105 protein-coding genes, 2 tRNA genes and 3 pseudogenes (2 of these 110 only partly in view) are annotated in these 113,107 nt (G+C 69.9%); 58 read left to right on the forward strand and 52 right to left on the reverse strand.

What is annotated here, in order from left to right; translation table 11 throughout:
- Positions 1-629, reverse strand: the 5' portion of a protein-coding gene (locus Bequi_RS02060; RefSeq protein WP_249736340.1) for an ABC transporter ATP-binding protein. 19 nt of this gene lie to the left of the window's left edge; the window shows 629 of its 648 coding nt (coding positions 1-629); its start codon is at positions 627-629; its stop codon lies off the left edge, out of view.
- Between the two features lie 61 nt (positions 630-690).
- Positions 691-2,094, reverse strand: a complete 1,404-nt coding sequence (locus Bequi_RS02065; protein WP_249736341.1) for an MFS transporter — start codon at positions 2,092-2,094, stop codon at positions 691-693.
- A gap of 36 nt (positions 2,095-2,130) precedes the next feature.
- Between Bequi_RS02065 and Bequi_RS02070 the strand changes: the two genes are divergently transcribed.
- The gene (locus Bequi_RS02070) at positions 2,131-2,889 is read left to right on the forward strand and encodes an NAD(P)H-binding protein (RefSeq protein ID WP_249736342.1); all 759 of its coding nucleotides are present in this window, start codon (positions 2,131-2,133) and stop codon (positions 2,887-2,889) included.
- A gap of 21 nt (positions 2,890-2,910) precedes the next feature.
- Here Bequi_RS02070 and Bequi_RS02075 read toward each other — a convergent pair whose 3' ends face one another.
- Positions 2,911-3,576, reverse strand: coding sequence for an SRPBCC domain-containing protein (locus Bequi_RS02075; protein WP_249736343.1), 666 nt, complete (start codon positions 3,574-3,576; stop codon positions 2,911-2,913).
- A 193-nt stretch (positions 3,577-3,769) separates the two neighbouring features.
- On the opposite strand from Bequi_RS02075, the gene Bequi_RS02080 reads away from it, so the two are divergent.
- From Bequi_RS02080 to Bequi_RS02120, 9 genes are all read left to right on the forward strand, one after another.
- A complete protein-coding gene (locus tag Bequi_RS02080; RefSeq protein ID WP_249736344.1) occupies positions 3,770-4,549 on the forward strand; it encodes an HAD family hydrolase in 780 nt (259 codons plus the stop codon).
- Entirely contained in the window at positions 4,546-7,113 is a 2,568-nt protein-coding gene (locus tag Bequi_RS02085) for a glycoside hydrolase family 65 protein (protein WP_249736345.1), read from the forward strand. Before Bequi_RS02080 ends, Bequi_RS02085 begins: the two co-directional genes overlap by 4 nt.
- Positions 7,114-7,192: 79 nt before the next feature.
- Positions 7,193-7,804 carry a biotin transporter BioY gene (locus Bequi_RS02090; protein WP_249736346.1) on the forward strand — a complete coding sequence of 204 codons (612 nt, stop codon included), beginning with the start codon at positions 7,193-7,195 and terminating at the stop codon, positions 7,802-7,804.
- A 61-nt stretch (positions 7,805-7,865) separates the two neighbouring features.
- Entirely contained in the window at positions 7,866-8,960 is a 1,095-nt protein-coding gene (locus Bequi_RS02095; protein ID WP_249736347.1) for a YihY/virulence factor BrkB family protein, read from the forward strand.
- The gene (gene def / locus Bequi_RS02100; protein WP_249736348.1) at positions 8,957-9,523 is read left to right on the forward strand and encodes a peptide deformylase; all 567 of its coding nucleotides are present in this window, start codon (positions 8,957-8,959) and stop codon (positions 9,521-9,523) included. Before Bequi_RS02095 ends, def begins: the two co-directional genes overlap by 4 nt.
- A 92-nt stretch (positions 9,524-9,615) precedes the next feature.
- Positions 9,616-10,050 carry a QcrA and Rieske domain-containing protein gene (locus Bequi_RS02105; protein WP_249736349.1) on the forward strand — a complete coding sequence of 145 codons (435 nt, stop codon included), beginning with the start codon at positions 9,616-9,618 and terminating at the stop codon, positions 10,048-10,050.
- A 26-nt stretch (positions 10,051-10,076) separates the two neighbouring features.
- Positions 10,077-10,940, forward strand: coding sequence for a tRNA (guanine(46)-N(7))-methyltransferase TrmB (gene trmB / locus Bequi_RS02110; protein WP_249736350.1), 864 nt, complete (start codon positions 10,077-10,079; stop codon positions 10,938-10,940).
- Entirely contained in the window at positions 10,937-11,974 is a 1,038-nt protein-coding gene (locus tag Bequi_RS02115) for an LCP family protein (protein ID WP_249736351.1), read from the forward strand. The genes trmB and Bequi_RS02115 overlap by 4 nt, the downstream gene beginning before the upstream one ends.
- Positions 11,975-12,028: 54 nt before the next feature.
- Entirely contained in the window at positions 12,029-12,394 is a 366-nt protein-coding gene (locus tag Bequi_RS02120; RefSeq protein ID WP_249736352.1) for a DUF4235 domain-containing protein, read from the forward strand.
- A gap of 92 nt (positions 12,395-12,486) precedes the next feature.
- On the opposite strand, the gene phoU is transcribed toward Bequi_RS02120, so the two are convergent.
- The gene (gene phoU, locus Bequi_RS02125; protein WP_249736353.1) at positions 12,487-13,161 is read right to left on the reverse strand and encodes a phosphate signaling complex protein PhoU; all 675 of its coding nucleotides are present in this window, start codon (positions 13,159-13,161) and stop codon (positions 12,487-12,489) included.
- Positions 13,162-13,316: 155 nt separating this feature from the next.
- Between phoU and Bequi_RS02130 the strand changes: the two genes are divergently transcribed.
- Together Bequi_RS02130 and Bequi_RS02135 are read left to right on the forward strand one after the other, a co-directional pair.
- A complete protein-coding gene (locus tag Bequi_RS02130; protein ID WP_249736354.1) occupies positions 13,317-14,510 on the forward strand; it encodes a sensor histidine kinase in 1,194 nt (397 codons plus the stop codon).
- Between the two features lie 52 nt (positions 14,511-14,562).
- On the forward strand, positions 14,563-15,258 hold the full coding sequence (locus Bequi_RS02135) for a response regulator transcription factor (protein WP_249736355.1): 696 nt from the start codon (positions 14,563-14,565) through the stop codon (positions 15,256-15,258).
- Between the two features lie 100 nt (positions 15,259-15,358).
- On the opposite strand, the gene Bequi_RS02140 is transcribed toward Bequi_RS02135, so the two are convergent.
- Positions 15,359-15,943, reverse strand: coding sequence for a hypothetical protein (locus Bequi_RS02140; protein ID WP_249736356.1), 585 nt, complete (start codon positions 15,941-15,943; stop codon positions 15,359-15,361).
- 222 nt (positions 15,944-16,165) lie between these two features.
- Here Bequi_RS02140 and Bequi_RS02145 point away from each other — a divergent pair, with 222 nt between their 5' ends.
- The 3 genes from Bequi_RS02145 (at position 16,166) to ilvA (ending at position 18,437) form a co-directional block, all read left to right on the forward strand.
- Positions 16,166-16,648, forward strand: coding sequence for a CarD family transcriptional regulator (locus Bequi_RS02145; RefSeq protein ID WP_249736357.1), 483 nt, complete (start codon positions 16,166-16,168; stop codon positions 16,646-16,648).
- A gap of 85 nt (positions 16,649-16,733) precedes the next feature.
- Complete coding sequence (locus Bequi_RS02150; RefSeq protein ID WP_249736358.1) at positions 16,734-17,030, forward strand: PTS sugar transporter subunit IIB; 297 nt, start codon at positions 16,734-16,736, stop codon at positions 17,028-17,030.
- A gap of 54 nt (positions 17,031-17,084) precedes the next feature.
- The gene (gene ilvA, locus Bequi_RS02155; RefSeq protein WP_249736359.1) at positions 17,085-18,437 is read left to right on the forward strand and encodes a threonine ammonia-lyase IlvA; all 1,353 of its coding nucleotides are present in this window, start codon (positions 17,085-17,087) and stop codon (positions 18,435-18,437) included.
- A 55-nt stretch (positions 18,438-18,492) separates the two neighbouring features.
- On the opposite strand, the gene galE is transcribed toward ilvA, so the two are convergent.
- Positions 18,493-19,458: a UDP-glucose 4-epimerase GalE gene (galE, locus tag Bequi_RS02160; RefSeq protein ID WP_249736360.1), complete on the reverse strand. Its 966-nt coding sequence runs from the start codon at positions 19,456-19,458 to the stop codon at positions 18,493-18,495.
- Positions 19,459-19,610: 152 nt separating this feature from the next.
- Here galE and Bequi_RS02165 point away from each other — a divergent pair, with 152 nt between their 5' ends.
- A complete protein-coding gene (locus Bequi_RS02165) occupies positions 19,611-21,965 on the forward strand; it encodes an LCP family protein (protein ID WP_249736361.1) in 2,355 nt (784 codons plus the stop codon).
- Positions 21,966-22,049: 84 nt separating this feature from the next.
- Here the strand turns inward: Bequi_RS02165 and Bequi_RS02170 are convergent, their stop codons facing one another.
- Positions 22,050-23,504 carry a mycothione reductase gene (locus Bequi_RS02170; RefSeq protein ID WP_249736362.1) on the reverse strand — a complete coding sequence of 485 codons (1,455 nt, stop codon included), beginning with the start codon at positions 23,502-23,504 and terminating at the stop codon, positions 22,050-22,052.
- 77 nt (positions 23,505-23,581) lie between these two features.
- On the opposite strand from Bequi_RS02170, the gene Bequi_RS02175 reads away from it, so the two are divergent.
- From Bequi_RS02175 to Bequi_RS02185, 3 genes and pseudogenes are all read left to right on the forward strand, one after another.
- Positions 23,582-25,987, forward strand: a complete 2,406-nt coding sequence (locus Bequi_RS02175; protein ID WP_249736363.1) for an ATP-binding cassette domain-containing protein — start codon at positions 23,582-23,584, stop codon at positions 25,985-25,987.
- Positions 25,984-27,090, forward strand: a complete 1,107-nt coding sequence (locus Bequi_RS02180) for a PLP-dependent cysteine synthase family protein (protein WP_249736364.1) — start codon at positions 25,984-25,986, stop codon at positions 27,088-27,090. Before Bequi_RS02175 ends, Bequi_RS02180 begins: the two co-directional genes overlap by 4 nt.
- 670 nt (positions 27,091-27,760) lie before the next feature.
- Positions 27,761-28,411 (forward strand): annotated as a pseudogene (locus tag Bequi_RS02185) (alpha/beta hydrolase).
- 275 nt (positions 28,412-28,686) lie between these two features.
- On the opposite strand, the gene Bequi_RS02190 reads toward Bequi_RS02185, so the two are convergent.
- The 8 genes from Bequi_RS02190 to Bequi_RS02225 form a co-directional block, all read right to left on the reverse strand.
- A complete protein-coding gene (locus Bequi_RS02190; RefSeq protein ID WP_249736365.1) occupies positions 28,687-30,459 on the reverse strand; it encodes an ABC transporter ATP-binding protein in 1,773 nt (590 codons plus the stop codon).
- Positions 30,456-31,529: an ABC transporter permease gene (locus tag Bequi_RS02195; protein ID WP_249736366.1), complete on the reverse strand. Its 1,074-nt coding sequence runs from the start codon at positions 31,527-31,529 to the stop codon at positions 30,456-30,458. The genes Bequi_RS02190 and Bequi_RS02195 overlap by 4 nt, the downstream gene beginning before the upstream one ends.
- A gap of 1 nt (position 31,530) precedes the next feature.
- Complete coding sequence (locus tag Bequi_RS02200; protein WP_249736755.1) at positions 31,531-32,601, reverse strand: ABC transporter permease; 1,071 nt, start codon at positions 32,599-32,601, stop codon at positions 31,531-31,533.
- Between the two features lie 82 nt (positions 32,602-32,683).
- Positions 32,684-34,327, reverse strand: coding sequence for an ABC transporter substrate-binding protein (locus Bequi_RS02205; protein WP_249736367.1), 1,644 nt, complete (start codon positions 34,325-34,327; stop codon positions 32,684-32,686).
- A gap of 191 nt (positions 34,328-34,518) precedes the next feature.
- The gene (locus tag Bequi_RS02210; protein WP_249736368.1) at positions 34,519-35,085 is read right to left on the reverse strand and encodes a hypothetical protein; all 567 of its coding nucleotides are present in this window, start codon (positions 35,083-35,085) and stop codon (positions 34,519-34,521) included.
- Positions 35,082-36,020 (reverse strand): SDR family NAD(P)-dependent oxidoreductase, encoded by a 939-nt coding sequence (locus Bequi_RS02215; protein WP_249736369.1) that lies wholly within the window; start codon positions 36,018-36,020, stop codon positions 35,082-35,084. Before Bequi_RS02215 ends, Bequi_RS02210 begins: the two co-directional genes overlap by 4 nt.
- Positions 36,021-36,057: 37 nt before the next feature.
- Positions 36,058-37,593, reverse strand: coding sequence for a histidine ammonia-lyase (gene hutH / locus Bequi_RS02220; protein ID WP_249736370.1), 1,536 nt, complete (start codon positions 37,591-37,593; stop codon positions 36,058-36,060).
- Between the two features lie 49 nt (positions 37,594-37,642).
- Complete coding sequence (locus Bequi_RS02225) at positions 37,643-38,272, reverse strand: hypothetical protein (RefSeq protein ID WP_249736371.1); 630 nt, start codon at positions 38,270-38,272, stop codon at positions 37,643-37,645.
- Positions 38,273-38,407: 135 nt separating this feature from the next.
- Here Bequi_RS02225 and Bequi_RS02230 point away from each other — a divergent pair.
- Both Bequi_RS02230 and Bequi_RS14330 read left to right on the forward strand, forming a co-directional pair.
- Positions 38,408-39,355, forward strand: a pseudogene (locus Bequi_RS02230) (dihydrolipoyl dehydrogenase family protein); the annotation flags it as partial.
- Positions 39,338-39,805, forward strand: a complete 468-nt coding sequence (locus tag Bequi_RS14330) for a hypothetical protein (protein ID WP_347271966.1) — start codon at positions 39,338-39,340, stop codon at positions 39,803-39,805. The pseudogene Bequi_RS02230 and the gene Bequi_RS14330, both read left to right, overlap by 18 nt.
- Positions 39,806-39,815: 10 nt before the next feature.
- Here the strand turns inward: Bequi_RS14330 and hutI are convergent, their stop codons facing one another.
- Positions 39,816-41,075, reverse strand: a complete 1,260-nt coding sequence (gene hutI, locus Bequi_RS02235) for an imidazolonepropionase (protein WP_249736372.1) — start codon at positions 41,073-41,075, stop codon at positions 39,816-39,818.
- Between the two features lie 4 nt (positions 41,076-41,079).
- Positions 41,080-42,834: a urocanate hydratase gene (hutU, locus tag Bequi_RS02240; protein ID WP_249736373.1), complete on the reverse strand. Its 1,755-nt coding sequence runs from the start codon at positions 42,832-42,834 to the stop codon at positions 41,080-41,082.
- Between the two features lie 254 nt (positions 42,835-43,088).
- Between hutU and hutG the strand changes: the two genes are divergently transcribed.
- Both hutG and Bequi_RS02250 read left to right on the forward strand, forming a co-directional pair.
- Positions 43,089-44,126 (forward strand): formimidoylglutamase, encoded by a 1,038-nt coding sequence (hutG, locus tag Bequi_RS02245; RefSeq protein ID WP_249736374.1) that lies wholly within the window; start codon positions 43,089-43,091, stop codon positions 44,124-44,126.
- 10 nt (positions 44,127-44,136) lie between these two features.
- A complete protein-coding gene (locus Bequi_RS02250) occupies positions 44,137-44,652 on the forward strand; it encodes a ferritin (protein ID WP_249736375.1) in 516 nt (171 codons plus the stop codon).
- 78 nt (positions 44,653-44,730) lie between these two features.
- Here Bequi_RS02250 and Bequi_RS02255 read toward each other — a convergent pair whose 3' ends face one another.
- The 3 genes from Bequi_RS02255 to Bequi_RS02265 all read right to left on the reverse strand — a co-directional run bounded on the left by Bequi_RS02255 (position 44,731) and on the right by Bequi_RS02265 (position 47,234).
- Positions 44,731-45,534 carry an SPFH domain-containing protein gene (locus Bequi_RS02255; protein ID WP_249736376.1) on the reverse strand — a complete coding sequence of 268 codons (804 nt, stop codon included), beginning with the start codon at positions 45,532-45,534 and terminating at the stop codon, positions 44,731-44,733.
- A 347-nt stretch (positions 45,535-45,881) separates the two neighbouring features.
- Positions 45,882-46,664, reverse strand: a complete 783-nt coding sequence (locus tag Bequi_RS02260) for a patatin-like phospholipase family protein (protein ID WP_249736377.1) — start codon at positions 46,662-46,664, stop codon at positions 45,882-45,884.
- A gap of 42 nt (positions 46,665-46,706) precedes the next feature.
- A complete protein-coding gene (locus tag Bequi_RS02265) occupies positions 46,707-47,234 on the reverse strand; it encodes a hypothetical protein (protein WP_249736378.1) in 528 nt (175 codons plus the stop codon).
- A gap of 239 nt (positions 47,235-47,473) precedes the next feature.
- Between Bequi_RS02265 and Bequi_RS02270 the strand changes: the two genes are divergently transcribed.
- The 4 genes from Bequi_RS02270 (at position 47,474) to Bequi_RS02285 (ending at position 57,276) form a co-directional block, all read left to right on the forward strand.
- Complete coding sequence (locus Bequi_RS02270; RefSeq protein WP_249736379.1) at positions 47,474-49,204, forward strand: HNH endonuclease signature motif containing protein; 1,731 nt, start codon at positions 47,474-47,476, stop codon at positions 49,202-49,204.
- A gap of 31 nt (positions 49,205-49,235) precedes the next feature.
- On the forward strand, positions 49,236-49,652 hold the full coding sequence (locus Bequi_RS02275; protein WP_249736380.1) for a VOC family protein: 417 nt from the start codon (positions 49,236-49,238) through the stop codon (positions 49,650-49,652).
- Positions 49,653-49,841: 189 nt separating this feature from the next.
- Entirely contained in the window at positions 49,842-56,186 is a 6,345-nt protein-coding gene (gene pulA, locus Bequi_RS02280; protein WP_249736381.1) for a pullulanase-type alpha-1,6-glucosidase, read from the forward strand.
- A 166-nt stretch (positions 56,187-56,352) separates the two neighbouring features.
- Positions 56,353-57,276 (forward strand): hypothetical protein, encoded by a 924-nt coding sequence (locus Bequi_RS02285; protein WP_249736382.1) that lies wholly within the window; start codon positions 56,353-56,355, stop codon positions 57,274-57,276.
- Positions 57,277-57,365: 89 nt separating this feature from the next.
- Here Bequi_RS02285 and Bequi_RS02290 read toward each other — a convergent pair whose 3' ends face one another.
- A complete protein-coding gene (locus tag Bequi_RS02290) occupies positions 57,366-58,475 on the reverse strand; it encodes a hypothetical protein (protein WP_249736383.1) in 1,110 nt (369 codons plus the stop codon).
- A gap of 229 nt (positions 58,476-58,704) precedes the next feature.
- On the opposite strand from Bequi_RS02290, the gene Bequi_RS02295 reads away from it, so the two are divergent.
- Complete coding sequence (locus tag Bequi_RS02295; protein ID WP_249736384.1) at positions 58,705-59,091, forward strand: hypothetical protein; 387 nt, start codon at positions 58,705-58,707, stop codon at positions 59,089-59,091.
- Between the two features lie 8 nt (positions 59,092-59,099).
- Here Bequi_RS02295 and Bequi_RS02300 read toward each other — a convergent pair whose 3' ends face one another.
- Both Bequi_RS02300 and Bequi_RS02305 read right to left on the reverse strand, forming a co-directional pair.
- A complete protein-coding gene (locus Bequi_RS02300) occupies positions 59,100-59,705 on the reverse strand; it encodes a LysE/ArgO family amino acid transporter (protein WP_249736385.1) in 606 nt (201 codons plus the stop codon).
- A 26-nt stretch (positions 59,706-59,731) separates the two neighbouring features.
- Positions 59,732-60,997 carry an ROK family protein gene (locus Bequi_RS02305; protein WP_249736386.1) on the reverse strand — a complete coding sequence of 422 codons (1,266 nt, stop codon included), beginning with the start codon at positions 60,995-60,997 and terminating at the stop codon, positions 59,732-59,734.
- Positions 60,998-61,066: 69 nt separating this feature from the next.
- On the opposite strand from Bequi_RS02305, the gene Bequi_RS02310 reads away from it, so the two are divergent.
- From Bequi_RS02310 to Bequi_RS02340, 7 genes are all read left to right on the forward strand, one after another.
- Entirely contained in the window at positions 61,067-62,446 is a 1,380-nt protein-coding gene (locus Bequi_RS02310) for an ABC transporter substrate-binding protein (protein WP_249736387.1), read from the forward strand.
- Between the two features lie 28 nt (positions 62,447-62,474).
- The gene (locus Bequi_RS02315; RefSeq protein ID WP_249736388.1) at positions 62,475-63,398 is read left to right on the forward strand and encodes a carbohydrate ABC transporter permease; all 924 of its coding nucleotides are present in this window, start codon (positions 62,475-62,477) and stop codon (positions 63,396-63,398) included.
- On the forward strand, positions 63,395-64,309 hold the full coding sequence (locus tag Bequi_RS02320) for a carbohydrate ABC transporter permease (RefSeq protein ID WP_249736389.1): 915 nt from the start codon (positions 63,395-63,397) through the stop codon (positions 64,307-64,309). Before Bequi_RS02315 ends, Bequi_RS02320 begins: the two co-directional genes overlap by 4 nt.
- Before the next feature lie 89 nt (positions 64,310-64,398).
- Positions 64,399-66,108: a glycoside hydrolase family 13 protein gene (locus Bequi_RS02325; RefSeq protein ID WP_249736390.1), complete on the forward strand. Its 1,710-nt coding sequence runs from the start codon at positions 64,399-64,401 to the stop codon at positions 66,106-66,108.
- A 140-nt stretch (positions 66,109-66,248) separates the two neighbouring features.
- The gene (locus Bequi_RS02330) at positions 66,249-66,932 is read left to right on the forward strand and encodes a hypothetical protein (protein WP_249736391.1); all 684 of its coding nucleotides are present in this window, start codon (positions 66,249-66,251) and stop codon (positions 66,930-66,932) included.
- On the forward strand, positions 66,929-67,540 hold the full coding sequence (locus tag Bequi_RS02335) for a hypothetical protein (protein WP_249736392.1): 612 nt from the start codon (positions 66,929-66,931) through the stop codon (positions 67,538-67,540). The genes Bequi_RS02330 and Bequi_RS02335 overlap by 4 nt, the downstream gene beginning before the upstream one ends.
- Complete coding sequence (locus tag Bequi_RS02340) at positions 67,537-68,238, forward strand: hypothetical protein (protein WP_249736393.1); 702 nt, start codon at positions 67,537-67,539, stop codon at positions 68,236-68,238. Before Bequi_RS02335 ends, Bequi_RS02340 begins: the two co-directional genes overlap by 4 nt.
- On the opposite strand, the gene Bequi_RS02345 is transcribed toward Bequi_RS02340, so the two are convergent.
- Positions 68,208-69,488, reverse strand: coding sequence for a hypothetical protein (locus Bequi_RS02345; protein WP_249736394.1), 1,281 nt, complete (start codon positions 69,486-69,488; stop codon positions 68,208-68,210). The genes Bequi_RS02340 and Bequi_RS02345 overlap by 31 nt on opposite strands.
- Positions 69,489-69,585: 97 nt before the next feature.
- Here Bequi_RS02345 and Bequi_RS02350 point away from each other — a divergent pair, with 97 nt between their 5' ends.
- From Bequi_RS02350 to Bequi_RS02360, 3 genes are all read left to right on the forward strand, one after another.
- On the forward strand, positions 69,586-69,882 hold the full coding sequence (locus Bequi_RS02350) for a DUF2316 family protein (protein ID WP_249736395.1): 297 nt from the start codon (positions 69,586-69,588) through the stop codon (positions 69,880-69,882).
- Between the two features lie 11 nt (positions 69,883-69,893).
- Complete coding sequence (locus Bequi_RS02355; RefSeq protein WP_249736396.1) at positions 69,894-70,847, forward strand: hypothetical protein; 954 nt, start codon at positions 69,894-69,896, stop codon at positions 70,845-70,847.
- Positions 70,848-70,968: 121 nt separating this feature from the next.
- On the forward strand, positions 70,969-71,715 hold the full coding sequence (locus tag Bequi_RS02360) for a YceI family protein (protein WP_347271958.1): 747 nt from the start codon (positions 70,969-70,971) through the stop codon (positions 71,713-71,715).
- Positions 71,716-71,812: 97 nt separating this feature from the next.
- On the opposite strand, the gene Bequi_RS02365 is transcribed toward Bequi_RS02360, so the two are convergent.
- A tRNA-OTHER gene (locus tag Bequi_RS02365) sits at positions 71,813-71,885 on the reverse strand.
- Between the two features lie 129 nt (positions 71,886-72,014).
- Here Bequi_RS02365 and Bequi_RS02370 point away from each other — a divergent pair.
- Positions 72,015-73,196: a tyrosine-type recombinase/integrase gene (locus Bequi_RS02370; RefSeq protein WP_249736397.1), complete on the forward strand. Its 1,182-nt coding sequence runs from the start codon at positions 72,015-72,017 to the stop codon at positions 73,194-73,196.
- Positions 73,197-73,210: 14 nt separating this feature from the next.
- Here Bequi_RS02370 and Bequi_RS02375 read toward each other — a convergent pair whose 3' ends face one another.
- On the reverse strand, positions 73,211-73,375 hold the full coding sequence (locus Bequi_RS02375) for a hypothetical protein (protein ID WP_249736398.1): 165 nt from the start codon (positions 73,373-73,375) through the stop codon (positions 73,211-73,213).
- Between the two features lie 492 nt (positions 73,376-73,867).
- On the opposite strand from Bequi_RS02375, the gene Bequi_RS02380 reads away from it, so the two are divergent.
- From Bequi_RS02380 to Bequi_RS02395, 4 genes are all read left to right on the forward strand, one after another.
- Positions 73,868-74,452 (forward strand): hypothetical protein, encoded by a 585-nt coding sequence (locus tag Bequi_RS02380; RefSeq protein WP_249736399.1) that lies wholly within the window; start codon positions 73,868-73,870, stop codon positions 74,450-74,452.
- 337 nt (positions 74,453-74,789) lie between these two features.
- Positions 74,790-75,089, forward strand: coding sequence for an integrase core domain-containing protein (locus Bequi_RS02385; protein WP_249736400.1), 300 nt, complete (start codon positions 74,790-74,792; stop codon positions 75,087-75,089).
- A gap of 60 nt (positions 75,090-75,149) precedes the next feature.
- On the forward strand, positions 75,150-75,287 hold the full coding sequence (locus Bequi_RS02390) for a hypothetical protein (RefSeq protein ID WP_249736401.1): 138 nt from the start codon (positions 75,150-75,152) through the stop codon (positions 75,285-75,287).
- A 363-nt stretch (positions 75,288-75,650) separates the two neighbouring features.
- Complete coding sequence (locus Bequi_RS02395) at positions 75,651-75,953, forward strand: helix-turn-helix domain-containing protein (protein WP_075866919.1); 303 nt, start codon at positions 75,651-75,653, stop codon at positions 75,951-75,953.
- 317 nt (positions 75,954-76,270) lie between these two features.
- On the opposite strand, the gene Bequi_RS02400 is transcribed toward Bequi_RS02395, so the two are convergent.
- From Bequi_RS02400 to Bequi_RS02410, 4 genes are read right to left on the reverse strand one after another with little or no spacing between them, the layout of a single operon-like run.
- Positions 76,271-78,142 carry a DEAD/DEAH box helicase gene (locus Bequi_RS02400; RefSeq protein ID WP_075866886.1) on the reverse strand — a complete coding sequence of 624 codons (1,872 nt, stop codon included), beginning with the start codon at positions 78,140-78,142 and terminating at the stop codon, positions 76,271-76,273.
- Positions 78,136-78,384 carry a DUF2188 domain-containing protein gene (locus Bequi_RS14420; RefSeq protein WP_083669149.1) on the reverse strand — a complete coding sequence of 83 codons (249 nt, stop codon included), beginning with the start codon at positions 78,382-78,384 and terminating at the stop codon, positions 78,136-78,138. The genes Bequi_RS02400 and Bequi_RS14420 overlap by 7 nt, the downstream gene beginning before the upstream one ends.
- A 12-nt stretch (positions 78,385-78,396) precedes the next feature.
- Complete coding sequence (locus tag Bequi_RS02405; protein ID WP_165357936.1) at positions 78,397-79,599, reverse strand: XRE family transcriptional regulator; 1,203 nt, start codon at positions 79,597-79,599, stop codon at positions 78,397-78,399.
- 2 nt (positions 79,600-79,601) lie between these two features.
- Entirely contained in the window at positions 79,602-80,399 is a 798-nt protein-coding gene (locus Bequi_RS02410) for a hypothetical protein (protein WP_084451538.1), read from the reverse strand.
- A gap of 266 nt (positions 80,400-80,665) precedes the next feature.
- On the opposite strand from Bequi_RS02410, the gene Bequi_RS02415 reads away from it, so the two are divergent.
- Entirely contained in the window at positions 80,666-81,679 is a 1,014-nt protein-coding gene (locus tag Bequi_RS02415) for a DNA-processing protein DprA (RefSeq protein WP_075866887.1), read from the forward strand.
- Here the strand turns inward: Bequi_RS02415 and Bequi_RS02420 are convergent.
- The 3 genes from Bequi_RS02420 to mobF all read right to left on the reverse strand — a co-directional run bounded on the left by Bequi_RS02420 (position 81,599) and on the right by mobF (position 86,074).
- Complete coding sequence (locus Bequi_RS02420) at positions 81,599-81,994, reverse strand: recombinase family protein (protein WP_075866888.1); 396 nt, start codon at positions 81,992-81,994, stop codon at positions 81,599-81,601. The two genes, Bequi_RS02415 and Bequi_RS02420, sit on opposite strands and share 81 nt — an antisense overlap.
- Positions 81,994-82,368, reverse strand: a complete 375-nt coding sequence (locus Bequi_RS02425; protein ID WP_075866889.1) for a hypothetical protein — start codon at positions 82,366-82,368, stop codon at positions 81,994-81,996. The genes Bequi_RS02420 and Bequi_RS02425 overlap by 1 nt, the downstream gene beginning before the upstream one ends.
- A gap of 169 nt (positions 82,369-82,537) precedes the next feature.
- Entirely contained in the window at positions 82,538-86,074 is a 3,537-nt protein-coding gene (gene mobF, locus Bequi_RS02430) for a MobF family relaxase (RefSeq protein WP_084451581.1), read from the reverse strand.
- Positions 86,075-86,341: 267 nt separating this feature from the next.
- On the opposite strand from mobF, the gene Bequi_RS02435 reads away from it, so the two are divergent.
- The 3 genes and pseudogenes from Bequi_RS02435 (at position 86,342) to Bequi_RS14340 (ending at position 88,064) form a co-directional block, all read left to right on the forward strand.
- Positions 86,342-86,548, forward strand: a complete 207-nt coding sequence (locus tag Bequi_RS02435; RefSeq protein WP_129666707.1) for a hypothetical protein — start codon at positions 86,342-86,344, stop codon at positions 86,546-86,548.
- Between the two features lie 594 nt (positions 86,549-87,142).
- Positions 87,143-87,523: pseudogene (locus Bequi_RS14335) on the forward strand (DNA cytosine methyltransferase); the annotation flags it as partial.
- A 43-nt stretch (positions 87,524-87,566) separates the two neighbouring features.
- Positions 87,567-88,064: a hypothetical protein gene (locus tag Bequi_RS14340; RefSeq protein ID WP_240730252.1), complete on the forward strand. Its 498-nt coding sequence runs from the start codon at positions 87,567-87,569 to the stop codon at positions 88,062-88,064.
- A 256-nt stretch (positions 88,065-88,320) separates the two neighbouring features.
- On the opposite strand, the gene trxA is transcribed toward Bequi_RS14340, so the two are convergent.
- The 19 genes from trxA to Bequi_RS02540 all read right to left on the reverse strand — a co-directional run bounded on the left by trxA (position 88,321) and on the right by Bequi_RS02540 (position 103,042).
- Positions 88,321-88,644 carry a thioredoxin gene (gene trxA / locus Bequi_RS02450; protein ID WP_084451534.1) on the reverse strand — a complete coding sequence of 108 codons (324 nt, stop codon included), beginning with the start codon at positions 88,642-88,644 and terminating at the stop codon, positions 88,321-88,323.
- A 94-nt stretch (positions 88,645-88,738) separates the two neighbouring features.
- A complete protein-coding gene (locus tag Bequi_RS02455; RefSeq protein WP_075866891.1) occupies positions 88,739-89,353 on the reverse strand; it encodes a CueP family metal-binding protein in 615 nt (204 codons plus the stop codon).
- A 121-nt stretch (positions 89,354-89,474) separates the two neighbouring features.
- Positions 89,475-90,416: a cation diffusion facilitator family transporter gene (locus Bequi_RS02460; RefSeq protein WP_084451532.1), complete on the reverse strand. Its 942-nt coding sequence runs from the start codon at positions 90,414-90,416 to the stop codon at positions 89,475-89,477.
- Positions 90,417-90,418: 2 nt separating this feature from the next.
- Positions 90,419-90,802, reverse strand: a complete 384-nt coding sequence (locus tag Bequi_RS02465; protein WP_249736402.1) for an ArsR/SmtB family transcription factor — start codon at positions 90,800-90,802, stop codon at positions 90,419-90,421.
- 146 nt (positions 90,803-90,948) lie between these two features.
- Positions 90,949-91,022: transfer RNA gene (locus tag Bequi_RS02470), tRNA-Cys, on the reverse strand.
- 15 nt (positions 91,023-91,037) lie between these two features.
- Positions 91,038-91,556, reverse strand: coding sequence for a carboxymuconolactone decarboxylase family protein (locus Bequi_RS02475; RefSeq protein ID WP_075866893.1), 519 nt, complete (start codon positions 91,554-91,556; stop codon positions 91,038-91,040).
- A 13-nt stretch (positions 91,557-91,569) separates the two neighbouring features.
- The gene (locus Bequi_RS02480; RefSeq protein ID WP_075866894.1) at positions 91,570-91,935 is read right to left on the reverse strand and encodes an ArsR/SmtB family transcription factor; all 366 of its coding nucleotides are present in this window, start codon (positions 91,933-91,935) and stop codon (positions 91,570-91,572) included.
- Positions 91,936-91,976: 41 nt separating this feature from the next.
- A complete protein-coding gene (locus Bequi_RS02485) occupies positions 91,977-92,666 on the reverse strand; it encodes a DUF8185 domain-containing protein (RefSeq protein ID WP_075866895.1) in 690 nt (229 codons plus the stop codon).
- A gap of 52 nt (positions 92,667-92,718) precedes the next feature.
- Positions 92,719-93,024, reverse strand: coding sequence for a metal-sensitive transcriptional regulator (locus Bequi_RS02490; RefSeq protein WP_047117867.1), 306 nt, complete (start codon positions 93,022-93,024; stop codon positions 92,719-92,721).
- Between the two features lie 10 nt (positions 93,025-93,034).
- Complete coding sequence (locus Bequi_RS02495; protein WP_226283133.1) at positions 93,035-94,936, reverse strand: heavy metal translocating P-type ATPase; 1,902 nt, start codon at positions 94,934-94,936, stop codon at positions 93,035-93,037.
- 406 nt (positions 94,937-95,342) lie between these two features.
- Positions 95,343-95,954 (reverse strand): YdhK family protein, encoded by a 612-nt coding sequence (locus Bequi_RS02500; protein ID WP_075866896.1) that lies wholly within the window; start codon positions 95,952-95,954, stop codon positions 95,343-95,345.
- Between the two features lie 97 nt (positions 95,955-96,051).
- Entirely contained in the window at positions 96,052-96,381 is a 330-nt protein-coding gene (gene fdxA / locus Bequi_RS02505; RefSeq protein WP_075866897.1) for a ferredoxin, read from the reverse strand.
- Positions 96,378-97,655, reverse strand: a complete 1,278-nt coding sequence (locus Bequi_RS02510; RefSeq protein WP_226283131.1) for an MFS transporter — start codon at positions 97,653-97,655, stop codon at positions 96,378-96,380. Before Bequi_RS02510 ends, fdxA begins: the two co-directional genes overlap by 4 nt.
- Before the next feature lie 3 nt (positions 97,656-97,658).
- Positions 97,659-98,801, reverse strand: coding sequence for an FAD-dependent oxidoreductase (locus Bequi_RS02515; protein ID WP_084451526.1), 1,143 nt, complete (start codon positions 98,799-98,801; stop codon positions 97,659-97,661).
- A gap of 47 nt (positions 98,802-98,848) precedes the next feature.
- Positions 98,849-99,202, reverse strand: a complete 354-nt coding sequence (locus Bequi_RS02520; protein WP_084451524.1) for a metal-sensitive transcriptional regulator — start codon at positions 99,200-99,202, stop codon at positions 98,849-98,851.
- Positions 99,203-99,268: 66 nt separating this feature from the next.
- Positions 99,269-99,520 carry a YHS domain-containing protein gene (locus Bequi_RS02525; RefSeq protein ID WP_075866898.1) on the reverse strand — a complete coding sequence of 84 codons (252 nt, stop codon included), beginning with the start codon at positions 99,518-99,520 and terminating at the stop codon, positions 99,269-99,271.
- 53 nt (positions 99,521-99,573) lie between these two features.
- Positions 99,574-101,844 (reverse strand): heavy metal translocating P-type ATPase, encoded by a 2,271-nt coding sequence (locus Bequi_RS02530; RefSeq protein WP_084451522.1) that lies wholly within the window; start codon positions 101,842-101,844, stop codon positions 99,574-99,576.
- Between the two features lie 47 nt (positions 101,845-101,891).
- Positions 101,892-102,707 (reverse strand): hypothetical protein, encoded by an 816-nt coding sequence (locus Bequi_RS02535; RefSeq protein WP_083669154.1) that lies wholly within the window; start codon positions 102,705-102,707, stop codon positions 101,892-101,894.
- A 125-nt stretch (positions 102,708-102,832) separates the two neighbouring features.
- Positions 102,833-103,042: a heavy-metal-associated domain-containing protein gene (locus Bequi_RS02540; protein WP_075866900.1), complete on the reverse strand. Its 210-nt coding sequence runs from the start codon at positions 103,040-103,042 to the stop codon at positions 102,833-102,835.
- A 501-nt stretch (positions 103,043-103,543) separates the two neighbouring features.
- On the opposite strand from Bequi_RS02540, the gene Bequi_RS02545 reads away from it, so the two are divergent.
- The 11 genes from Bequi_RS02545 to Bequi_RS02595 all read left to right on the forward strand — a co-directional run.
- Positions 103,544-104,392 carry a helix-turn-helix domain-containing protein gene (locus tag Bequi_RS02545; protein WP_075866901.1) on the forward strand — a complete coding sequence of 283 codons (849 nt, stop codon included), beginning with the start codon at positions 103,544-103,546 and terminating at the stop codon, positions 104,390-104,392.
- A 246-nt stretch (positions 104,393-104,638) separates the two neighbouring features.
- The gene (locus tag Bequi_RS02550; RefSeq protein ID WP_075866902.1) at positions 104,639-105,727 is read left to right on the forward strand and encodes an ImmA/IrrE family metallo-endopeptidase; all 1,089 of its coding nucleotides are present in this window, start codon (positions 104,639-104,641) and stop codon (positions 105,725-105,727) included.
- 29 nt (positions 105,728-105,756) lie between these two features.
- Positions 105,757-106,665: a bifunctional DNA primase/polymerase gene (locus Bequi_RS02555; protein WP_240730250.1), complete on the forward strand. Its 909-nt coding sequence runs from the start codon at positions 105,757-105,759 to the stop codon at positions 106,663-106,665.
- The gene (locus Bequi_RS02560) at positions 106,665-107,426 is read left to right on the forward strand and encodes a DUF2637 domain-containing protein (protein ID WP_084451518.1); all 762 of its coding nucleotides are present in this window, start codon (positions 106,665-106,667) and stop codon (positions 107,424-107,426) included. The genes Bequi_RS02555 and Bequi_RS02560 overlap by 1 nt, the downstream gene beginning before the upstream one ends.
- Positions 107,423-107,848 (forward strand): hypothetical protein, encoded by a 426-nt coding sequence (locus tag Bequi_RS02565; RefSeq protein ID WP_075866904.1) that lies wholly within the window; start codon positions 107,423-107,425, stop codon positions 107,846-107,848. Before Bequi_RS02560 ends, Bequi_RS02565 begins: the two co-directional genes overlap by 4 nt.
- A gap of 88 nt (positions 107,849-107,936) precedes the next feature.
- Positions 107,937-108,812 (forward strand): hypothetical protein, encoded by an 876-nt coding sequence (locus Bequi_RS02570; protein ID WP_084451516.1) that lies wholly within the window; start codon positions 107,937-107,939, stop codon positions 108,810-108,812.
- On the forward strand, positions 108,799-109,836 hold the full coding sequence (locus Bequi_RS02575) for a ParB N-terminal domain-containing protein (protein ID WP_084451514.1): 1,038 nt from the start codon (positions 108,799-108,801) through the stop codon (positions 109,834-109,836). The genes Bequi_RS02570 and Bequi_RS02575 overlap by 14 nt, the downstream gene beginning before the upstream one ends.
- Before the next feature lie 40 nt (positions 109,837-109,876).
- Positions 109,877-110,554: a hypothetical protein gene (locus Bequi_RS02580; protein WP_084451512.1), complete on the forward strand. Its 678-nt coding sequence runs from the start codon at positions 109,877-109,879 to the stop codon at positions 110,552-110,554.
- A gap of 19 nt (positions 110,555-110,573) precedes the next feature.
- Positions 110,574-112,229, forward strand: a complete 1,656-nt coding sequence (locus Bequi_RS02585; RefSeq protein WP_084451511.1) for a M23 family metallopeptidase — start codon at positions 110,574-110,576, stop codon at positions 112,227-112,229.
- Positions 112,230-112,469: 240 nt separating this feature from the next.
- Positions 112,470-112,736, forward strand: a complete 267-nt coding sequence (locus Bequi_RS02590) for a DUF6112 family protein (RefSeq protein ID WP_075866908.1) — start codon at positions 112,470-112,472, stop codon at positions 112,734-112,736.
- A gap of 130 nt (positions 112,737-112,866) precedes the next feature.
- Positions 112,867-113,107, forward strand: the 5' portion of a protein-coding gene (locus Bequi_RS02595) for a DUF6112 family protein (protein ID WP_075866909.1). It continues 29 nt past the right edge of the window; 241 of the gene's 270 nt are visible here — the first part of the coding sequence; the start codon lies at positions 112,867-112,869; the stop codon falls past the right edge of the window.

The following is a 113,107-nucleotide window of genomic DNA, read 5'->3' on the forward strand; positions in this document are numbered from 1 at the left end:
AGGAGGGTCGCGCTCGCGAGCTCCTCCTCGAGTCGGGCGCTGTGCGTGGCGAGCATGACCGCGCACCCCTCCTCGGCCCGGCGCCGCACCGCTCCGATCACGAGGTCGAGCCGGTCCTCATCCAAGCGCTGCTCGGGCTCGTCCAGCAGCAGCGCCTCGAAGGGGCGCGCGAGAGTGAGGGCGAGGCCGACGAGCTGGGACTGGCCGCTGGAGAGCTCGTGCGGATAGCGGCGCGCGAACGCGCTGATCGCGAGCTCCTCGAGCAGCTCCTCGGCCGACTGCCGCGACTGCGCGGCGCTCGCTCCCCAGGTCGCCGCGATGAATTGGAGATGCTCGGCGACGGTGAGGTCGCGCGCGGTCATGGGCGGGCCGATGAGCGCGGCGAGCGCGCGGCGGAAGCGCGGGTCCCTGTCATCCGGGGCCACTCCGGCTACCCGCACCGTCCCTGCCGTGGGCTGCAGGATCCCCGCGATCACGCGCAGCAGCGTGGTCTTCCCCGAGCCGTTCGCTCCGCGCAGGGCGAGCACCTCCCCGGGCGCGACGGCGCCGCTCGCCCCGTCGAGCATGAGGACGTCGTCCCGGAGAACAGCAACGTCCTGGAAGGCGATGAGCAGGCCGGATCGGTTCATGGGTTCCATTGCATCCCGGCGCGCGGGGCGCTGCCAAGCGCCGAAAGTCGAGGGATCCCGCTCACGCGCCTGCGTGCGGTCGCGGGCGGCGCGTGCCCGTCGGCGTATGGCGCGGGAGCACCCGTGCAAGCCACGCCCCGCCCACCAGGCACAGCGCGCCGCTGGCGACCGCGGCCGCCGGCACCGGCGCCACCAGTGCGATGCCCGCGAGCAGGAGCGGCGCGACCATCCGGCCCACCCCGAGCATCGTGTTCCACCACGCGAGGTAGGTGGTGCGGCCGTGCACCGGGGAGAGGTCGATCCCGAGGGTCATGAGGATCCCGGCGCCGAGGCCGTTGCCGAGCGCGATCACGAGGGAGGGCAGGAGCACGGCGAGGAACGCTGCCGTCCCCGTCGCGTCGCGGGCGGTCCAGCCGACGATGCCGAGCAGCACGAAGCCGGCCCCGAGGATGAGCGAGCAGGGCACGGCGACGGCCGCACGGCCGTAGCGGTCCATGAGGATCCCCGCAGGGATCACCATGGCGATGTCGGCGAGCGCGGAGATGCCGATGATCAGGGAGATCGTAGTCGCGTCGAGCCCGAGCCCCGCCCCCAGCAGCGGCACGATCACCGGCCGGTTCACGCGCGCCATCATCACGGGCACGATGCCGGTCCCCACCACCAGCATGCGGCGCAGCACGCCCTTGGCGAGCGCGGTGCGGGCGGTGCTGCGGGGCAGCGCAGCGGACGCAGGCGCGGCGTGCTCGACGGGAGCGGGCGCCGTCGGCGGCTCCTCGGGCAGGGCGGGCACGGTCGGCGCGGGCGCATTCGGAGCGGGCGCCTGCTCCCCCGGCACCATGAACAGCCCGACGAGCGCCGTCGCGAGGCCCGTGAGCACCGCGAACAGCCCGAACACCCAGGCCTCGTGGCCGGCCGCCATCACGGCCGCGCCGAGCAGGGGGCCGAGGACGTCCCCCATGCGCAGCGTCCCGCCGAACAGCGTCATGCCCCGGGCGCGCATCGTCGGCGGCAGCGCGGTGCCGAGGTAGGACTGCCGCCCGAGCCCCCACACCTGGCTGCACGCCGAGACCACGACCAGCAGCGCCACGAGCGCCCAGCGGTGCAGGGCCGACGGCGCGCCCTCCAGCCCCGGCCCGATCACGAGCATCGCAGCGACGTTCGCGGCGGCCATGATGATGCCGGTGATCACGAGGGCGCGGCGCGCCCCGATCGCGCGCATGAGCCAGCCCGAGGGGATCGGGCCGATCACGGCGCCGACGCCGAAGATCAGGGTGAGGGCGGCGGCCGCCGGGACGGAGAAGCCCAGGTCCAGGGCCATCAGCGTGATCACCGGCAGCAGGGCGCACATCCCGGCCCATTCGAGGAAGGTCGGCGCATAGACCGACGGGACCAGCGACCTCAGCACTGCACGCAGCTCCGGGCCCTCGGCGCCGACGGAGGGGACGGGCGGGGGCGCGGGACTCACCCCGTCACTCTCGCACAGCCCGGCTACCGTGGGCGCATGGACCCCGCCGACTCCCCCGCCCCCTCCGTCGTCTCCGCCTCCCTCCCAGGCCGCGCCCCGATCGCCGTGATCGGCGCCGACAGCGTGCTCGGCGAGGCGGTGACGCGCGATGCGATCCTGCGGGGCGTCCCCGTGCGCAGCATCGCCGAGCATCCGGAGCGCGTCGCGCGCATCAGCCCCGCTCAGGAGATCTTCGCGCTGAGCGGGACGGAGACCTCTGCGCTGGAAGCCGCGATCCACGGAGCACGGGGCGTCATCCTCGCGCTCGAACCGGATCCCCGCGCCGACCGCACCGCACTCGTCCTCGCGACCCTGCGCGCGATGCGGGCCCTGGGGATCGAGCGCGTGATCGCGTCCTCCTCCCTCGCCCTGCTCGGTCCGCCCGAGGATCCGCAGGCCGATACGCGTCTCGCGGCGGCAGCCGCGTCCGTCGCCCGCTCCGCGCTGCGCGCCCTGCCCCTGCGCCGGCCCGAGCAGCGCGCCCCGCAGGCGGTCTCCGCGCCCGCGCAGCTGCTGGACCTGCGACGCATGGAGATGCTGCTGGCCGGAAGCGGACTGGACTGGTCCCTCGTGCGCGCCGGCAGCCTCAGCGATCTGCTGGGCACGCGCACAGCGCGACTGGTGCCCGTGGCCGGGGCGGGCCGGGACGCGGCGACCCGCACGGTCGCGCGCGAGGACCTCGCGCGCATGCTCCTCGAACTCGCCCTCGCCCCGGGGACCGAGCCCCGGCTGCACGCCGTCGCAGCGGACAGCTGACCGGGTCGGCCGGGCGACGGCTCAGGGGGTGACGGCTCCCGCCGCACCGCCGTATGCCGCGGTCGTGGCGAGCTCGCCGGCGCGCGAGAGCGCCGGGTCGGTGCCGGCGGCGGCGGAGGCCCCTCCCCAGCGGATCGACCAGGCCGCCACGAACGCGGCGCCCTGGGCCGTGGCGAGCCACTGCGGGGTCGGGGTCGGCACGGGATGCTCGCTGAGGCTGTCCCACCCGCCGGAGAAGGCGGCGAGGCCCAGCAGCGCGATGTCCCAGCCGACGGCGGAGGCACCCGGGCCGTAGGCGTCGAAGACCTCGCGGGGCATCGCGGTCGTGTGGACGAGGTCCAGGGAGCTTGCGCCGTCGTCCATGGGATCGATCCGGATCAGCAGGGAGTCGGCCTTGCCCTGGTACTCCCAGGTCAGATCGAGCTTGTGGGGCTCCACGGCCTCGAGGATGCGGCCGCCGGCCCCGCCGGGGGCGCGGAACTCTCCGCCCTCGCGCAGATCGCCCTCGATGGGGCCGTACCACCGCGCGAGCTCCTCAGGACGCGTGAGCAGGGGCCACAGCCGCGCGGGGGCGGGTGCGAGATAGGTGGACAGCGTCGTGGTGACGAGGATCGTCCCCTCGCCCGGCTCGAGCTCGCAGGTGCGCCGGACGGCGTCGACGATGGAGGCTGCCGCATCTGCGGTCATCGGGGCTCCTCGGGGGGAAAGGGCGACCCGTCGCAGGCGCGGAGCGGCCGGGGGTCCCACGCATCGTACGACGCGCGAGCGCGGACCCGCCAGGACGATCGGGCCCCGGCCCGCACACCGCAGGCGTGATCCCCTTCACCGCGGTCCTGACCAGGGCGGCGACCGCTTCGGAAGGTCATTGCCAGGCCCTAGCATGGCGGATGTGAACGCGAGCCAGACGTCCCCTGTCCCTGCAGATCCCCGCTCCCTCCGGGCGCACCTGTTCGATCTCGACGGCGTCATCACGCCGACCGCGGAGATCCACATGCGCGCGTGGGCCGAGATGTTCGAGGGCTTCCTCGCCTCGCGCGGCATCGCCGAGCCCTACACGGATGCGGACTACTTCGCCCACGTGGACGGCAAGCCCCGCTACGACGGCGTGCGCACGTTCCTCGCCTCGCGAGGGATCGAGCTGCCGGAGGGCGATGCCGAGGATCCGAGCGACCAGGCCCCCGGCGAGGAGACCGTCGCGGGCCTCGGCAATCGCAAGAACGACCAGGTCCTCGAGATGATCCGCACGGCCGGCGTGGAGCCCTACCCCGGCACCGTCGCCTATCTCGACTCCCTGCCCGCCACCGCCCGGCTGGCCGTCGTCTCGAGCTCGAAGAACGCCGAGGAGGTGCTGCGCGGCGCAGGGCTGCGCGAGCGCTTCGAGTTCGTGGTCGACGGGAACGTCGCGCACGCCGAGGGCCTCCCGGGCAAGCCCGCCCCCGACACCTTCGTGCACGCGGCGCAGCTGCTCGGCTGCACGATCGAGGAGTCCGTCGTGTACGAGGATGCGGTTGCCGGGGTGCGCGCGGGCGCCGCGGGTGGCTTCGCGCTCGTGGTGGGCGTGGACCGCGGCGTCGGCCACGAGACCCTGCGCGAGGCGGGCGCGAGCCTGGTCGTCTCCGACCTGAGCGAGCTCGTCGACGGCGCGGGAGCGCAGGCATGAGCCCCCGCACGAGCGTGGTCGCCGATCCGGTCGACCGCCAGCACCTGCCGGTCGACGAGTGGCGCCTGGTGGAGTCCCGCACCGGCGGCGACCTGGGCCTGCTCGAGACGCTGTTCGCCACCGCCAACGGCTACCTGGGCATGCGCGGCACCCCCGAGGAGGGGCGCGAAGCGGTCGACCACGGCACGTTCATCGACGGCTTCCACGAGACCTGGCAGATCAACCACGCGGAGTCCGCCTTCGGATTCGCGAAGACCGGTCAGACCATCGTCAACGTCCCCGATGCGACGGTGATGAAGCTCTATGTGGACGATGAGCCGCTCATCGTCGGCGAGGCGGATCTCGAGAGCTACGAGCGCGCGCTGGACTTCCGCGAGGGAGTGCTGCGGCGCGATCTGATCTGGCGCACCCCGGCGGGCAAGCGCATCCGCGTGCGCACCTCCCGCATGGTCTCCTTCACCAGCCGCCACCTCGCGCAGATGACGATGGAGCTGGAGATGCTCTCGGGCAGCGCCCCGATCGCGATCTCCTCCCAGATCATCAACCGCCAGGACGGCGGCGACGACTTCGGCGGCCACGGCGCCCACACGGACAAGGCCGATCCGCGGCGCACCACCGCCTTCCGCCACCGGGTCCTCGAGCCCAGCGGGAACGTCCACAGCGAGCGGCGCATGCTGCTGGGCTGGCGCACCGCGACCTCCGACATGTCCCTCGCCGTCGGCGCCGAGCACCAGGTGGACTCCGAGCTCGAGGTCGAGCAGCTCATCGACACGACCGACGACCAGGGCAAGCACGTCTTCCGCGCGCAGATGATCGAGGGCTCCTCGCTGCGCATCACCAAGGCCGTCGCCTACCACTCCTCCTCCCACCTGCCGATCCGCGAGCTGTTCGACCGCTGCCGCCGCACGCTGGACCGCGTGCGCAGCCACGGCTTCGAGCAGTACGAGCGCGAGCAGCGCGAGTACCTCGAGGACTTCTGGATGCGCACGGACGTCCAGATCCCCGGCAACCCCGCCGAGCAGCAGGCGATCCGCTGGTGCCTGTTCCAGCTCGCCCAGGCCGCGGCGCGGGCCGACGGCGACGGCATCGGCGCGAAGGGCGTCACCGGCTCCGGGTACGAGGGCCACTACTTCTGGGACACCGACGTGTACGTCGTCCCCTTCCTCACGTTCACCTCCCCGCAGTGGGCGCGCAACGCCCTGCGGTTCCGGGTGAGCCTGCTGGAGAAGGCCCGGGAGCGGGCGCGCGAGCTGAACCAGCGCGGCGCCCTGTTCCCCTGGCGCACGATCAACGGCGATGAGGCGAGCGCCTACTACGCCGCCGGCACCGCGCAGTACCACATCGATGCGGACATCGCGTACTCCTTCGCGCAGTACGCGGACGTCACCGGCGACCTCGACTTCCACGACCGCTGCGGCGTCGAGGTGCTCGCCGAGACGGCCCGGCTGTGGGCCGATCTGGGCTTCTGGCGCGAGCACGGCGACGGCACCGCCTCGTTCCAGATCCACGGCGTGACCGGCCCGGACGAGTACACGACCGTGGTCAACAACAACATGTTCACCAACGTCATGGCGCGCCACAACCTGCGCCGCGCGGCGCAGGCGGTGCGCGAGCTCGCCGAGCGCAGTCCCGAGGAGCATGCGCGGCTGGTCGCGCAGATCGATCTGCACGAGGACGAGCCCGCCTTCTGGGAGGCCTGCGCCGAGGGCATGAAGGTCGCGACCGACGAGGGCCTCGGGATCCACCCCCAGGACGACTCCTTCCTCGAGAAGGAGGTCTGGGACCTCTCGAGCACCCCGCCGGAGTCGATGCCGCTACTGCTGCACTTCCACCCGCTGGTGATCTACCGCTTCCAGGTGCTCAAGCAGGCCGACGTCGTGCTCGCCCTGTTCCTGCGCGGCAGCGAGTTCACCCTCGAGCAGAAGCGCGCCGACTTCGAGTACTACGACCCGATCACCACCGGGGACTCGAGCCTCTCGGCGGTCGTGCAGTCGATCATCGCGGCGGAGGTCGGCTACCAGCGGGCCGCGCTGGACTACTTCCGCACCGGCCTGTTCGTCGACCTCGCCGATCTGCACGGCAACACGTCCAACGGCGTCCACATCGCCTCCGCCGGCGGCGTCTGGAACGCGCTGGTGCACGGCTTCGGCGGCATGCGCCAGGAGGGCGGGCGGATCAGCTTCGATCCGCGCCTCCCGGAGGCCTGGCCCGAGCTGACGTTCCCGCTGACGGTGCGCGGCTCCCGATTCCGCACCCGCCTGGTGCGCGATCGGATCGAGTTCACGCTGGAGGAGGGCGAGGAGATCGAGGTCAGCGTGCGCGGCGCGCTGGTCGCGGTGACCGCCGAGGGCGCCTCGGTGGAGCTGTCCGACCAGGGGCCCTGCCTCACCGACCTCGACCTGTCCGAGCCGGTCGGGCTCGGCGAGGTGCGCTCGGACGGATCGATCATCGCCTCCTTCGTGCCGAACGCTCCGCACGGCCCCGACTCCCCGTGGGAGTTCCCGGTCCCCGACGCCTCCGCCGAGGCATCGGAGGGCTCTGGGGCCGACGGCTCCGAGGCCTGAGAGCCCGAAGCCGGGGGTGCTCGCGGGTAGACTCCGCGAGCACCCCGCATCTGCCATCCCCCACCCCGTTGGAGCTCCCATGACCGCCATCGCCGGCCACCCCGTCCTCGTCGAAGCCGCCCCCGCGTTCTCCGCGGCGAGGCGCAGCCGCGCCGCTCTGATCGGCCGCGAGGCCCTCCTCGTGCTCGGCGGGACGGCTGCGCTGACCCTGCTCAGCCAGGTCGCGATCCCCCTGCCGTTCACGCCGGTCCCCCTCACGCTCGGCACCCTCGGCGCCCTGCTCGTGGGCGCGGCGCTCGGCCCGGCGCGCGGCACCGCAGCGGTCGGTCTGTACGGGATCCTCGCCGCCCTCGGCGTGCCCGTGCTCGCGGGCTTCTCGAGCGCCGGCGTGCTCACCGCGAGCTTCGGCTACGTGATCGGCTACGTGCTGGCGGGCCTCGCCCTCGGCCTCGCGGCGCGCCGCGGCGCCGACCGCTCGATCTGGCGCACCGCCCTCGCCGCGAGCGCGGCGACCGTGCTCGTCTACCTCCCGGGCGTCGCCTGGCTGATGGCGGTCACGGGCAGCGACCTGCCCACCGGCCTCCAGCTGGGCGTCTACCCCTTCCTCGTGGGCGACGTCCTGAAGGCGCTGGCCGCAGCCGCGCTGCTGCCCGGTGCGTGGAAGCTGGTCGGCGCCGTCCGCGGCCGCTGACCTCTCCCCTCCGCTCACTCCGCCCCCGCCGATGCCCCGAGGCCGCCGAGATCGTCCGCTCGTGACTCTCGAGCGGCCCCGGCTCAGCGACCTCGCGGTCCTGGACCGGGTGCGCATGCGGATGATCGACATCCAGGTGTGGGACGTCGCGGGGACGATGACGTTCTACACCGTGCTCTCGGTGCTGCCGGCGGCGATCGCGCTCGTGTCGATGCTGTCGCTGCTGGGAATCGAGCAGCGCACGGTCGATGCGATCGGCTCCCTCGCGCGGGAGGTGTTCCCCACGATCGATCCCGAGCCGTACGAGCGCACCCTGCTCGCGCTGGCCTCGCTGGACGGGGGCTGGGTGCTCGTGCTCGCCGGCACGATCGGCTCTCTGCTGTCGGCCTCGAACGGGGTCGCGGCATTCCATCGGGCCCTTCACCGCGTGTACGACACGCGCGAGGGCCGGCCGTTCCTCCGCTTCCGCACGATCGTGCTGGGCGAGACGATCGTGCTGATGGGCGTGGTGATGCTGATGATCGGCATCCTCGTGGCGGGCGGCGAGGCGAGCCGTCGCATCGGCGAATACGTGGGCATCCCCTCGGCCGCGTTCGAGCTGTGGAATCTCGCCAAGTGGCCGATCCTGCTGGCCGTGCTGATCCTCGCGGTGTCGCTCGCGTACTACCTCTTCCCGAACGTGCGCCTGCCCCGCTACCGCCTGATGAGCCTCGGATCGACCGTCGCGGTGCTGGTGCTCTTCGCCGCGGCGATCCTGGTGGGCCAGCTCGCGGGCCGGCTCACCCGCGTCGCGGAGATCATGCCCGCCCTCAACGGCGCCGTCGGCATCCTGCTGCTGATCTGGCTGGCGAACATCGTGATCGTCGCCGGCGCAGCGATCGACGCGGAGACCCTGCGCGCCCGCCAGATCGCCGCCGGGATCCCCGCCTGGCACACCCTGGCCCTCGAGCCCCAGGCCACGCATTCCCTCGAGTTCCTGGCCGGGGTCGCGCAGGCCGACGAGGCCACGGGCCGTATCGTGTACGAGGCCGCGCGCACGGGCCGCAGCGTGCGCCGCCCCCGCAGCCTGCGCATCGTGGACGCGACGAGCCCTCTGGCCGTCAACCCGCCCCGCGACCGCGCGATCCGAACCGGCGACCCAGGAGACCAGCAGTGAGCGTCCGCCCCATCACGATGATCGGCCACCGCGCCCTCAGCCAGCCCGCGAAGAAGGTGCGCGAGGTGACGGACGAGATCCGCACCCTCGTCGCCGACATGATCGACACGAGCGCCGCGGCCGACGGCGCCGGGCTCGCCGCCCCTCAGGTCGGCTCCCGCTGGCGGATCTTCGTGTACTCCTGCACCGATGGCAGCGGGCAGATGCGCGAGGGCGTCGTCATCAATCCGAAGCTGACGCGCTTCGGCGAGCTGGTGCTGGACGACGACTCGATCGAGGGCTGCCTCTCCGTGCCCGGCGAGGGGTTCCCGACCGCCCGCTTCACCGGTGCGCGCGTAATCGGCACCGATCTCGAGGGCGCCGAGGTCGTCGTCGAGGACGAGGGCGGGGTGCTCGCCCGCTGCCTGCAGCACGAGGTCGACCACCTCGACGGCATGCTCTACCTCGACCGCCTCTCCCCCGCCCGCAAGCGCGAGGCCCTGGACGCCGTCACCGACCGCGGCTGGCGCGCGGAGGGCCGACTCAGCTGGGATCCGAGCGCGATGAGCGCCGACGAGGTCTGAGCAGCCGGAGCAGCCGCGTGCACGGGAGTCCTCGGCCACGCCCAGGCCCTCTGCGCGACCCGCTCGCATCGCGGGTCGCTATCCTGGCAGGCATGGATCGCCCTTGCCTCTCCCGCCGCAGCGCCCTCGGCGCACTGACCCTCGGCACCACCGGAGCCGCTGCCCTCGCGGGCTGCGGCACCCGCAGCGACAGCTTCAGCTCGGTGCCCCCGGTGACCGCCGAGGATGATGCGATCCCGCTGGCGGATCTGCCCGAGAACGCGACCACCCTCGTGAACTTCGGCGGGCAGCGGCCCTTCGTCGCCCTGGTGCGCGGCACGGGCGATGACGTCAGCGCGATGTCCGGCTACTGCACCCACCAGGGCTGCGCGCTCGCGAAGTCCGAGGACGACTCCGAGCTGGACTGCCCCTGCCACGGCTCCCGCTTCGACGCGAGCAGCGGCGCTGTTCTCGTCGGCCCCGCGGATGTCCCTCTCCCCCCGGTCGAGATCACCGTGGACGGGGATCTCGTGCGGCTGGTCCGCTGAGCCCGCACCCGAGAGCGGAGCCTCCCATGCCCCCTGCCGAGCCCGCCGAGGCGAGCGGCACCCGCCGCGACGTCGTCTCCTTCGTGCGCCGCGGCACGCGGCTCACCCGCAGCCGGCAAGCCGCGTGGGACCGCCTCGCGCCGACCTGGGTGCTCGACATCCCCCTCGGCGACCGCGACACCATCCCCCGCCCCGATGCCCGGCTCGACCTCGAGGCCGAGTACGGGCGGCGCGCGCCCCTCGTGGTGGAGATCGGCAGCGGACTGGGCGAGAACATCGCCGCAGCGGCCGCCCGCGACGGCGACCGCGATCACCTGGCCTTCGAGGTGTACGCCCCCGGCATCGCGCAGACCCTCGACCGGATCGAGAAGGCAGGCTCCCCGCGCAACGTGCGCCTCGCCGCGCTCGACGCCCCCCATGCGCTGCCCGTGCTCCTCCCGCCCCGATCGATCGACGAGGTCTGGATCTTCTTCCCGGATCCCTGGCACAAGTCGCGCCATCACAAGCGGCGCATCGTGAACCCGCCCCTGCTCGACGCCCTCGCTCCTCTGCTGCGCGAGGAGGCGGTGCTGCGTCTGGCCACCGACTGGGCCCAGTACGCCTTCCACATGCGCGAGGTGCTGGACGCCGATCCCCGCTTCGCCCCGCTGCACCCGGATGGAGAGCGCCCGGACGTCGCGCTCGGCGCTGCGCCCTCCGACCCGATCCCCGAGACCATGCCCGCGCGCGGGTGGGCCCCGCGCTTCGAGGGCCGGGTCCTCACGAGCTTCGAGCGCAAGGCGGGCGATGCCGGCCGGATCTCGTGGGATCTCGCCTACCGCTTCGACCCCGCCCACTCCGCCGCGCCCTCCCCTGCCGCCGGCGACCGCACCCCCGGGGAGTCCGCATGAGCCACGCCGAGATCGACCTCCCGGGCGAGTGGGAGGATCCGAGCCAGCCCGCCCCGCGCCGCCGTCGCCGCGGCTGGCTGATCGCCCTGCTCCTGATCGGCGCTCTCATCGCAGGCCTGGGGGTCGTGATCGGCGGGTACCTGCTGTCGCTGCGGGGCGAGTACGAGAAGCGCTCCACCGTGAGCATCGCGCGCACCGCCTCGGACGGCGAGCGTCCGGCCGACCTGGGCAGCGGGACGAACTACCTGCTGCTGGGCTCCGACAAGCGCGATCCCGAGACCGCGGCGCGCGAGCAGACCTTCGGCCAGCGCTCGGACGTGATGATGCTCGTGCACGTCCCCGCGGACGGCTCGGACATCTACGTCCTGTCCTTCCCCCGCGATCTCTACGTCGACATCCCCGGCCACGGCAAGGACCGCATCAACGCGGCGCTCGCCTTCGGCGGCGTGCCGTTGACCGTCGCCACGGTCGAGAACTACCTCGGCGCACCCATCGCGCACGCCGCGCTCATCGACTTCGACGGCATCAAGGGCCTGGTCGACGCGCTCGGCGGCGTGGACGTCGAGGTGCCGCTGACCTTCGAGGGCGACGGCATCGAGTTCACCGAGGGCATCCAGCACATGGACGGCGAGACCGCCCTCACGTTCGTGCGCCAGCGGTACATGTTCGCCGACGGCGACTTCCAGCGCAATCGCAACCAGCAGGCGCTGCTGAAGGCGATCCTGAACTCGTTCATCTCCCGCGACACCCTCAGCGATCCGATGAAGATCCGCGAGGCGATCGGGCAGGTCTCCCCGTTCCTCACCACCGACGACGGTCTCACCGCCCTGACGATGGCCCAGCTCGGGGTGTCCCTGCGCGATGTGCGCAGCGAGAACATCCGCTTCATGGCCGTCCCGCACGGCGAGCCCTTCACCACCACCGGCGGTGCGAGCGTGGTGGGCACCGACGAGGAGGGCATGGACGTGCTGCGCCGCGCCCTCGCCGAGGATGCGATGGGCGCCTACTACTCCCAGTACGCGGGCGCGTACTGACAGCTCCGCCGCGTACCATCGCTGTGCAATCGACCCACCGCCCAGGAGGCTGACGTGCCCAATCCCCTTGTGAAGCTCGCTATGACCGGCGCCAGTCTCGCTGCCGGCTACGTCGGGCAGAAGCTCCTCATCGCCGGCTGGGAGGCCGTGTTCGGCGAGGACGCGCCCACCGATCAGAACGTGAAGCAGTCCGCGAAGGACACGAAGGCCGTGCGCAAGATGGCCAAGAAGGAGGGGCTCACCAAGGAGGAGCTGCAGGAGATCCGCGATCCCGAGGAGGATCGCCCCTTCTGGCAGGCCGTCCTGTGGACCATCCTGACGGGCGTCATCCTGCAGGCGCTGCGGGAGGCCGCGAGCAGCGGCACCCGCATCATCGCGCAGAAGCTCAGCGGTCGTCGGCCCTCCCCGAACCGCGGCTGAGCGCGGACGAGCACAGCAGCGCCCCCGGATGATCGCTCATCCGGGGGCGCTGCTGCGAGAGGGGCTGCTCGGCCGGGACGGCCGATCCCCGATCAGAAGTCGTCGACGTCCGTGAGCGCGACGCGCGAGTCGATGGAGTCGCCGGTCACCAGGAATCCGACACGGCGCACGAGCGAGACGGCATGGTCGCCCAGGCGCTCGTAGAACCGCGCGAGCAGGGTGAGGTCGACGATCTGCGCCGTGGTGAAGGAGTCCTCGCGCGCGATCGCCCGGTAAACGTCGCTCTGGAGATCGTCGATCTCGTCATCGCGCTTCTCGACCTGCGCGGCGAGCGCGAGATCGTTGTTGCGGATGACGCTCGTGGCGTCCTTGATCGAGGCGAGCGCCAGCTCGGCGAACCGGCGGAAGTCCTCGGTGTGCTGGGACGGCACCGCGATCTCGGGGTGGCGGCGGCGCGCCACGATCGCGATGTGGGCGGCGAGATCGCCCATGCGCTCCAGCGTGGAGCTCATGCGCAGCCCTGCGACCATGAGGCGCAGGTCGCTCGCGACCGGGGACTGGCGGGCCAGGAGCTCGACGATCTTCTCGTCGAGCTGCACCTGGCGCTCATCGATGTGGGAGTCGGCGGCGATGACCCGCTCGGCCAGGCCGAGGTCGCCGTCGAGCAGAGCGGTGGAGGCGTCCGTGAGAGCGGCGTGCACCATCTCGGAGATCTCGGCGAGATCCTCCACCAGATGCCGCAGATCGCTCTGGTAGGCGTCGCGCATGTGCTCCTCATTTCGTGGTCAGGGGGCGGGATGCCCTCGGATTCTCGCAACCCAAGATGAACGGCAGTGGTGGGGCGGGTGAACACCTGCGGACCGCTGGCGTGACGGTCCCCTCTCCCGGAGGCGGGGCCCCGAGCCTCTCGTACGATGGTCGGGTGCCCGCGCCCATCCTTCTGCTCCTCGCCGGAGCCATCGGCCTGATCATCGGCTGCGCGGCCGTGCTCGCCCTGCGACGGCCCGACCGTGCGCCTGAGCGGCCGGCCTCGGCCGACGGTCCCTTCGCCGTGCCGGACGGCGCGGCTGAGGTGCTCGCCGTGCTCTCCGCGGCGTACGTCGTGCTCGATGCGAGCGGCGACGTCCTGCGCGCCTCCCCTCTCGCCTACTCCTACGGGATCGTCCGCGCGAACGGCACGGACTACCCGCGCCTGGCGAACCAGCGCCTGGTCGAGCTCGCGGCCGACGTCGGCCGGATCGGCGGCTACCGGGACGAGCGGCTCACGCTCGGCAGCGCGAGCGGCGAGGACGGCGAGTCCGTGATCGATGTGCGGCTGGGGACCCTCGGATCCCGGGGCGTGCTGCTGCTCGCGGAGGACCGCACGCGCGCCGTGCGCGTGGAGGAGACGCGCCGCGACTTCGTCGCGAACGTCTCCCATGAGCTGAAGACCCCCGTCGGCGCGATCACCCTGCTCGCGGAGACGATGCAGGACGCCGCCGACGATCCCGAGGCCGTGCGGCGCTTCGCCGGCAGGATGCAGAGCGAGAGCCGGCGCCTGGCCCACCTGGTCCAGGAGATCATCGAGCTCTCGCGCGTGCAGGGCGGCTCCGCGCTGCCCGACGCCGAGCCCGTCGAGATCGACGACGTCGTGGAGACGGCCGTCGCGATGAACCGCAACCTCGCCCTCGGCGCCCGCATCACCCTGAAGACCGGCGGCCCCACCGGGCTGCAGGTGTTCGGGTCCAGCTCGATGCTGGTCACGGCGGTCTCGAACCTGATCTCCAACGCGATCGCGTACTCCCCGCCCGAGACCCAGGTGGGCATCGCCGTGCGCCGCGACGGCGGGATGGTGGAGCTGCTGGTCAAGGACCAGGGCATCGGCATCTCCAAGGAGAACCTCGAGCGCGTGTTCGAGCGGTTCTACCGCGTGGATCGCGCGCGCTCGCGCACCACCGGCGGCTCCGGCCTCGGCCTCGCGATCGTCAAGCACATCGCCACCGACCACGGGGGCGAGGTCTCCGCGTGGTCGATGGAGGGCCAGGGCTCGACCTTCACCATCCGCCTGCCCGAGATGGGCCGCACCGACGCGATCACCGTCGGCGGCTCGGCGCTGCGTGCGCCCCGGACGATCTGACCCCCGCCCCGTGCGCTCCGCCCCGCGCACGGCACCTGAGAGGAGCTCCATCATGGCCCGCATCCTGATCGTCGAGGACGAGGAGTCCTTCTCGGACCCCCTCGCCTACACCCTGCGCAAGGAGGGATTCGAGGTCGCGGTCGCCGGGACCGGCTCCGAGGGCCTGAGGATCTTCACCGCGCACGGCGCCGACCTCGTGCTCCTGGACCTGATGCTCCCCGGGATGAGCGGGACCGACGTGTGCCGCGAGATCCGCCGCACCTCTGCGGTCCCGATCATCATGCTCACCGCCAAGGACGACGAGTTCGACAAGGTCCTCGGCCTCGAGCTCGGGGCCGACGACTACGTCACCAAGCCCTACTCCTCGCGCGAGCTGCTCGCCCGCATCAAGGCGGTCCTGCGCCGCCTCCAGGACGCGGGCGAGGACTACGAGGACGGGACCCTCAGCGCCGCCGGGATCGTGATGGATGTGGACCGCCACGTGGTGACCGTCCACGGCGAGCCGGTCGCCCTGCCCCTGAAGGAGTTCGAGCTCCTGGAGCTCCTGCTGCGCAACGTCGACCGGGTGCTCACCCGCGGCCAGCTCATCGACAGGGTGTGGGGAGCGAACTACGTGGGCGACACCAAGACGCTCGACGTCCACGTCAAGCGCCTGCGCGCGAAGATCGAGCCGGATCCGAAGAACCCCGTGCACCTGGTGACGGTGCGCGGGCTCGGCTACAAGTTCGAGGGCGCGCAGCGCCCCTGATCTCGGCTCTCCGGACGGCTGACGGCCCGCATCGCCGAGGGGATGCGGGCCGTCGGCCGTGCTGGGGCCCGAGGGGCCGCAGGAGCAGCGGGGGCGGGCCTCAGCCCTGCCCGCCGTCGGATGCCTCGTCGCCCTGGTAGTAGGGCAGGGAGGTGCTGGTGATCGGCAGGGTGATCGTCGTCGACTCCCCGGCGGCGTCCATCGTCAGCAGCATCATCGTGCCGGGATCGGCCGGGAAGTCCTCGGTGGAGACGGCCGTCGGCGCCTCGGCGCCGCTCTCCCCGCTCCCCACGAGGCTCGCGGGGCCGATCTTCACGACGCCCTTGGGCGCCACGGTGACGGTGGTCGTGAAGACCTCCTCGCCGGTGACGACGCCGCGGCCCTCCGCGCCGGCCTGGGCGAGGTTCCCGGTGAGCGTGACCGACTGGGTCTCATCGGAGTAGTTCACGACCGAGGCGACCAGCTCGCCGGTGCCGGACTCGTCGACCACCACGATCGCGTTGCGCACGCCGACCTCGAAGGTGCTCGCCGCGTCAGCGCCGGTGACGCTGCCGTTGGTGCCGTCCGCCGCCTGGTAGAAGTCGTGGGTCTGCACCGGGTTGAAGTAGGTGCAGCCGGTGGCGGTCAGCGCCAGTCCCAGCGCGGCGGCGGTGAGGGCGAGGCGGGGCAGTCGCGCGGTCTTCACGGTGAACTCCTGTTCGTGACCGTCCGACGGGGCGGGCGGACGGGGGAATGCGGGAGAGAGCTGAGAGCGGGCGCGCCGCAGGCGCGCGCACGGTCTCCCCCAGGATAACGCACCCCCGCGCTCGCACCGGTGCTCGCCGCTGACCTGCACAGATGCACAAGGAGGGCGAACTATAGCAGAACCTGGCGTGATAGGATGGGGTCAAGGAAAGGGGTCCATCACATGAACTTTGCCGTCGGCGAGACCGTCGTCTATCCGCATCACGGGGCCGCACTGATCGAAGAGGTCACCACGCGCACCATCAAGGGCGAGGAGCGCACGTACCTCAAGCTCAAGGTCGCCCAGGGCGATCTCACGATCGAGGTGCCCGCCGCGAACGTCGACATGGTCGGCGTGCGCGACGTCGTGGACAAGGAGGGGCTCGACGAGGTGTTCGAAGTGCTGCGCCAGCCCTACACCGAGGAGCCCACCAACTGGTCCCGCCGCTACAAGGCGAACGTCGAGAAGCTCGCCTCGGGCGACGTGAAGAAGGTGGCCGAGGTCGTGCGCGACCTGTGGCGCCGCGATCAGGACCGCGGGCTCTCCGCCGGGGAGAAGCGCATGCTCTCCAAGGCCCGCCAGATCCTCGTCTCCGAGCTCGCGCTCGCCGAGAAGACGGACGAGGCCAATGCGGAGACGATCCTCGATGAGGTCCTCGCCTCCTGAGGCGGCCCGCCCCGCCACCGGCCTCGAGCGCAGATCGCTCGGGGCCGTCCCGCCCGGACCCATTCGCAAGCCCCTGGAGGAACCCGTGCGGACCATCGCCGTCGTGAGCGGAGCCGGGCTCACCACCTCGAGCCTGCTGGCCGAGCTCGTGCGCACCCAGCTCGCCGCGCACCTCTCGGAGCTGCGGGTCGTCCAGGCGACGGTGATGGACCTCCTCTCCCGCGATTTCGAGGCCGACCTCATCGTCGCCACGGTCGAGCTCCCCGAGGCCCTGGGCATCCCGGTCGTCTCGGGGATGCCGCTCCTGCTGGAGACGAACCCCGATCTGGTCCGCGCCGACATCGTGCGGCTCCTGCAGCTGCCGCCGCCCGCCGCCGGCTGAGCGGGCCCCGCGCCCCGCCCCTCGGCCCCGCCGTCCCACCCCCTCGGAGAGCACATGCGCCCCCTCGACACCCATCCCGCCCCCGCGCCCACCCTGCCCACGGCGGAGGACATCGAGCGCGCGGCCGCGCGCCTCGCCCCGATCGTGCGGCGCACTCCCGTCCACCTCAGCGAGCGCCTCTCCCGCATCGCCGGCGTGCCCGTGTGGCTCAAGCGCGAGGACCTCCAGGTGGTGCGCTCCTACAAGCTGCGCGGCGCCTACCTGCTGATGGACTCCCTGGACGACGCGGCCCGCGCCGCGGGCGTCGTGACCGCGAGCGCAGGGAACCACGCCCAGGGCGTGGCGTTCTCCTGCTCGGCTCTCGGCGTGGACGGCCGCATCTACGTGCCCAGCACCACGCCGCGCCAGAAGCGCGAGCGCATCCGCGCGCTCGGCGGGGACCGGGTGGAGCTGATCCTCACCGGGGAGACCTTCGACGACGCGGCGGCGGCCGCGGCGGCCGATGCCGAGCGCACCGGCGCCACCCAGATCCCGCCCTTCGACCACCCCGTCGTGATGACCGGCCAGGGCACCGTCGTGCTCGAGGCGATCGAGGACATCCGCGCGCAGCACGGCCAGGACATCGCCACGGTCGTCATGCCCATCGGCGGCGGCGGCCTGATCGGCGGCAGCGGGACCTGGCTGCGCGAGCGCGAGCCCTCGATCCGCATCGTCGGCGTCGAGCCGGCGGGCGCGGTCTCCATGGCAGCGGGAGTGCGGGCCGGCTCCCCTGTGACCCTGCGGGAGATGGACCGCTTCGTCGACGGCGCCGCCGTGCGGCGCGTCGGCACCCAGACCCTGCGCGCCGTCCAGGCGATCTCCCCGGAACTCCTGAGCGTCGAGGAAGGGGCGGTCTGCACCGAGATGCTCGCGCTCTACCAGACCGACGGGATCATCGCCGAGCCCGCCGGGGCCCTGGCCGCCGCCGCGGTCGCCACCGGGCTCGTCGGCGGGGCTTCCGCCGCGCAGCACGGGCGCGGCGAGCGCGGCACCCCGGTGCGCAACGACGCCGACACCTCCGAGGGGATCCTCGTGATCGTCTCGGGCGGCAACAACGACGTCTCGCGCTACAACGAGGTCGTCGAGCGCTCCCTGGTGCACGAGGGCCTGAAGCACTACTTCCTGGTGACGTTCCCGCAGGAGCCGGGCGCCCTGCGCCGCTTCCTGGACTCCGTGCTCGGGCCCGACGACGACATCGTCCTGTTCGACTACATCAAGCGCAACAACCGCGAGGAGGGGCCCGCGCTCGTGGGGCTCGAGCTCGGGGCGCGGGAGAACCTCAGCCCGCTCCTGAGCCGGATGGCGGCCTCCACCATGCAGATCGAGCGGATCGACCCGGAGGATCCGATCTACCGCTACCTCACCTGAGACGCACGAGCGCCCGGCCCCGCGCAGGCGAGACCGGGCGCTCGCAGGATCGGGATCAGGCGCTGCGGCGCGCCTCGACGGCGGAGCGCACGATGTCGTCCAGGGTCTGCTCGCTCGACCAGCCGAGCGACTCGGCGATGCGGTCCTTCGAGCACACGAGCCGCGCAGGATCCCCGGCGCGGCGCTCGCCGATCTGGGGGGTGATGGTCTCGCCGGTGGCGCGGGAGACCGCGTCGATCACCTCGAGCACGCTGGAGCCGGACCCGCTGCCCACGTTGAACACGCGGTGCGGGCGCTCCTCTCCCCGCAGGTACTCGAGCGCCGCGACGTGCGCGTGCGCGAGATCGAGGACGTGCACGTAGTCGCGGATGCAGGTGCCGTCGGGGGTGTCGTAGTCGTCGCCGAAGACGATCGGCGCCTTCCCCTTCTCGAGCGCGTCCAGGATGATCGGCACGAGGTTCAGGGTGAGGGTGTCGGCCAGATCGGGCCAGCCGGCGCCGGCCACGTTGAAGTAGCGCAGCGCCACGGTGCGCATCCCGTGCGCACGCTCGGCGTCGGCCAGCATCCATTCGCCCACGAGCTTCGTGGCGCCGTAGGGGTTGATGGGCCGGGTCTCGATGTCCTCCGTCACCAGGTCGACGTCGGGCACGCCGTAGACCGCCGCCGAGGAGGAGAAGACGACGTCGCGCACGCGCGCGGTCGCGCACGCCTCGAGCACGTTGGCGAGCCCGCCGACGTTGTCGTGCCAGTACATCTCGGGCTTCTCGACCGACTCCCCCACGCGCTTGTGCGCGGCGAAGTGGATGACGCTGTCGGCGCCGGAGGCCTTGAGGTGGAAGGCGATGCGGTCGGCGGCATCGGGGGCGGTGATGTCGAGCCGCACGAGGTCGGCACCCTTCGTGCGCTCCTCGAATCCGGTGGAGAGGTCGTCGATCACGACGACCTCCTCCCCCTTCTCCAGCAGGAGGCGCACGACGTGCGACCCGATGTATCCGGCTCCACCGATCACGAGAGTTGTCATGGCTCGAGCCTACTGGGCGCCGCGTGCGGCGGGCGATGGCCGAGCCGCCCGGGATACGGACGGTGTCCGGATGCAGGATCCGCGCGGGATCTCCACATCCGCGCTCCGGCGGATCGCGGCCCCGGGATGCACGGATCCGTAGGATGTTCGCCATGACGGACCAGAACCTTGGCCGCCGCATGCGCCGGCCCGCCCGGGGCCTGCGTGCGAGCGAGCAGAGCGCGCGCGCCGATCGCGGCCCCGAGCAGAGCCTCCCCGAGGACGATCAGCACGCCCCTGCACGCCCTGGCGAGCCCGTCCCCGCCCGCGAGTCCGGAGAGCCGTACCCCTCCGCGAGCGCATCCGGCTCTCGCCCCGCCTCCGCGAGCGGCGGCGCCCCCGTGCGCTCCAACTGGTCAGCGATCATCGCAGGCACCGGGACTGCGGCGACCTCCGTCTCCGGCCGCTTCGGGCACGGTCGCCCCGCTGAGCCGCAGCAGTCGACCGGCCCCGGGGCTGATGAATCCGCTGCCGCGCGTGACGAGCCCCCCGCCGAGCGCGCCGCTCCCGTGCGCCGCCCGCGCGGCCGGCGCGCCGGCCCCCCGCGGCCGGAGGACTCCGACGTCTGGGGGCCGCTGTGGGCCGCTCCCCGCGACCCCGACGTCACGCAGGCGCTGCCTCCCGTGCAGGACCCCCCGGCCGCGAGCGCCGAGCCCGCCGCCTCGCTCGCGGCCCGCGGCTCCTCCCCCGTCTTCCCTCGGAGCGCAGATGTCCCGCAGGCCGCAGCGTCGTCCTCGGCGGCGAGCGAGCCCGATGCTTCACCCGCAGCCGCTCCGGGCCGGCCGCGAGTGCGGCCCGGCGGCTCCGCGACCCCTGCCGAGCGTCGCACCGCCGCACCCCCGGCCGAGGCCGCGACCACGCGCGCCGCAGCCCTCGTCGGCCCGGCAGCGCACTCCTCCGCCGCGGAGCCCGCTGACGGCTCCGAGGAGAGCCCGCGGCCCGGGGGCCTGCGGCGCACGGCGCTGTGGACCGTCCTGACCTCGCTCATCCCGGGAACCGGACTGCTCACCACGCGCCGGCGCGGGTGGGGCATCGCCCTGCTGGCGATCGGGCTGCTCGTGATCGGCGGCGCGGCCCTGTGGTACTTCACGGGCTCGCCGCTGATGAGCCTGTTGAAGTACCTCACGAACCGCCGCGTGCTGATCGGCCTGCTGGTCGCCGTCGCAGTGGTCGGGGTCGTCTGGATCCTCCAGATCCTCGCGACCCAGCGCGCGCATCGTCGGCGCGAAGGGCTCCGCGGGGGCAAGCGCGCAGCGGCGTTCACCCTCGCCCTGGCGATGGCGGCGCTCGTCGCCGTGCCGTTCTCCTTCGCCGGCCAGTACATCTGGGCCGCGCAGGGCATGCTGGGCAACTCCGCCGTCTTCCAGCAGAGCCCGAGCAGCGGTCGCCTCGCCACTGGAAAGGATCCGTGGGCCGGCGTCGGCCGGATCAACGTGCTGCTCCTGGGGCAGGACGCCGGTGCCGATCGCACGGGCACGCGCCCGGACACGATCATGGTCGCCTCGATCGACACGAAGACCGGCCGCACTGCCCTGTTCTCCGTGCCCCGCAACCTGGAGAACCCGCGCTTCCCCGAGGGCACCGCCGCGGCGGAGCGCTTCCCCGACGGCTTCGACTACTACGGCCCCGAGCAGAACCTCATCAATGCGGTGTGGTCCTGGGCGGGCGATGAGCCCGAGCTCTTCCCGGAGGGATCCGATCCGGGCCTCACCGCGACGACCTGGGCGGTCGAGGAGGCGCTCGGCCTCCCGATCGACTACTACGCGATGGTGAACCTCGACGGGTTCAGCCAGCTCGTCGACGCGATCGGCGGCGTGGACATGACCGTCGAGCGGCGCATCCCAATCGGCGGCGGCACCAATCAGGCCACGGGCGGGAAGTACCCGATCACCGGCTGGATCGAGCCGGGCCCGCAGCACCTGAACGGCTACCAGGCGCTCTGGTATGCGCGCTCCCGCGAGGGCTCGAGCGACTTCAACCGCCTGTGCCGCCAGCAGCGCATGGTGCAGATCGTGACCGAGGAGGCAGATCCGGCCACCCTCGCGCTGAACTTCACGCGCCTGGTGGGCGTGGCGGGGTCGAACATCGAGACCGATGTGCCGGCCGACGACGTCGACGCCTTCGTGGATCTCGGCACGCGCGTGAAGAGCGCGGGCTTCGCCTCCTACCCGATCCAGCCCGGCGTGGACCTGCCCGAGCGCGTGCGCGAGGGCCGCTTCGAGGACGGCCACCCCGACTGGGACTTCCTCAAGCAGTGGGTGCAGGACTCGATCGCCGACTCGATGACGGCCGTCGAGCCGCCGGCCGCGGCTCCTTCTGCGACGCCGGAGCCGACCACCGAGGCGCCGACGACCGAGGCTCCCCCCAGCGAGGAGGCCCCCGCCGCGGAGACCCCGGCCGCCCCCGCTGCACCGACGCACCCCCTGGCGGAGTGCCTGCCGGAGGGCGCGACCGACGTGCGCGGCTGAACCGCGGGCGGGCGGGCCTGTCAGCCCGCCCGCTGCCGCACGGCTTCCCTGAACAGCTTCCCTGAACGGCTTCCCTGAGCCGGCTCAGTCCGTCAGCTGCAGCAGCGCGTTCTCGATCAGCTCGGGAAGCGCCGGGTGGATCCAGTACTGGGTCGAGGCGATGTCGGAGACGCTCTGGCCGGTGCTCATCGCCTGGATGAGCTGCTGGATGAGGATCGTCGCCTCGGGGCCGATGATGTGGGCCCCGAGGATCCTCCCGCTCCCCTTCTCGGCGATGATCTTCGCGAAGGAGGTCGTGTCCTCGAGCGCCCACCCGTAGGCGACGCCGGCGTAGTCCTGGACGGCGACGGCGATCTCCAGTCCCTGCGCGCGCGCCTCCTCCTCGGTGAGGCCGACCATCGCGACCTGAGGATCGGAGAAGATCCCGGCGGGCACCGGCATCGTGTCCGAGCGCCGCAGGGCACCGGGGTGCAGGATGTTGTGGCGCGCGATGCGCTGCTGGTGGTTCGCGACGTGCTTGAGCTGGTGGCGGTCGGAGATGTCCCCGAAGGCCCAGACGCCCTCCACCGGCTCTCCCCCGGCCAGGACCCGCTGATAGGCGTCGACCTCGAGCGCCCCGCCGGGGTGCAGATCGAATCCTGCCACGCCGGCGTCCAGCAGGTCGGTGTTGGGGCGCCGGCCCGTGGCGACCAGGAGCTCCTCCGCCTCGATCACGAGCTCTCCGCCCGGGTTCTCGTTCGGGGAGCCGTCCCCGCGCGAGCCCTCGCAGGTGCCGCTGAGGCGGATACCGCCCTCGGTGCGCTCGGCGCGCGCGGCAGAGAATCCGGTGACCACGCGCCAGCGCTCGGCGGCGATCCGGGTGAACCGCTCGGAGACGGCGAGGTCGGCGGCGCGCAGCAGGCGATCGGAGCGCGCGATGATCGTGACGTCCACGCCGAGGGCCTCGAAGATGTGCGCGAACTCCGCGGCGATCACGCCGGAGCCGAGGATCGCGAGGGAGCGCGGCAGGCGGTCGATGCGCATGGCCGTATCGGAGGTCAGCGGGTCGAGGTCCGCGAGGCCGGGGACGTCCGGGATCACGGGACGGGAGCCCGCGCCGATGACGATGGTCTGGGCGGTGATCTCCTCGGTGCCGCCGTCCTCGAGGTCCACGGTCAGGAACTTGTTCCCGGTGAAGCGCGCGGTCCCCTGCAGCAGAGTGAGGTTCGCGTTGTCCTCGTGGTCCTCGCGGTAGGCGCGCCCGCCCGCGGAGATCGGGTCGATGCGCCCGAAGATGCGGTCGCGGATCGCCGGCCAGTCGACGCCGTCGAGCGTCTCGCTGACGCCGAAGCGGGCGGCGTCAGCCGGAGTGCGCGAGATATCGGCGGTGTGCACGAACATCTTGGTGGGGATGCACCCGAGGTTCAGGCAGGTGCCGCCGAACACGCGGTCCGGCCCCACGCCCCGATCGATGTAGACGATGGACTTCCCGGCGAATTCCGGGCCGGGGAAGGAGTTCCCGGATCCCGAGCCGATCAGGGCGATGTCGTAGTGCGTCATGCCCGCAGGGTAGACCCCGCCCCTTCGGGCTCCCTGCCCGCGCCCCGCACGTCCGAGGGTCGTCGTACAGTGACGCGGTGAGCGAGAAGACAGCACCCCCCTCCCCTGCCGCGGGCCACCCTGCCGACCGGCATGACCTCATCCGCGTCGACGGCGCGCGGGAGAACAATCTGCAGGGCGTCAGCACCGAGATCCCCAAGCGCCGCCTCACGGTGTTCACCGGGGTGTCCGGATCGGGGAAGAGCTCGCTCGTGTTCGACACGATCGCCGCGGAGTCGCGCCGCATGATCAACGAGACCTACAGCGCGTTCGTGCAGGGGTTCATGCCGGGGACGGCGCGCCCCGATGTCGACGTGCTCGAGGGGCTGACCCCGGCGATCGTCGTGGATCAGGAGCGCCTCGGCGGCGGTCCGCGCTCGACCGTCGGCACCATCACCGATGCCGCCGCGTACCTGCGCACCCTGTTCTCGAAGGTCGCGCAGCCGCACGTCGGCGGCCCCGGCGCCTACTCCTTCAACGTCCCCTCGGTCAGCGCCTCGGGCGCGATGACCGTCCAGAAGGGCGCGAAGACCATCGCCGAGAAGACCACCTATTCGCGGGTCGGCGGGATGTGCCCGCGCTGCGAAGGGAAGGGGCGGGTCTCGGACCTCGACCTCACGGAGCTGTTCGACGACGCCAAGACGCTCTCGGAGGACCCGTTCACCATCCCCGGCTACACGGGCGACGGGTGGTACGTGCGCATCTTCCGCGAGAGCGGCTTCCTGCCCCCGGACAAGCCCATCCGCGACTTCACGAAGCGCCAGATGCACGACCTCCTCTACAAGGAGCCGACGAAGGTGAAGGTCGAGGGCATCAACCTCACCTACGAGGGCCTGATCCCGAAGATCCGCAAGTCGATCCTGTCCAAGGACCCCGAGACCCTGCAGCCGCATCTGCGCGCGTTCGTGGAGCGCGCGGTCACCTTCATCGTCTGCCCCGAGTGCGAGGGAACCCGTCTCGCGGAGCACGCCCGCACCTCCCTCATCGAGGGGAAGTCCATCGCCGACGTCACCGCGCTGCCGGTCGTCGAGCTGCGCGACTGGGTCGCCTCGCTGAGCCCTGAGGGGATCGCGCCGCTGCGCACGAGCCTGCTCGCTCTGCTGGACGCGTTCGTCGGCATCGGGCTCGGGTATCTCGCGCTGGACCGCCCCTCGGGGACGCTCTCGGGCGGCGAGGCCCAGCGCACCAAGCTCGTCCAGCACATCGGCTCGGCGCTGACCGACGTCACGTACGTGTTCGACGAGCCGACCGTCGGCCTGCATCCCCACGACATCTCGCGCATGAACGAGCTGCTGCTCGAGCTGCGGGACAAGGGCAACACGGTGCTCGTGGTCGAGCACAAGCCGGAGACGATCCTCATCGCCGATCATGTGATCGACATGGGCCCGCGCGCCGGCCGGGACGGCGGGCGGATCGTCTACGAAGGAGATGTCGAGGGCCTGCGCGCCTCCGGCACCCTGACCGGTGAGCACCTCTCGGCGCGCGCGGCGGTGAAGGATCAGGTGCGCGAGCCGAGCGGGGCGCTCGAGATCCGCGGGGCGAGCACCCACAACCTCCAGGACGTCGACGTGGACGTGCCTCTCGGCGTGCTCACGGTGCTGACGGGCGTCGCCGGTTCGGGCAAGAGCTCCCTGATCCACGGCTCGATGCCGCGCGATGCAGGAGCGATCGTGGTGGACCAGCAGGCCATCAAGGGCTCGCGCCGCTCGAACCCCGCCACGTACACCGGGCTCCTCGAGCCGATCCGCAAGGCGTTCGCGAAGGCCACGGGCCAGAAGCCCGCCCTGTTCTCGGCGAACTCCGAAGGCGCGTGCCCCTCCTGCAAGGGCGCCGGCGTCACCTTCACCGAGCTCGGCTTCCTCGAGACCGTCGAGTCGGTGTGCGAGGAGTGCGAGGGCCGCCGCTTCCAGCCCTCGGTGCTCGAGCTGACCCTCGGAGGGAAGAGCATCGCCGACGTGCTGGAGATGAGCGTGACGGAGGCGCACGCCTTCTTCACGGGGAAGGACGTGCCGGAGGCGAAGGTCCCCGCTGCGGCGAAGATCCTCGGCCACCTGGAGGACGTCGGCCTCGGCTACCTCACGATCGGCCAGTCCCTCACGACCCTCTCCGGCGGCGAGCGCCAGCGCCTGAAGCTCGCCACGCATATGGGCGAGAAGGGCGGGATCTACGTGCTCGACGAGCCCACCTCGGGGCTGCACATGGCCGATGTCGAGCAGCTCCTCCAGCTCCTGGATCGCCTGGTGGACGGCGGGAAGAGCGTGATCGTGATCGAGCACCACCAGGCGGTGATGGCGCACGCGGATTGGATCATCGACATGGGGCCGGGCGCCGGCCAGGAGGGCGGGCGCGTGGTCTTCGAGGGCACTCCCGCCCAGCTCGTCGCGGATGCCTCGACCCTCACCGGGAAGGCCCTGGCCGCCTACGTCGGGAAGGACGCCTCATGACCGGCCTGCTGGGATCGCTCGAGGACGTCGACCGCTCCGACCCGGACCTGCGCGACTGGGTCGCTGAGCGCGTGCGGCGCCTGGAGGCCGACGCGCGGCGCAGCGCCGACACCCATCTGCTGCACCTCGAGCTGCCGCGCGAGTGGGGCATCGACCTGTATCTCAAGGACGAGTCCACGCACGTCACGGGCTCGCTGAAGCATCGCCTGGCGCGATCCCTATTCATGTACGCGCTGGTCAACGGCTGGCTGCGCCCGGGGATGACGGTCATCGAGGCTTCCTCCGGCTCCACGGCCGTCTCCGAAGCCCATGTGGCGCGGATGCTGGACCTGCCGTTCATCGCGGTCGTGCCCGCGTCGACGAGCGCCCAGAAGATCGCGCTGATCGAGGCGCAGGGCGGCCGCTGCCATCTCGTCGAGCGCGCCGACCAGATGGACGCCGAGTCCCGGCGCCTGGCCGCAGAGTGCGACGGCCTGTTCATGGACCAGTTCACCTTCGCCGAGCGCGCGACCGACTGGCGCGGGCACAACTCGATCGCCGTCTCGATCTTCGACCAGCTCGCCGAGGAGCCCCACCCGGTGCCGCGCTGGCTCGTGGTCGGCGCGGGGACCGGCGGCACGAGCGCGACGCTCGGCCGCTACGTGCGCTACCACCGCCTGCCCACAGGACTGTGCGTCGCCGACGTCGAGGGCTCCGCGTTCTTCCCCGGCTGGCGTGATGAGGACGCCGCCGCGAGCTCGGACTGCGGCTCCCGCATCGAGGGCATCGGCCGGCCGCGCGTCGAGGCGAGCTTCGTGCCGGAGGTCGTGGACCGCATGATCCCAGTGCCCGATGCGGCCTCCATCGCCGCGGCCCGGTTCCTCTCGGGCAGGCTCGGCAAGCGCGTCGGCGCCTCCACCGGTACGAATCTCGTCGCCTGCGCGCGCCTCATCGCAGGGATGCGCGAGCGCGGCGAGACCGGCTCCGTGGTGACGCTGCTGTGCGACTCGGGCGACCGCTACGCGGCGACCTACTTCGACGACGACTGGGTCGCGGCGCAGGGCTGGGACCTCGCTCCGTGGCTGGAGGAGCTCGAGCGGGAGCTGCCGATCGGGATCGGGTGAAAGCGGGACCACGACGTCGCCGCTGCGCCGGTACGCCGGTCCAAGGCACCTCGGTTCTGCCTCGCCCACGGTCGACGTCGGCGAATCGCGTCCCAGGTGACGAGAAGGGGCCGGCTCGTCTCCTGGCACGCAGCTCGCGGGCCGGACGGGCCTGATCGATTCACCGCCAGATCCGAGCGCACCGGGGCTACTGTCATCCCATGCCGACGACGTCATCGCCCTTCCCTGCCGCTCCTGATGCAGCTGCCGCCGCGGGCAGCACCGCTGCTCCTGCCATGACCGGCAGCGTCGGCCCCGTGCAGCCCGGCGCACTCGATCGCCTGGTCCGCGCGGGCGTGACCGTGCTCGGCCGCCTGCCGGATCGCGTGATGGCGGCCGTCACGAGGAACCGCACCACGGCGGACGGGCAGGTCCTCGAGCGCGAGGTGCAGCTGGCACTCGCGTGCTCGGAAAGGTCGGGGGGATCCCCTTCGAGAAGCTCTCTCTGGACAGGGGCCGCCGCCAGATCGATGTGGAGGCCTGGCAGTTCGGGGGCGATCCCCTGCCCGTCGGCAGTGTGCGGTCGCTCGAGATCCCCGGCCCGAACGGTCCGATCCCGGCCCGCCTCTACCTGCCGACGACCTCCGGCCCGGACGGTGAGCCCATCGCTACCGGAAGCCGCGGTCTGCTCGTGAACTACCACGGCGGGGGTTTCGTGCTGGGCTCGATCGCTTCGCACGATCCGATCTGCCGCTTCCTGTGCGCGCGGGCGGGCGTCGGGGTGCTGAGCGTCGGCTACCGCCTCGCCCCCGAGCACCCCTTCCCCGAGGGGTACGAGGATACGATCGCCGCGTACAAGTGGGCGCGCGAGAACGCCGCAGCGCTGGGTCTCGCAGACCGGGTCGCCGTGTGCGGGGACTCCGCGGGCGGCAACCTCGCCGCCGCTGTCGCCCAGGCGGCGCGCGACCGCAGGCTCCCCCAGCCCGACCTGCAGGGGCTCCTCTCCCCCTAGCTCGACCTCGCGGGCCGCCGCGCCTCCCGCGGCCTGTTCGCAGACGGCTACTTCCTCACCGCCGCGCAGCTCGACTGGTACACCGAGCGCTACCTCGGCCGCGTGGACGCGGAAGGGCGGCCGACGGGCGCCGCCGACGGCCCCGACGAGACCGACCCCCGCGTCTCCCCGCTCCTCGCCGAGGACCTCACGGGTCTCGCCCCCGCCTACATCGCCTATGCCGGCTTCGACCCGCTGCGCGACGAGGCCCGCGCCTACGCCGAGCGCCTGCGCGAGGCCGGGGTGCGCGTCACCGAGCGCTGCCACACAGGGCACATCCATCCGTTCTAGAACGTGCTCGGAGTGGGCCGCACGGGCCGAGCCGCCGCCGAGGAGATCGCCGCCGCCGTGCGCGAGGGACTGCGCCCGGCCTGAACCGGCTTGCCTGATCCGCCTGGCCCGGCCCGCAATGCTTGATCCACCCGGCCCTGGCCGGCGCCGCCCCCTCCCCACCACGAGACGCGTCAGGAGAGACGAGAAGGGTTCTTCTCGTCTCTCCTGACGCGAATCAGCGCAGACGGGCCGGAACCGGGTGGGGTGGGCCCAGGTCGGAGCCGGCTGGGTTCTCAGGCCCCCGCACCCACCCGCTGGGCGCGCAGGACGCGGCGCCGCTCGGCCTGCTCCACGGGGTCGGGCACCGGGAGCGAGGCGATGAGCCGGCGCGTGTACGCATGCTGCGGGCGGTGCAGCACGTCGGGCCCGGTGCCGCTCTCCACCAGCTCGCCGTGCAGCAGCACGCCGATGCGGTGGGAGAGCGAGTCCACGACCGCGAGGTCGTGGCTGATGAACAGGGCTGCGAAGCCCAGGTCGGCCTGGAGCTGGCGGAACAGAGCCAGCACCGTCGCCTGCACGGAGACGTCCAGGGCGCTGGTGGGCTCGTCGGCGATCAGCAGGCGCGGCCGCAGCACGAGCGCGCGGGCCAGGGACACGCGCTGGCGCTGCCCACCCGAGAGCTCGTGCGGGTAGCGGCGCGCGTACGCCGCGGGCAGCTCCACCGACTCGAGCAGCTGGCCCACGCGGTCCCGCCGCTGCGTCGCGCTCATGCCCCGCTCATGGACCACGAGCGGCTCGCTGATGCACTCGCCGATCGTGAGGTGCGGGTTGAAGGACGTCGAGGGGTCTTGGAAGACGAACCCGATGTCCTTGCGCACGGGCCGGAAGGCGCTCTCGCGGATCCCGTTCATCTCGTGGCCGAGCACCCGCAGGCTGCCGCCGGTGGCCTTCTCGAGCCCGGCGATGGCGCGGCCGATCGTGGTCTTCCCGGATCCGGACCCCCCCACCAGTCCGTAGACCTCGCCCTGGCGGATCGTGAAGTCCACGCCCTTGACGGCGCGGAACGGCGCTCGGCCGATGCGACCCGGGTACTCGATGACCAGGCCCTTCGACTCGACGACGGGCTCGGCGGCCATGACCGCCTCCTGCTCGCTCGCGCTCAGCGCGCTCCAGGCCGAGTCGCGTCCAAGGTGGGGGACGGAGCCCAGCAGGCGCCGGGTGTACTCCTCGCGCGGCTTCTCGAACAGCTCGCGCGCGCTCCGGCGCTCGATGATCTGCCCGTGGTACATCACGGCGACCTCATCCGCGAGGTCGGCGACCACGCCCATGTTGTGCGTGATGATGATGATCGAGGTGCCGAAGCGGTCCCGCACATCGCGCAGCAGATCGAGGATCTCGGCCTGCACGGTGACGTCGAGTGCGGTCGTCGGCTCGTCGGCCACGATCAGCTCCGCGCCCATCGCGAGCGCCATCGCGATCATGATGCGCTGCTTCTGCCCGCCGGAGAACTCGTGAGGGTAGCGGTCGATCCGCTCCTCCGGGTCCGGCATGCCGACGGCGCGCAGCGATTCGATCGCCCGCTCCCGGATCTCCTTCTTCGAGATCTTCGGCTGGTGGGCGCGCAGCCCCTCCCCCATCTGCCACCAGATGGGGTAGACGGGATTCAGCGCCGCGGACGGCTCCTGGAACACCATCGAGACGTCCTCCCCGCGCAGGGCGCGCAGGCGCGAGCCGCTGAGGCCCACGACGTTCGTCCCCGAGACCTCGATCGCCCCGGAGGCCGTGGCGGTCTCCGGGAGCAGGCCGAGGATCGCGCGGGCCGTCACGGACTTGCCGGAGCCCGATTCCCCGACCAGGGCGAGGATCTGCCCGGGAGCGACGTCGAGGCTGACGCCGCGCACGGCGCGCACCTCCCCGCCGTCGGTCGCGAAGGAGACGTCGAGGTCGCGGATCGACAGCCGCGGAGCGGAGTCGGCCTGGGCGGCGCTGCGCGGTGCGGCGCCCTGCCCGTCGGCGGCGTCCTGCCCGTCAGCGGCGAGAGGCTCCCCTGCTGCGGCGTGGCTCATGACTGGGTCTCCTTGGTCGCGGCTTCCGCAGTGCCCGGACCGCTCGCGGCGGTGGTCCGGCGGCGGCGCCGACGAGTGCGCAGGCGGGGATCGTTGAGGTCGTTGATGGACTCGCCGACGAGCGTCACGCCGAGCACGGCGAGCACGATCGCCAGGCCCGGGAAGAGGCCCGTCCACCAGATGCCGCTGGTGGCGTCGGCCATCGCGCGGTTCAGGTCGTAGCCCCATTCGGCGGCCATCGTCGGCTCGATGCCGAACCCGAGGAAGCCGAGCGCGGCGAGCGTCAGGATCGCCTCAGAGGCGTTGAGGGTGAAGATCAGCGGCAGGGTGCGGGTGGCGTTGCGCAGCAGGTGGGTGCCCATGATGCGCATGTGACCGGTGCCGACGACCTTCGCGGCCTCGACGAACGGCTCGGCCTTCAGTCGCACCACCTCGGCGCGGATCACGCGGAAGTACTGCGGCACGAACACCACGGTGATCGAGATGGCGGCGGCCAGGATGCCGCCCCACATGCTCGACTGGCCCTGGGAGATCACGATCGACATCACGATCGCGAGCAGCAGGGACGGGAACGCGTAGACCGCGTCCGCGATCATCACGAGGATGCGGTCGAGCCAGCCGCCCGCGTATCCGGAGACCAGGCCCAGAAGCACGCCGATCACGATCGAGGCGAGCACCGCGCAGACCATCACCGCGACTGCGGTGCGCGTGCCCCAGATGACGCGCGAGAGCACGTCGAATCCGGAGACGGTGGTGCCGAGCAGGTGCCCGGGCGTGCCCGGGGGCTGCTGGGTGCCGAAGGAGCTGCCGTCGGCCGACGTCGCCGCCCAGGAGTACGGGGCGAGGAGCGGGGCGAGCAGGGCCGTCAGCAGGAGCCCGGCGACCAGCACCAGTCCGGTGATGAGCATGCCGCGCTGCAGGCCGACGGAGCGGCGCAGGTGGCTGATGACGGGCAGACGCAGGTACCAGGGCTCCCCGCGGCGGTCGGCGATAGCGGTGCCCTCGGCGGCGAGCGCCTGGGCCTCGAGGTCCACGCCGTCGACGGGGGGCTGGGGGGTGGAGATCGTCATGTCAGTACCTCACCCTCGGGTCGATGAGCGCGGCGATGACGTCGACCACGAAGTTCGAGACGGCCACGATGACGGCGAGCATCATCACGATGCCCTGCACGGCCACGTAGTCGCGGGCCTGCATGTACTGGGCGAGCATGTAGCCCAGCCCCTTCCATTCGAAGGTGGTCTCGGTGAGCACCGCACCGCCGAGCATCATCGCGATCTGCATGCCCATCACGGTGATGATCGGGATCAGGGCCGGGCGCAGAGCGTGCCGGGTCGCGAGGCGGCCCTCCCGCACTCCGCGCGAGCGCGCCGAGTCGACGTACGGCATCTCGAGGGTGCCGATGAGGTTCGTGCGCACCAGGCGCAGGAAGATCCCGCCGGTGAGCAGGCCGAGGGCGAGCGCCGGGAGGATCGCGTGGCTGAGAGCGTCGGCGATCAGCTCGGGACTGCCCAGGCGGATCGCGTCCAGGAGGTAGAAGGGCGAGGGGTTCAGGATCTGCCCCATGGCGAGCTCGCCGCGGTTCGAGATGCGCCCGGCGACCGGGAGCCAGCCGAGAGCCACGGAGAAGATCAGCTTCAGCAGCAGGCCGACGAAGAACACGGGCGTCGCGTAGGCGAGGATCGCGCTGATGCGCAGGACCGCATCGGGCCAGCGGTCACGGCGGCGCGCGGCGATCATGCCGAGCGGGATTCCGAGGGCGAGCGCCACGATCACGGCGTAGACGACGAGCTCCGCGGTCGCGGCGCCGTAGGTCAGGAGGATCCGGACGACCGGGGTGTGGTCGGTGTAGGTGGTGCCGAAGTCGCCGCGCAGCACGTTCCCGAGGTACTCGAGGTACTGCACGATCAGGGGGCGGTCGTAGCCGGCGGCGGCGCGGCGGGCCGCGAGCTCCTCGGGGGTGAGGCGCCCGCCCTGGGCGGCGGTGATGGGGTCGCCGGTCACGCGCATGAGGAAGAAGACCACGGTCATGAGGATCAGGACGGTGGGGATGATGAGCGCGAAGCGCACCAGGATGTAGCGGCCGAGGCCGCCGAGGCCGCGGCGGGCCTTCGGGGCCGCTGCAGCAGGAGCGGGGGTGGGCACGCCTGCGCCGGAGCGCCCGTGATCGGGCGCTCCGGCGGTCTCGGGCGTGCTCGTGCTGGGGGCAGGAGTCACGGCGCAGGGCTCACTTGTGCAGCGGAGTCAGGCGCAGCTTGAAGGAGGAGTCCAGCGTGACGCCCTCGAGGTCCGCCACGCCGACCAAGGTCTGGGTGCCCTGCAGGAGCGGGATGGTGGAGACCTCGGCGGAGACGATGTCCTGGATCTGCCCGAAGATCGCCTCGCGCTGCTCCTGGGTGTCGGCGGCGCGCTCCTGGCCGATGAGCGTGTCGATCTCCGGGTTGTCGTAGTGGTTCTTGAGGAAGTTCCCGGTGGTGAAGAACGGCGCGAGGTAGTTGTCGGCGTCGGGGAAGTCCGGGAACCAGCCCAGCTGGTAGGCGGGGTAGACGTCGCTCGTGCGGTCCTTCGAGTACTGGACCCACTCGGTGGACTGGAGGTCGACGGCGAACAGGCCGTCCTTCTCCAGCTGCGCCTTGACGGCCGCGTACTCGTCGCCCGAGGACTTCCCGTAGTGATCGGGGTTGTACTGCAGGCTGAGCTTCACCGGGGTGGTGACGCCGGCGTCCGACAGGCGCTTCGCGGCGCGGGCCGCATCGGGCTTGCCCTGGCCGTCGCCGTACTCGGTCTTGAACTGGGTGCCGGAGCCGGGGACGGCGTCGGGGATGTAGCCCCACAGCGGCGTGTAGGTCTCCTTGTAGACGTCCTTGGAGATGGCCTCGCGGTCGATGAGATCGGCGGCGGCCTGGCGCACGGCGCGCGCCTTGGCGGCGTCGGCCTCAGCGGTCTTCGCACCGAAGGGCATGGTGTCGAAGTTGAAGACGATGTAGCGGATCTCGCCGCCCACGCCCTCGTGCACGGTGACCTTCGAGTCCTCGCGCAGCGAGACGATGTCCGTCGCGCTGAGCGAGCGGTACGCGGCATCGATGTTGCCCTGCTGGATGTCGAGCTTCATGTTGTTGGAGTCGGCGTAGTACTTCACCGAGACGCTCTTCGTCTTCGGAGCGCCGAAGATTCCGTCGTAGTCCGGGTTCGCGGCGTAGGAGATCAGCTCGTTGAGCTTGTAGGAGGCCAGCGTGTACGGGCCGAGGAACGGGTTCGCCTTCACGATCTCGTCATCGCCCAGGAGCGCGTCGGCGGGGAACACGGTCGCATCCACGATCGGGCCTGCGGGGCCGCCGAGCATGTAGGGGAAGGTCTGGTCCTTGCCCTTGAGGTGGAAGACGACCGTGAGGTCATCGGTCGCGTCGACGGAGTCGAGGTTCTCGAGCAGGCTCGAGGGGCCGTTCGGATCGGCGATCGCGAGCTGGCGGTCGAAGGAGTGCTTGACGTCCTTCGAGGTCAGGGGGTTGCCGTTCGCGAACTTCAGCCCGGACTTCAGCGTCACGGTGTACTCAGTGTCCGAGGTGAACTCCGCGCTCTCGGCGAGGTCGGGCTTGGGGATGCCGTCCTTCGAGCCGAGCTCCGTGCTGAGCAGGAAGCTGTAGACCTGCGAGGCGACCGCGAAGGAGCCGTTGTCGTAGGCGCCTGCGGGATCCAGCGCGGTCACCTTGTCGGTGGTGCCGATGGACAGGGTCGAGCCGTCGCCGCCGCCGTCGCTCCCGGAGCCGCCGGCGTCGCCGGAGGACTTCGCGCAGGCGGTGAGGAGGAACGGCACACCGGCCACGGCCAGCAGGACCGAGCGGCGGCGGGGATTGAGAGCGGCGTCGAACATGGTGGCACTCCAGGGTGATGGCCCGCGGGTGTGCGGGGCGCTGGCGGCGTCGCGAGCTGCGACGACGACGGGATCCCTGGCAGTGAGCCCTGGATCACAGGGGATGAACCTAGCACCCCGGGAGCTCCCAGCCCGCTCCCCCGTCACACTCGGACCCGCCCGCGCCGTCCGCGCGACGAGCGAGCCCTCCCTCAGGCGCTCTCGGACCGGGCTGCCTCGAGCGCCGCGAAAACCTCGTCCGTGAGGTCCTCGAGGCTGCGCAGCCGGATGCGCTGATCGAACGGGTCATCGGCCTGCGCGCGCACTACCTCGACGACGCCGCCGAGCCGGCGCGCGACCCGCAGGTGCACGTCGACGGCGGACTTCGTGCTCGCGCCGACCTGCGCGAACTTCCGTCGGCCCATCAGGGAGGCGAACGTCTTGCGCAGCTGCACCTGCGCGCCGCGCTCCTCCGCCCAGGCGAGCAGGGCGTCGGCGATCGGACGCAGGTGCGGGCGATCCGCGTACTGCGCCTCGAGGAGCTCGTCGGCGTCCTGGAGGAACGATGCGGGGTAGCCGACGACCCGCCAGTGGACGGCGCTCGCGGCATATCCCTCGATGCCGCGCTCCCGCATCCACTCCTTCAGCGCCGCCTCGTCGAGGACTCCCGCGTCACGGGCGCGCTCCGCCCACGTCTCGGCGCTCTCGCCCGTGCGCTGCAGCACGAGGTGGTCGCACCACTGCACCATCTCTCGCCAGGAGCCTCGGGGAGCGCTCATCCCATGCCCCCGCCCATGCGGTCGAGCCCGACCTCGCGCCGCATCCACGCGGTCGCCTCGCGGGCCGCGCGGGCGTCGAGCGCGGCGTCGGAGCGCCGCAGGAGCGTCGGTCGCCCCCGCAGCGCCTTCACCCCGTCGGGCCCGATGTACGAGCCGTGCGGGAGGGGCTGCGCGGCCGCGAACAGCACGGACTGCGCCCCCTCCTCGGCGGTCATCGCGAGGGGGCGGCTGAGCGCGGTGATCGCGCGGTCGGCGCGCTCGCTGCCACTCGCGTTCTGCAGGTTCGTGAGCACCCAGCCGGGGTGGACGAGCTGCAGGTCCGGGCCCTCGCCGCCCTCGACCGCGGGGCGCAGCTGCTCTGCCAGGTCCAGGCCCCAGAGCATCGTGAGCAGCTTCGAGCGGCCGTAGGCGGCGGGCATCGTCCATCGTCTCTGCCGGTAGTGCGGATCCGGGAGATCGATGCGGCCCCAGCGATGGGCGTCGGAAGCGACGACGACGATCCGATCGCGCACCATGTCCCGAATCAGCTCGGTGAGCAGGAACGGGGCGAGGGCGTTGACCGCGGTCATCAGCTCGAAGCCGTCGGCCGACTCGGTGCGCGAGCGGCTGACGGCCCCGGCGACGTGGATCAGCAGGTCGATGCCGCCTCGCCCGAGGATCCCGCGGATCGTCTCGGCGCCTGCGCGCACAGCGGAGAGGTCGGAGAGGTCCATGTCCACCAGGCGCACTGCGCCCGCGCGCCCGGTCTCGCGCTCGATCCGCGCGCGGACCCGCTCGCCCTTCGCCCGCGAGCGCACCGGGAGCACGAGGTCCGCTCCCCAGCGCGCGAGCTGCAGGGCCGCCTCGCGGCCGAGGCCGTCGCTCGCGCCCGTCATGACGACGGTGCGACCGGTCAGCTCCGGTGCGTGCAGGTGCTCCCAGCCCATGGCGCTCATGGGGCGAGGGTAGAGCGCGGCTCTGAGAGCGCGCCTCTCAGCGCAGCTCCCCCGCCACCTCCTGCACCGCATCGAGCACCGACACGTCGAGCAGCCGCTGCACGGCATCCTCGATGTCGGGAGCGAGGAAGCGGTCCGGGCCGGGGCCTTCGACGGTCCGGCGCAGCACCGCGATTGCGGCCTGCGCGGCCGGAGAGGGCAGCAGCGGCGCGCGCAGATCGATCGCGCGGGCGGCGGTGAGGAACTCGATCGCGAGCACGCGGCGCAGCGCGTCGACGCTGGTGCGGAGCTTGCGGGCCGCATGCCAGCCGAGCGAGACGTGGTCCTCCTGCATGGCGGAGGACGGGATCGAGTCGGCCGAGGCCGGCACCGCGAGGCGCTTCATCTCGGCGACCAGCGCCGCCTGCGTGTACTGGGCGATCATGAAGCCGGAGTCGACACCGGGGTCGTCCGCGAGGAACGGCGGCAGGCCGTGGGAGCGGGACTTGTCGAGCATGCGGTCGCTGCGGCGCTCGGAGATCGAGGCGAGGTCGGCGGCGACGATCGCGAGGAAGTCCAGCACGTAGGCGACGGGCGCGCCGTGGAAGTTGCCGTTCGAGGTGACGGTGCCGTCGGGGAGGACGACGGGGTTGTCGATCGAGGCGGCGAGCTCGCGGGCGGCGACGGTGCGGGCGTGCTCGATCGTGTCGCGCACGCCGCCGGCGACCTGGGGTGCGCAGCGCAGCGAGTACGCGTCCTGCACGCGGGAGCCCTCCGCGGCGACGTCGGCGACGATCCCGGAGTCCTGCAGGAGCGCGAAGATGTTCGCGGCGCTCGCGGCCTGGCCGGGATGGGGGCGCAGGGGCTCGTGGAGCTCCGGGGCGAAGACGCTGTCGCGGCCGCGCAGTCCCTGCACGGTGAGGGAGCAGGTGAGGTCGGCGATGCGCACGAGCTCGTCGAGGTCCGCGATGGCCATGAGGAGCTGGCCGAGCATGCCGTCAGTGCCGTTGATGAGGGCGAGGCCCTCCTTCTCGGCGAGCGCGATCGGCGCGATCCCGGCCTCTTCGAGCAGCTCGGGAACCGGGCGCTCCTGCCCGTCGGCCCCGCGTGCACGCCCTTCGCCCAGCAGCACGATCGCGCAGTGCGCGAGCGGGGCGAGATCGCCCGAGCAGCCGAGGGAGCCGTACTCGTGGACGATCGGGGTGATGCCGGCGTTCAGCAGGGCGACCATCGTCTCGAGCACCACGGGGCGCACTCCGGTGCGGCCGGAGGCGAGCGTGCGGGCGCGCAGCAGCATGAGCGCGCGCACCACCTCGCGCTCGACCTCGGGGCCTGACCCGGCGGCGTGGGAGCGGATGAGGGAGGACTGCAGAGGGGTGCGCATGGCCGGCGGGATCGCGGTGTCGGCGAGCGCCCCGAATCCGGTGGAGACCCCGTAGACGGGCTTGTGATCGGGTGCCGAGAGCGCGTCGATGTGCGCGCGTACGCGCGCCACCTCCTCCAGCGCCTCGGGGGCGATCTCGACGCGCGCATCATGGCGGGCGACGGCGAGGACGTCAGCGGGGGTGAGGCCGGAGGTGCCGAGGGTGATCATGCGGACCAGGCTCGCATGCGGCGCACCGCAGGGGCGCACGGGGCCAGGGTCATGCGTCGCGGATACCGGAAGCGGGAGGTCCTGTCGGCCCACGACGTCCGCGCAGCCCCCTGCGCAGCACCCACGCCGCCCCGGCGATTCCGGCGGCCGTCAGCAGTGCACCGCAGGCGATGCTCGCGAACCGGTTCGGCCACGGGAAGATCGCGAGCGGGTGGAACATCCCCAGCAGCCACGGCTCGACCAGCGCGCCTGCCGGGACCACCAGGCGCCCGAGCAGACCAAGCCACCCGCTGCGCGCCGCGCACCAGCCGAAGATCCCGAGCGGGCCGCCGAGGATCAGCGCGGCGGTGAACCACGAGGCATTGCCCGCCAGCGCATCCGGTCCGAAGAAGCCGATGAGCAGTCCGAGCCCGTAGTGCAGCAGCAGTGAGGCCAGGCACGCGATCACACCGGACGCGGCGGCGACCAGCGGCCGCCTGCACTCCCACCCGGCGTACACGCCGATCGCTGCCCATGCCGTCCCGCTGTTGAAGAACAGGCTGAAGGTCTTGCGGATCGCCGAATACACCTCCCAGTTCCCCTCCATCTCCTGGCGGGTGGAGAGGTTCGTGAGCAGCGAGAGCACGGCGAGCGCGGCGCATGCGATCGCGATGCGACGCGCCGCGGGGGGAATGGTCATGCCGTCAGGCTAGGCGCGACGGAGCGCGTGCCGCATCCGTGGGGGCCCCGGACGAGGGCCGGATTCCCCACGGGAAGCTCTGCAGCGGCGGTCGTAGACTTCGAGCGCCCCCATCTCCTGCACGAAGGATCCGCCATGCCCGCACCCCGCACTCTCGACGTCGACCTCCTGGTGATCGGCTGGGGCAAGGGCGGGAAGACCCTCGCCGCGACCATGGCCGGCGCCGGCAAGAGCGTCGCGATCGTGGAGCAGTCGGCGCTGATGTACGGCGGGACCTGCATCAACATCGGCTGCGTGCCGACGAAGGCGCTCGTGCACTCCGCCTCCGAGCGCCGGGAGGACGACGACCCGCAGGCCTTCTTCGATCGCGCTGTCGCCTCGCGCGATGCCCTCATCGGGAAGCTCAACGACGTGAACCTCCACATGCTCGGGGACCGCGAGACCGTGACCGTGGTGGACGGGCGGGCCCGCTTCATCGGCCCCCGCGAGGTCGAGGTCACTCCCTAGGCCGGAGGCTCCGGCATCGCCGAGCACCTGCGCATCACCGCCCGGACGATCATCGTCGGCACCGGGGCGACGCCCGTCATGCCCCGGATCCCCGGGATCGACGGCCCGCGCGTGCACACCTCCACCTCCCTGCAGCACGTCTCGCCCTTCCCGGCCCGCCTCGCGGTCATCGGCGCGGGGCCGATCGGCCTCGAGTTCGCTGCGATGTTCCGGGACTTCGGCAGCGAGGTCTCGGTGATCGCTCGCGGCGAGCAGATCCTCCCGGCCGAGGACGATGACGTCGCCGCCGACGTCCGCGAGGTGATGGAGGGCGAGGGCATCCGCATCCTCACCCGTGCGGAGGCCACTGCGCTCGAGGACGGCGAGGACGGCGTCACCCTGCGCGGCGTCCCCGGCCCGGACGGAGAGGACCTCAAGGTCGACGCGGTGCTCATCGCCACGGGCCGCCGCCCCGCGACCGATGATCTCGGGCTCGAGGCCGCCGGCATCGAGGTCGACGAGCGCGGAGCGATCGTGGTCGACGGCCAGCGGCGCACCAGCGCCGAGGGCGTCTTCGCGATGGGCGATGTCCACGGGCACGGCCAGCAGACCTACCTCTCGCTGGACGACCACAGGATCGTCGCCTCGGCTCTGCTCGGGGACGGCTCCCGGCGCCTCGATGACCGGGTCGCGGTGCCGAGCACCATCTTCCTCACCCCTCCGCTCTCGAGCGTCGGGCTCACCGTGCGCGAAGCCCGGGAGGCCGGGCACGCCGTGCGCACGGTGAGCGCGAAGGTCGCGGGCGTCAAGGCCATGCCGCGCCCGAAGACCCTCGGCGATCCCCGCGGGATCATCTCCATCGTGGTCGACGCCGAGACCGACCTGATCCTCGGCGCTCGGCTGTTCCACGTCGACAGCCAGGAGGTCATCAACCTCATCGCGCTGGCGATGCGGATGGGCGCGACCGCGAGCATGCTGCGGGATGGGATCTGGACCCATCCCTCCTCGACCGAGGCGCTGAACGAGGTGCTCGGCCAGCTGAGCTGAGGGCGGCCTGTCAGGCCACCCGCCGTCCCTTCCGCCAGACCGCATGCGTCAGCGGCATACCCGGCCGATAGGCCAGGTGGATCGCGGCGGGCGCCTCGAGGATCTGCAGGTCCGCCCGCGCCCCGACGGCGAGGTGGCCGACGTCGCTGCGGCGCAGCGCGAGCGCTCCGCCGCGAGTCGCCGCCCGCACTGCCTCCGCGATGCTGAGGCGCATCTGGAGGACGGCCGTCGCCACGCAGAACGGCATCGCGCTCGTGAAGCTCGTGCCGGGGTTGCAGTTCGAGGCGATCGCCACGTGCGCTCCGGCGTCCAGCAGCGCGCGGGCCGGGGCCAGCGGCGCCCGGGTCGAGAGGTCGCAGGCAGGCAGAACCGTCGCGACCGTCGGCCCGCGATCCACCGCGAGCAGACCGTCCTGCTCCCCGGGAGCAGTGGCGATGCCAGCGGTCCCGGCGAGAGCCTCGATGTCATCCGGGCTCATGAAGTTCACGTGATCCACGCTCGCCGCCCCCAGCTGCACGGCGAGCGCGACGCCTCCGCTGCGCCCGATCTGGTGGCCGTGCACCCGCAGTCCGAGCCCGGACTCTCGCGCCGCGCGCAGGACCCGCTCGGACTGCGCAGGGGTGAAAGCGCCCTCCTCGCAGAACACGTCGGCCCAGCGCACGTGCGGGGCGACGGCTGCGAGCATCGGGCCGACGACGAGGTCGACATACCCCTCGGCATCGTCGGCGAACTCGGCCGGCACCAGGTGCGCCCCCAGGAAGGTCGCCTCATCGAGTACTCCCTCCTCGATCAGCCGCTCGGCGAGCACTGCAGCGCGCTTCTCGTCCTCGACGGTGAGCCCGTAGCCGGTCTTCGTCTCCATGCACGTGGTGCCGAGAGCCTGCGCAGCCTGCACCCGCTGGGCGACCAGCGCGGCCAGTCGCTCATCCGACGCCGAGCGGGTCGCATCGGTCGTGACCTGGATGCCGCCGGCGGCATATGCCTGGCCCGCCATCCGCGCCTCGAACTCGGCGGAGCGGTCCCCGTCGAAGATCAGGTGCGAGTGGGAGTCCACCCAGCCGGGCAGCACCGCGCGACCTTCCGCATCCACGCGCTCATCGGCCTCCGGCGCCTCGGCGGCGGGCCCGGTCCACGCGATCCGTTCCCCGTCGATCACGAACGCGGCATCGCGCAGCACCTGGGCTCCGGTCGCCCCGCGCTCGTCGGGATCCTCGAGCGCAGGGTCGAGCGTCCAGAGCTCGGAGATGTTCGTGATCAGGGTCGATGCCATCGGCTCACCTCTCCACGGGCGCGACGCGCGCACCCGCGGCGGCCGATGCCGCCGCCTGCGCCGCTTCCGGATCCTCCGCGTCGCGCACGTGCGGCGCCATCGGCACCCGCACGCCGCGCTCGCGGGCGACCTCGTCGGCCCGCGCGTAGCCGGCATCGACATGCCGGATCACGCCCATTGCCGGGTCGTTCGTCAGCAGTCGTGCGAGCTTCTGCGCGGCGAGATCGGTGCCGTCGGCCACACCCACCTGCCCCGCATGGATCGAGCGGCCGATGCCTACGCCGCCGCCGTGGTGGATCGAGACCCAGGTGGCGCCGGAGCTGGCGGCGGTGAGCGCGTTCAGCAGCGGCCAGTCGGCGATCGCGTCGGAGCCGTCGAGCATGCCCTCGGTCTCCCGGTACGGGGAGGCGACGGACCCGGAATCCAGGTGGTCGCGGCCGATGACGATCGGCGCCTTCACCTTCCCCTCGCGCACCAGGTCGTTGAACAGCGCCCCGGCCTTCGCGCGGTCCCCGTACCCGAGCCAGCAGATGCGCGCGGGCAGGCCCTCGAACTCCACGAACTCGCCTGCCGCGTCCAGCCAGCGGTGCAGGTGCTCGTTGCCCGGGAACAGCTCCTTGAGCGCCGCGTCGGTGACGGCGATGTCCTCCGGATCGCCCGAGAGCGCGACCCAGCGGAACGGCCCGAGGCCCTCGCAGAACAGGGGGCGGATGTAGGCGGGCACGAAGCCGGGGAAGGCGAAAGCGCGCTCGTACCCGGCCTTGCGGGCCTCGTCGCGGATCGAGTTGCCGTAGTCGAACACCTCGGCGCCCGCGTCCTGGAACTCGACCATCGCCTGCACCTGACGGGCCATGGACTCGCGGGACTTCTTCGTGAAGCCCTCGGGATCGGCCTCCGCCTCGCGGTCCCACTGCGGCACCTCGACCTCGAGGGGGAGGTAGGAGAGCGGGTCATGGGCGCTCGTCTGATCGGTGACGACGTCGATGGCGATCTCCCCGGCCTGCTGGCGCGCGAGCAGCGCCGGGAAGACCTCGGCCGCATTGCCGACGATGCCGATGGAGACTGCCTCCCCCGCCTCCTTCGCGGCGTTCGCGCGAGCAAGCGCGGCATCGAGGTCCTCCGCGATCTCGGTGAGGTAGCGCTTGGCGACGCGACGCTCGAGGCGAGTGCGGTCGATGTCGGCGATCAGGCACACCCCTCCGTTCAGGGTGACGGCGAGCGGCTGGGCCCCGCCCATGCCGCCGCAGCCGCCGGTGAGGGTGATCGTGCCGCGCAGCGTGCCGTCGAAGCGCTTGCGGGCGATCGCGGCGAAGGTCTCGAAGGTGCCCTGGAGGATGCCCTGAGTGGCGATGTAGATCCAGGAGCCGGCCGTCATCTGGCCGTACATCATCAGCCCCTCGGCCTCGAGACGGCGGAACTCGGGCCACGTGGCCCAGTCGCCGACGAGGTTGGAGTTCGCCAGCAGCACGCGCGGCGCCCAGGGGTTCGTGCGCAGGATCCCGACGGGCTTTCCGGACTGCACGAGCAGCGTCTCGTCCTCCTCGAGGTCCGTCAGCGAGGCGACGATGGCGTCGAAGGCCTCCCAGGATCGGGCTGCGCGGCCGGTCCCGCCGTAGACCACGAGGTCGTCGGGGCGCTCGGCGACCTCGGGGTCGAGGTTGTTCATGAGCATCCGCAGCGGGGCCTCGGTCTGCCAGGACTTCGCGCTGATCTGGGTGCCGCGCGCGGCGCGGACGGGTCGTGCTCCTTCGAGGGGCATCGGTGCTCCTTGGTCTGTGAGGCGCCCGGGGCGCGCTGAGGTCCGTCCAGGAGACCACGGCGGAGCGGCGGGCGGAAGGGAGAGCGTCGCCGGGTCCGGGATCCGGCCGCGATCGTGTCCAGCGGCCCGGACCCAGGGGTCGTGACCTGCGGGGACATGCGCTATCCCGCGCCGCCGAGACGCCCGTCGGCCCTGCGCGTGGCAAGCTGTCGGGCGGCGCCGTGCGACGCGCGCCAGTGAGAGAGAGGATCCCGATGAGCGCACCCCAGGAGCTGCCCGACTGGTCCGGCCGCATCGACGGCGAGGGCCCCGCGCACGCGCGCTGGCACCAGCTGGTCCGCCCGGCGCACCGCGATGACCCGGATGCCCCGCACATCGCGCTGCTGGGCTTCGCGAGCGATGAGGGCGTGCGCCGCAACGCCGGTCGCGTGGGCGCAGCAGAGGGCCCCGCCGCGCTGCGCCGCGCCCTCTCCCCTCTCGCTCCGCACGCCGCCATCGGTCGCGGTGACATCGCTCTGCGGGACCACGGCGACGCGCGCACGGCCGGCGAGGACCTGGACGGCGGGCAGGCCGACGCCGGCGCCCTCATCGCGACGGCGCTGGACGCCCCCGGGAACCTGCTGACCGTCGTGCTCGGCGGAGGGCATGAGACGGCGTGGGCCTCCTACCTGGGGCTGACCGCCGCGGAATCGCTGCAGGGGAAGCGGTGGGGTGTTCTGAACCTCGATGCCCACTTCGATCTGCGAGACGCCGACCGGCCCACCTCCGGCACGCCGTTCCTGCAGATGGCCCGCGCGGAGGACGCCGCAGGCCGGGCGCTCGAGTACGCGGTGATCGGAATCGCCGAGCCCTCGAACACCGCGGCCCTGTTCGACCGCGCGCGGGAACTCGGCGTGCGCTGGATGACGGACGAGGACTGCGTCGAGGGAGGGGCGATGTCCGTTCGCGCGTTCGTCGTCGATTTCGCCCGCGACCTCGACGTCCTCTACCTGACGATCGACCTGGATCTGCTGCCCGCCGCCGTCGCGCCCGGCGTCTCGGCCCCGGCGGCGCTCGGCGTCGAACTGCCGCTGGTCCTGGCCGCGGTCCAGGCGGCCGCCGCGAGCGGGAAGCTGTCCCTGGTCGACGTCGTGGAGCTGAACCCCGGCCTCGACATCGACTCCCGCACCGCGCGCACCGCCGCCCGGCTGATGGACGCCGCGGTGCGAGGGGCCGTGGACGCCGGTGGCCGTGCCTGCGCTGTCGGTGAGGCGAGGCTGTCCGCGGCTGACAGCCGCAGTCCCCGCGAGTAGGGTCGGAGCCATGATGATGAGCACTGATCTCGAGAAGAAGTTCCAGGCGCAGATCACCCTGGAGCTGTCCGCTTTCGCCACCTACCGCCAGCTCGCCATCGAGGCCGACGAGCAGGATCTCCCCGGCATCGCCAGCTGGCTCCAGGCTCAGGCCGAGGAGGAGCTGGTGCACGCCAACAAGTTCATCCAGCACGTCTCGGATCGCGACAACCACGCCGCGATCGGCACCATCGAGGCGCCCGAGGTGAAGAAGGGTCTGAGCGTCCTGGAGATCTTCAAGGCCGCCCTCGCCCACGAGCAGAAGGTCTCCGAGTCGATCCGCGACCTCTACCGCGCGGCCGACGCCGAGGGCGACCTCGACTCCCGCCCCCTGCTCAACTGGTTCATCGACGAGCAGATCGAGGAGGAGGCCACGGTCTCCGAGATCATCGGCCGCCTCGAGCGCGTCGGCGACGACGGCTCCGGCGTGCTGCGCCTGGACTCGCAGCTCGGCGCCCGCACCCCCGCGGTCGACGACGAGGAGTGATCCTCCCCCGCGGCTGACGCCGCGCGAGCGAGCGGCCCGGTTCCCTGCGAGGGAGCCGGGCCGCTCGTCCCTCCGGGCTCAGCCGTCGGCCGCGTCGGACCCTTCGGCGCTCTCCTCGCGTGCGGGACTCTGCGCTCCTGCCGGCAGGGCCATGCCGTCCAGGTGGAGCGTCGTGCCCGGCGGGAGCGCCTCGAGCAGGCGGAGCTGCGCGAGCACCGGCGAGCGCTCGAGGAGCTGGGCGGAGGCGAGGCGGGCGCGCGTCGCCTTGACCTCGGCGCGCGCCCGCTCCATCTGGATGCGCGAGGTGATCTCGACCAGCATCTCCTCCTCGCGCGCGCTCGCGATCTGGCGCGAGGCCGATGCGTCCTTCAGCACGACGTCCTCGATCGCGAGGCCGACCTGCCGGGCAGCCGAGTCCGCTGCGGTGCGCACCGGGGCGAGGTCGAGCTCGCGCAGCAGCACGCGCTCCATGGCCGTGCGTGCGACCGCCTCGCGCAGCGCCACCTGGACCGCGAGATACACCTCGGCATCGGGGTCGGCGGCGGCGCTCACGAATGCGAGCGGGGCCTCCACGCGCACCACGATCACGGCGGTGACCTGGACGTCGATCCCCTCGGCCGCGGCGATCGACTGCGGGGACATGACGAGCTGGCGCCGACGCAGGTCGACCTGGCGGTAGCGGTCCGAGGGCCGCGAGAGCTCGCGGCCGCCGAGCTCGGCGAGCTGGCCGTCGCGCGAGCGGATCACGGCGTACCCGGGCAGCACGACGGGCGAGCGCAGCGGCGAGGGCAGCCAGTCCCCCGGATCCGCGGTCGGGGCGGGTGCGGCGGCGAACCAGTCGGCACCTTGTTGGCGGTGCGCTGCGAGGCGGCGGAAGATCATCGGTCTGCTCCGTTCAGGAGAGGGGCTCGGGGGCGGTCGTCGCCGGGCGGGCGCGGCGGGGCGGGATCGCGGGGTGTCACGCGCTGGCCCGGCGAGCCGGGGCGGCGCGATCGGTCCGCGTCCAGGGCCCGCACCGCGGCTGATCCGCCGGGCGACGACCTGAGGAGAGTTGAACTCCGGCCCGAAGGGCTGTACCTGAGCGCGGGCCGTGGAAGACGCGGAACACCTCCGGAAGACCTCGGCGCCGCTGCGCGCCCGTGCTCGGGGCCCAGTATGCGGGGCCGCGCTGACCTGCGCCAGCAGTTTTCTCCGCCGCGGGCCTTCGCGTCGTCCGGCCTCTCGCGCCGTCAGAGTCCGACGGCCGGCAGGAACTCGCGGGCGACCAGTCGGCCGCTCGCGGCGATCTCTCGCGAGCGGTGGTAGGACAGCGACGTGCTCTGCACCGGGATCTCCAGCACGATCGCGTCAGGGTGCTGGCGGATGATCTGCACCTCGATGCTGTGCTGGGCGAGGGTGAGCGCGCTCATCACGTACTTCGGCGCGTGACGGCGGGTGATCGGCTGGGTCTCGTCCCACAGCGGGTCCGCCGGCGGGCCGAGGACGCTCACCGCCAGGACCTCGTCGACCTCCGGGCGGCGGACGTCGGGGATCGGCAGCGGCAGGACGAGCGTGCCATCGGCCACCACGCGCTCCCCCGCGACGATCGGGGAGAACAGGCCCGGCACTCCGATGGAGGCGCGCACGGCCTCGATGCTCGGTCCGGACGTGAACTCGACCGGTTCCCAGGTGTTCATGTCGGTGGCGACGATGCGGGTGGGAACGGCGAGCTCCTCGAGCAGGGTCTGCGCGAAGAGGTCCTCGAGCAGGCGCCCGATCCTCTGGCCGGCGAGGACGCCCGCGCTGGTCAGCGAGAGGTCCACGAGGCGGGCGAGGTCGCGCAGGCGCGCGGCGTCGGCCATCTGCTCGAGCACGTCGAGCTTCCCCGCCGCCCACGCGGTGCCGATGAGCGCGCCCATCGAGCAGCCGTGCACGGCGACGATCTCGTGGCCGCGCTCCTCGAGCGCGCGGATGACGCCGATGTGGGCGAGGCCGTGGGCGGAACCCGCCCCGAGGACCAGCTCGATCTTCATGGGGCGAGGGTCGCACGGGCGGCTGGCGCGGGGCTGGGGAGCTCAGCGGCCAGCGCGCTCGAGGAGCAGGTCCGTGCGCTCTCGGAGATAGGCGCCGAGGTCCTGCGGCGAGGCCGCTGGCGCCCAGCGGATGCGCAGGGATCCGTCCTGCGCGAGCAGGATCGGCCCCGCCTCGGCGGCCGCGCCCTGGGCGAGGGCCTCGAGATCGAGCGGGAGGGGGTCGACGTGGACGCTCTGCCCTGTCGCGAAGCCGGCGCGCGAGGCCGTCCAGCGCAGAGCATCCCTCTCGCGGGCCGACTCCGCGACGTACCCCACGCGCTCTGGCGGGCGCGCACGAGTCAGCGTCCCCTCGGCATGGAGCAGCGGGCCGGCAGCGTCGGGCACCTCGGGGAGCAGGAGGAGTCCCAGCGGCCACGCGCGCCCGATCTCCTGCAGCGTCTCGGGGCGCTGGATGAGGAGCACACGCCGGGCCGGGATGAGGCGCGCGAGCGGCTCGGCAGGGACGCCCGCCGCATGCAGTCGCGCACGGAGGTCGGCGAGGAGACCCGGGAGCGCGGCGGGGGTGGTCATGGGGCGAGGGTACGCGGTGGAGACGGGGCGCGGTGCGTTCGTGATCGCGGTGGAGAAAGGGGCTGAGCCGGCCCCCGGCCCCCGGTCCCCCGCCTCTGGTCGCGGTCCCCGGTCCCGACCCCGGCGAGGGCTCGGCCGCTCTCGAATGTCGGTGCCCCTCCGTAGTGTTCTTCTCATCGGGCAGCACCACCGGAATCGGACCGCTGCCAGCGCATTCATCCACGAGAGGGGGCACGGCAATGGGAGACCTGCACGAGCACATCACCTTCGAGAGCCAGCAGGCTGCGCTCTTCTCAGCCGGGCCCGGCGGCCGCTGCGATTCCGCGCCTACTGCCCGCCCCGCAGCGGCCGCATCTTCGGACGCTCCGTCCGCTGCGCCGCTCCCCGGGCCCCCGGCCGCCCATGCCCCTCACCCCTTTCGTCGGCTGACGGCCCCGCGGCCGATCACCCCCGATTCCCTCGCCCGCAGGGTCGAGCCCTGCCCCTCCCCTGCCCTCGATGCGCACGCCCAGGCGATCTGGGAGGAGATCGCCGAGGAGTCGCGCGCCCTCGCCCGGCGCTTCGAGCTGTATGCGATGTCCTGGCTCGAGCGGGATCACCCCGAATGCGAGGCGACCGAGGAGGAGATCGAGGCGGAGGACATGCTGATCGCCGTCGCCTCGCGCTGCACGATCCACCAGGCTCGCGCGCGGGTCCGCTCGGCGCATCGCGCGCGCCACCTGCTTCCCTCGTGCTTCACGCGCCTCGCCGGCGGGGAGTTCCCTGCCGCGTGGTTCCAGGACATGCTGCGCCGCACCACCGATCTCAGCGCGAAAGAGCTCGCCTGGATCGACGTGACCGTGTCGACCTGGGATCTGCGTGTCGAGCAGAAGCGGTTCACCAAGGCGCTGGCGCACCTCATCGCCCAGGTGCTCGTGGAGCGCGAGACCCCGCCGCACCTCGATCCCGAGAATCGGCGCCGCATCCGCATGCTGCCCGGCGAGGGCGACGGCGTGGGGCGTCTGCTCATCACCGGCCCGCAGCCGGAGATCGCCTCCTTCGCCTCCCGTCTCGACGCCACAGCGCGCGCCGTGCAGGATGCCCAGCGCCGGGTGATCGCCGAAGGGCGCGAGGCCCCGGCCGATCTCGACGGCATCGTCACCGCGACCGGCTCCGTCTCGAGCCTGCGCGAGCTGCAGTACGGGGCGCTGCTGTCCGCCCACCTCGAGACCGACGGGGTCGAGGTGCCGAAGGATGCGTACCGCCTCAGCGTCACCGTGCCGGTGCTGTCGCTGCTGGGCGTCTCGAACGCTCCTGCGACGCTCGACGGCATCGAGCCGATCCCCGCCGACATGGCCCGCAGGATCGCCGCGCAGAGCTCGACCTGGTTCCGAGTGCTCACCGATCCGAGCACTGGCGCGTTCCTGCCGTGCCCGGCCGCCCAGTACCGGCCCACCGCCGCGATGCGCGAGCATCTGCGCCTGCGGAACCCGCAGTGCGCGGCCCCCGGCTGCACGCGCTCCATCATCCGGGCGTCCGAATGCGACCACATCGAGGAGTTCGACCATCGCGATCCTCTCCACGGAGGGCCGACGAGCATCGAGAACCTCCACCACCTGTGCCGCCAGCATCACGATCTGAAGACCGACGGGTGGATCGATCCGGCGCGGGAGGACTTCCCAGGGACCGCGCCGCCCTCGGCCCTCGGAGCAGCCGCCCCGCCGACCACCTCACCCCCACCAGGTCGGGAGCCGGAGCTCATCGACTGGATCGCCCCGCGCGCTGGGACCTTCCCGCCTGGCAGCGACGGGACGCGCTGGAGCCTGCGCGGCCGCCTGGGCGTCTTCCTCGAGGACGACCGCGACATCATGACACCCGAGACCGTCGCCGATCTCGAGCAGTCGTGGAAGGATTTCGAGGCGGCGCAGGAGGCTCATCGAGCACAGCACCGCGGCCGCGTGCCGCTCGACATCGGCGACCCGCCGTTCTGATCCGAACTGACGCCCACTACAGGGAGAAACCATGCAGATCGCCGGCTCATACCTCGTGCTGGACGCCTCCGACATCCGCTGCGAGGCCGACTTCTGGGCCTCCGTCCTGGACGGCACGGCGACCACCGATGTGCCAGCGGGCGATGACGAGCGCTGGATCGAGATCGTCGTCCATGGCCGCACCGTTCTCGCCGTCCAGCACGCGCCCGACCACATCGCTCCGACGTGGCCCCTCACCGACCCGACCGCCCAGCACAGCATGCAGATGCACCCGGATCTCTACGTCCCCCGCCGCGCTGTCGCCTCCGCGTGCGAGGAGGCGATCCGGACAGGCGCGACTCTCGTGCAGGAGGCGGAGAGTCTCGATGCCCGCAGAGGCTTCGTCGTGCTGGCCGACCCGGCTGGGCACTCGTTCTGCATCTGCTGGGACGAGGACCGCGAGTCCTAGGGAGCTTCGGACTCGAGCATCCCGGACGAACCACCATGCCCTCTGCAAGTTCTTGCGGGTTTTGCCCAGGGAGCTTGCAGTGCGGGCTAGGCCCGCCTAGAGTTGGATCTCATATCTACACCGCGCCCCGTCGACGACGACCCGCGCGCCCCCTCCCCTACCGGGACCACGCCAGACATCGGAGTCGACATGGCACACCTCGCCCCCCTTCCGCGCCGCAGCACCGTGGCGCGCCGCGCCATCGCTGCCGCGAGCGCCGCTCTCGTCGGTGCTGCGGGCCTCCTCAGCGCTGCCCCGCTCGCGAGCGCCCTCGGCCCCGGCTCCGTCGTGCTCGCCGGCTCCCTGCAGAGCGAGCTGGGCTGCGACATCGACTGGAGCACCGACTGCGCCGCGACCGAGCTCAAGGCCACGGGCACCGAGGGGATCTATGCCGCGACCTTCACCGTCCCCGCCGGCCAGCACGAGGTGAAGGCAGTCGTCGGCGGCAGCTGGGACACCGCCTACGGCATCGATGGGGGCGCCGACAACATCCCTCTCTCCCTCGCCGGGCCCGCGCAGGTGGCGTTCCAGTTCGACGCCTCCTCGCACCGGCTCTCGATCGCCCTCCCAGAGCAGGCCGATACGGGCGGCTACACCGCCGCCGACGACGCCCTCGCCACGGCGCCCTTCCGCCATCCCGGGGGCGGGGAGAACTTCTACTTCGTGCTCACCGACCGCTTCGCCGACGGCGATCCGGCCAACAACACGGGCGGTCTGAGCGGGGACCGCATGAGCACGGGCTTCGATCCGGCCGACAAGGGCTTCTACCAGGGCGGTGACATCGCCGGGATCCGGCAGAACCTCGACTACATCGAGGGCCTCGGCACCACGGCCATCTGGCTCACCCCCAGCTTCACCAACAACCCCGTCCAGGGCGAGGGCGCGAACGCCTCCGCGGGATACCACGGCTACTGGGTCACGGACTTCACCACGATCGATCCCCATCTCGGCACCAACGAGGAGCTGAAGGCGCTGATCGACGACGCCCATGCCCGCGGGATCGACGTCTATTTCGACATCATCGTCAACCACACCGCCGACCTCATCGACTACGAGGAGGGCCAGTACTCCTACATCGACCAGAAGACGTCCCCGTACCGCGATGCCGCGGGGAATCCGGTGGATGTCAGCGCTCTCGCCGGCTCCCCCGCCTTCCCGGCGATGGATCCGGAGATCTCCTTCCCCTACACGCCGGTGCGCTCCCCGGAGAACGCGGTCATGGTGCCCCAGGCCCTGAACGACGTCACGATGTACCACAATCGCGGCAACTCGACCTGGCAGGGCGAGTCCGTGACCTTCGGCGATTTCGATGGCCTGGACGACCTCATGACGGAGGACCCGCGGGTCCTCGCGACCATGGAGGACATCTACACCACGTGGATGGACTTCGGGATCGACGGCTACCGGATCGACACCGTCAAGCACGTCGACTTCGACTTCTGGAAGGACTTCACCGCGACGGTGAAGCAGCATCAGGCCTCGACCCCCGCCGGGGAGGAGTTCTTCACCTTCGGCGAGGTCTACGACGCCGACGCCGCGAAGCTCTCCCCGTATGTGCGGGACACCGACATGAGCTCCGTGCTCGACTTCGCCTTCCAGTCCTCCGCGCTGAACTTCGCGAAGGGCTATACGACCGCGGGCATGCACGGCCTCTACGACGCGGACGACTACTACACGACGCCGGATTCCTCGGCTGCGGATCTGCCCACGTTCCTCGGCAACCACGACATGGGGCGCATCGGCAATCTGCTGGGCTCCTCCGACCGCCGCCCCGAGCGCGACGCCCTGGCCCACGCGACCATGTTCCTCACGCGCGGCCAGCCGGTCGTCTACTACGGCGACGAGCAGGGCTTCGTCGGCGACGGCGCCGACAAGGACGCCCGCCAGTCCCTCTTCCCGAGCCAGGTCCCCTCCTATCTCGATGACGTCCTGGTCGACGGCACTCCGTACGGCTCCGGCAGCCACTACGGGACCGACGGGGCGCTCTACCAGGAGATCGCCGAGCTCTCGGCCCTGCGTTCGTCCTCTCCCGCGCTCGCCACGGGCGCGCAGATCGAGTTGCACGCGGACTCCGGCGCCGGGGTCTACGCGTTCTCGCGAGTGGACCGCACGGAGAAGATCGAGCACGTGGTCGCGCTCAACAACGCAACCTCCCCGCGCACCGTCACGCTCACCACGCTGACGCCGGGCGCTACCTACACCGGTCTCTACGGCACCGAGGAGTCCCTCACCGCCGACGGCTCCGGGCAGCTCACCCTCACGGTCCCCGCGCTGTCGGCCGTCGTGCTGAAGGCGGGCACGACCGTGGCCGCGGCCGGTCCCGAGCAGTCGATCTCCCTGGACCTCGCCCCGGGCTCGGCGCTCGAGGGCCTCGCGCCCATCAGCGCGAGCGTGAGTGCCGATCGCTGGGCGGAGACGTCGTTCTCCTACCGCCTCGCCGGGCAGAGCGCCTGGACGAGCCTCGGCACCGCCGAGGATGACACCCCTCGCGTGTTCCACGACGTGCGCGCACTCCCCCGCGGCACGGTCGTCGAGTACCGCGCGGTCTCCACCGATGCCTCCGGCGCGCGCGTCGCGGCGTCCAGCACCGGCGTGGTCGGGGTCGATCTCGGCACCGAGGCGCCTACCCCGGGCGAGGGCGAGGTGGGGCCCGAGGACGTCACCGTCCCCGGCAGCCACAACGCGGCCATGGGCTGCGCCGGCGATTGGATGCCGGCCTGCAGCCAGGCGCGGCTGACCCTGGACGAGGCCAGCGGCCTGTACACCGCGACGTTCGACCTCCCCGCCGGGGACTTCGAGTACAAGGCCGCTGTCGGCGGCACCTGGGACGAGAGCTACGGTGCGGGCGGCGTGCCCGGCGGCGACAACATCCGCTACACCCATGCCGGGGGCCCGATCACCTTCTGGTACGACCCCGCCACCCACGTCGTCCAGAACTCGGCGCAGGGCCCGATCATCACCCTGCCCGGCTCCTTCGACGCGGCGCTCGGCTGCGCGGGCGACTGGGCCCCGGACTGCATGCGCACCTGGATGACCGACGGCGACGGCGACGGCGTCTACGAGTTCTCCACCACTAAGATCCCCGCTGGGGCGCACGAGGTCAAGGTCGCCCATGGGCGCTCCTGGGACGAGAACTACGGCCAGGACGGCGCACCGGGCGGTGCGAACTACACCTTCACCACTGCAGCGAACAATAAGGTCACGTTCCGCTACACCCTCGCCACGCACACCCTCGAGATCCTCGTGGAGGACCCGCCTGTGACCGGTTCCGGTCAGTCCCTCGCACACTTCGTGGATCGCTCGACCATCGCATGGCCTGCGAATCTCACTGCCGCAGGCAGCACCTATGCGCTGTGGTCGGCCCCGACCGGAGGCATTGCTCTGGCCGACGGCGCCGTCACCGGCGGCACGCAGCTGGGCACCCTGTCGGTGGCCTCCGGCGGGCTCACCGACGCTCAGCTCGAGAACCGCGGGCACCTCCGCGGCCTCACCGCACTCCACCTCGCCGGTGTGAGCGACGCCCAGCTCGAGGAAGCTCTCACCGGCCAGCTCGTGGTGGTCTCCACCGCGGCCGACGGCACGGTCACCGCGCTGACCGGGGTGCAGATCCCCGGTGTGCTCGACGACCTGTACGCCGAGGACGCCGCCGGGCAGAGCCTCGGGGCGACCTTCGCCAACGGCGCGCCGACCCTGCGCCTGTGGGCGCCGACGGCGAAGAGCGTGCAGCTCGAGCTGTTCGATCCGGCCGATCCCGCCGCCGCCCCCCAGCGCATCGCCATGGCGCGGGGCGCAGGCGGAGTCTGGACCGTCGCAGGCGACGCCTCCTGGGAGGATCGCGAGTACCTCTTCGACGTCGAGGTGTTCGTGCCGCCCACGGGCGCCGTCGAGCACAACGAGGTGACGGACCCGTACTCCGTCGGCCTCACCGTGAACTCCACCCGTTCGATCCTCACGGATCTCAGCGATCCGCGCTGGAGCGACGAGACGTGGGCGAAGACCCCCGCTCCCCGCTCCGAGCAGTTCGCCGACCAGAGCATCTACGAGCTGCACGTGCGGGACTTCTCCGCCGGCGACAAGACCGTCCCGGCCGATGAGCGCGGCACCTACGCGGCGTTCGGCGCAGAGGGCTCCGACGGCACCGCTCGGCTCAAGGAGCTCGCCGCGGCGGGAATCACCACGGTGCACCTCCTGCCGACGTTCGACATCGCCACGATCGAGGAGGACCGCGCAGCGCAGCTGCAGCCTCAGATCCCCGCAGATGCCGGGCCCGCCTCCCCGCTCCAGCAGGCGGCCGTCAAGGCCGTCGCCGCGAAGGACGCCTACAACTGGGGCTACGACCCGTTCCACTACATGGCACCGGAGGGCTCCTATGCGCGTGACGGCCACCAGGTGGGCGGGGAGCGCACGAAGGAGTACCGCGGGATGGTCGGCGACCTTCACGCCATGGGTCTCCAGGTCGTGCTCGATCAGGTCTACAACCACACCGCCGCCTCGGGCCAGGACCCGAAGTCGGTCCTGGACCAGGTCGTTCCCGGCTACTACCAGCGGCTGAGCCTCACGGGAGCCGTGGAGACCTCCACCTGCTGCTCCAACATCGCCACCGAGCACGCCATGAGCCAGAAGCTCATGGTCGACTCGACGGTGCTGTGGGCGAAGGCCTACAAGGTCGACGGCTTCCGCTTCGACCTCATGGGCCACCATTCGCGCGAGAACATGGAAGCCGTGCGCGACGCTCTCGACGAGCTGACCCTCGAGAAGGATGGCGTGGACGGGAAGTCCATGTACCTCTACGGCGAGGGCTGGGACTTCGGCGAGGTCGCAGGCGACGCCCGGTTCGAGCAGGCGACGCAGGGCCAGCTGAACGGCACCTCCATCGGCGCGTTCAACGACCGGCTCCGCGACGGCGTGCACGGCGGCTCGCCGTTCGACACCGACAAGCGCACCCACCAGGGCTTCGGGAACGGGCTCTACACCGACCCGAACTCCGCTGCCGTCGGCACGCCCGAGGAGCAGCGCGCCGATCTCCTGCACCGCACGGATCTGATCCGCGTGGGTCTCACCGGCAGCCTCGCCGATTACGAGCTCACGGACTCCCACGGGAAGCTCGTGCGGGCCTCGCAGATCGACTACAACGGCGCTCCTGCCGGGTACACCAGTCGGCCGGAGGAGGCGGTGAACTACGTCGACGCCCACGACAACGAGACGCTGTGGGACATGAACGTGTGGAAGATGCCCCAGGACTCGACCATGGAGTCCCGGGTCCGCATGAACACGCTGTCCCTGGCCACCGTGGCTCTCGGCCAGTCGCCCTCCTTCTGGGCTTCCGGCACGGATCTGCTGCGCTCGAAGTCGCTGGATCGCGATTCCTACGACTCGGGCGATCACTTCAATGCGATCGACTGGACCGGTCAGGACAACGGCTTCGGCCGCGGCCTGCCGCCCGAGGGCAAGAACAAGGAGGCCTGGCCTCTCATGGGCCCGATGCTGGAGAACGAGGCGCTCTACCCGGCGCCCGCTGACATCTCCGCCTCGGCCGATGCCACGCTGGATCTGCTGCGCCTGCGCCGCTCCTCGCAGCTGTTCACTCTCGGCGATGCGGATGCCATCCGCGAGAAGGTCTCTTTCCCCAATGCCGGCCCGGATGCCACCCCCGGCGTGCTCGTGATGCGCATCGACGACACCAAGGGCACGGATGCCGATCCCCTGCTGGACGGCGTCGTGGTCGTCTTCAACGCGTCCGACGAGGACCTCACCGAGACGATCGACGCAATGGCGGGCACGTCGTATGCGCTCTCCGACGTGCAGGCTGCAGGCAGCGACCAGGTGGTGAAGCGGTCCTCGTGGGATGCCGCGACCGGTACCGCCACGGTCCCCGCCCGCACGGTGGCAGTCTTCGTCGCGAAGCAGGATTCTGCCCCGTTCGAGTGCGCGTTCACGGATGTGCCCGCGTCGCTGCAGTTCCACGACGACATCTGCTGGGCGGCGGAGCAGGGCTACGTGACGGGCTGGGCCGACGGCTCCTACCGTCCCGTCTCCCCGGTGAACCGCGATGCGATGGCCGCGTTCCTGTACCGCATGGCTGGATCGCCTGCGGTGGACACTTCCGGGGCGTCGCCGTTCACGGACATCAAGGCCGGGGACGAGCACTATGCCGCGGTGCTGTGGGCCTACCAGGAGGGCATCACCACGGGCTGGGTGAAGGCCGACGGGACTCGGGAGTTCCGTCCGGTGACGCCGATCGATCGTGATGCGATGGCCGCGTTCGTGTACCGGTACGCGGGGGAGCCTGCGGCGTCGGCGCCGGCGGCGGGTCCGTTCTCGGATGTTCCGGCGGGTCTGCAGTACGCGAAGGAGATCGCGTGGCTGAAGGCGCAAGGCATCACGACGGGCTTCCCGGATGGTTCGTACCGTCCGTGGGGTCCGATGAACCGTGATGCGATGGCTGCGTTCATGCATCGCATGGACACGGCAGGCATCGACTTCGTCGACAACTGATCGCCTTCTGCGCGAGCGACCGGAGGGCCCGCCTGCTGCCGCGGCAGCAGGCGGGCCCTCCGCCGTCCCCAGCGACCCGTGCGTCACGGCCAGGGCCCTGGGCCGGGGGGTTCAAAGGTCCGCCAGGTACCGTGAAGGCATCCGAACCTTCCCCCTGAGGAGCACCATGTCCAGTCCGTACCGCCCTGAGAACGAGCCCGAGCTGCTTCCGGAGGCCGCGTCCGCCCCGTCGACCGTGCACCCCGGCGCTCCGCGCCTCGACGACGCGCAGTCCCCCACCGCCGATCTCGCAGCGAACCCCACGCGCCGCGCCGAGCTCGATGCACGCGACGAGCGCGCAGGAGACCGCGAACGCGACCGCGACCTCCGGTACCGCCGCGAGGAGAGCCGCCCGGCACCGAGCGAGCGCCGCGATCCAGACCCCGACCGGCGCGAGCGGGCCCGTGATCTCGACAGCCGCACGAGCCCCCAGGATCGCGATCGCCGCCGCTGGGAGGAGGACCGCGACGCGCGCCAGCGCAGCAGCTCCCCCACCACGCCGCGCACCGCCGGCTCCCACGACGCCCCCGCGACCGAGGTGAAGCTGACGCGCCGCCTGCAGATGCTGACCGTCGTGGTCGGGTTCCTGTTCTTCCTCGCTCTGCTCATCGAGCTGCTGCTGATGGCGATGGGCACGGAGCACGGCACCCTCACAGCCGACGGCACCAGCACGGGAGCGACCGGCTGGGCGGAAACCCTGCGCGTGATCGCCCTCGGCGGCGTGCTGATCCTCGCCCCGCTGACGATGCTCTTCGCCGGCTCCTGCCTCGGCCGCTACCGGGCGCTCGCGAAGCTCGCTGCGATCCTGCTCTTCCTGGGTGCGGCAGTCCGCATGGGCTGGACGTTCCTGCTGGAGGCCGCAGAGCGCACCGGCGTGCTGAGCAGCGGCACGCTCCTGGGCAACCAGGTCCTGGAGACCACCGGCCCGGCCCTCGCCCAGGGCGACCTGCGCCTCGCGGCGTGGGGTGTTCTCGTCGGCTCGCTGGTCGCGACCCTGATCGGACTGCTGGGTCTGATCGCGATCCGTCCGAAGGCGCCGCGCGTGCGCTGACCCGGCACCGCGCCCCATGTCGGGTGCGTCGCATGCAGCAGGCCCCGAGCGGGATCTCCGCTCGGGGCCTGCTGCTGTCCGGAAACGGGTCAGCTGCCCGTGCCGCGGCCCGTTCTGCTGCCCCCGGCCTTGCGCGAGTTCGCGCCGTCAGCGGGTCCTCCGCGCGAGGCGGCATAGACATCCCGGGCGATGGTCCCGCCCTCGCGAGCGACCTTCAGCGCCGTGCGGCCCGCATCGGTCTGCATCAGATCGCGGAGGGTGCGCGCATGCTCGAGATAGGTCGCACCCCGTCCCGCCGCCGCGGCAGCCCGCTGCGCGAACGAGCGCGGATCCTCCGCTTCCTCATCGCCCGCAGCGCCGGCAGCCCCTGCGGCGGCACGCTCCTCGCCATCCGCACCGCCCGCGGGGCCGCCCTGCGCGAACAGGTCGGCGTCGGGATCCGCGGCCGCAGCGCGAGCGGGCGACTCCCCCGGCTCGTCCGCTCCATTCCGCCCCCGCGCATGCACCCGCACCTGCTCCTGCTGCGCTGCACGCAGCGCCTGCGGGATCGTCACCACCCGCTGCAGCGTCTGGGCGATGATCTCCCGCGCCCGAAGCTCCGCGCGGTTCCAGCGCCCGGCATCTGTGCCGGTATCGGTCTCGGCATCGGACTGCTCCAGCGGGCCGAACTCGAGGTCTGATCCGAAGAGGTCCCATCCCCGCGACAGCAGGAACGAGACCAGCTCTCCGGCCGCCTCCAACGTGATGCCGTACTCGTCCCGCGCAGAGGGGGAGTCGAGCTGCGAGCGTGCAGAGGCGCCCCCTCCGGCGATCTCGCGGAGCGACGGCGCTGCCGCCGCCGTCAGCACGAACGCCTGGTAGGAGGGCAGGGAGGGGATGTCGGCGACCAGGAGGTCGCGTCGGCCCCACGCGGGAGGAAGGTCCACCAGCGCGTCGACCAGGTCCAGTCCCTCCCGGGCGAACTCGTGCTCCGCGGCGCGGCGCAGCACCAGCTCGCAGGCGCCGACCACGTCGCGCGGCTCGAGCCGGGCGGGCAGCGAGGGGATCACGCTGCGCAGATCCGCGATCAGGCGCAGATCCTGCGGGCTGAGCCTGCCCGGAGCACGCCGAGCAGGGAGGGCGCGCAGAGCTCCTCCCAGCTGCGAGATGCGCTGGCGCGGGCTGCGCCGTGCGCTCAGTTGCGGTCGTGTCGTGTCCATGGGGATCCTCCTTCGATGCTGCCGGGGAGACTACGCGCCCGGTCTGACGGTCGACGGGTGGCGGCGACGGCCCTCCGCCCCGAATCCGCCGCCCCGTTCACACTCGGGCATCCTCCCCTTGGCGCGGCGCACGCCCAGGCGTAGGGTCGGGAGCACCACCCCTTCACTCGCCACACCTGCGGGCATCTGCTCGTCGTCGGCGTCTGACATGAGCGATCGGATCCGATCCATGTCGTCCCTCCTCTGGCTCCTCCCCCTCGCAGTCGTCGCCTTCGCCATGTGGCTGTTCATGACCGGGCTGCATGACATGCATCTGGCGCGCTCCGCCGCCCGTCTCCATCGCGCCGCCGCGCTCATCGTCCCTACCGGCCCCCTGGCCGCGGTGCTGGCGCCGGCCGGCTCCGCCGCTGATGCGCTCGCCTCCGCCGGGACCCCGCCCGCTGCCGACGCCGCCGACGCTCCCGGCGCCGCGCCTCGACTGATCGCGCTCCCCATGCACCTCCAGGACGCGATCGACGTCGCCCGGGATCGCATGATCGCGGGCGGCGGGATCTTCCTCGCCTTCGGCATCATCGCCGCGCTCGTGAGCCCCCTGGGCCGCGGCCTCCTGATCTGACGGGCCGGTCAGCTCAGCAGCAGCATGATCGCCGCGGCCACCATCGTCGCCGCCACGACCGCATCGAGGATCCGCCAGGACAGCGGACTGCCCAGGTACCGGCCGAGCACGCGCGCCCCGAAGCCGAGAGCGCTGAACCACAGCAGGCTCGCGCACATCGCTCCAGCGGCGAACCACCACCGCTGCTCCCCGTGGCTCGAGGCGATCGAGCCCAGCAGCAGCACGGTATCGAGGTAGACGTGCGGGTTCAGCCAGGTCAGTGCGAGGGCGGTGCCGATGACCGCAGCGAGCCCGCGAGCAGCTGGAGCGGTCTCGACCTCGAGGGCCTCGCCCGTCGGCCGCAGCGCCCGCCGGGCCGCCATGGCGGCATAGACCAGCAGGAATGCGATCCCGGCCCAGCGCGCGACCTCCACGAGCCACGGCACCGCGCGGATCACCGCGCCGAGCCCGCCCACTCCTGCGGCGATGAGCACCGCGTCGGACAGCGCGCAGATCGTCACCACCGCGAGCACATGCTCCCGGCGCAGCCCCTGGCGCAGCACGAACACGTTCTGCGCGCCGATGGCGACGATCAGGGAGAGGCCCGTGAGAAGGCCGTGGAGAGCTGCGGTCATGGGAGGAACCCTAGGTCAGAGCGCCTTCAGAGCGCTGAGGCGCCCACGAGTTCCCCCACGCTCGCCCCGGTGAGGGCCGCTTCGCGCACGGCAGCGATCCCCCGCACCGCCGCACCGCGCGCCACCCCCTCCCTCCCCAGCGGCGATGCGACCAGGCGCGGCGGCGCCGCATGCAGGAGCGAGGCCAGGAGCGGGCGCGCCTGATCCAGCACGCCGTCGATCGCGGCCGCCGGGGCCCCCGCGATGACGACGGTCTCCACGTCCAGGAGACCGGCGAGCACTGCCACGATCCGTGCGAGCCGCTGCGCCATCCGCGACAGCAGCTCCCCGGCATAGGGATCCCCCTCCTGCGCAGCGAGGAGGACCGTCTCCCCGTCGGCGTGCTTCTGGGCGAGGCGCGCCAGGGGGCTGGCAAGCGGGACGACGCCCGCAGCCTGGTCCTGCTCGAGCCAGCGCCTCGCCAGGGCGCCCAGCCCGTACGCCTCCCCCACGCCGCTCACGAGCTCCATGACCGCGAGCTCTCCGGCGCGACCGTGCCTGCCGCGCACGACCTGCCCGTCGATGAGGAGGCCCGAGCCGAAGCGCTCGCCGGTCAGGAGCGTGGCGCTCGAGGCGCTGCCCTGGGCCGCGCCGACGGTCCCTTCAGCGAGCGCGGCGAGGTTCGCGTCGTTGTCGACGATCACCTGCCCCGGGGCCGACAGGAGATCGATCAGACCGGGGTTCACCAGCTCCCACAGGGCATTGGGCTCGCGCGGAGAGCGTCCCTGCGGATCGCAGGGAGCGGGAACGCCGATGACAGTCGCGAGCACCGGCGCGTGCGGGGCCGGCCCGGCCGCCTGCACCCTGGCGATGAGCTGCTCGATCAGCGCACGGCGGCCGGCGAGGTCCGGAGCGCCGGGATCGGCGAGGGCTGCGGGCACATCGCGGCGCTCAGAGGCGAGGACCGCGCCGGCGAGGTCGGTGAGCACCGCACCGACGTGGTCCTTGCCGGCGTCCACCCCGATCACCAGACCCGTGTCGGAGCGGAATGCGAACCGCAGCGACGGCCGGCCGGCGCGGTACGCCGTGCCGGCCTCCCTCGCGTTCGGCAGCTGCGCGAGCCAGCCGGCCTCCACCAGGGCGGTGCACTGGGCGATGGCGGCAGAGCGGGCGAGACCGGTCGCCGAGACCGCGTCGGCTGTGAGGAAGGCACCGGCCCCCCAGGCGAATTCGAGCACGGCGCGGGGGCGCGCGCCCTGCCCTCGGGCAGACCCCGGCTCGAACGCCGTGCGCGACTTCTGCGTCGTCCCCATGCACCCCTCAGCTCTGCGAGATCCCTCCGTCGGACCTCTTGACCACAGTGAACCACGCCACTAGATTCGGTGACTGAATCTACTCCTGTCCTCGGCTCCCGCCGCATCGCCGCGAGCGCGACCCTCCCCGGCTCGCCCGCCGAGCCCGACCTCCCGGAGATGACCGTGACCCCATCCCGTACCGCCCCTGATCCGCTGGGCAGAGCGCGGCTCGCACGCCGCTCCCTCTTCGCCGGCGGCGCGGTGCTCGGCACGGCAGCCCTCGCCGGCTGCTCGAGCTCGAGCGGCACCACCCTGTTCTTCCACGAGACGAAGTCCGAGGCGTTCCCCTTCTTCACCCAGGCGATCGCGGATTTCAATGCGCAGGCTGACGGCATCACCGTCGTGCACAACAAGACCGGCAGCCTCTCGGCCGCCTTCGTGCGCTCCAGCCCGCCCGACGTCGGCTGCCTGAACTACAACCTGGAGATGGCGCGCTTCATGGAGCGCGGAGCGCTCATCGACCTCGCCGACATGGAGGAGACGAAGCGGATCCGACCGGATGTGCAGGATCTGGTGGACGAGTACCCCGGCTTCGAGGACCGCGTGAGCGTGATCCCGTACTCGATCATGGCCGCCTCCACGATCTACAACCGCACCCTCTTCCAGGAGCACGGGCTCGAGGTCCCTACCACGTGGGACGAGCTCCTCGCGGTCTGCGAGGCGTTCCGCTCCGCCGGCGTCACCCCGTTCTACGCAACCCTCGCCGATCCGTGGACCGTCGCCCAGGGCTGGTTCGACTACGCGGTCGGCGGCATGGTCGACGTCGCGGAGTTCTTCCGGGCGATGAACGAGGCCGGCCCCGACGTCACCCCGGACTCCGAGGTGTCGTTCTCGGCGGTCATGCGCGAGCCGGTCGAGAAGATGATGCAGCTCCTCGAGTACATCAATCCCGACGCGGCCAGCCGCGGCTACGGCGACGGCAACACGGCGATGGCTGGCGGCGCGGGTGCGATGTACCTGCAGGGTCCGTGGGCCTTCGGCGAGATCGACAAGGTCGGCGTCCCGACCGACATGGGCACCTTCCCCCTCCCGATGACCGAGAACCCGGACGACCGCAAAGTGCGCGTGAACACGGATCTCGCCCTGTGGATCCCGGAGGCCTCCGGTCACCACGAGGAGTCCAAGGCGCTCGTGCGCTACCTCATGCAGCCGGACGTCCAGCACCCCTACAACAAGGAGCAGCTGGGCTTCTCGACCACGACCGATGCGCCTCCCGCGGAGGATCCTCGGATCGCGGAGATGCAGACCTACTACGACGAGGGCCGCTTCTACCAGGGCCCCTCCAAGTTCATCCCGCTGATGATCCCGGCGGAGAACTACTTCCAGGCGATCGCCACGGGCGCCGACATCGGCGCGACGCTCGCGCAGCTCGACAACGACTGGGCCAGGCTGGCATTCCGCCAGTGACGCGACCCGCGAGACGAAAGGCCCTCCCATGAGCACCACCACCCCGGCGCGCGCCGCGAGCGCGGCGAGCGCGCCCGTGCGCCAGCGCAAGCGGCGCGTCGACCCCATGTTCTACGTCTTCCTCATCCCCACCCTCGTGCTGTTCTCGCTGTCGATCACGCTGCCCGCGCTGCTGGGCATCTTCTACAGCTTCACGAACTCCATCGGGTTCGGGGAGTGGGACTTCATCGGCGTGCGCAACTACATCTCCGCATTCCGCGATCCCTCGGTGCTGTCGGCCTACGGCTTCACCATCATGTTCGCCCTGGTCACGACCATCGTCGTGAACGTCCTCGCGTTCCTGATCGCACTCGGCCTGACCGCGAACATCCGCTTCAGGACGGCCCTGCGCGCGATCTACGTGATCCCGATGGTCATCTCGGGCATCATCATCGCGTTCGTGTTCCAGTTCCTGTTCTCGAACTCGGTGCCCGCCTTCGGCGCGTGGATCGGATCGGACGTCCTCTCCGAGAGCCTGCTGGCGAACCCGACCTGGGCGTGGGTGACGATCGTGATCGTGACGGCCTGGCAGTCGATCCCCGGCACCATGCTGATCTACATCGCCGGCATCCTGTCGATCCCCGGCGAGGTCTACGAGGCCAGCTCGATCGACGGCGCGAACCCGACCCAGCAGCTCTTCCGCATCACGCTCCCGCTGGTCGCCGGGTACGTCCTGATCAACACGATCATCTCGTTCAAGAACTTCCTGAACACCTACGACATCATCGTGGGCCTCACCGACGGCGGTCCGGGCACGGCCACCCGCTCGGTCGCGATGACGATCTTCCGCGGCTTCGAGGGCGGCGACTACGCCTACCAGATGGCCAACGCCACGATCTTCTTCGTCATCGCCATCGTGCTCGCACTCCTGCAGCTGCGCCTGAGCGGCGGAAAGTCGGGGCTCGCCTCATGACCACCAACGCCAACGCCTCCTCCTCCCAGGCCGCGATCGCCGCGGCCGCGTCCTCCGAGGCCCCTGCCCGCCGGCGCCGTCGGCGCGTCGGCACCGACCGCACGAACTGGCCGGCGACGATCCTGCTGCTCCTCGGGGCCCTGACGATCCTCGCGCCGCTGTACGTGACGGTCGCGATGTCGCTGAAGACGACCGCCCAGGCCGTCGACGGCACCGCGTTCACGCTGCCTAACCCGATCAACCTCGCGAGCTTCGCCGAGGCGTGGGAGATGATCGACTTCACCCGCGGATTCCTGATCTCCACGGCAGTCACCATCGTCACCGTCGCGGGCACGATCATCCTCGCCGCCTGGGCGAGCTACGCGATCGTGCGCAACTGGGATCGCAGGTTCTTCCGCTGGTCGTTCTTCTACCTGCTCGCGGCGATGTTCATCCCGTTCCCGGTGGTCGCCCTCCCCCAGGTGCGCCTGACGGGCATCCTCGGCCTCGACAACCCCGTCGGCGTGGCGATCCTGCACATCATGTTCCAGCTGAGCTTCTCGATCCTGCTGTTCACGGCGTTCCTGCGCTCGCTGCCCGAGGAGCTCGAGGAGAGCGCGCGGCTCGACGGCGCGACCACCTGGCAGGTGTTCTGGAAGCTCGTCTTCCCCCTGCTCGCGCCGATGAGCGCGACGGTCGCGATCTTCGCGTTCCTCGCCTCCTGGAACGACTTCATGATGCCGTCGCTCATCACGGCCGACCCGCGGGACCAGACCCTCCCGGTGCTGCAGTCGATCTTCCAGAACCAGTTCCAGAACAACTACAACGTCGCCTTCGCCTCCTACCTGATGGCGATGGCACCGGCGATCATCGTGTACCTGTTCACCCAGCGCTGGGTGCTGTCCGGCGTGACCCAGGGCGCGATCAAGTAGCCGCTCGAGACTGAGGGCGCCGGCTCGCGCGTGCGCGCCCGGTGCCCTCAGCGCTTCCGAACCCGATCCCGACTCCGAGGAGACCTTCCGTGACCGACCGCCAGATCCTCACCGCCGATGCCGACTGGTGGCGCCAGGCCGCCGTCTACCAGATCTACCCCCGCTCCTTCGCGGACGCCTCGGGCGACGGTCTCGGCGATCTGCGCGGCATCGCCGATCGCGTGGACTACCTGCGGGAGCTCGGGATCGACGCGGTGTGGCTGTCCCCGTTCTACCCCTCGGCGCTGGCCGACGGCGGCTACGACGTCGACGACTACCGCGACGTCGATCCGCGGCTCGGCACCCTCGAGGACTTCGACGCGATGCTCGCGGCGCTGCACGAGGCCGGGATCCGGGTCATCGTCGACATCGTCCCGAACCACACCTCGGACCGCCACCGCTGGTTCCGCGAGGCGCTCGCCTCCCCGAAGGGCTCGAAGGAGCGGGGCCGCTACGTGTTCCGCGACGGCCGCGGCGAGAAGGGCGAGGAGCCGCCGTCGGACTGGATCAGCTACTTCGGCGGGCCCGCCTGGGAGCCCGTCGGCGACGGGCAGTGGTACCTGCACCTGTTCGCGAAGGAGCAGCCGGACCTGAACTGGGACGAGCCGGAGGTGAACGAGGAGTTCCTGACCACCCTGCGCTTCTGGTCCGACCGCGGGGTCGACGGGTTCCGCGTCGACGTCGCGCAGCTCCTGCTGAAGGACATCCCCGAGGACCCGCAGCAGATCATGTCGAAGGCCGAGGCCGACGCGATCGACCGCACCACCGGCGAGCACCCCTTCGAGGAGAGGCCCGGAGTCCACGAGATCTACGCGACCTGGCGCGAGGTCTTCGACTCCTACGACCCGCCGCGCACCGCTGTCGCCGAGGCCTGGGTGAGCTCCCCGGAGCAGCGCGCCCGCTTCGCGCGCCAGGACAGCCTCGGACAGTCCTTCAACTTCGACCTGCTGGAGGCCGACTTCGACGCGGAGCAGTTCCGCTCGATCATCGAGAAGAACCTCGCGATCTCCGAGGCCAGCGGATCCTCGACCACCTGGGTGCTCTCCAATCACGACGTGGTGCGCCACGCCACCCGGTACGGTCTCGACCCCGTCGCCGGCACCGGGAGGAAGGGCGGGGCCCAGTGGCTCCTGGAGGGCGGTGCGGCGGACGCTGTGCGCGCGGATGCGGGCCTGCGAAGGGCGCGGGCCGCGTCGATGCTGCTGATGGCGCTGCCGGGCTGCACGTACATGTACCAGGGCGAGGAGCTCGGGCTGCATGAGGTGGGCGACCTCGATCCGGATTCCCGCCAGGACCCGACCTTCCTGCGCAACCCCGGCGTGGACGTCGGCCGCGACGGCTGCCGCGTGCCGATCCCCTGGTCCCGCGGGGGCGCCTCCCTGGGCTTCGGCGAGACCGATGCCGCTCCCCATCTGCCGCAGCCCGAATGGTTCGCCTCCAGCTCCGTGGAGGCGGAGGACTGCGATCCGGCCTCGACGCTGAGCCTCTACCGCCGGGCGCTCGAGCTGCGCCGCATCCTGCAGGCGGACGAGGAGCTCGAATGGCTCGAGACAGGCGCCGAGGGCGTCCTCGCATTCCGCCGCCCGAGCGGCTGGGTGAGCGTGACGAACTTCGGGGCGGAGCCTGCCCCGCTGCCGGAGGCGATCTCCGAGTCGGGGGCGGAGCTGCTGCTCTCGAGCGGTCCCGAGACCGGCGAGCAGACCCCCGCCGAGGTCCCGGGCGAGGTCCCGGGCGAGACGACGCTCTGGCTGCGCGGCTGAGAGCGAGGCCTCTGTCCCCGTGGCCCGCTCAGGTACCTTTACGGCGCGCGAAAGGTACCTGAGCGGCCCCAGCGGGATCCGCGCAGCGCCCTCCCGCCGAATCGCCCGAATCAGGCGGCGCGGCGCAGTAGTGTGGCGCCATGGTGAGCACGCCTCCCCCTTCGGAGCAGAAGCCTGCCGCGGTGAGATCGGCGTTCGCCGGCTGGGCGGCCGCGCAGGCCACCCCGCGCAATCTCCTGCTGCTGGGCGCCCTGCTGGTCATCGCCGTGACGTGGGCGCTCGGCGGCTTCCGCTCGAGCGCGCTGGCTGCGGCGGACCTCCCCCGGGGCGCCGTCGGCACCGAGGCGAGCGCGAGCCCGCTCGTCGCGACCCTGGAGCAGGGGCGGATCGTCGACTCGGATGACGAGCTCGGCCTCCCGGACGTCGACGGCTCGCACTACGTGCTCGTGCCGGCGATGCTCACGACCACCGATCCGCGCCCGATGGCCGGGCTCACCCTCACGCGCGCGTTCTCCTCCGACCTCGCCGGCCGCACCCGCTTCGGCGCGCCCGCCGGCGACACCGACTACGAGGCGGGTCCCGAGATCCTGCAGGCCGAGGACGCCGTGCCCGTCTCCGGGCTGCAGCCGGATCTCCCCCAGTCCGCCGTCCTCGTATGGGAGCAGAGCGACCAGGCGGCTGCGCCCGCAGAGGTCGCCGTCACCGTGCACGGGTACACCTGGCGCTCTTCGATCCTGAGCGACGGCGCCGCGTACTGGGACCGCACCCCGCGCGTGCAGATCCTCGTGCCCCTGGTCGGCGCGCGCACCGGGGCGACCTCATGAGCGCGCCCCAGACCCCTCCTCGCTCCCGCGCGCTGAGCGCCGTCGCCGCAGGCCTGGCCCTGGCGGCGCTCGGCCTCGGCTCCTGGGTCAACAGCGCCGTGCCCTCGGTGCGCGACAGCGTCGCCGATCCGTTCGTGCGCACGGGCGCCATCGGGCAGAGCGTCGCGCTGCGCACTGCGCGCGTGGAAGTCCTCGGGGTCGACGGGGCGAGCGTCGTCGTGACGCCCTCGGGCGCGGCCTCGCACTCCGACTCGGGGGTCTGGGTCGTGGTGACGGTGCGCATCGAGGGCGATCGCGAGCCCGTCTCCCTCAGCGGGGTGAGCATCGAATCGGCCGACGGCCGTGTCTACGCCCAGAGCAGGTCCGACGTCCCGGCCGCATGCGGTGAGGCCCAGCCGCACGTCCCCTGGGTCTGCCCGATCGCGGTGGAGATGCCGGTGGAGGCCATCCCCGGCGCGCACGTCGTGATCCCCGTGAACGGCTCCGTGCGCGGCGATGCCGTGGCGGAAGTCGACCTCGGGATCGACGCCGCGACCGCGCAGTCCTGGCGCGAGCGCTCCATGCCGCTCGAGGTCCCCGCGTCCGCTCCCGAGGAGGCACCGCTGTGAGCCGTGCGGCCCCGAGCCCCGTCGGCACGGCGGAAGCGAGCGGCAGGCGCAGGCTCCTCGCCCCTCTCGCCCAGTCGTTCCTGCGCCGCAACCGCACAGGGCTCATCCTCCTCGGCCCCGCACTGCTGCTCGCGCTCGGGACCGCCGCCATGCAGTACCAGAGCGTGTACCTGCCGACGACGATGTCCGCCCCGCACACCGCGGAGGCCGACGGCTGGTCGCGGCTCGACGTGCAGATCGCGCCGAGCGGCGTGCCGGTGCACCGCGTCGTCGCCGCGCGCATCGCCGCCAAGGAGGATCTCGGCCCCGTCCAGGACGTCTCGCAGCCGGGCACCCACATCGTGCGCCTGGAGGTCGCCTTCGAGGCCCCGAGCGCTTCGCCGCTGGTCTCGTGCAGCTGGCGGATCCTCGGCACCGACGGCGACCGGTACACCCCGCTCGCCGTCGGCGAGGAGGGCGGGGGCGAGGGCGAGGGAGCCGCGTTCGATCAGGGCAGCTGCGTCCCGGCGGCGACGCCCGGCCCGAGCTACGGCTTCGGCGACGACGCGCCGGTGGAGGATCCCTCCGCCGCCGGGCCTCGCCCGCCCACCTGGACCCGCGTCGCCCTCGTCTCCGTGCCCGACGGCGTCGATGTCGACTCCGTGCAGATCGGCTGGGAGCCGCCGGACTACCTCGAGCTGCCGGCCCCCGGAGCCTGAGCGGCGGCGCGCGCCTCGCCGCGCTCCCGCGCCTGCGTGAGGATGCGGTCGATCGCGGCGGCGAGCAGCACGATCGCGATCATGAAGTAGCAGAGGCGACCGGCGAGCACCGCGTAGGGCTCGATCGCGGCCGAGAGCTGCTCGCTGCGCGGGCCGATCAGCCAGCGCACGGCATTGCCCGCGACCGTCGCGATCTGCGTGGACACCACGAACACGAGGCAGAAGAACACCATCGGGAGGATCCCCGCGACCGCGACCTTCCGCAGGGCCGTCAGCGCGCCCTCGACGGGGCCGACGACCGGTGCGGCCGCCTCCCGGGCGAGCCTGCGGGCCTGGCGTCCGGTCGCGGCGGCGACGCGGGCCGTGCGCGAGGCCGCTGCCGAGTCCTCCGCCGCGGCGGCCTCGTCGGCCTTCTTCTCCGCCGCGAGCTCCTCCCCGTAGACGAGAGCGCCGACGCTCAGCCAGGCGACCGGCACGACGATGACCGCGCTCAGGGAGCCGAGATGGCTGCTCACCCAGCCGGCCGCGGCACCGACCGGACCGAGCCCGGCCAGCAGGCTCTCCCAGCCGGTGATGATCCCGGCGATGACGCGGCGGGTGCTCACCCATTCGACGAGACCGTCGAACCAGGAGGCGACCGCGACGCCCAGCGTCAGCAGCCACAGCCCTTCGAGGTAGGCGGCGAGGATCCCGATCCCCGTCGAGCGCTTCTCGAGGCGGAAGGCGCGGATGAGCCGGCGGGCGAGGAAGGCCCCCGCGATGATCGCGACGTACACCCAGCCGGTGGCGAGATCGAGGCGGCCCACGTCCATGGCCAGCTCGTTCTGCCGCGCCTCCTGGGCGATGACCGTGCGCACGAAGGTGCGGCCGTCCTCGGCGAGGAAGCCCTGCGAGGCGTAGATCGCGAGGAACGGGATGAGGAGGCCGGTCATGGCTGCGGTACCGGCGCGCACGCGCCCGTGCGCCCCCGGCTCCACGGCGACGGGTCCGAGGCCCGGCAGGGAGGGCCGGGTCGTCCAGAGCATGAGGATGAGCGCCGCGAGCATCGCCAGTCCCGCCAGCGGGATCAGCAGCACCGCGAGCGTCGAGCTCCAGCGGGAGACCTCGACCCCGAGCCACACGACGCCCTGGCGCAGCCCGAGGCCCAGCAGGCACAGCGCGAGCAGCGTCGGCCAATGGCGGGCGAGCAGACGCAGCCCCATCCAGGGCACGCGCAGCAGGTCCGTCAGCGCCGAGGGCAGAGATCCCATGCGCGAAGACTAATCGGACATGAGCCCCTGCGCAGGCGATCCCGCGGGGCCTAGGCTCAGGGTGTCGACACCCGGGTCGGCCCCCAGGAGGAGCCCCATGTCCCTGAACCCCGCCCAGATGGGCCGCACGGCCGACGAGCTCGCCGCGAACTTCCATGCCAGCGGGCTGACCCTCGGCCAGCTGGCCGAGCTGACCGGCCTCTCCCCCGAGCGCACGGCAGGCGTGCTGGCCCTGGATCCCCGCAGCAGCTCCCCGGAGGAGGTGTGGCTGGTGCGCGACAAGCTCGAGACGGCGGTCCGCGAGGTCAGAGGCGACCTCACCCCGTACTCCGTGCTCACCGAGCAGGCGCGCACGGCAGCCGCGGGCTGGTTCGGCGTGCGCGACGAGCGGTGAGGCAGCCTGCCGTGAGAGTGCCCCGTCGGACCCTGCTGGCCTCCTCCTGCGCGGCGGGTGCGCTCGCGCTGTCCGGGTGCTCCGTCCGCCCCTCCCAGGAGGACGCGAACGAGGTCGCTGCAGATCTCGACCGCTCGCTGTTCGCGGAGCCCGAGGTGCGGCCGGGCCATACCAGCGAGTTCGGCACCGAGTGGTGGGTGGAGACCTCGCTGCTGACCACGGACCTCGACGCCGCGGGCGCAGCGATCCACCGCCTGGCCGTGAAGCACGCAGGCCGTCTCGCGCTGATCGTCTCGCTCGATCCTGATGCCCGCGGGGAGGAGCGGCGGACCTTCCGCGTCTTCAACGGCACGAAGGACCGTGCTCTCGACGACGCCGTGTGGACCCAGGCGCTGCGCCTGTCGATGGAGCGCGGCGTCATCACCGCCGCCGTCCGCACCTCCCCCAGCCCCATCGCCCTTGAGCTCACCGTGAACGGGCCGCCCGCCGAGCTCGAGACCTTCCTCGCGACCGGGCACGACTTCCCCGACCCCGGCGCCCTCCCTGCACGGTGCACCCTCGTCGGAGAGGAATCCGCCCCTGCGACCGAGAGCAGCACGTTCGGCTTCGTGCACGCGCCGTTCCGCATCGGCATCGCCGCGCACGAGGCTCCCCTGGCGGCCGACGCGCTGAGGATCCTGCGCGAGCACACCGGTTTCACCGGGCTCGCCAGCGTCATCCTGCAGCGTCTTCCCCAGAGCGACAGCCCCTTCGATCTGGTCGCGCACGTGCGAACCGCACGGCCCCTCGCCACCGGGGCCGAGGGCACTGCCGCTCCCGACAGCACCGAGCGCCAGGCGGCGGCAGCGCTCCTGGAGCGGGTCGCCGAGGTGCTGCCGGCGGGCCTGCGCGCGCAGATCCGCCTCGCAGAGGGCGACGAGGCCCCCTCAGCAGGCTCCGGCACGCTGCTGGCGAGCATCGGCTGAGCCGCTCGCCCGGCTCGCACCCGCCGACTCGTCACGGCATCTCGGGCGAAGTGCGCGGAACCGGACCGTGGCGCCGGTTACAGTGAGGGGGTTCCGCATCCCCATCAGAGACGAGCCTGCGATGACCGACACCGACCACTCCGCCCTCGCCGGCACCTGGACCTTCGATCCCGACCATTGCCGGATCGGGTTCTCCACCCGTCACGCGATGATCTCCAAGGTACGCGGGGCGTTCAACCAAATCTCCGGCCGCGCCGTGTTCGATCCCGAGAACGCGGATGCGAACCACGTGGAGCTGTTCGTGGAGATGGCGAGCATCGACACCCGCTCGCAGGGCCGTGACGACCACCTGCGCAGCGCCGACTTCTTCGACGTCGAGAACCACCCGCAGATGGTGTTCCGCTCCACCCGCGTGGAGGAGGTGGGCGATAACGGCTACATCATCACCGGCGATCTCACCATCCGCGGCATCACCCGCAGCCTGAGCATCCCCATGGCTCTGACCGGCGTGGACACCGACCCGTTCGGCAACCGCCGCGCCGGCTTCGAGGGCACCCGCCGCATCGACCGCCGCGACTGGGGCGTCAGCTGGAACACCCCGCTGGACTCGGGCGGCCTGCTGGTGAGCGACAAGATCAGCCTCGAGTTCGAGCTGTCGCTGATCAAGGAGTCCGACGACACCACCACCGGTCTCCTCGAGGATCCCGCCGCGCAGCACGGCGAGGATGCGCCGCAACACGAGGATGCGCAGCAGGGCGGGGAGCACGAAGATCACGGCGGTGAGCACCACGAGCACCACCACGAAGGCGATCACCACCACGAGGGCGACCACCACGAGCACCACGGCTGGGACCATCACCAGGGCTGAGGGATTCTGTCGCGCCGGATAAAACGTACATACAACGGACTCGCCCCTCCCGATCCTGCACACTGGAACTATCAGTGCAGGTGGGAGGGGCTTTCTGTGGGCCCCGTGGGTATCGAACCCACGACCCGCGGATTAAAAGTTGGACGCTATCCTGACCTGAGCAGGGACCCAATCAATAAATCCGCTGGTCATCGGCACTACAGGGGTACGGCGGGGAGACCCGTCTAGGACTAGGAATGGGTCACAAAATGGGTCCACCTCCGCTACGGTGGGGTCACGACAATCGGAGGGGCGTGGACATGGCGCGGATCAAGGGAGACGGGACGCTGTTCAAGGACGGCCAGGGCTACTGGACAGCGCGCGTGGAGCTGCCTCCCGCCGCCGATGGGTCCCGTAGGCGCAAGACCATCCGATCCAAGGATCGCGGCACCGCCGTCAAGCGCCTTCGCGACCTCCGTGCCGAGCTCGACGCCCACGGCGACATCTCCACATCCGTCCCCACCCTCAAGGTCTGGGCCGAGCGATGGATGACGCACACCGCCCCCGAGCGCGTCCGCCCCCGCACCCTCGCCACCTACCAGGGCTACCTCGACCGGTGGATCCTCCCCGCCATCGGGCGCGTCCGCCTCGACCACCTCACGACCACGCATGTCGAGCAGATGCACGACCTCATGCGCACCGGCTACGGCGAGGGCAAGGATAAGCGCAGCCCCCTTTCCTCGACCTCGCGCCTGCAGGCCCACCGCATCCTCGGCGTCATCCTCCGCGACGCCGTCCGCGCCGGGCACCTCCGCGCGAATCCCGCCGACCGCGACCACATAGAGGCCCCCCGCAAGGCCGCGACGACGACCGCCGTTCTCACGCCCGAGCAGGCCTGGACCGTCCTGCAGCACGTCGCCCACGACCGCCTCTGCACCCGCTGGGCCGTCGCCCTCCTCGGCGGCCTCCGGCAGGGCGAGGCGCTCGGTCTTGAGCGCGACGCCATCGACCTCGACGCCGGGACCATCACTGTGCAGTGGCAGCTGCAGCGCCTCAAGGACAAGCCCGCCCAGCATGTGGAGCATCGCGACCTCGGCGGCGGCTACTACCTCACCCGCCCCAAGACCAGCTCAGGCATGCGCGTCGTCCCCATGACCGCCCCGCTCCTCGAGGTGATGAAACCCCACCTCGAGGCGATCCCCCTACGCCAGGTCGCCGAGCACGACCTCATCTTCCTGACCCCGCAGGGCCGCCCGATCCACTCGACCGGCGACACGAAGCGGTGGCGCGCAATCCTCGCTGAGGCCAAGGTGCCCTCCGTCCGCCTCCACGACGCGCGGCACACGACCGCGACGATGCTCCTCGCGGCGGGGGTTGAGATGCGGGTTATCCAGGCGATCCTCGGGCATTCATCCGTCGCCATGAGTCAGCATTACGCTCACGCGAGCACCGAAATGACCCGTGACGCCATGGACCGGATGAGCATGTCCCGCGTCAAGTAGTTGGCAGGATTTCCTTAGTTGTGAATGCCGCGCCACCTGGGCCGAGTACCGGCATGCGCGCCGGATTCGAGGTCGTGGGCGTTGACATCGACCCGCAGCCCCGGTACCCGTTCGAGCATCACGTGGCCGACGCTCTCGCTTTCGTGGCCGAGCATGGGCACGAGTTCGACGCGATCCACGCATCACCGCCCTGCCAGGCGTACTCCGCGACCCGGAGCCTCCACTGCAATACGCACCCCGAGCTGGTGGAGCCGACCCGCGACGCCCTAGAGGCGTCCGGTAGGCACTGGGTCATGGAGAACGTGCCCGGCGCTCCGCTGCGGGACCCGCTCATTCTTTGCGGCACCGAGTTCGGGCTCGTCGCAGACGACGTGGATGGGCGGCCCCTGCAGCTCGTCCGGCACCGCCTCTTCGAGTCGAACGTGCCGCTGGCCCGCAACGGCGGTTGCGCGCACGACCCGTCGCGGCGGATACGTCCCGCACACGGACGTGTGCAAGCGCCTGCTCGGCATATACTGGATGACGAAGCGGGAGCTGTCGCAAGTTGTCCCGCCCGCGTACACGGAGCACCTAGGGCGGCAGCTCATCGCCCACCTGGACGGGACTGCCCCGCGGCATCCAAGGCAGCTCGACCTGCTCGATCACCTCTCCACCCTCTGGAAGGACCCCTCATGTCTCTCTCTCGCCGTGCGGCCTTGTGGACCGCGCCTGCCGTGGTGGTGGCGACTGCGGCCCCGGCCATGGCTGTCTCGCAGGAACCTGCAGTGTCGGGGCTGATGCGGGTCACGTATCAGCCGTCCTACCGCGAATCGACCCTGACGATGACGACGCAGGACACGGGCCTGGGGCTCCGGGTGACGAAATCCACGACCCGCCCCGATAGCGCGACCCTGACCGTCTACTACTCCGCCGAGATCGTCCCCGCGTCCACCGTCTGGACCGGCACCGGGGGCGGCTGGACCGCCCCCACCTATCAGCGCACCGAGGGCGGCTACACGGTGTGGGAGCTGCGCTACACCGGCACGTGGACGCAGACCGGCCCGACCACCTGGGCGACCGGCACATTCACCTGGGGCGCCAAGGTCGCCTACGGCAGTGGGCTCCGGTCCCGGGCGATCCGCACCGTCACCATCGCAGGCCAGCCCTACACAACGGACTCCGGGTACGTGTCCATCGGCACGATTACGCGCGCCGCCCGCACCGCCCCTGTCTCCGATGGCGGGGGCGAGCCCACCACCTACACCAAGACCATCTGAGAGGACTCATCCCATGACTAGCAAGACCCCTGACTGACGGCGACGGCAACACCCTCCGCATCGACCAGTGGCGCTCTGGCCACGTCTCTCTGGTCGCCCGGCAGGAATTCACGCGCACCTGGGTCGGCCCCTTCGACCCTGCCGACCTGATCGCCGCAATCGAGTTGGCCCTGGCCGACTACGAGGCCATGTTCGGTCACCCGCTGGTCGAGGCCTGCCCGGTCGATCCCGAGACCGGTGAGCTGTTGCCCGTGGTGACCATCGTGACGGACAACGGCGGGCCGTTCCGGTCTTCCGCTTCGAGTCCTTCATCGCCGCCCACCCCGAGCTACACCACGTGCGCACTCGAGTGAAGACCCCGGGGCAGAACGGGTCCCGTGAACGCGGCTTCGGCACGCTGAAGTACGAACGGCTCTACCTGGACGAGATTGACGACGCGATCGTGCTCGCCGAGCGGGCCGAGAACTACCGGATCGAGTACAACGAGCTCCGGCCCCACGAGGCCATCTCATGGAACCGGCCCAAGGAGGTGTACCTGGGCCTGGCCGACCCCACCACCTCGAATCCGGCGCGCATGCCGGTACTCGGCCCAGGTGGCGCGGCATTCAAAACTAAGGAAATCCTGCCAACTACTTGACGCGGGACAACAGTGAGTGACGCCGATGGCGTCGACACCGTGGTGCCTGACGCTACCGTGATGGCCCTCCCGGACTATACGAACCAGGCGCGGTGGGAGGTGTTTTTCTCGGGCATCCCGGATGGCGCGACGATCACGGGATTCACACACAAGATGGCTGGCATCACCGCCGACCCCGCCCCGCCGGGCTCGTACTGACCGATTGGCCCCCGCCTACCCTCACGGGTGGGTGGGGGCCTTTCGTCGTGCCCGGGGATGCCGCCCGGGGCGCTCGCCCGAACGTCCCACACCCACCTCAGACCTACCCCAGGCCTAGCAGGGGTCGCATGTGCGCCCAATGGGTCCACCATCGGGTACACCTGGACGCATTCGTCCCGTGCACATACACGGTCTGACCTGGTGGACCTGGCTGGGTGCTTCTCAAACCCCCGCAAGCCTCTGCGGACGCTGATTCACCGCGTTCTTAGGGGGTCGAGGCCGTCGAGACCGGCGCGAGTGCGTGGTCCGATCATAGATGAGCGGGGCCCGGTCACGGAAAATTCGACGCAGAGTCAAACCCGTTTGAACGCCTCGACTCGCGCTGAACTGCTCGATGGCTATGCCTCGGGTGTCCCGGTGAGGCTGCTGGCGGAACGGTTCGGTGTGCATCGTTCAACGGTGCGCGAGATAGCCGCGAAGGCCAAGATCAGCCCGCGTCGACGTTCGCTCTCGGAGCGAGACGCGCAGGAGGCGACTCGCCTCTATACGGATGGGATGACGCTCGTCGAGGTCGCCGCTCGGCTCGGTGTCGGTGATGAGGCTGTGCGTGCCGCGGTGGTCGCCTGCGGCGGAACCATCCGCCCTCGTGGGCGGCGTGCCATGTGAAGCTTAAGGATCCGCTCGGTGTCGCTCATCTATGAGGATGATCTTGAGCTTCAGAACTGGCAATAACGTTGGCACGCTGCCAGTTCTAATCATTTGGTTCAAGCGATCGCAACTCTTCCTGAAGAACAGCAACGTCAGCAGCTGCCTTCCGCAGCATCGCCGCTCCACATTCAGCACAGTACCCCTTCTCCGGCGTTCCTGGGCCCGGCTCCTTCACGACGAATCTCGTATTGCCCTTCATGATTTCGTGGTTCTTGTTTCGAGAACATCGCGATAGCCGCTCAGCAGTCCTCACGGACAACTTCAACAACACTGATCTAGTCGCTGGCATCAGCGAGCTTCCCTTCAAGCTCGTTTTGAACGACATCGGCGATGTCATCCAGCATGGAGATTGCTCGCTCAAGCGCCTGAGTGTTCTGATCGCGACGCTCGTTGTTTTCGATCCCCAATTCAGTGTTCACCGCACGATTCATGAGTACAATCACCGCGGCCAAATTATTCTGTGCGCCGGTTCCTCCAAGGAGTGCGATGCGGCGTCCTGCGGCACGCTGTCCGAGCGCATCACAGATGCGATTGGCCGCCGACCGAGTTTGCTCATTGAGTCGCCGACGCAACATCTGGCGGTGTGCCTGAGGCTGGACTGGGATGCGCTCCGGAGTGTCTGGAACGGGACGGTGACGCGCCTGCCCAAGGCGTCGTTGAAGCTCGCTTCGGTCGAGGCCCAAGCTCTCAAGGTCTAGACCTTGTTCACGGAGGACGTTCATTGCGTTGTCGATCAGCGTGTCGTCAGCCGGGTCCAAGTAGGGGTCTGCGAGAAACCGATCAATGATCTCTTGAGTGACGTCCATGTCGTGAGCAAGGCGACGACGGCGCCCCGTAGAGTCGCTGTCGCCACCGGGTACTATCTCATCAGATTCGAGCCAGTCGTGAATCAGCTCTTGATCACCGCGGTCAATTGACTTGAAGTCATCCCAGAACCGATCAATGTTCAACCCGACATGTGAGACGATGACTCCTTGGTTGTCCGCATGCCCTGGAGCGTTCTGCACGTTTACTCTCATTGCACGCCCGACGAACTGAATATATGGACTAAGCGAACGGAAAGGACGGAACACTGCCGCAACAGACAAGCGCGGGTGATCGAATCCCTCACCGAGCATTTGAACTTGGACGATCGCATCAAGGGTGCCGTTTCGCAGTTCCCGGAGGACTTCTTCGCGTTCATCTGCGTTTTGTCCACTATGAATTTCTCGTGTATTGATGCCTCGCTCCTGGTAGAGGCCACGAATCTGTCTGGCGTGGTCGACCGAGCAGGCGACAGCAATCAGTTGATGCGGTAGGCCACCTTCTTGGAGATGGCGAAGCCACTGTATCGAATGGTCAACGATAGAGATGTTGCTCTGTGGTGCAAGGGCAACACCCTTGGAGTACCAGTCGTTCTCACGCATCTCCATAACTTCCGAGAGGGTGTGCTGGTATTCATCGCCACGATACGTGAAGTACAACTCGCTCGGCGCAACGTTCGACGACGTCATCTCCTTGATATAGCCGCACTGCATCGCATCTCGAAAAGTGTACTGGTAGATCGGCTCACCCTCGACGGGCTGTTCATCAGCGCGGAACGGTGTAGCGGTAAGGCTGAGAACGCGTGCCGACGGGAATCTCGCAAAGACGTTCTGCCAACTTGGCGCAGCATTGTGATGCCCCTCGTCGACGATGATCAGGTCGAAATAATCTTCGGAGAAATGAGGTAGCCATCGATCTGCACGTTCAGCTAGCTGGTGAATATTGGTGACCACGATGTGTGCGTCGTCGCAATCGCTGAGGTTGGCATCGGCGTCCAGAACCGCACGGAAAGGGCCGGCGCTCATGTCGGCCAGCACACCTGCTCTGCGGTAGAAGTTGTCCGAGCTGGAGACGTTGACGGCCTCTGCGATCTGATCGCGGATCGTCAGGTTGGGCGCTATGACAAGCACCCGGCCCCTCGCAATCCCAAATGGTAAGACCGAGATCAGCCCAGTCTTTCCGCATCCCACAGGAATTTGCTCGATAGCACGTTGACCTCCTCCGTTGAAGAACTCCATCGCAGAGGTCCAACCTTCTTGCTGAGGTTCACGGAGCGATTGGTTGCCTCTGATTGCAGCCGGCGTCTCCTGGAAAAGGGCTGCTATTTCGGTATTGGTCAGCATCTCTTATCCCTTAGAAGACCGAGGATCGTTACCTGGAGCGATAGTGTCTTGCTCACGGATCGTCCCTCGCCGCGACCGGACTTGGAGCTCGCCACCCCATCACCACTGAGAATCTCGCGGCCGCGTTTGATCCCATCGGATTGCGTAGGGGTGATAGCACTTGCCCGCTTGGCACCAGGTTTGCGCACCTCCCACTTTCCGTCGTCACGAGCCTGCACGAGGCGCTTGTTCGGCTTGCCCATTTGGGTTCTCCCTTACTGATCACGAGCTTGAGGGCTCGCCTGGTTCAATCGTGGTAGTAGTGAGACGACCTTGCGCCCGTCGCTCGTTTTCTGCGCCGTTTGAGAGTCCAAGGCTTCCTCGGATGGAAGCGGAGTCCTTGCCGTCACCGTTCGGAAGAGCTCGGTCGGCACACGGCACTGTTCGACGAGATCGTGTTCGACAACGCCCTCTTGTCTGAGGAGCTCGATAGAGCGTGGCAGAAGGGAGGGGTGCTCTATTGTCGTGATGAGGCCGGGCTCACTGCGTCGCCATCCTCGTGACGACAGCGTCATCATCGCGTTGCGGTAGGAAACATCGTTCAGTCGACCAAGTCGACGTGCCCTGAAGAGAAGGGCCTGGATGCTCACGCCCCAGTGCTCTTTAAGTTTACCGAGGGCTACCCACGCAGCCCGGTTCATCGCCGACGGTAGTTCGTCTGCAATCTCCGCAGCTGGCATGAGGAGTTCTGATGCGAAGCGGTGTGCCTGTTCCTCGACAATGCGGCCGCCTGGTTCGGCGTCTGCGTGCATGACGAGGTGTCCAAGTTCGTGGGCGACATCGAAGCGCTGCCGATAGTAGTCTCGCTTAACGGGGTTCAACACCACGACCGGCCGCAGCCTGCTGTCGAAGGAATATGCGTCAACTGAAGCAGCTTGCTCAGGACTGAAAACAACGAGCACCCCGTGATTTTCTAGGGCGCGAACAAGGTGTCCAACGGAGCCAGCGTCCATACCCCATGCGCTTCTCAGCTCTCGGGCCGCCTCTTCCGGTGAATCATTGTCAAGTTCGTCAGTGTTTACTGGCGAGCTTGGAATATCTATCCCCGGGAACTCGACGTGGCGCTCAATCGATTCGGAAATGTCGAGAGCCACCTGTCCGTAGGCGAATGCCTGATCTCGTGCAAGTTGGCTAGTTGATCTCAGCGAGCGGAAATGCGGCAGTGCGCTGACTTTCGCGATGTCGTTCGGTCGCGCAGCGAAGAATCCGGGGTTTACAGATAGGCCGAGCGCAAGCTGAGCCACGGTGGCCGCCGTTGGGCGCTTGGCTCCAGTTTCCCATGCGGATACGGCGGTCGGGCTCTTATTGACTAATGATGCAAGCTGGCTCTTACGAAGACCGGCTAGATTACGTGCCAGGGTTAGGCGTGCGCCATCAAAGAAGACGGCGGCCGAGGCCGTGCGATCGGTATCGCTCACTCTCAGGCGTCCTTCCGGAGATCGTGGTGTTCGGCCGCGGGACGGCGCAGACGGACGGGAGCGTCAGGTGCATCCTCAGGACCTGTCGGCGCAGGCTTAGTCGGGCGGAGTCGACCACCGTCATCCGGCGGCAGCTGCAGTAGGTCGTGGCGCCAATACCAGGCCGAACCGCCCCCGGCGTTCAAGCGGGGCTGACCGATCGTCAACTCGCGGTTGCCATGGTCAGCTTCCAGTGAGTGAGCTACAACGAGGGTGCGCAGATCGAGTTGGGGTTCGGACACCGCAGTGGCGAGTCCAGCCTGTTCGTCTGCCGTGAAGTGGTCAAACAGCGTGGGCTGATCGGCGTACGTGCTGGGTTGCTGTGCGACTCGCTGCTTGGTCGGGCTCTTTTGGGGCCACGAAAGCCCGTCAAGCTTGCCGAACGGTGCGGAGGCGAGAAGCCAGCGGACTCCACCGTGCGCCCAGCCAGGGCTACCACTCAAGTTCGCCCGTGACACCAAGGTCGGATCGATGTCGGGAAGCGTCGCGATGTCGCGATCGGACAACTCAGCATGAAGCACATCTAGGCTCAGCTCGCCGTCGATGTTCTCAGGTACGGAATAGTTTCCGCAGGAGAAGACACGGTCAAGCCGGTCCCGGAGTAGCGTGAAACGGCTCACGCCGACCCACGTCGCATCATGGCCGGCCGCCGCGGAGTAGTCCGTAAGTACGCGCTCGGTCGCCGAGAGGTAAGCCCAGCGGATCGCCCCGAGTACACCAGTGTCGTTCAGCTCCGCAATCAGCTCATCTCGATCGATCATGTAACGAGTCTACACCCATAGGCAGTAAGCTTGGCCCCAGACTGAACCAGAGGCGTGTCTGACGGGCCGCACTAGCACCGCGCTGCCCTGCGAACCCGTGCGTGGCGGCTGGACCCGCCCCGTCGTTATCGCCGTCGACGCTCGCTGGCGAGAGTGTGGGGCAGAGCCTCCTGAGTAGCGTTTCGGCGCAGTTGCCGACGTCGGTCCGCGTGTGGGTTGCGGGGTGTCCTGGCCTACCTGCTCTCTAGCGATGAGAGGAGAGCGTGATGGATGGGCTCAGTGCGCTGGGGTTCAACGAACGGTACGGGCGCGTCGTTCTGGCGTCCCTGGTGGACCCTGGTGAGCCACTGACGGGTTGGGTGGTCTCGCAGGTCGGCGCGGCAGAGGCCGTGCGAGCGTTGACCGGTGATGGTCCGGCGCCGGCGCTGAACAGAGTCGAGGCGGACCTGTGGCGGGCGAAACGGAACCCGAACGTCGATGCCCGCACCGTGCAGGCCACGATGGTCGCCGCCGAGCGGCACGGGTACACCACGCTGATCCCCGGCGATCCGAACTATCCGACCTCGCTGGAAGACTTGGGCGAACGGGCACCGCTGGTGCTGTGGGCCAAGGGCGCGGAGTCGCTGCTGGGAACCCACGTCGGTGAACGGGCCACGATCACCGGGGCACGAGCCTCGACCGCCTACGGCGAACAGGTCGCCAGCGAAGTGGCCGCCGAGCTGGCACGTAACGAGATGGTCGTGGTCTCCGGTGGGGCGTACGGGATCGACGCTGCGGCGCACCGTGCGGCTCTCGCGGAGGGCGGTCACACGATCGCTGTGATGGCCGGCGGCGCCGACCGGCTCTATCCTCGCGGCAACGCCGACATGCTCGACCGCATCGGTGACGTGGGCCTGCGCATCAGCGAAGCGCCCCTGGGAGCACCGCCCTCGCGGACCCGGTTCCTGGCGCGGGCACGGATCGAAGCGGCGCTCTCGGGTTCCACAACGATCGTGGAGGCCGGCGCCCGCTCGGGCTCGCTGGTGACGGCCGAGCAGGCACGCCGCCTGGGCCGCCCTGTCGGCGCGGTGCCCGGCCCGGTGACCTCGGCGGCGAGCACGGGCACGAATCTGCTGCTGCGTGATGGCACAGCACGGGCGGTGACGAACGCACGCGATGTCACCACCCTACTGGACCGTGCCCCTACACAGAACAGGGAGTCAGCCGGCCTTGCCGGCCCTGATTCGTTTCGACATGCTCGCGGAAGCATCGAACGCGGCCATCACGGCCATGAGCTGTAGCTGGCTGGCCGACGCCACCGGTTGATCGCACAGATACAGCGTGATTCCCGCCGCCTCGAACTCGTCCACGAGCGCCCGGACGGCAGGGTAATGGCGACCCAGCCGGGCGAGGTTGATAGTGACGAGCACGTCGAACTCACCAGCTCGGGCACGGTCGAGCACCCGTTCCATCTCCGTCCGATCCCTTCCGACGTCGTAGACGATGTCGAGGACGGTGTATCCCTTCTCTCCGGCATGCCGGAGACATAGGGCCTGCTGGTACTCGCGGTGCTTGCGGTTCACGCTGGCGTTGGAGGTGTAGATGAGCGCTCGCATCAGGCCACCCCCGCCAGGTCCGCATCGGAGGTCTGAGCATGCTCGGGTGCTGGGGCGTGCTGCCTGCGGTTGCCGCGTTCGGCCAGGCGGGCACGCAGCAGCCAGGCGATGCCCAGCGGGCCGAGCCAGAGCATCTTGAACCCGTTCCAGATCGCCAGCAGCACGAGCAGATGCAGCCAGCCGGGGCCGCCGGTGTCGATGAGGTGGACGAACCAGACAGCGAGCAGGAAGTACGGGCCGGCCAGCAGCATTGCTGCCGGTCCCCACTTGTGGCCGCGCCGGGTACGGATGGCGTCGGCGAGGATGTTGGTGGGCATGTAGCAACGCAGGAAAAACCGGATGCGGATGCTGGCTGCGGCTATCAGCCGGAACATGATGGGCTCCTCTCAATCGCACGTTCGATGAACGAGACGGTGCGTTGAGAAAGGGCCCGGTGAGGGCCGACCGCGAACGGCCGAGTGAGCGAAATGAAACCCGCCTCTGCTGCCAGGATACGCCCGAACGGCGTGGACCGGAAGACGCCCGTGACCTCTACTCGCTGGCCTATAGGCCGAGGTCGCGGCCTTGCCGCTGGGCGACAGCGCGGTCCTGCTCGGGGCGGCCGGGCTTGGCTGTGAGGCGGCGCAGCGCGGTCTCGGCGCGGGCTCGATCGACCTTCTGCGCGTCGTTCTGCGCCGGTGGCCCAAGCGGGCTGGTGTCGGTGATCTGGTAGCGATCGCGGTAGGCGGCGACCACGCGGGCACTGGATCGCCACCGTCTCGCCGCCTTCTCCTCATCCGGTGTGGGGCCGAGTTTCCGGGTCCAGGGCTGCTTGTCGGTCAGGGCGGTGTCGAGGACGGCTGATGCTCGCTGCTCGATGAGCCGGTGGCGTTCATCGAGAGCCTGGCGCATCTGATCGGTCATCGGGCCATCGGCGCGGGCGATGAGACCAGCGATCAGCCGTGGGGCCACGCGAGCGCGGGCCGAGCCGGCCGTCTGGGCGGTGGCGCGGGCGAGCCGGTAGTGCAGCACCTTGGCGATGTCCTCGGCATCGTCGAACCCGCGAGCAGCCACCAGACGCGGAAACAGCCGGTCGATGTCGTGGTGGTTGGCCTCGGCCCGCCGGAGCTCGGCGGTCAGCGCACCGAAGGCATCGGAGACCAGCACCGAGTCGGCCTGTTCGTCATCGAGGCCGCTGTCACGGATGAGGGCGGCCCAGCGGTCCTTCTGCGCGGCGGCAGCGACGGTTTCGTATTCGGCTGCCAGTTGCGCGATCGAGCCCCAATGGTCCTGCTCGGCGGTGATCGTCTCGTGGGCGGACAGCTCGGCGCCGGAGTGCTGCACGACCCCGTAGAGCACGCTGCGCGAGCTCGCGTCGGGGTTGTCCGAGGGGTGGGGTTCGGTGTGGTCGTCGTCGGCGCGGTCGAGGATCACATAGGCCTGGTTGGACTGAGCGCCGCGGGTCATCGCGACGTAGAAGTTCTCCCGCGTGGTAGCAGGCTCGACCAGCACATGGGCGGTATCGACGGTCAGGCCCTGGGCGCGGTGGGCGGTGACGGCGTAGCCGAGGTCGACGTGCTCGGCGACATAGGAGGCTGGGAGCACGATGCTGCCGCCGGCCCGTTTACCGGGCTGGCGGATGGTGACCGATCCGTCCTCGCGCACGTCGGTGACCTTCCACCTGGCTCCGTTGCGGACCCAGTCCTTGCCGTTGCGTAGCCGGCGGTCGTTACGGCGGGTGATGATCAGGTCACCGACCCCGGCGCTGGTGCCATCGGTGAGGGTGACCTCGCGGCTGGGACTGATGGTGCCGTCCAGGATCAGGTCGGCGCGGGCACGAGCGTTGAGACTGATGACATCCTCGCGGGTCTCGGCGATCAGCAGCGAGGAGAGGCCTTGGTCGCGGTCGGCCCGCCAGGCCGCATACGCCGCGTCGATCATCGGCTCGGAGTCGCCGCCGGTGACCCGGCCGTGGTCGAGATAGGTGTCGATGACGTCGGTGCGTCCGTGGCGCAGGTCCAGTGAGGCGGTCTTCTCCCACTCGTGAGTGAAACGGTGGATGTCGACGAGCTCAGGAGCGTCGTCGCGCTCATGCACGAGCAGTCCGTAGGCGCCGCCGGCATCCACGGATTGGAGTTGGGCGTAGTCGCCGACCAGCAGCACTTTCGCCCCGGCCCGTTCGGCGACGTGGGTGAGCCGGTCCAGTGAGAGGGTGCCGGCCAGGGATGCCTCGTCGATGATCACCAGCTGCCCGGCATCGAAGGTCGTGCCGTGCATCAGGTGGTTCTGCCACCACTTCGCGGTGTTCTCGGTTGCGATGCCGAGGTCATCGGCCAGGGCCTGCGCGGCGACCGCCGAGGGCGCCAGCCCGATCACCGACCCGGTGCCGTGCTCGGCCTCCCACGCTCGGCGCAGCGCCGACATGGCGGTGGTCTTGCCCGCACCGGCCGGGCCGACCAGCAGATCGAGCATCCGCCCGGACACGGCGATCTGTTCGAGCGCGGCCGCTTGATCCGGCCCGAGCCGTCGACCGTAGGCGTCGGGCTTGGCGATGGTCTTCTCCACCGTCGCCAGTGGCACAGTGGGCGCTGACCGATCGCGGGTGCGGGCAAGGAGCCGGTCTTCGGCTTCGAGGAGCTGGGTCGAGGAGTAGACGGTGGAGTGTCGGGGACGAAACACCGAGGACCCGTCGTCACGTTGGAAGGCGACCGGGCTGGTCGCCAGCTCCGGCGGAGTCAGGCGCAGCGATCCCTGCTCGGCGGCATCGGCGATCATCGCGACGATCGCCTCGCGGTCCTCGGGCGAGGCGAACCGCCAGCCCATGGTCTGCCTGCTCGCCTCGGCGTGTAGGTTCCACCGGCGCCACGTCGCCCGCTTCTCACTCACCGTGGCCACCACCTCGCCTGCGAGCTCGGCCACCGTGTCCAGCGGGATGTCATCGGCCCGTAGCAGCATCGCCGCCGGGTTGTCGGTGACCGTGCGGGACCACTCGGTCGCGTCTGTGCCCAGCAGGCCGGTGGCGCGGGTGCGCCAGTCAGCGGTGAGGTCCGCCAGCGAGCGGACCTCTTTCTCGGGCCGGGTCGCCAGCGTGGCCTGTGCTCTGAGCTTGACGATCGTCCTGGCCGAGGGGCGGCGGCCGTGCTCGCTGACGAACGCCTCGATGAGCCGGTCGGTCTCGGCGTCGATGTCGCGTGAGCGGGTCGAGAACGCCTCGATCAACGACTCCGGCACACCGGCAATCTCCCATGCCGGGTTCCGGTCACGTCCCCGGTCGCGGGCCTCCCACTCGATCCCGAAACTGCGGGTGAGCCGGTCGGCCAGGATCGCGTTGTAGTGCTCGGATAGCGCGACCACAGCCGCGTGCATCGGCCGGCCATCGAGCGAGCGCCATCGGTCATCGAGCACCGTCTGGACCTTGTTCGACACGACCACATGCGTATGGAGCTGCGGGTCGCCGCCGCGGCTGTCGTAGTGATCGAACCCTGTGGCCAGCAGTCCCTTGACGTCGACCTGGGCGACCGCTCCGTCTCCGGCGGTCGTGCCGGTGCGGGTCGCGGCGACCTCGCGCTCCATCAGATCGAGCACATCGCCGATCGCCTCGTGGTGGGCTTGGGCGATGAGCGCCTGCGTACCGGCATCAGAGATACCCCACAGAACCGAGACAGACTTCGGCACCGAGAACGTGTAGTCGAACCCAGCCACCGGCCGGCGGACACGGCGGCTGCCTTCCTCGGTCTCGATCTCGGCGATCGCTGCATCCCGCGTCCCGAAATCCCACTCCTCTGGCAACGCATCGACTCGCGCCCTCACCCGCTCAGCCAGCGGCCGATAGGCCGGGAACGCCCGCCCCAACGGGTCTCCCGTCAGCGGGTCACGGCCCATCCCGATCAGCAGCTGCAACTGCGCCTCGGAGACCTGATCACCCGTCGCGAGCTGCCCGTCACCCAGGCCAGCGAGCCCGGACCCCAGCCATTGACCCGGCGGAGTTCCCTCCTCCGTGTAATACCTCGTCAACGGGGTCGACAGGCTCCGGTCACCATCGGCAGCCGCGATCGTGCGCAGCAGGTACCTATACCCGTCGCCCGCACTCATCACCCGCATCGAGACCGTCACGCCGACCAGGTGAACCAGGCACTCCGCACGACCTCGCCGCCGACTGTCGGTGGCGAGGTCGCCACCCCAACATGCGAGATGGCCATCGACACGGCTGTCTCGTGAGCGGTGAAGTGACGTGCATGTTGGTGGACGTGTTGCAGGTGACAGGGCTCCTTCGCGCTCTGGTGGTCGAGACGCCGATCGCGGGCGACGACGGTGCAACACGGTTCCCGCTGGGAGGTTTCGGCATCGAGTGGTCGGGAAGCAACCTGATTGCATTCCGCGCCCGCCATCGAGGCCGTAGTCCGCAACCCCATCGACGCGCAACTGGCCTCGCGGCTCGACGCCGGTGAGACCGTCCTGGTTGCAGGGCTCCTGCGACTGCTCAAAGCCAACGACACCGCATCGCGTCTCGACAGCGGTCTGGTCCTCGCACACGTCGAAATGGATGTACGGATCATCGGGGCGCCACTGCGATGAAGAAGGTCGACGATCACGAGCGGTGGTCACCTCGCGGTCCCGGCGACGAGGTGCTACTGGATGCCGAGTACCACGTCGATGACGACATCGGCCGACCAGCGGTACTGCGTCTGATCCCGCCATGGCCAGGCAGGGAGCAGGCTCATCTGTACGTTGAGGCCGAGACGGCTACCGGGGAAGTCTCCTTACTCATCGCCTGCTCCCCTGTCAGAGCTCGCGCTGTGGTGTGCCAGCACTACAGCAGCCAGGTTCATCGCCACCGGCGGCACCGACGACTTCACCGCCACCCTCGACGACCTCTGAACCGAAGTAGCGATAGCACTTTCGGAAGGTCAGCTTTGCATGCGGCTGGGCGTTCCCCCGCGATCTGCAAGAGGTGTGATCGCTCGGAACGGGAGCTTGGAACGATGAGCGACGACAGGCTCAAGTGGTGCCTCTCGACGGTCGGCAGACAGTTCAGGTGAACAGACGATGAGGGTGCTGATAGCTGGCCTTCTGATGGGTGAGGGCGAGCGAGCACCTGGCAGGTGACCTGCCTGACGAAGGACCCAGAACGGGGTTCGGAATCGGGCTCACCGACCCGCCGGAGCGCTCATGCACGACACACCTTCCAGCGATGATCGCCCGCCACGGATCGGGTCGCTGTTCAGCGGATATGGCGGCCTCGACCTCGCCGTCGAACACGCTACCGGCGGCCAAACGATCTGGTTCTCCGAGGTAGACACTCCTGTCGCTCGCGTCTTCACTCATCACTGGCCGGAAGCTCCCAATCTCGGTGACATTGCGGCCGTGGACTGGACCGCCGTTCCTGCAGTCGACGTGCTGATCGGAGGGTTCCCCTGTCAGGACGTCTCGACCGTCGGCAAGGGCGCGGGCCTCGCGCCCGGTACCCGCTCTGGTCTCTGGTCGTACATGGTCTCGGCCATCGAGGCGCTGCAACCCCGGCTCGTAGTAATCGAGAACGTGCGTGGCCTGCTCTCCGCAACCGCAACCAGACCCCAGAGACAAGGAGCAACCCGTGCCCGCAATCACGATGATGCAACCTCCGCACACGCAACCCCTCGCGACGTGGAACCCCGACCTCGGGTGCTGGGAGACGAGCCAGCTCGACCTCTTCGGGCACTCGGAGCCGTACTCGGCGATCTGGCCGACCTCCGGTATGACGCGCAATGGATCGGCCTACCCGAATCCCTGGCCGGCGCACCACACCACAGGTTCCGAGTCTTCATCACCGCACACCCCCAGAACCTTGTTTCGCACTCCGCTGGCTTCGGACTACTCCCGAGGCGGGGAAACGCTGGATCAAGTACGAGCCCGGCGGGGAACGATCGCCCTGTCTCACCAGGTCATCGACTTCGCCCTGCACGGACCGGATGGCTCACCGACCAACAGGAACGACTCGGAGACACTGTTCAACCTGATCGAGACCGTGTTCGCCGATGGGGACGTTACGCCGAGGCCATCGCACGATGGGAGCACATCACCGGACACGCCGCCCCTGCCCCCGCAGTTCTGAACGAGGACAGAGGGCCACGTCCGTCGCCGAAGTTCGTGGAATGGCTTATGGGTCTGCCAGCCGGATGGATCACCGATCCGATGGGTGAACTGACTGCAAATCAGCAGAAGACCGCCTTGGGTAACGGGGTCCTGCCACTTCAAGCGCTCGTTGCACTGCGCAGTCTTGCATTACGTATGCAACCACGCTGAGTCGGGCGACCATCAACTGCCGCGCAACGGTCGGCGGAGTTCGGGAACAGTTCGACGGCCGAGCCTCAGATAATGCCTTCGAGGCGTTGCTCGATCTGCGGCTTCGGCATCGCCCCGATGATCTCGCGCACGATCTCACCCTTGTCGAAGACCTTCATCGCAGGGATCGAACTGATGTTGTAGCGCGAGGCGATGTCGGGATTCTCGTCGACATTGAGCTTGGCGATGAGGAGCTTTCCATCCTGCTCGGCCGAAATCTGGTCCAGGACCGGCGCGATCGCACGGCACGGGCCGCACCAGGCCGCCCAGAAGTCCACGAGAACGGGAACCTCGCTCTGGAGCACAACCTCATCGAAGGTCTGGGTGTCGACGGTGATGACTTCGCTCATGGGACTGCTTTCCTTCCTGTTACACGTCGCGTGCGATAGACCGCACGCACACCACAACGCCCTACCCTGTGGGGGTATTCCCGTGGTGCTGGTTTCAGACCAGTCGCATCGTGGTCAGGCAGGTTTGCGCATCGTCGCCGACGGTCGAAAGTTCGGAGGTGGCGGTCTGGCCGTCGTGGGTGATCGAGATCGATGTCTCGATGCCTCGGGGCAGCCAGATCCCGACGAAGCCGTTGTCGAGGGTTCTCAACTCCTCGTCAACGATCGTCTCGCCGGTCGTCGCATCCGTCACCGTTACGGCCACGTCTGCGTTGCGCAGCTCACCCAGGCATCCGGTCGGGCTGTGGTAGTAGCAATCATGGGTCTGCGACCGATACGGGGCGACGGATACGTAGATCTCGTCACTGGGCAACCGCACCTCTGCCGTGCGTTCGTGCTGATCGGTGAGCGTGACCGTCTCCGCAGTGATCGACGTGGTCAAGGTCTCCGTGCGATCGTCCAGCGGGATCGCATCGAGCGTTTCGATCAGCTCCCGCACGTCGAGGCCGTCGAGGCCATTCTCGGCAAGGATCTCGGCTCCGCTGGCCGAGGTGACTGAGGGTGAGTCGTTGGCGGCCGTGCATCCGGTGAGCAGGAAAGCGCCGACCACGACGGTGATTGCAGCGGTTTTCTTCCCGCCGTACTTCGGGAATGACCTGAGGTTCTTCATGGGATTCCTTGTCGTGTCTGCCCGCGGTGCCAATTGGCCATAGTACCCCATAGGGGTAGTGCCTACCTGCGTGATGCGGAAGCGCCCCCGCCCGGTACGAGCCCGGGAGGGGGCGCTGCGTTCAGTCGTGCTTGCTGACTTCCGGTTCATGTTCGGCAATGTGCTCGGTCTCGATCTGGAAGGTCGAGTGATGGACGGAGACCTCGAAGTGTCCTGCGACGCAGTCTTTGATCTCTTGGAGCGTCTGGGCGGCATGACCGTCGGTGAAGCACTCGTCGTCGACGACGACGTGGGCGGTCAGGGTCGGTAGGCCGGTCGCCACAGTGGAGGCGTGCAGATCGTGGACATCCTGGACGTGGTTGAGTTCGAGGATGTGTGAGCGGACTTTGTCGAGGTCGAGGCCCTTAGGAGTGAACTCCATGAGGACGCTAGTGGTCTCGCGCATCAGCTTGAACGCGCGAGGCACGATCAGTGTGGCGATGAGCAGTCCGGCGATGGCATCGGCCTGCATGAACCCGGTCGTGGCGATGACGATCGCCGCGATGATCACTCCGAGCGAGCCGAGAGCGTCGTTGAGGACTTCGAGGAACGCGGCGCGCATGTTGAAGTTCGAACCGCGGCTGGAGGCGAGGATGGTGATGGCGATGATGTTCGCGACCAGGCCGATGATGCCGAAGATCAGCAGTTCGCTTGCGGGCACCTCCGGCGGCTCGAACAGTCGCCGGATGCCTTCGATGGCGGCGTACGTGCCCACCACCAGCAGCAGTGCCGACTGTCCGAGGGCTGCGATCACCTCGATACGCCGGAACCCCCAGGTGCGCTTGGAGTTGGCGGGCTTGAGCATCAGCGTCGCGGCGATCAGTGCGACCAGCAGGCCGGAGGCATCGGTGATGGCGTGGGCGGTGTCGGTCAGCAGCGCGAGGCTGCCGGTGATGACCGAGCCGATGGCCTGGGCGACGACGATCGTCGCGGTGATCGAGAATGCGATCCAGAGTTTCTTGCGGAAATCTCCGGGGTGCCCGGTCTCGCTAGCGGCGGGGCCGTGATTGTGTCCTGCGCCCATGTCTACTTCTTCTCCGTATCTGTCGCGTGGTGGATATGTGGGAGTCGCAGGTGCGTGCAGAGCAGGGCCTGCGTGCCGGTGGCATCGAGGAGGGATTCGGCAGCGGCGATGAGGGTACGCAGGAGCTCGGGCTGTGTCAGCGAGTACCAGGTGGAGCGCCCTTCCGGGCGCATCGTCGCCAGGCCGCACTCGACCAGGAAGCCGACATGTTTGCTCACCGTGGACTGGGCCAGGCCCATGTGCTCGACCAGATCGCGGACCCGGTGCTCACCCGAGGCGAGGTGCTGCACGATCGCCAACCTCGTCGGTTCCGCAAATGCCTGGAACAGGTGGGCGTACGCTGCCGTCGCCACCTCGTCGAGGGTTGCCCCCTCCTGTTGAATCATCGTCATAGGACGATCATATCGCTCTAGGGCGATATTGTCGAGTGTGATCTGTCGCTCGACGCGGAATGAAGCTCAGAGGTCCCGGCGCGCCCGAGGGTGGACTACCGGCCTCCTGCGACGCGTGTCCTATTGGACTCAGCGGAAAGTGGAGGTGCCTACGGGACTCGAACCCGTGTAAACGGTTTTGCAGACCGCTGCCTATCCTCTCGGCCAAGGCACCAAGTCGCCGGCGAGATCAGTCGCCCGGCGTGAGGCCGGCAACCAGGTTGAAGGCGCCGGTGAGAATGTTCAGCGACACGACCCCGACGACATCAGAGATCTCACGGTCGCAGTACCCGTATCCCCGAAGCTCGTCGATCTGCTCGTCGGTGATCGACGCAGGCTCACGGTAGACCTGGAGGCCGAGCGCGATCATCGCCGCGACCGGGCCGGTCATCGCCGTACCCTGCTGGGCGAGTGCGATCTCGTCATCGCTGACCCCGAGCGATCGTGCCGCGCTGATGTGCGAGGCCAGGCACATTCCGCATCCCTGCTGCGACTGCACGGCGATCGAAACGAGCTCGCTGACCTTGCGGTCGAGCTTGGCGCGACGCATGGCTTTGCTCAGCTGGAGATAACCGCCGAGCACCGCCGGGGAGTGCGCCATCGTCGAGACCATGTCTCCGACCTCGCCGTGCCGCTCGACGAGATCGCCGAGCAAGTCTCGTGAGGCCCCCACTGCGGTCTCAGGGGTCAATCGGGAAAAACGGGGCATGATGCCTCCTTCGTCAGTTCGGTCGCGAGTTCGAGGTGGGAGAACCCGCACGAATGCGTTCCTGCTGCTGATGCTCGGCATGGAAGATCGCAGCCTCAGCCAGCGCCCCGGCATGCACACCGGTCAATAGGTAGAAGTCGCCGGACTCGCGTCGCTGCCGACTCACAATCCCGGCCGACTCCAGACGGTCAAGCTCGTGGGAGGTCTGGTCGATGGGAAGGTCGACCATGTCCGCCAGGTGATTGGCAGAGGCCTCGATGTCGCGAATGGCGAGGATCATCTTCACTCGCACCGGATTCGCCAGCAACGCGAAGACTTCGACCGCCGCATCCAGGTGCGGTGTGTCATACGTGGCGTGCGCGTGTTCAGCCTCTCTCATAGTCACCAATCTTACCCATTACCCCTATGGGGTATCAAGTATCATCCGATTGGTGTGAAGGACTCGGAGACGCGTGGCCGGGTGCGGCGGATTGAGGTGAGGCCAGAGACGACGGGCCCGCGCAGGAGCACGTGTCCAGTCGGGAGGGTCAACCGCGTCCAACGGCCGGCGGTGGAGATCGCGGCCTCTCCTCCGGCGCTGAGGAACCCGAACACGTAGGCGGCGAACGCGACGCCTTGCGGCAGCGACGAGAGGGCTGTGTCCGGGGTGCCCCAGACCATGCCCCGGATCTTGCGGACGACATCGTCGCCGGGTTTGTCGGGAAGTGCTTGGGCGACGGCCTCGATGCCGGCACGGGCGCTACGCATCAGCGTCAGACTGGACACAACCGCAATGTGTCTCCACCCGTGTTGCGGGGGTTCGACGCTGGTCCAGGTGGGTGCCAGCGAGGTCTCCGGCAGTTCGAGGGCCAGGGGGTCGACGGTCGCGGTCAGGGTTTCGACGGTGACGTCGCACTGCAGCTCGGCGTCGGAGCGGAGCGTGCGAAGGACGAGGATCGTAGGGGTGCGGTCGAGCGGACCACGGGGCGTTAGCGCAGCCGCACTCATGCACAGCAGCCCGGCCGCGGCCTGCAAGCGCACGCCGTGGGCGCCGGCCCACGCGGCCCGTTGAGCGAAGGTGAGCGCATCGCGGGCGGACGGCGCGTCGGCGAGGATCAGGCGCGCTGGCATCGTGAGGGTTTGTGCCCGCCGTGTCCTGGAACGCGGCCGTCGGGGTCCGAGATCAGGAGCGCACGAGCCGGTTGATGGCGTCCGTGGCTTCCTGGATCTTCTCGACGGCCGCCTCGTCGCTGAGCTTCGCTGCATCGAGCACGCAGTGCTTGAGATGATCGTCGAGTAGACCGGTCGCGACCCCCTGGAGGGCGCGGGTCAGGGCGGATACCTGGGTGAGGATGTCGATGCAGTATTTCTCCTCATCGATCATCTTCGCGATCCCGCGGGCCTGACCCTCGATGCGCTTCATGCGGCCGAGGTAGCGCTCCTTGTCGCTGATGTATCCGTGCTGATGAGGATCAGTGTCGACAGACATGGGCATGTCCTTACTTCTGGCGTTCCAGGACGGAACGCGTGCTGGCTTCGGGTGTGAGGTCGATGCGCCGCAGGAGTTGGGCGTTGAGCGCAACCACCACGGTGGAGGCCGACATCAGGATCGCGCCGATCGACATTGGCAGGACGAATCCCACCGGTGCCAGGATACCGGCCGCAAGCGGCACGGAGATGAGGTTGTAGCCGGCTGCCCACCACAGGTTCTGCTTCATCTTGCCGTATGCGCGTCGTGAGAGCTGGATGATCGAGAGCACCGACCGGGGGTCGGAGCTGGCGAGGATGACCCCGGCCGAGGCGATGGCGACGTCGGTGCCGGCGCCGATCGCGATGCCGACGTCGGCCTGGGCCAGTGCCGGGGCGTCGTTGACGCCGTCGCCGACCATGGCGACCTTCTTGCCCTCGTGCTGCAATTGGGCGACCTTGGCGGACTTGTCCTCGGGGCGGACGCCGGCGAAGACGCGGTCGATGCCGAGCTCCTTGCCGACCTCGTTCGCCACTGCCTCGGCGTCGCCGGTGATCATGACGACCTCGACGCTCAGGGCGTGGAGGGCGTCGACGGCGTCGCGGGATTCGGGGCGGACCTCGTCGGCGAGCTTGAGGCCGCCGACCACCTGGCCGTCGCGGAGGACGTGCAGGATGATCGCGCCCTCAGAGCGCCATTCCTCGGCTGTGCCGACCTCGTCCTGGCCGGTCTCCTCAAGCAGCCGGGGGCCGCCGACGCGGACCTCCTGGCCGGCGACGGTCGCGGTGACTCCGACGGCGGGCGAGGATGAGAAGCCGCTGGCCTGCTGAAGGGCGAGTCCCTTGTCCTTGGTGGCGGTGACGATGGCCTTGGCGAGCGGGTGCTCGCTGTCGGCCTCGGCCGAGGCCGCGAGGGCGAGGACCTGGTCGGCGTCGAGGTCGCCGGTCGGTTCGACGCCGGTGACGGTGGGCTCGCCCTTGGTCAGTGTGCCGGTCTTGTCGAAGAGCACTGCGTCGACCTGCCGCATGGACTCCAGGGCGAGGCGGTCCTTGACCAGCACGCCGCCGCGGGCGGCGCGCTCGGTGGCGATGGAGACCACGAGCGGGATCGCCAGGCCGAGGGCGTGGGGGCAGGCGATGACGAGCACGGTGATTGTACGGACCACGGCCTCGTCGGGCATGCCGATGAGCGTCCAGACGACTGCGGTGACCAGCGCCGCGCCGAGGGCGAACCAGAACAGCCAGGCCGCGGCCTTGTCGGCGATCCGCTGGGCGCGGGAGGAGGAGTTCTGGGCCTCGGTGACGAGCCGGTTGATGCCGGCCAGGGCGGTGTCGTCGCCGGTGGCGGTGATTTTCACCCGCAGGCCGGAGTCCGTGGCGACGGTGCCGGCAGTGACTGTCTCGCCCTCGCCCCGAGAGACCGGGCGGGACTCGCCGGTGATCATGGACTCGTCCATGTCGGCGCGGCCGTCGACGATGGTGCCGTCGGCCGGGACGCTGCCGCCGGGACGCACGATCACGACGTCGCCCACGTCGAGGTCGGCTGGGGCCACCTTAACGACGTTCTCGCCCTCAACGCGCTCGGCCTCGTCGGGCAGCAGTTCCGCCAACGAGTCGAGCGCCGAGGTGGTCTGGGCCAGGGAGCGCATCTCGATCCAGTGGCCCAGCAGCATGATCACGATCAGCAGCGCCAGCTCCCACCAGAACTCCAGCTCGTGATGGACGAGCCCGAGGGTCGCGGCCCAGGAGGCGAAGAAGGCCACCGTGATCGCCAGAGCGATGAGCAGCATCATCCCGGGCTTGCGGGACTTCAACTCGCTGACTGCGCCGGTGAGGAAGGGCCTGCCGCCCCAGACGTACATGACGGTGCCCAGTACCGCGGCGACCCAGCCCGCCCAGCCGGGGACCTCGTAGCCCAGCAGCATGGCGAACATCGGCGAGAGGGTGACCGCGGGGATGGCGATGACGAGGTTGATCCAAAACAGCCGGCGGAACTGGCCAACGTGATCACCGTGACCGCCATGGCCGCTGTGATCTCCGTGGCCACCGTGCTGGGCGTGCTCACCGTGGCCGCCGTGCTCGTCGAGGCCCGTGTGGTCTGAGTGCTGCCCGTGGTCCATGGCGTGGCCCTGGTGCCCGGTGTGCTGACCCTCGCGCGTGCCGTGCGCCTCCGCCGAGGCGTGCGCGGACACAGACCCGTGGTGATGCTCGCCGTGAGCGGGTGCATCGGTTCCGTGACCGTGGTGCTGGTGTGAGTTCGGGTCCGTCATCGTTCCCCTCCTCCGTCATCGAGCCATGCCGATTGCCGCTCACCCGGTCGCCGGGCAAGCGAACGTCGGCTCAGGACGCTGGTTGGATCTCGCTCTCGACGACCCACTTGTGGTTCGTCATCTTCATGCCGTCCGTCTCGTAGTCGACCATGTAGACCGTCTCATCGGTGGACGAAGCGATGGTGGCCGTCGCACCCTCCATGCCCTCCATGTGCTCGGCGAGCAGCGTCACCTCTGTGCCATCGGCCAGGCGCTCGTCGCCGGCATCCTCGATTTCTTCCTGCACGACCCACTTGTGGTCCGTGACGGGGGCGCCGCCACCTGCGGGCGTGTAGTTCACGGAGTACGTGTACGTGTCGAATGCGCCGGAGATCGTCGCCGTCGCACCGTCCATGCCTTCCATGTGGTCGGCCGTGAGCTGTACCTCTGTGCCGACCGGGTAGGCGGGGTCGCTGGCTTCGGCGATACCCTCGGGTGCCGGTCCGCCGTCCATCGGGTGCTCCATCGAGTGATCCATCTCCTCATCACCGCTTTCTGCGTTGTCGCCGCCGTGGCCCTGATGCTCCTCAGTAGCCGAAGGGTCGGCCTGCTGGTCTTCGTCTGCTCCGCTGCCGCAACCGGCGAGCACGAGTGTCACTCCGAGCGCTCCTGCTGCCAGCCCTGCTCGCAGTCTCCTCTGCATGTCAGCTCCTTTCATCAACATGCCTACCTTATACCCCCAGGGGGTACTAGTCAAGGATCGCGCGTTGTACCGGTGTGGATAGATCGAATTGTCCTTCTCAGAGGGACTGCTCATGTTGGATGGGCAATGCGGCGATGAGGGGATGGTCGAAGCCCGCCGGTCCGATCTTCGCGGCTCCACCGGGAGAACCCAATTCGTCGAAGAACTCGACGTTGGCCTTGTAGTAATCAGACCATTCGTCGGGCAGGTCGTCTTCGTAGTAGATGGCCTCGACGGGACAGACCGGTTCGCAGGCTCCGCAGTCAACGCATTCGTCGGGATGGATGTAGAGCGAGCGTTCGCCCTCGTAGATGCAGTCGACAGGACATTCGTCGATGCAGGCGCGGTCCTTGACGTCCACGCAGGGAAGCGCGATCACATAGGTCATGGCTGCTCTTCTCGGTCGGGTGCGGATCGGCGGTGAGAGTCAGTGGGAGGCTCGGGGAGGTCGTCAGTCTCTGCCGGGCCTGCGACCGCCTGCGGGATGCGCAGGCGCAGGACGGTGGCTGCAAGGCTGAGGGCGATGATGATCGCACCGAGGATTGTCATGGTTCCTGACAGGGTGAGCACCGGCACGAGCAACCCGGCGACAATGGTGGGCACACCGAATGCGAGGTAGGCGACCGTGTAGATCACAGCCATCACGGCGGCGCGTTCCGACGATGCCGTGTGGGGCATGAGTGTGCGCAGCACCCCGAGGAACGCTGTGCCGAACCCGGAACCGACGATCGCGACCGACGCGACGTAGGCCGGGTAGGAACCGAGTGCGAGGGCGCCGATGCTCACTGCGGTGCCGAATGCCAGGGCGCTGGTCGCATACAGGCTGATGGTGCGGGCGGAACGCCGCTGCAGGACGGACGAGGCGGTGACTCCGGAGATCGCCAGTGCGAAGATGACGATGCCCGCGTGGGTGTGCGTGGAGCCCCCGAGCTCACTGCCGACGAGGCCGGCTCCGAGCGCGAGGAAGAGTCCGTTGGTCGCCCACCCAGCGATGATCGCGGGCACACCGGCGGTGAACATGCGGCGCAGGTGCGGTGGCACGGTGAACCGCGGGCGGAGGTCGCCACGTCGTAACCGGGTCTTGGGGACCAATTCCGGTGTGATCCACACCGTCGCTGCCACGATGAGGAAGGCGAGCACGAGCAGGCCGAAGACCGCAGCTGTCGGTTCGGGGGTGAGATCGAGGAGAAGCGCAGCACCGAGTGCCCCGGTCCCGAGACCGATCATCGGCCCGATCGTGTTCCACAGGGCTGCGATGTTCGGATGCGACGGCGGCTCGAAGTCGATCATCATCGCCGACAGGGCCGGGATGAGCAGACCCGCTGCGAGCCCTTGCAGAGCGCGTGCGACCAGGAGTGTCGCGAGGCCGCCGGCGAACCAGAACATGGCCAGGCTCAGTGCCAGCGCCAGGGAACCGGCGGTTACGACCGGACGTCTGCCGATGTAATCGGAGAGCGGTCCGAGGTAGAGCAGCGCGGCCAGGAGGGTGAAGGTGTAGACCGCGAATACGAATGTGGTGGCGACGGGAACGAGCTCGAGCCGTTCGGCGATCTGGGGGTAGAACAACGACGGCGCGCTGGCAGCCGCCATCATGAGAATGGTCGCTGCCAGCGAGAGCAGGAAGCCCCGCCGTGGGATCTGCCTGGTACAGTCTCCCGCCATCGCCTAGGCCTGCACGCCGTGGAGCTGCTGTCCCCACTGGTAGACGGTGCCGACCGCGTCGATGCCGGTGACGCCGACGACCATACCGTCGGTCTCGTGGCGGACGATGAACTCCTCGCCGGCTTCCAGGTAGGTGTTTGTGCCGGCCGTGTACCCGACTCCGGAGATCATCTGACCGTAGACCATCGCCATGTAGGGGCTGCGTGGCAGGTAGGTGCTCGGATCGTCGCTGATGCCGAGGTCGTGCAATGCGGCCTGTGCGGCGTGCGCACCCTGCGCGGCGGCGTCTTCCCAATGGTCGATGCGCCAGGCGCCCAGTGCTTCGTCGTGATGCGTGGCCACACCTCCAGCGGCGTAGACGTGGTCTGCTGCGGCGCGGAGGTGATCGTCGACGTCGATGCCGTTCGTCCACGGTGACGGGGCTGCGGGCGTCGTGCCGAGCGCAACGAGGAGGAAGTCGGCCACAATAGGATCGCCGTCGTCGAGGGTGATGGCGACACCGGATTCTGTTTCGTCGACATGCTGGAGAGTGCGACCGAATCGAGTCTGCACCTTGGCGGCATGGTCGGCGGCGAGGCGTTCAGCCACGGGCGCCCCAAACGCTCCGATGCCGGGAACGGAACTGCGAGAGACCAGCGTGACCATGTGTCCGTCGGCTTGCAGCGACGAGGCGGTCTCGGCTGCGATGATTCCGCCGCCGTAGATCGCCACGCGCGCCGGCCGTCCCAGGCCGGTCAGCAACTTTCGGATGCCGAGGGCATCCTCCACGGAGTGAAGAGCGGTGACCCTCCCTTGTCCGGCGTCGTCGCCGAACACGTCAGCGGGCAGGGAACGGGGCATGCTCCCGGTCGCGACGATGAGCGCGTCGTAGGAGACCTGTGCGCCGGAGGTCAGCCGGACCTGCTTCGCCGAGGTGTCGACTTCGAGCACGGTGTCGGCGATGACCTCGATCTGAGGCAGCGGGAGCTTGATCATCTCCGGCGGTGTCGGACCGAACGCGATTCCCTTGATGAGCATCCGCGTATAGGGCGTCTCCCCGGTGCGGGTCACCAGCGTCACCCGGACATCGTCGCGTGAGGCGAGAGTGCGGGTGGCTGCGGCCCCGGCTGCTCCCGAGCCGAGGATGAGGACGTGCTGGGTGGTCATAGAGGAACTCCTGGGCTGCTGGTCGTGGTCGAACTGGTGCGTCGGCGTCAGGAGCGAACGAGGCGGGCGATGGCCTCGGATGCCTCGCCGAGCCTCTGCTCGCTGACTGGTCCGCCGGCGACTGCGGCGTCGAGGACGCAATGCTTGAGGTGATCGTCGAGCAGGCCGAGGGCGACGTTCTCGAGTGCCCTGGTGGCTGCGGAGATCTGGGTGAGGATGTCTATGCAGTAGCGGTCCTCGTCGACCATCCGATCAATGCCGCGGATCTGGCCTTCGAGGCGTCGCAGGCGATTGCGGTACTTCGTCTTGTCGCTGATGTATCCGTGGTCGGACGCGTCGCCGTCGCCTCCTGCGGGGTAGGTGTCGAGGTGGGTTTCGGTGGTGGGGGTCGTAGTGGTCATGTCGGTTCGCTCCGATCAGGTGGCGGGGTGCCGCAGCGGTGCCGCGGCACCCCGCACGCTGGTGGATTACGCCATGTTGGCGGCGTACTTGGCCGGATCCGAATCGAACGCGGGGCCGCAGCCGGCGCAGCAGAAGTAGTAGCGCTCGCCGTCGAAGTCGCGGTAGAGTCCGGCGGCTTCGGCGGTCTTCTTGCTGACCGGGGTTCCGACCATGACCGGGCAGGTGGTCATGTCATCGGCTCCCCCGCCGAGCAGGTTCTCGCGTCCACCGTTCTCGGCGGCGGGGTTAGTCTCGTTCGTGCTGCAGCAGCTGCTCATTCTCTGGTGTTCCTTCGTTGTTGGATTCGTGTGGATGGGTGGGTTCTCGTTCGTCACTTCGTGGCGACGCTCTTGAACCCGCGCAGGCGGAGGCTGTTGCCGACGACGAAGACGCTGGAGAACGCCATCGCCGCGCCTGCGAGCATGGGGTTGAGCATGCCCAGCGCTGCGACCGGGATCGCGGCGGTGTTGTAGGCGAATGCCCAGAACAGGTTGGTCTTGATCGTCGACAGGGTCTTACGGGACAGACGGATCGCGTCGACCGCGGCCCGCAGATCACCGCGGACCAGGGTGATGTCGGAGGCCTCGATCGCGACGTCGGTGCCGGTGCCCATCGCCAGGCCCAGGTCGGCCTGCGCGAGCGCGGGGGCGTCGTTGACGCCGTCGCCGACCATCGCGACGATCTTGCCCTCGGATTGAAGACGGGTGACGACGTCGACCTTGTCCTTGGGCAGCACCTCGGCGATAACCTCCTCGATGCCGACCTCGGCGGCGATCTGGCGGGCCACGGCCTCATTGTCACCGGTGAGCAGCACCGGGGTCAGGCCGATCTCCTTGAGCCCGCGGATCGCCTCTGCGCTCGTGGGCTTGACGGTGTCGGCGACGACGAGGATGCCGCGCGCAGCACCGTCCCAGCCGATCGCGACGACCGTCTTGCCTTCACCCTCGGCCTGAGCCTTCGCCTGTGCGACCTCCGGAGAGAGCTTCTGCGACCAATCGGCCAGCAGCGATTCGCGTCCGACGACGACCGGGGTGCCCTCGACGATGCCCTGCACGCCCTTGCCCTCGACATTGGCGAAGTCTTCTGGCGTGGGCAGCTGGCCGACTTCCTGGGTGGCGCCCTTGGCGATCGCCTGAGCGATCGGGTGCTCCGAGGAGTCCTCCAGCGCACCCGCGAGGCGCAGCAGCTCGGCACGGTCCACACCGGCTTCGGTGATCACATCGGTAAGGGTCATCTTGCCGCTGGTGACGGTACCGGTCTTGTCGAGCACGACGGTATCGACCTTGCGGGTGGACTCCAGCACCTCCGGGCCCTTGATGAGGATGCCCATCTGCGCCCCGCGGCCGGTGCCGACGAGCAGCGCGGTCGGAGTCGCGAGCCCGAGCGCGCAGGGGCACGCGATGACGAGCACGGCGACCGCTGCGGTGAACGCGGCGGCGACGGGGAATCCGCCTCCCAGCCAGGCGCCGAGGGTGATGAACGCGACGACGATGACGATCGGCACGAACACGCCGGAGATCTTGTCGGCCAGACGCTGCACCTCGGCCTTGCCAGTCTGCGCGTCCTCGACGAGCTTCGCCATCTGCGCAAGCTGCGTGTCCGAGCCGACACGGGTCGCCCGCACGACAAGGCGGCCGCCCGCGTTGACGGTGGCACCGGTGACCGAGTCGCCCTCGCGGACCTCGACCGGTACGGACTCGCCGGTGAGCATGGAGGCGTCCACCGCGGAGGAGCCGGAGGTCACGATGCCGTCGGTGGCGATCTTCTCGCCCGGACGAACGATGAACTCGTCGCCGACCTGGAGGTCAGAGGTGGGGATCTTCACCTCAACGCCGTCGCGGAGCACGGCGACTTCCTTCGCGCCGAGCTCCAGGAGGGCGCGCAGCGCGGCCCCGGCCTGGCGCTTGGAGCGCTTCTCGAAGTAGCGGCCGGCGAGGATAAACATCGTCACGCCCGCGCCAACTTCGAGATAGATGTTCGCCGCGCCATCCGAGGGAGCGATCGTGAACTCGAACGGGTGCGTCATCCCGGGTGTGCCAGCGGTTCCGAAGAATAGTGCGTAGACGGACCACAGCAGTGCGACCGAGGTGCCCATCGAGATGAGTGTGTCCATCGTCGCGGTGCCGTGCTTGAGGTTCGTCCATGCGGCCTTGTGGAACGGCCAGGCTGCCCAGATGATCACCGGGGCGGCAAGCGCGAGCGAGGCCCACTGCCAATATACGAACTGCAGTGCGGGGATCATGGCCATGGCGATCACGGGAACCGTGAGCACAATGGCGCCGACTAGCCGATGGCGCAGCGAGGTGAGCTCAGTGTCTTCCTCCTCCCCGGCCTCGGTCTCCGACGTGTTCGCCGTGGTGTCCTTGGGCTTGGGCAGCGCAGCCGTGTAGCCGGTCTTCTCGACCTCGGCGACCAGCAGTGCCGGATCGTAGCCGGCAGGCACGGTGACCTTGGCCTTCTCCGTGGCGTAGTTGACCGTGGCCGCGACGCCGTCGAGCTTGTTCAGCTTCTTCTCGATCCGGTTCGCACAGGAGGCGCAGGTCATCCCGCCGATCTCCAGCTCGATGTCCGGCCCACCGGTGGGGGGCGCTGATGTGCTCATCCTCTTCCTTCTCTCTTCAGCTCTCGTGCGACGCCAGTCCCTGCGGGTCAGTGGCCGTCGGTATGCGAATCGTCTGTCTGCGAGCCGTCACCATGCTTGGCGTCGATCACGAACTCGGCGGTGTGCACCTGCCCGTCGACCTGGAAGTCCAGGTAGAGCAGGTAGCGGTCGGCGGTCGGGGCCTCCGCTGCGAATCCGATCTCGGGTCCGGCCGTGTCCCCGGCCTGGGGCTCGTCGCCCTCGGCGTGGACGTGCAGGTAGGCGAGGTCGCCTTCGCGCAGCGCCACCAGGTGACCGAACGCGCCCAGGTAGGGCTCCAGCGTGGTCACCGGCTCCCCGTCGCGCTCGACCGAGATGGTGAGCTCGCTTGAGGTGCCCGCAGTGAGGTCGCCGTTCAGGGAGACGGTGTATCCGTCGACCTCGTCGGTGATCTGAGCCTCGGTCTCGACGGGGGTGAAGTCGCCCGCCACCTCGACGGCGCGAGTCAGGGTGATGCCTTCGGCTCCCTCGCCCGCGGGTGTGAAGTCGGCGTACACGCGGTAGGTGCCGGCTTCGTCCCAGGTCCACGGCACCGACCAAGTGCCTGTGCTCGTGTCGAGTTCGGGGTGCACGTGCTGGAAACCGGTACCATCGGTGCGAACGGCGATCAGATGCAGGTCCTTCTCGTGTGCGGTGGTGTACTCGGTCACCGCTTCGCCAGACTCGTCGAGGATCTGGAAGCTCAGCTTTCCATCCTCGCCTGCAGCCGTGGGAGCCTGGACCGGGGAGAGCACGAAGCCGTCCGCGCTTGCGGAGACCCCGTTCAGAGCGGGCTCCGCAGTTTCCTGCGCAGCGCCGCCGTGCCCTTCACCGTGTGTGTTCACGTCACTTCCTTCTGCCCATGCTGCTACGAAGCTGTCGGGAATGACGGCGCCGGCGAGGCCGAAGGCCCCGCCGAACGCCACCACCAACCCGGCCCCGTAGAGCGCGAGCCGTCCTCCGGCCTTCATCAGACGCGCACCGCCGAGTAGCCGGCCTCCTCGACCGCCGCGAGGACCTTGGCATCGTCGATCTCGCCCTCGGAGGTGACGTTGAGCTTGCCGGTCTGCGCGCTGACCTGGATGTCCTGGACGCCGGGGATCTCGCCGACCTCCTCGCGGATCGACATCTCGCAGTGCCCGCAGGTCATGCCCGTCACCTGGTAATCGTTCGAAGCCATCAGGTATCCTCCTTCTATGCAGTAGTACCCCTACCGGGTACGTGTACAAGTCAACGGTATACCCCTGGCAGGTATTCCGCAAGAAGGGAGGCGATCGTGTGAGCCGCATCGCAGATGTGCTGCGGGCAATGGTTGGAGCGTCCGAGGTGAGCCTCGTGGCGCAACGATGCTGCGGGGCGACCCGCTGGGCGGTGTCGCTGCGCGTCGGAGAGTAGTGAGCCCCGGCCTTATGAGAACCGTGGACTGCCTTGCCGCGTCGGCGAAGGCAGTGACGACCGGTACGGGCCGGACACCCACCAAACGCCGATCAGTCGCTGGTGCTCATGGTACGAAGCCGGCCGTGCCAACTCGATTCGCAGGCGTTCGAGATTGGTGAGTGGATCAGACGAATCCCAGCTGGAGTGCGCAGTTACGCCGGAGACAGTTAGCGGCTCCTGTGCTGCGCATTGGCATATCCCTCTGGTCGCGGACACACGCACGATGCATAGGCCTGTCGGTCCGATGGTCTACGACTGCCTCAAGATCGTGTTCATCCGATCGGGATCGGCGATCATGTTCAGCGAGTTCGGTCGTCAGGCAGTCAACGTCGGTGACGCAATTCTCCTTGGCCCGAACGTGCTGTTCAGCAGCGAGCCCGAAGAACTCGTCACGTTCACCTCGATCTACGTCGATACCGATTTCGCTCTCGATCAGTTCTTCTGGCAGCACTCTGCGGTGCTGCATGACCGGCTTGAAGCGCCCAGCTTCGCGGAGAAGGTCTACTCTGAACCTGCGCAGATCCTGCGGCTCGGCAGAGATCGGGCCGGGATGGTTGTGCCGTGGCTGGACGAGATGGTGGCCCTCAGCGTTGAGGAGCAATTCCGAGAGAGATTCAATCGACTCCAGGCACTCTGGTTCGCCGTCATGGATGTGCTCGGACCATTCATCCGCGTCTCGCCTGTGAGGCTGACACCGTTGCAGCGGGCGCGCTCGCGTCCGGTGCTGCCGCGCAGTCGTCGGTTTGCTCCACTGCGTCGTGAATCGCTGCTCGCTCGTGAAGCTCTCCACGAGAACATCGCACATCCATGGACGCTTGGTGAGCTGGCCGAGACTGTGCGGTTGTCCCCGCAGCAGCTGACTCGCGTGTTCGCTGAGGCGTTCGGGAAGACCCCGATCGCCTATCTGACGATGCTGCGTGTTCAGGAGATGGCCCGGCTGCTGCGCGAAACCGATCTCCCCGTTGCCCGCGTCGGCCGGCGGGTCGGGTGGTCGAGCCGGTCGCGGGCGACGGAGGCGTTCATCGAGCACATCGGGCTCAGCCCGAGCCGCTATCGGGCCATGCGCCCCGTTGGTGAAGAACGCCCGCTGTAGGGGCAGTCGCGTCCGGGAAATCATCACTTCGTCCGGCGTCCGACCGTACTTGACCTCCGCTCGCCCAGTAGGAGAGCCGTCGCTGGTAGTCCAGTGAGTCCACGTCAGGTGCCGCCGCGTTCCTGATGGCCAACATACCGATCCTGTCGTTCGCTGACCGTCTGACTCGCCGGATGCGCCTGGCGCACCTCGCTGGTGCAGGGTCTGCCGCTTCTACGCGGTGGCCTGCCGAGAGGAGGCCGGACGATGGCGACGAGGGAAGAGGCCCGCCAGAAGCGGGAAGCGAGGCTCGATGAGCTCCACGAGACGCTGACCGGCGCGGTCGAGCAGCTCATCACGGGCGAGGACTGGGCCGACGCGCTGAGGTTCGCCGCCCGGTTCCGGTCACGGTCGTTCAACAACACGCTTCTCATCTGGAAACAGCACGAGGCGAACTATGCGGCCGGGAAAGTGGCCTCGCCGTTCCCGACCTATGTGGCCGGCGCCGGGCAGTGGCAGAAGATGGGTCGGCACATCCTCAAAGGCCAGAAGCACTACGGTATCCTCGCTCCGTTCAAGGCACGGTTCGCCACGGCGACACCGAAGGACCCTGACTCCTGGCGGCGCCTGGGCCGGTATGAGAAGCCCAAGCCCGGCGAGGCCGTCCGCACACGCATGGTCGGTGTGGTCCCCGCGCGGGTCTTCGATGTCGCCCAGACCGGCGGCGACCCGATACCCAAGGCACCGGAACCGACGCTGCTGCAAGGCGAAGCGCCCGAGGGGTTGTGGGAGGGACTGGCCGGGCAGGTGCAGGCCGCCGGGTATGAGCTGATGCGTGTGCCGCATGAGGGCATGATCGACGGCGCGAACGGACGGACCAACTTCACCGACCGATCGGTTGCGGTGCGGGAGAACATGGACGCCGCCTCCCAGGTCAAGACGCTGGCTCATGAGCTCGGGCATGTGCTGATGCACAGCCCCGACCAGGAGGAGGCTCGCCAGCATCGTGGGATCGCGGAGGTCGAAGCCGAGTCCGTCGCGCTCATGGTCGGCGCCGCTCATGGAATGGACACCAGCGACTACACGATCCCGTACGTGTCGGGGTGGGCGGCAACGGTCGATGGCACAGAGCCGGTCGAAGTCGTCAAGGCCACCGGGGAGCGGGTACGTCGGGTAGCGATCGACATCCTCGATGGTCTCGACACTGTTCGACTGCCCGACGGCACCCCACCCGGTCTGGCCAAGGACGGCCCAGCTCGCACCAGCGCGGGCCGCGAGCGGACACCCCAGCAGAGTGCAGGGCCCGATACGGCGAGACGCCCGGCCTCGACAGCCCGGCCGGAGCGGAGGCTGTGATGGCCAGCCGGCGAGGATTCATCTGGGCGGTGCAGCAGATCGATGCGACGACGCCGCTACCGGAGGCAGCCGTCATCTTCGCTCGCGCCGGGGTGCCGGTGTTCCCGTGCGCACCGGGCGGCAAGCAGCCCGTCACCGGGCAGGGGTTCAAGAACGCGACCACGGATCTGGCCCAGGTGCAGGCCTGGTGGCACCGTTTCCCGGCCGCGAACATCGGGATGCCCACGGGTGCCGCCTCGGGGGCGGTGGTCGTGGACGTTGATGTCCATGGCCCTGTCAACGGCTACGACGCGCTCAACCGCGCCGACCGGGCCGGACTGGTGTCGGGGTGGGGGCTGGCCGCACGTTCTGCCTCGGGCGGCCTGCATCTGTACTTCCCGGCCACCGAGGGCGTGGAGCAGCGCTCGTGGCAGGCGGGGCGGGCAGCGATCGACTTTCGCGGTGATGGCGGCTACATCATCGTCCCGCCCTCGCGACGTGCCGTCGGTGGCACCGAGGCGGTCTATCGGGTCGAGAGGATCAATCCCGGCCGGGTCTCGACGGTGGATGCCCAAGCCCTGCGTGACTTCCTCGATCCGAAGCCACCGCCGCGGCCCCGTCCCGCAGGGCTTGCGGCCAATCCGAGCGAGGCAGCGGGACGGCTGGCCGGCTGGGCTGCTCGGGTACCCGAGGGGCAACGCAACTCAGGTGTGTTCTGGGCCGCGTGCAAGATGGCCGAGAACGGCGTGGACCCCTCTGTTGCGGCCGGCACGTTGACCGAGGCCACCGAGCAACCAGATTTCGATGCCCGCGAGATCGGCCGCATCGTCGTCAACGCCTACCACCGCGTCCACGCCACCACCCCGACGACTCGGACCGAGCAGTCGACAGGCCCACCGACCGTGGATCGTTGCCGTGTGGCGGCCTCGCGGGCTCCGACATCGCCACGGGGTCTGTGATGGCCGAGGGCGTGAAGGGCCGGCGATCCGCCGTGGCAGCCGCCGCGGTCGGCAACGTCGTCATCGCGACCGGCGCGTTCTGGTTGTCCTACACCGCATTGGCCGATCTGGCGCAGCGCTCGGGCATCGCGGCCGGCCAGGCGTGGCTGTGGCCCATGCTCGTCGATGGTCTGATCGTGGTGGCCACGGTCGCCGTCGTCGCCCTCGACGGGCACACGACGGCCTGGTACGCCTGGGCACTGCTGATCGCCGGAGCCCTGGTGTCGGTCGCAGCCAACGCCACGCACGCGATCCTCGCCGCCGACACGAGCGTGCCCGGTCTCCTCGCGGCGCTGGTCTCGGCCGTCCCACCCCTGGTCGAGGTCGCCACCACACACCTGCTGGTCGTGCTCATGCGCTTCTCCCGCGCCACCGGCCAACGAGAGCCCGGCACCGATGCCGAAGCTCTGAACCCAGCTCAGGACGCGCACGCCCTGATAACCCGACCACCGCGGGCCGAGCGCGAGTCGCCGCCGGAGCCGCCGACGAGGCCTGTTGACCCCGCACCGGCGGGCCTTGCTCTCGTGGTGGACGAGCCCTCGGCGCAGGGCGAGCCTGCGCCTCGTCGTCTCCGAGCGGCACGACTGCGGGAGAAGGGCTGGTCGAACAAACAGATCGCCGCCGAGCTCGCCGTCCACCCCAGCACCATCGGCCGCTGGTTCACCGCCGCCGACGCAGACCATCCGGAAACCGACGAGAACACCCAGGAGGACCCATCATGAACCCCGACACCCATCCCCAGCACCTGAGCCCACGGCATGCGCTTCGCCAGGGCCCGAGCACTCGTCATCGGGTCGATCCGAGTCCGAAGCAGCCGGACTCCTCGCCTGCTCCCGGCACACCCGAGGCGGTGCAGGCCGCCGACGTCGACCAGAACCGAACCGCCGCCGTGGGCGGGTCGCCACGGAACGCACGGCGCGGACTGGAGTGGGTCCGTCCCACCGATCTGATCGCTCGCGGCTCGGCCACAATGGCCGGACGCGGGATCGACTTCCAGACCGAGCTGGCCCGTAAGGCCCGCGCACCGATGATCCGGGGACTTCACCGGGTGGGCGAGCGAGCCAAGCAGCTGCCACCGATCCAGGCGTTCGGACGCGGCCACGCCCACCGGGCGGCCACGCGCGACGCGGTCGGAAGGTCGTAGGCGGTGACCGGCCATGCGAAGACTAACCATCCCCGAGCGCCCGCTGAGGGCCCTCGTGCGCACCTGCCTCCCAGGAGGTGCCGCGATCATGACCACACACACCACACGAACCGGCGAGCCGGAGGACTACACCACCAGCGAAGGGCTCCGTCGCCTGCTCATCCGGCTGCACGAGGGCGAGGCCGGCGCTTGGCAATCGGACCCTGTCGCTGCCGAGCTGATGGAGTACGCCGCCGAGAAGTACGCGGCCCTGGCCCACAAGCACGGGCTGGACAAGTGGGAGGCCGCATCGGCGGCGTTCGACGTGATGCGCAGCAAGGCCGCCCGCACCGCGTGCGATCCGTGGGGCGTGATCACGCACGCGGTGCGGATCACCTGCATCGCCGAGGAACGCGCCGCCGGGCTGCTGTGCTCGGTGCATCAGGCTCGCCGCCCGACGTTCTCGCGCTTCCACGACGCCGAACGCATCTCGGACCGGGAGAACCCGCTGACGGACTATCGTCCCGAGTTCCAGGTCACCGACCCCTATCCCACCGATCCGGTGACGCTGCACTACGGCGGCGAGGCCACGATTCGGGCGTACACCTCGGCGACCAGCGCCGTCGAAGACGCGATCGCGCTGTTCGCCATGTTGGGCTGGCCGCCGGACACGGCGCGTGCTGCCGTGGAGCACGTCAGCTCCGAGCTGGCACGAATCGGATCGCGCAAGAGCGCGTTCGAGGCGCTGCGCCGTGACAAGTACTCCCGTGCTCTTCTGGACTTGTCGGCGTGGTCCTGGCTGTCGGTGATCAAGACGCTGCTGGGACACCCGAACCCGGCCTATGCGGCCACCAGCCAGGGCAAGGGCCTTCTGCTGCGGCTGGTGATCGGCGAGAACCTGTCGATGCTGCTGCTCGATGACGACCTGGTGCTCACGATCAGCGTGGCCGCACCGAGTCTGAGGTGGCGCGATGGGCTCGCGTGACGGACACATCGAGCTCGACTGGGCCGTCGACGCGATTGTCGTGGGCACCCGGCATCGCACCGACCTGGGCGACATCGACGCGCTGGCCTCCTCGATCGACCGGCACGGGCTGCTCCAGCCCCTGACGTTGACCTCCCAGGGCGTGCTGGTCTGCGGCTACCGCCGGCTCACGGCGATCAAGAAGCTCAACTGGCGCACGACCGGGGTATGGATTCGCTCGGGCGTCTCGGACCGCCTCGGGCACCTGCTGGCCGAGCAGGACGACAACAACCATCACAAGGCGCTGACCCAGACCGAGGCCGCCGCGCTGTACCGCGAGACCAAGACGCTGATGGCCGAGGACGCTGCCCGGCGGAAGAAGGCCACACAGTTCAGCAGCGACAACCAGCCCGGAAACGGCGGTCCTGCCAATTTGGCAGGACCGTCACCGGCTGACGCCGCGGAGGCTCCAGCCGGGGCGATGGGCACCGCCCGCGAACAGGCCGCCCGGCTGATCACCGGCCGCGCCTCCTACACGACACTGGAGCGCACCGGATTCCTCCAGCAGCTCCTCGAAGACCCGGCCACAGCCGAGCATGTCCGGGCCGAGGCCGCGACCGGGCTCGAACAGATCGAGGCCGGCGCACCCGTCCACCCGATCTACGAGCGCCTGCGCTCCCTGGCCGGTCAGGCCACCGAGCGCCGCCAGGACGACCTGGACGAGATGGCGAAGCAGGCCCTGGCCCGCGTGCGAGCCGCCGAAGCGACCAAGCGGCCCCGTAGCGGGCAGCCCAGCCGGCCCCGGCAGAGCGTGCCGGGCCGCTGGCCGGTGCGGGCCTTCCTGACGACGTTCGAGGAACTGACCGACTGGTGGACCCACTACGACCCAGCCACCTTGGCCGCAGAGCTCACCGACGAGCAGGCCGAGATGTTCCTGGGCGTGGCCACTGGCACCGCCGACTTCGCCGAGCAACTGCGTGCCGCACGAGAGGCACTCGGCGACGAGCAGGCCCGCACCGCACGCGGGCACCTGCACGCCATCTGAGCCCGGCCGGCCCAGGGAGCCACGCACGTACCTGGGCGTCATGAACACCACTGACGACTCCCACGCCCGCCGCCGGCTGGTCGCCTGGATCATCGCCGGGATCGCCCTGCTCGTGCTGATCGCCGTCGGCGTCTACGGCCTGCTCATCGGCCCACCCGACACCGACACCCCGCCGGCACCGGCACCGTCGGAGCGAACGGTGGGCCCGCCGCCGAGCGAGAAGCTCACGCCACGACTGCCGGTCATCATCGCCACCGACGACCCCGAAGGCTTCGCCCGGTCGGTGGCCGAAGCCCTGTTCACCTGGGATACCGGCGATGGCCTGATGCCAGCGGACTACAGCTCAGTGATCGTCGAGGTCGGCGACCCGACCGGGTACGAGCAGGCCGGGCTGGCCTCCGACATCTCGACCTACCTGCCCTCGCGGGAAGCGTGGATCGAGCTGCGCAAGCACTCCACCAGCCAGTACCTGAGCATCGAGACCGCCGCCGTCCCCGAAGCCTGGGCCGAGGCCGTCGATCAAGCCCAGCCCGGCCAGCTCCCCGAGGGCGCCACCGCGATCACGATCGAGGGAACCCGGCACCGAGAAGGCATCTGGCAGGACGATCCGGTCTCATCCGAGCACTCGGTGGCGTTCACCATCTTCCTCGCCTGCCCCGAGGACGCCGACTCCTGTCATCTGCTGCGCCTGTCCGAACTCGACAACCCCCTGCGCTGAGAGCACGAGAGGCCCTGCTGTGACCAAGAAGCTCGCCCTGGTTGTCATCGCCGTGCTGCTGCTCGGCCCGATGTTCGCACTCGTCGGCGTCGGGCTGCTGATGAACCCCGCCGCCACTGCCGACTGCACCGTGCCCGGCGGCTCGGTCGAGGTCGGCGAGGTGCCCGACGAGCTCGACGTGGAGACCCGCTCCGGTGAGCGCTTCACCCTGAACCACGACCAGCTCACGCACGCCGCCACGATCATCGAGACCGGCTCGGGGATCGAGGGCGTGGGCCGGCCTGGCATCAAGGTCGCCCTCATGGCGGCCCTGACCGAATCCACCCTGCGCCAGCTTGCCAACACCTCGGCCTACCCCGAAAGCGCGGACTACCCGAACGACGGGGACGGCAGCGACAACGACAGCCTCGGACTGTTCCAGATGCGCCCGCAATCGGGGTGGGGATCGGTCGAAGACCTCATGGACCCCACCTATCAGGCGTCCGCGTTCTACGGCGGACCCGACGGGCCCAACCATGGGTCACCGCGCGGCTTGGTGGACATTCCCGGCTGGGAGCAGATGGACCCCGCCGAGGCGGCCCAGGCGGTCGAGGTCAGTGCCTACCCGGACCGCTACCGCGACTACGATCCGGTCGCCGAGACGATCCTCGACGCGCTCTCGGCCAGCGGCGGCCCCACCGTCGAGCCTGCTGGTCGCGCCGTGACTGCGGCGGCCCCTGCGGAGCGTGGCTCCTCGGGCGTGGTGTTCCCGCTGCCGGAGGACACCTGGGTGGCGACCTCGCCCTTTGGTCCGCGGACGCATCCGATCACCGGCGAGCAGACGATGCACACCGGCAGCGACTTCGCCGCCCCGGACGGAACCCCGATCTTGGCCGCCGCCGATGGCAGCGTGACCGTCGCCGAGTACAGCGACGCGAGCGGCGGGATCGTCGTCATCGAGCACACCATCGATGGCTCCACCGTCGCGACCGCCTACATCCACTCCTGGGCCGATGGCATCCACGTCACCGTCGGCGATCAGGTCAGCGCGGGCCAGCACATCGCCGATGTCGGCAGCTCGGGCATGAGCACGGGACCCCATCTGCATTTCGAGGTCCGCGAGGGCGGCGCCGACGGGGACCATGTCGATCCTGCCGCCTGGCTGAACTCGCATGATGCCGCGGGCCTGCCCGAGGCCGAGACCGGCGCACCGGACGGGGATGAGGGCTGCGTCACCGAGGACGGGGCCACACCGGGCGGCGAGCCCGACCCCATCGAGGGCGACCCGAGCCGGATGGTCGATGACCCCACCAGCGACGGGCAGATCACCGCCCGGCTGCTCCACCTCCACGACCAGACGCTCGGTCGGTACCCCCAGACCTCCTGGGCGTGCTGGTCGCCGCGGCCCGGACAGTCCTCGGAGCATCCGCTCGGCCGCGCGTGCGACATCGCTTTCGGCAATGCCATCGGCCAGTACCCGACGCCCTCGCAACTGGAGGCCGGCTGGGAGGTCACGAACTGGATGAAGGACAACGCCGAGGCCTTGGGCGTGGAGTACCTGATCTGGCAAGGACAGATCTGGAGTCTCAGCCGCGACGATGAGGGGTGGCGTGACTACGGCGGCGGTGGCATGCACGACCCGGACAATGTTACCGGCGGTCACTTCGACCACCTGCACGTCACTGTCGCCGAATAATCTCCGAAGTTGCATCTGATGCACGAATCATGCGTCGGAGGCCGGTGCCGTCGCGCCGCTGTTTCGGCTGGTGCGGCGGCGTTGCCCCACCCTGTCGTGCCCGATCCGGGCGGCGTGCCCCCTGAGCATACTGCGCCTGCGAGGGGCCGTGGGGGTGATGACGGGCGGCCGGCGCACCTGAGGGGCATGGATGCTGTCTACTGCTGGTGCCGGACCACGCCCTGCGGGGGTGGATGAGCGATGGATGTCTTTCCCGATTTCGAGGGCTTGGGTGGCATCGGCGACCTCCAAGAGGTCGTCGGTGCGGCGTTGATGATCGCGCTGATCGTCGCGGTGCTGATGCTGATCGTCTCGGGCATCATCTGGGCGATCGCCACTGCGACCGGCAACTACCAGGCGGCCGCGAAGGCACGCGCCGGAACCCTCGTTGCCCTCGGCGGCGCGATCCTGGCCGGTGCCGCGGTGACCTGGCTGAACTGGCTCATCGACCTCGGCGGCACCCTCTAGACCCAGCACCGTTGCGCACCCGTGACGCCCGCCCCGGACCGGGGCGGGCGTTGTCATGTCCTTGTGCCGAGGGCAGCCGCGCTCACCTCGCAGCAGAACCGACCCATTTCTCGACCAAGGGAGTTCTGCCGTGATTGACATCGACCCCAATAGCGAAGGCCTGCCGGGCATCGAGGCGCTGCGCACGATCGTGGGCGCGACTATGACCATCGGTCTCATCCTCAGCGTCCTCGCCCTGATCGTCTCGGCGATTATCTGGGCTTACGGCTCCAATTCCAGCAATCCGCATCTGAGCGGGAGGGGAAAGATCGGCGTTCTGGTCTCCTGCGGCGCGGCGATCGTGTGTGGCGCGTCGGTCACGCTGATCAATT

It is taken from the genome of Brachybacterium equifaecis, from assembly GCF_023509525.1.
Classification (GTDB): domain Bacteria; phylum Actinomycetota; class Actinomycetes; order Actinomycetales; family Dermabacteraceae; genus Brachybacterium; species Brachybacterium equifaecis.

Coding starts and splice junctions, on each gene's coding strand:
- Bequi_RS02400 (WP_075866886.1), bottom strand. CDS start 78,142: ATGCTGACCAATACCGAAATAGCAGCCCTTTTCCAGGAGACGCCGGCT.
- Bequi_RS02115 (WP_249736351.1), top strand. CDS start 10,937: ATGAGCCACGCCGAGATCGACCTCCCGGGCGAGTGGGAGGATCCGAGC.
- Bequi_RS02415 (WP_075866887.1), top strand. CDS start 80,666: ATGGATGGGCTCAGTGCGCTGGGGTTCAACGAACGGTACGGGCGCGTC.
- Bequi_RS02500 (WP_075866896.1), bottom strand. CDS start 95,954: ATGCAGAGGAGACTGCGAGCAGGGCTGGCAGCAGGAGCGCTCGGAGTG.
- Bequi_RS02420 (WP_075866888.1), bottom strand. CDS start 81,994: ATGCGAGCGCTCATCTACACCTCCAACGCCAGCGTGAACCGCAAGCAC.
- Bequi_RS02285 (WP_249736382.1), top strand. CDS start 56,353: ATGTCCAGTCCGTACCGCCCTGAGAACGAGCCCGAGCTGCTTCCGGAG.
- Bequi_RS02260 (WP_249736377.1), bottom strand. CDS start 46,664: ATGAAGATCGAGCTGGTCCTCGGGGCGGGTTCCGCCCACGGCCTCGCC.
- Bequi_RS02455 (WP_075866891.1), bottom strand. CDS start 89,353: ATGAAGAACCTCAGGTCATTCCCGAAGTACGGCGGGAAGAAAACCGCT.
- Bequi_RS02545 (WP_075866901.1), top strand. CDS start 103,544: ATGGTCTACGACTGCCTCAAGATCGTGTTCATCCGATCGGGATCGGCG.
- pulA (WP_249736381.1), top strand. CDS start 49,842: ATGGCACACCTCGCCCCCCTTCCGCGCCGCAGCACCGTGGCGCGCCGC.
- trmB (WP_249736350.1), top strand. CDS start 10,077: ATGCCCCCTGCCGAGCCCGCCGAGGCGAGCGGCACCCGCCGCGACGTC.
- fdxA (WP_075866897.1), bottom strand. CDS start 96,381: ATGACCTATGTGATCGCGCTTCCCTGCGTGGACGTCAAGGACCGCGCC.
- Bequi_RS02525 (WP_075866898.1), bottom strand. CDS start 99,520: ATGAGCAGCTGCTGCAGCACGAACGAGACTAACCCCGCCGCCGAGAAC.
- Bequi_RS02380 (WP_249736399.1), top strand. CDS start 73,868: ATGTCTCTCTCTCGCCGTGCGGCCTTGTGGACCGCGCCTGCCGTGGTG.
- Bequi_RS02360 (WP_347271958.1), top strand. CDS start 70,969: ATGACCGACACCGACCACTCCGCCCTCGCCGGCACCTGGACCTTCGAT.
- hutG (WP_249736374.1), top strand. CDS start 43,089: ATGAGCGCACCCCAGGAGCTGCCCGACTGGTCCGGCCGCATCGACGGC.
- Bequi_RS02345 (WP_249736394.1), bottom strand. CDS start 69,488: ATGGGATCTCTGCCCTCGGCGCTGACGGACCTGCTGCGCGTGCCCTGG.
- Bequi_RS14420 (WP_083669149.1), bottom strand. CDS start 78,384: ATGGGCAAGCCGAACAAGCGCCTCGTGCAGGCTCGTGACGACGGAAAG.
- Bequi_RS02330 (WP_249736391.1), top strand. CDS start 66,249: ATGGTGAGCACGCCTCCCCCTTCGGAGCAGAAGCCTGCCGCGGTGAGA.
- Bequi_RS02165 (WP_249736361.1), top strand. CDS start 19,611: ATGACGGACCAGAACCTTGGCCGCCGCATGCGCCGGCCCGCCCGGGGC.
- Bequi_RS02485 (WP_075866895.1), bottom strand. CDS start 92,666: ATGCCAGCGCGCCTGATCCTCGCCGACGCGCCGTCCGCCCGCGATGCG.
- Bequi_RS02225 (WP_249736371.1), bottom strand. CDS start 38,272: ATGACCATTCCCCCCGCGGCGCGTCGCATCGCGATCGCATGCGCCGCG.
- Bequi_RS02320 (WP_249736389.1), top strand. CDS start 63,395: ATGACCACCAACGCCAACGCCTCCTCCTCCCAGGCCGCGATCGCCGCG.
- Bequi_RS02490 (WP_047117867.1), bottom strand. CDS start 93,024: ATGTCTGTCGACACTGATCCTCATCAGCACGGATACATCAGCGACAAG.
- Bequi_RS02070 (WP_249736342.1), top strand. CDS start 2,131: ATGGACCCCGCCGACTCCCCCGCCCCCTCCGTCGTCTCCGCCTCCCTC.
- Bequi_RS02390 (WP_249736401.1), top strand. CDS start 75,150: ATGGCCCTCCCGGACTATACGAACCAGGCGCGGTGGGAGGTGTTTTTC.
- Bequi_RS02265 (WP_249736378.1), bottom strand. CDS start 47,234: ATGACCACCCCCGCCGCGCTCCCGGGTCTCCTCGCCGACCTCCGTGCG.
- Bequi_RS02590 (WP_075866908.1), top strand. CDS start 112,470: ATGGATGTCTTTCCCGATTTCGAGGGCTTGGGTGGCATCGGCGACCTC.
- Bequi_RS02570 (WP_084451516.1), top strand. CDS start 107,937: ATGACCACACACACCACACGAACCGGCGAGCCGGAGGACTACACCACC.
- Bequi_RS02135 (WP_249736355.1), top strand. CDS start 14,563: ATGGCCCGCATCCTGATCGTCGAGGACGAGGAGTCCTTCTCGGACCCC.
- Bequi_RS02410 (WP_084451538.1), bottom strand. CDS start 80,399: ATGATCGATCGAGATGAGCTGATTGCGGAGCTGAACGACACTGGTGTA.
- Bequi_RS02295 (WP_249736384.1), top strand. CDS start 58,705: ATGTCGTCCCTCCTCTGGCTCCTCCCCCTCGCAGTCGTCGCCTTCGCC.
- Bequi_RS02315 (WP_249736388.1), top strand. CDS start 62,475: ATGAGCACCACCACCCCGGCGCGCGCCGCGAGCGCGGCGAGCGCGCCC.
- Bequi_RS02550 (WP_075866902.1), top strand. CDS start 104,639: ATGGCGACGAGGGAAGAGGCCCGCCAGAAGCGGGAAGCGAGGCTCGAT.
- Bequi_RS02170 (WP_249736362.1), bottom strand. CDS start 23,504: ATGACGCACTACGACATCGCCCTGATCGGCTCGGGATCCGGGAACTCC.
- Bequi_RS02565 (WP_075866904.1), top strand. CDS start 107,423: ATGAACCCCGACACCCATCCCCAGCACCTGAGCCCACGGCATGCGCTT.
- Bequi_RS02190 (WP_249736365.1), bottom strand. CDS start 30,459: ATGAGCCACGCCGCAGCAGGGGAGCCTCTCGCCGCTGACGGGCAGGAC.
- ilvA (WP_249736359.1), top strand. CDS start 17,085: ATGCGCCCCCTCGACACCCATCCCGCCCCCGCGCCCACCCTGCCCACG.
- Bequi_RS02180 (WP_249736364.1), top strand. CDS start 25,984: ATGACCGGCCTGCTGGGATCGCTCGAGGACGTCGACCGCTCCGACCCG.
- Bequi_RS02475 (WP_075866893.1), bottom strand. CDS start 91,556: ATGCCCCGTTTTTCCCGATTGACCCCTGAGACCGCAGTGGGGGCCTCA.
- Bequi_RS02465 (WP_249736402.1), bottom strand. CDS start 90,802: ATGATTCAACAGGAGGGGGCAACCCTCGACGAGGTGGCGACGGCAGCG.
- trxA (WP_084451534.1), bottom strand. CDS start 88,644: ATGAGCGAAGTCATCACCGTCGACACCCAGACCTTCGATGAGGTTGTG.
- Bequi_RS02080 (WP_249736344.1), top strand. CDS start 3,770: ATGGCGGATGTGAACGCGAGCCAGACGTCCCCTGTCCCTGCAGATCCC.
- Bequi_RS02520 (WP_084451524.1), bottom strand. CDS start 99,202: ATGACCACTACGACCCCCACCACCGAAACCCACCTCGACACCTACCCC.
- Bequi_RS02290 (WP_249736383.1), bottom strand. CDS start 58,475: ATGGACACGACACGACCGCAACTGAGCGCACGGCGCAGCCCGCGCCAG.
- phoU (WP_249736353.1), bottom strand. CDS start 13,161: ATGCGCGACGCCTACCAGAGCGATCTGCGGCATCTGGTGGAGGATCTC.
- Bequi_RS02255 (WP_249736376.1), bottom strand. CDS start 45,534: ATGATCTTCCGCCGCCTCGCAGCGCACCGCCAACAAGGTGCCGACTGG.
- Bequi_RS02085 (WP_249736345.1), top strand. CDS start 4,546: ATGAGCCCCCGCACGAGCGTGGTCGCCGATCCGGTCGACCGCCAGCAC.
- Bequi_RS02270 (WP_249736379.1), top strand. CDS start 47,474: ATGGGAGACCTGCACGAGCACATCACCTTCGAGAGCCAGCAGGCTGCG.
- Bequi_RS02335 (WP_249736392.1), top strand. CDS start 66,929: ATGAGCGCGCCCCAGACCCCTCCTCGCTCCCGCGCGCTGAGCGCCGTC.
- Bequi_RS02250 (WP_249736375.1), top strand. CDS start 44,137: ATGATGATGAGCACTGATCTCGAGAAGAAGTTCCAGGCGCAGATCACC.
- Bequi_RS02275 (WP_249736380.1), top strand. CDS start 49,236: ATGCAGATCGCCGGCTCATACCTCGTGCTGGACGCCTCCGACATCCGC.
- Bequi_RS02515 (WP_084451526.1), bottom strand. CDS start 98,801: ATGACCACCCAGCACGTCCTCATCCTCGGCTCGGGAGCAGCCGGGGCC.
- Bequi_RS02530 (WP_084451522.1), bottom strand. CDS start 101,844: ATGAGCACATCAGCGCCCCCCACCGGTGGGCCGGACATCGAGCTGGAG.
- Bequi_RS02105 (WP_249736349.1), top strand. CDS start 9,616: ATGGATCGCCCTTGCCTCTCCCGCCGCAGCGCCCTCGGCGCACTGACC.
- Bequi_RS02460 (WP_084451532.1), bottom strand. CDS start 90,416: ATGGGCGCAGGACACAATCACGGCCCCGCCGCTAGCGAGACCGGGCAC.
- hutH (WP_249736370.1), bottom strand. CDS start 37,593: ATGATCACCCTCGGCACCTCCGGCCTCACCCCCGCTGACGTCCTCGCC.
- Bequi_RS02495 (WP_226283133.1), bottom strand. CDS start 94,936: ATGTTCGCCATGCTGCTGGGCTACGAGGTCCCCGGCTGGGCGGGCTGG.
- Bequi_RS02195 (WP_249736366.1), bottom strand. CDS start 31,529: ATGACGATCTCCACCCCCCAGCCCCCCGTCGACGGCGTGGACCTCGAG.
- Bequi_RS02425 (WP_075866889.1), bottom strand. CDS start 82,368: ATGTTCCGGCTGATAGCCGCAGCCAGCATCCGCATCCGGTTTTTCCTG.
- Bequi_RS14330 (WP_347271966.1), top strand. CDS start 39,338: ATGGGCGATGTCCACGGGCACGGCCAGCAGACCTACCTCTCGCTGGAC.
- Bequi_RS02370 (WP_249736397.1), top strand. CDS start 72,015: ATGGCGCGGATCAAGGGAGACGGGACGCTGTTCAAGGACGGCCAGGGC.
- Bequi_RS02075 (WP_249736343.1), bottom strand. CDS start 3,576: ATGACCGCAGATGCGGCAGCCTCCATCGTCGACGCCGTCCGGCGCACC.
- Bequi_RS02205 (WP_249736367.1), bottom strand. CDS start 34,327: ATGTTCGACGCCGCTCTCAATCCCCGCCGCCGCTCGGTCCTGCTGGCC.
- Bequi_RS02350 (WP_249736395.1), top strand. CDS start 69,586: ATGTCCCTGAACCCCGCCCAGATGGGCCGCACGGCCGACGAGCTCGCC.
- Bequi_RS02145 (WP_249736357.1), top strand. CDS start 16,166: ATGAACTTTGCCGTCGGCGAGACCGTCGTCTATCCGCATCACGGGGCC.
- Bequi_RS02580 (WP_084451512.1), top strand. CDS start 109,877: ATGAACACCACTGACGACTCCCACGCCCGCCGCCGGCTGGTCGCCTGG.
- hutU (WP_249736373.1), bottom strand. CDS start 42,834: ATGCCCCTCGAAGGAGCACGACCCGTCCGCGCCGCGCGCGGCACCCAG.
- Bequi_RS02575 (WP_084451514.1), top strand. CDS start 108,799: ATGGGCTCGCGTGACGGACACATCGAGCTCGACTGGGCCGTCGACGCG.
- Bequi_RS02300 (WP_249736385.1), bottom strand. CDS start 59,705: ATGACCGCAGCTCTCCACGGCCTTCTCACGGGCCTCTCCCTGATCGTC.
- Bequi_RS02480 (WP_075866894.1), bottom strand. CDS start 91,935: ATGAGAGAGGCTGAACACGCGCACGCCACGTATGACACACCGCACCTG.
- hutI (WP_249736372.1), bottom strand. CDS start 41,075: ATGGCATCGACCCTGATCACGAACATCTCCGAGCTCTGGACGCTCGAC.
- Bequi_RS02210 (WP_249736368.1), bottom strand. CDS start 35,085: ATGAGCGCTCCCCGAGGCTCCTGGCGAGAGATGGTGCAGTGGTGCGAC.
- Bequi_RS02510 (WP_226283131.1), bottom strand. CDS start 97,655: ATGGCGGGAGACTGTACCAGGCAGATCCCACGGCGGGGCTTCCTGCTC.
- galE (WP_249736360.1), bottom strand. CDS start 19,458: ATGACAACTCTCGTGATCGGTGGAGCCGGATACATCGGGTCGCACGTC.
- mobF (WP_084451581.1), bottom strand. CDS start 86,074: ATGCGGGTGATGAGTGCGGGCGACGGGTATAGGTACCTGCTGCGCACG.
- Bequi_RS02560 (WP_084451518.1), top strand. CDS start 106,665: ATGGCCGAGGGCGTGAAGGGCCGGCGATCCGCCGTGGCAGCCGCCGCG.
- Bequi_RS02540 (WP_075866900.1), bottom strand. CDS start 103,042: ATGGCTTCGAACGATTACCAGGTGACGGGCATGACCTGCGGGCACTGC.
- Bequi_RS02305 (WP_249736386.1), bottom strand. CDS start 60,997: ATGGGGACGACGCAGAAGTCGCGCACGGCGTTCGAGCCGGGGTCTGCC.
- Bequi_RS02215 (WP_249736369.1), bottom strand. CDS start 36,020: ATGAGCGCCATGGGCTGGGAGCACCTGCACGCACCGGAGCTGACCGGT.
- Bequi_RS02090 (WP_249736346.1), top strand. CDS start 7,193: ATGACCGCCATCGCCGGCCACCCCGTCCTCGTCGAAGCCGCCCCCGCG.